This window comes from Coxiella endosymbiont of Amblyomma nuttalli (genome assembly GCF_018107685.1).
Classification (GTDB): domain Bacteria; phylum Pseudomonadota; class Gammaproteobacteria; order Coxiellales; family Coxiellaceae; genus Coxiella.
This window is the reverse complement of sequence record NZ_CP064834.1, coordinates 865072-980414: the sequence shown is the minus strand read 5'-3', so window position 1 is coordinate 980414 and position 115343 is coordinate 865072. Positions and strand designations below refer to the sequence as shown.

Genomic DNA, 115343 nt, shown 5'->3' with positions numbered 1-115343 from the left:
CTCGCATTAGGATGAATAACAGAAATATTAATAACAGAAATAACTATGTGTTATGTTTAAGGCGGCAGTGTCTTGTATGAAGCGTTAGATAAATGAAACAAAAGCTTAACTTCTATAGCAGATGTTGCCAACGCAGTTTTTAATCATGCCGGGGCGCTTCAATCAATGGCAATGTTATTCGTGTCATATAGATTAGAGAGAATTAGCAACCTGCAAATACGGAGAAAAGATGTCTGACCTAGATGATTATAAGCAAGCAGTCGCCTTAGAATTGATGCAATATATTAAAAATATTGACGTTATTGGTGTAGGTACAGGCTCAACGGTCAATTATTTTATTGATGCACTTGCTGAAAAGAAACATCAAATTGAAGGCGCTGTCGCCAGCTCAGTAGCAACTGAAAGACGATTAAAAGAACGAGGTATTCCCGTTATTGACTTAAATTCGGTTTCCAATCTGGAAGTATATATAGATGGGGCAGATGAATTTAATGAACATTTTTATCTCCTTAAGGGAGGTGGTGGTGCTCTTACCCGAGAAAAGATTATTGCTGCTGCTGCTAAACGATTTATCTGCATTGTAGATGAAAGTAAACGTGTTGATGTTTTAGGTAAATTTCCTTTGCCGATCGAAGTTATCCAGATGGCGCGAAGTTTTGTCGCCCGAGAAATCGTGAAACTTGAGGGAGACCCTGTTTATCGTCAAGGATTCATTACAGATAATAAAAATGTGATTTTAGATGTTCATAATCTGAATATTATAGATCCTATCAAATTAGAAGAAACCCTCAATAATCTCCCAGGCGTTATAACCAATGGTTTATTCGCTCATCGTCCTGCTGATACTCTGCTAGTGGGCACTGCTGGTGGCGTTCGGCTTTATCAAAAGACTTGACTTGCCCACCAGCCTTTTGTTAAATCTGTGTTATTAATCTCGTCTTATGTAATTCTATACCTTAGAGTGATATAGAACTTTACACACTTTGCCATTTGGGTATAACGGTTCTTCGTCATCAGGCAGCATTCATATATATCCATAGCACGTGCTTTCTGGCATCTACTGCAACAGATTCTGTGAGTAGATCGTGAAAAGAATATCGTATGTGTAAAGCTAGCGTTACCATCTTTGTATAAAGATGGTTTTAAGATAAAGAAAAGTTAAAGAAAGGTTAAAGATCAGATTTTAACAAGCCTGTCAGTGTACTTAGTTAGCATGAGTCACGAAAACACCAAGTCTGACTTGGTATTGGAGAATACTCAAACATTCTTTATTTATTTTTATAAAAATGCAACATCCTTAACCGAAGATCTATAGCAGAAAGATCTACAATAGAACTCATCACCACCATCACTCGTAATTATCTGTAATTATCGTCGGGCTTTAGGGCAGGAGAGGATTTAAATAAATCACAACCGAGTGGTATAACATCAGATTCTCCTCCATTTTGGTTAGATTTGTAATTCAGATTCAAAAGAGCACTATGTAACTAAAGACGATCTTGCAAAGTATTCAGCATCATACTAGAAATACTAGAAATCATTTTTAAAAAAGAAAATTTATATTACTCATTTCTGATTGTTGTAGCTTTCTAATAGAAATTATATATTGTAACAATTAGAGGGGAAGGAAGAACTAAAATCAAAGTTAAAATCTCCTACAATTTATCGGTTTTTCTTAGACTCTGAGCTTAAGAGCGCGTGTGCAAGACCAACAATCAAATCACATAACACCCATTTAGAATGTTCTGTTATCTAGAGAGATGTATCTCAGATATTGATTGTCCGAAATCAAACACGACACAACTATAGTCTTAACAAATCTCTACGTTTCTGTAACGGACTAACGACACTCGAACCATTATTTGAACCATGGTAAGATCATGGTCATGGCACAACATGTCGTAACAATCTTCAGCGGTGCACTAAATATTTTTCCAATTTTTTGGAATCAGTATGCTTTTCGTTATTAGAACTAATAGGAATGTTTAACAATAGCAAACGGTTGATAAGCATCATTATAGAATATCATTACAGAAGAAGTGCTCACTAAAAAATATTATTTAGTCTTACAACGGAGTTATAAACCAAATCATGGCTTTTAAAGACTTTCTTATCAATCTCTCATATAATTCTACTTACTTTATTAATAAAACAAGATAAAATGGTCAACATTGTAAAAGACATCGCATATATAATGTCAAGTTAGAAAATAGAAACGCGTCCCCACAACGTATTAATTATAGAATTAACAAGTTGTAGGATTAGGATTTTTTTGACAAGTCTACTGCAAAGTGAAACAAGTTATCGCTTGTAGACAACTTAATATAAGAATAAACTTACTTGGTTATCTAATCGCATGCTTGGTAAACAGAAGATCATTTATAACTACTATTAGCGGCAAAAGAATATGACATTTGCTTCTTATAATGCATTCAAAGAAATTCGTCATCGTGCTCCCAATTTTCAACCTAAATTAGCTATCGTCTTAGGATCTGGGCTCGGTGAGCTGTCTAATGAAATTGAAGATACCATCATTATTTCTTATCATGAACTGCCAGGATTTTATAAATCAAGCATTGTAGGCCATGCAGGAAATTTACATTTAGGTAGAATTAAAGATGTTCCTGTTGCTTGTTTAAGCGGTCGTGCGCACTATTACGAAGGTGCTGACAATAATGTGATTAAAACCATGGTACGCACGATAAAGCTACTGGGTTGCGAAACCTGGTTGGCTACTAATGCTGTTGGATCTTTGCGGGAAGATATTAAACCTGGCACTTTGGTTTTAGTGAGAGATCATATTAATTTTCAATTTAACAATGTACTTACGGGTCAAAACGAAGATGATTTTGGACCTCGATTCGTCAGTATGGAAGACTCTTATGATCCTCACTTTCGAACTCAATTTTTAGAAATTGCTAATCAATTAAAAATTGATTTGCCAGAAGGAGTTTATTTTGGTGTTTTGGGCCCTGCGTTTGAAACACCTTCCGAAATTAATGCGTACCGAATTTTGGGTGCTGATATCGTTGGCATGTCGACAATTCCAGAAGTTATCACTGCGCGACATTGTAATATGCGCGTCGGTGTAATTTCCGTTGTTAGTAATTTTTCTGCGGGAATCACAAAAGAAAAAGTCACTCACGAACAAACCTTACGTGGTGTCAAATTGGCGACTGAAAAATTAACTCAGCTTATTTTAACCTTTATTCAAAGATATCAAATATATTGATGATGAAATACTGATAACAAACTCAAAAATTAATTTAACCTAATGATTCTTTTCATTAATTTTAATCTATGTAGGCACTTAAATTTATCAATTGTGATGGCATTTTAAAAAACGGACTTTTAATCAATCACAATCACATCGTCATTTTTAACATCACGATCTTCGCTATTATTGCATTAAAACTTCTATAGGAAAATAATCTTACCAATACTACTTAAGAGATTATTATATTAAAGTAAAGGTTATCCTAACAAGCTGGTTGAAAAGCTTTAGTAGGTTTGTATGGTAAGCTAATCTCGATTGAGAATTATTTGCGTATTGTTTAGTATTGTTTAAAAGTAAAGAAAGTCCACGGGGCACTTGGAAACCCTCACTCCATTGCTACTTCATTCATGCAAGAATATTTTTAGTCACCTAAGAATCAAAATAGACAAGAGTACAGGACTTGCCATATTTGTCATATCTATCATAAAAGCGCTTGCAGCCTGTCATTATCCAGTACGCTGTGATTCCAAGAGAATTATACTGGAGTATCTAATTTAGGGAGTATAATGCCAAAATCATTCTCATTAAGAAAGAAGCCCATTTTTTTCTATAAAATTATTTAGAATGGAGATTAATATAAATCCCATTTACCGTCCATGTACACTTTCTTAGACTACCACGCATCATATCATCAAACGTACACATAGTGGTATAAAAGGTATCCCTATTTTATTTTCAGATAAGAAAAGATTAACTAAGATTATCAATGTTGCTTGATGAAGATGACACTTGAGTAATTCGGCGATAATCTCATATGAATAATCTAATCTAACAATTGACTTAAGTTATTAGTTTTTTAGAAACGATCTGACTGTCTGTAGTGAATTCAAAATCGCACTGTATTATTTGTAATGAAGCTCATGCAGAAAATACCTCCATATCATTGGCTATAAAGGGATAAACACATGCTACTTGTTACCGCTATTCTCAGCTCATATGTTGATTATTAATTCTTCATCAAATTCTTTGCATCTTTATAAAATTCCATTAAGCTAAATAGTCTATCCTGTAACCCATGAATTTAACAACGGTATCCCATATAAACCCTATCAATAGTGCCTTAGTATAAAGACGGTAAAGAACGATATATCGAGACTAAGGGGAAGCACGATATTACGAAAACAACAAATATTCTTGGGCAAATTAAGAATACAATCACCACTATGCTTGAAGTTAATAGGCTTGAACTAAACAAGGTATTTTGAAAAACAAAATCAAAGACTTTATCTTATCGAACTTTTAATATTGATTATCCCAATAACTGAGAAAGAAATACACTTAACTACGAAAGAAATATACTGAGAGAACACAAACCCAGCGCTATCTTGATAGACCCAGATAATATTGAAAACAACGGTACATTTTAGCTTATATTGAGTAGTGTTATCTGAAATATTTAAAAGATCTGAAACACATAGCGGGTATACTGAAATATCATCAGGTGTACTACGCAATACCATTCTTATAGTGGGAAGTTAATATAAAGAAAGAGTTGCTTATGACTATCACCTAACTGGTAGTTCTTACTAAAAGTTCTGTCTTTAGATCCTATTCATCCATGAGATAAAATTTTCTAAAACTATCCGTATTTGTCTTATGTAAAAAACTGCTCCAGGTTAGTTCATTGCCATACGATTAAATTTAACATTTATTATATGTAAAACAAGAGACTAAACAAACAACTACATTTTTATTCATTAATATCAACTGTTATAAATTGCTAAGAGACAATTCACAGGTGAGTATGAAGCATTTTAATAACAGCATGCGTACTAGGACGTATGTTAAACCACAAATTAAAAAGAGAGGCGTTATGTTCCACTAACATACCTAGACCATCAAAATAATATATTGCACCATGACTTCTTGCCCAGTGTAAAAACGGCATAGCACTCTTTCCATAAGAAAGATCGTAACAATAAGTATGTGAAGCTATTAAACCATCTGGTAAAGCAGGTACTTTCCCTTGGTGACCCAAGCTCGTCGCGTGAATGATAATATCGTAATGTTCAGATTTTAATGCATCAAAACCAACCCCACTAATGTTACCATATGATTGAAAGAAATTGGCCAGTTTGCGCGCTTTCGTGGCGGTTCGATTAACAATAACAATTTTTGCAGGCATTGTCTTGATAAGCGATGCTATAATACCTTGAGTTGCACCACCTGCGCCGATAATTAAAATAGATTTTTGTTTTAACGTTATATTATGATTGCATGTTAAATCTAGAACTAAACCTAAACCATCATAATTAACAGCATAAATGTTTCCATTGTCCAAAAATTGTAAAGCACTTGATACATTTATTTTCTGGCTTTTTATATTAGCCAATTGGTAGGCTTCGTATTTGAAAGGCAAAGTAACATTGATGCCTTTCCCACCTTCTTCTTGGAATTGCGCGATAGCTGCAGCAAAGCCATCGAGCGGAGCTTTTATTTTAAAATATTCAAATGATTGATGCGTTTGTTCAGCGAATGCCTGAAAAATAGTTGGTGATAAACTATGTTCTATGGGATTACCGATGATTGCATATTTATTCATATCTATAATATTGACAAAAAGCCCATGAAAAATCCATATCATCAATCTTATTTAAGTTTATAATCAAAGTATTTCTGTTAACAAATCATTTTTGTTTAAAAGTATATGGTGTGTTGTTTTTATACAATGCACTTTAAGTGAATTCTATTTTTGACATGTTCTTAGAAAGTGCTTTTAGAAAGGTAATGTGTAAAATCATTACGAACGTTGCGATTGATTAGTAAAATCAGGCGCTTAATACGTCTAATATGAATACTTATAAGTATTCATATTTTCGTTATTTATGAATGCAATTTTTGGTGGAGAGATGAAGGGATGGAATAATATCTCGTGCTCAATTACCAAACACCACTATTTTCTACGCCGCTACAATATGTGGTTTTTGCCTTATAAGTTTTGGTGCTAATCGGATTATTTGACACTTTTCAGTTCATAGCTATTAATATGTATGCTGTATTGTATGAATAAGCATTGTATTTTTGAAATACTAACAAAATATAAGAGGTTATAGGAGAAGCTTTATTTTTAAGAGGTACTTTTTCTCTTTTGATTTATCGTGCTTGTAAATCTCTGCAGAACTTCCGTAGCTGTTTCTATATATCGTTTTCAAGTATATAAACACAGAAACAAGAAACAGAGCAATAGAGTAAGAGATAAGATCTGTGTTTATTTTTATGATACAAGTAAATACAAGTATAAAAAAATAAGTGCTGATAACACGAGAGAAATAGGTTTAATTCAGTGTGTCTATCAAAAAAGAATGTGCTTTTGATAAAGGAATAGAGATCCAATTTGTCTTTGATATGCATAGTATAATACTTTTAAAGTAAATGCTTTTAAAGCTCATCTTCATGATCACTTACCAAGGGAGTATGAAGAATGTGAGGCATGACGATGTATATAGTAGCTAAATGGTAGCTTGTTGCTTTTTTATGGAAGTAATAGATGTCTCTAGTCTAGTTTTTTATTATAAAGATTTTTATTCATTTGCTCAAAAAATAATTTTAATTGCTTATAGGTAACCTGATCAGAAATCACTGCTTTACCGATGCGCTTTAATAGAATGAGATGCAAACGTCCATTCAAAACTTTTTTATCCATATACATTGCCGATAATAAAGCACGATGCTCAATTGCTTTAGGAAACTTTGTGGGTATGAATATTTGTTCGAGGAGGTGATGAATACGTTTTACTACGGTGCTATCGAGAAGGCCTTGTTGATGTGAAAATTTCACTGCCAACATCAGTCCCATGGCAACTGCTTCACCATGTAACCAATTATCATAACCTAATAAACGCTCAATCGCATGGGCAAATGTATGACCTAAATTTAACAAAGCACGTTTTCCACGGATTTCTTTTTCATCATTAGCGATGATATCACGTTTGATTTCGCAAGCGCGTTTAATTATTTCTTGTAATAAAGTAGAGTCTCGTTGTAACAACTGTAGAAAATTCGCCTCTAATTTATTAAAAAATTTATCATCATGAATGAGAGCGGCTTTAATAATTTCAGCAACACCAGCTTTAAATTCGCGGTCAGGTAATGTTCGGAGTGTAGCAAGATCAATAATCACCGCTTTGGGTTGATGAAAAGCGCCGATAAGGTTTTTACCTTCAAGCAGATTAACAGCTGTTTTACCACCGATGGAAGCATCCACTTGTGCTAATAGAGTTGTTGGCACTTGAATAAAATCAACACCACGCTGATAACAAGCTGCTGCAAACCCCGTTATGTCTCCTACAACACCACCTCCCAAAGCAATGAGTGTAGTATCACGATGATGATTGCATGAAGCCAATTTATTCAAAATAAATTCCCAGTGAGTGATATTTTTGTATTTTTCACCATCTGGTAAAATAAAAATATCACACTGAAGATTATGATTAATAGCTTTTAGGGGATTGAGGTAAAGCGATGCGATGGTTTCATTAGTGACAATCATAACTTGGTGGGCTTTTATATGATGGCGGAACAAGGTTACGTTTTGTAAAAGGTTTTCACCGATATAAATTGGGTAGAAAGATTCGCTAGTGTTGACAGTCAGTTGTTCAACTCTCATTGAAGGCTATTTTCCTGATTTCTCACTATTCTGATGATGATAGTCGGTTTTTATTTTTACTTGTTTACTAGTCTCTAATTAAGTGCCTGTTTTACTAGATTCAGTTTTTAATAGAAATAACAGTAGAAATGACGGTGAATTTATGTTCATAGAGATATCTTATATATTTTTTTAATATCATTCAAAATTTGAGTCGCTAATTGTTGAGGTTTTAGATTATTCGTAGAATAAACAAGATTCGCAATAGAACGATATAAAGGCTCCCGTTCTTTATTTAGTTGTTTCAATTTTTCTTTAGAATCGTATCTGATCACTAAAGGACGAGATTCTCTTTTTTGAATAATGCGTTTAAATTGAATTTCGACGGAAACCATCAAATATACCACGATGCCGTGTTTAGATAAACAACGGCGATTACTTTCAGTCAATATAGTTCCTCCACCAGTGGATAAAATAATGTTGTCTAGCTTGCAAAGCGACTCAATCATTTTTGATTCGCGTTCACGAAATCCCGTTTCACCTTCTTTTTCAAAAATCCATGGAATATCAATGCCTGTTTGTCTTTCAATTTCACCATCGGAATCATAAAAAACACTTTTGGTGAGTGTAGTGAGAGATTTGCTAACACTAGTTTTTCCGGCACCCATCGGGCCTATCAAATAAATGTTGTGGAGGTTTTTTTTATGAATTTGCGTAATTATCTGAGACATCATAAAAAAATCAACAATTTTTTGTATTCGACTAACTATGGTGATGGCAAAACCACCATTCATTCATCATTCTAAACTCTAATCAATTGGATTTGAATCCCAAGATATTTTGTTAAAACAACTCAGTTTTCCACAATAGGGTCAGTTGTAAAAGAACGCGCAGTACATACAAGTAATGCTGCTCTAATTCATATATATCATTCTTTACAAGATGAAGACGACGATCATATTCCTCCACCCAAATTTTACGATAAAGAATCTCTTTCTCTAATTAACGATGACAACTTGATGGTTATGCGACATTAGCTTATAATGCGAGATGGTATGCATGCAAGATCACTTTGCTTCTAAAGCTAATGGATAAGGGAGGGCAAGCAACTGTTCTACTTTACGATTTAATCTATGATTTACACTCCAATGTCAGATTTTAACGCACCAGTGTCAAAGTTTAACACAAAAGTAGCCTTTAAACTAAACAGTTTCTACTGGAATACAAATCGGTCTCCCTACTTTATACAAATGGAAATGAAGTGTGGCTTTTAGGAATCCGTGCCGAAATTTACAACCCATATCTTTAATAAAACTAACCACAATTTTCTGATGGTTTTTCCAATATACACTTTTTTATACCATAATTTTGTTAAATCAAATAACACGAGACACCTTCTGCGAGAAACATTTTGTCGGAGAGTTTGAAAGTAATAATCACTCGCCTTTTCTGAAACCGCATCTCTTTACATTTCTCGAAATATCAGAATACTACTAGCAGTACAATATTAGAGATAGATAAGTTATTCTTCCTTTTGTTTTTTCTTTTTTTTAGAGTGGCGCCAGTTCTTGATAGTACGTTGACGTTCACGGGCAAGGGTTAGATGATTAGAAAGGACGTTTTGGGTAATGATAGAACCAGCCCCAATAGTAGCATTTTCCCCAATGACAACAGGAGCTACCAAAACGACATTTGAGCCAATGAAAGCATCATCTTCTATTTTTGTGGGCCATTTATTAGTACCATCGTAATTGCAGATAATTGTGCCAGCACCAATGTTAACATTTTTACCGATGGTAGCATCGCCTAAATAGGTTAAATGATTAGCTTTGCTACCTTTTCCTAAAGTAGATTGTTTCATTTCAACAAAATTACCAACTTTGGTTCCTTCTTCTAAAACACTACCGGGACGAATACGCGCGAAAGGACCTACGCTGCATTGTGCACCAATGATAGTGTTTTCAATGACACTATTGGCAAGAATTTCAGTATTTTCATCAATAGTCACGTTTTTTAATAAAACATTCGGGCCAATCCGAACATTCCGACCAAGAAGGATTGTACCTTCAAGAATAACATTAATATCGATAATAACATCATGACCAACGTGTACATCATCACCGCGAATATCAATTCGATTAGGATCAATAATTGTTGCGCCAGACAACGATAATTTTTTTGCCATGGATTGTTGAAAATAACGTTCTAACTTACCAAGATCCCAACGATTATTGACGCCTTGTACTTCCTCAAAACAGTGAGCCATAACACTACCAACGGGGCAGCCTTCTGCTACCGCGGCAGCGACAGTATCTGTTAAATAATATTCTTTTTGCAGATTATTATTACCTATTGTTGGTAGCCATTTTTTTAAATTTGTTGAAGAAGTTGTCATAATACCGGTGTGAATTTCGCGAATTTTTAGTTGCTGCTTATCAGCATCTTTGTGTTCGATAACGCTGATAATGCTTCCAAATTTATTACGTATGATTCGACCTAATCCAGTAGACACGGAGTCCGGTAATTCAGCAATTACTAAACCTAAACCACTGGACGGCGTGCTATCCAACAAAGCTTGCAGTGTCTTAACGGAAATCAAAGGTACATCACCATAAAGAACTAAAACTTGATCATTATCATTACAAAAAGGAATCACTTGTAAAACGGCGTGACCGGTACCAAGCTGCTCATTTTGTTTTACCCAATGCACAGGTAAATGGTTCAATTTTTCACGTACTAAACTTCCGCCATTACCATATACAACATAAATGGTATGAGCTTTTAACAATTGGGTAGTTCTGACCACTCGTTCTAGCAGGGAAATTCCACCAATAGAGTGCAGCATTTTGGAAATACCTGAAACCATTCGTTCTCCTTTGCCTGCTGCAAGAATAACAACCCTCAATACCATAACACTTTATCCTCCAATCTTTCCTCGCTTACGTATCGACTGGATGGCACGCAATTGAGCAATAGCTTCGACTAGCTTCGTCATTACTTTTGAATATTCAATACTTGACTTCTGCTCGGCTAATTGTCTTTCCGCTTGCTCTTTTGCCATCAACGCAGCCGTTTCATCCAGATCGGCGGCACGTAAGGCGGTGTCAGATAAAACCGTTACGATCTCCGGCTGTACTTCAAGTATTCCGCCTGAAATATAAAATATCTCTTCCGTACCACATTCTAGTAGAATACTAATTTGTCCTGGCTTTAAAAAAGTTAAAAGTTGACGATGACCCGGATAGATTCCGAGCTCACCTACGCCACCGGTAATATTTACTCTTTTTACTGCACCGCTAAAGATGGCAGCTTCCGCTGAAACGATTTCTAACCGTATAGTTTTCATAATCATAACCGTCAAATCATAACTGTCTATTTTCACCTAACCGTTTCTTATGACTTAATCGCTAATGCATAACTAACTATAATGCATTATAGTGATTTTGTTTTTTCAAGCACTTCTTCAATTGAACCTACCATATAAAAGGCTTGTTCTGGCAGCTCGTCATATTCTCCACTGATGATACTTTTGAAACCACGAATGGTATCTTGCAATGACACATATTTGCCTGGCACACCAGTGAACACTTCTGCAACAAAGAAAGGTTGAGATAAAAAACGCTGAATTTTACGAGCACGACGAACAGTCAGCTTATCTTCTTCCGATAATTCATCCATACCTAAAATGGCAATAATATCCTTTAATTCTTTATAGCGTTGTAAAGTTTCCTGAACACCACGTGCAACACGATAATGTTCTTCGCTGATAACTAAAGGGTCAAGTTGTCGACTAGTGGAATCTAAAGGATCAATAGCAGGATAAATACCACGTTCTGCAATTTGTCGAGATAAAACTACCGTAGCGTCTAAGTGTGTGAAAATCGTTGCAGAAGATGGATCAGTTAGATCATCCGCTGGCACATACACCGCTTGAATGGAAGTAATAGATCCTGTTTTAGTTGAAGTAATACGTTCCTGTAAAGCACCCATTTCTTCTCCTAAGGTAGGCTGGTAGCCTACTGCGGAAGGCATACGACCTAAAAGAGCAGAAACCTCAACACCAGCGAGAGTATAGCGAAAGATGTTATCGATAAATAGCAATATATCTCGGCCTTTATCTCGGAAAGCTTCAGCGATTGTAAGGCCACTTAATCCCACGCGCCACCGATTTCCTGGTGGCTCATTCATTTGACCATAAACTAATACTACTTTATCCAATACATTAGATCCTTTTATTTCATGATAAAAATCGCCTCCCTCCCGTGTTCGCTCACCTACACCGGCAAATACGGAATAACCGCTGTGTTCAATAGCAATGTTACGAATCAATTCCATCATATTAACAGTTTTCCCCACGCCTGCACCACCAAAAAGACCCACTTTACCACCCTTTGCAAATGGACAAAGCAAATCAATGACTTTAATCCCTGTTTCCAATAATTCCGCTATACCTGATTGTTCAACAAAAGATGGAGCTGAACGATGAATAGGTAATTTTTCTTCGGCATCGATAGGACCTGCTGCATCGATGGGTTCTCCTAACACATTCATTATACGGCCTAACGTTTTTTCTCCAACAGGTATTTCAATCGGTTTTTCCGTATTTTCCACCGTAATACCACGTTTTAAACCTTCCGTGCTACCCATAGCAATGGTGCGAACGACACCGTCACCCAATTGCTGCTGTACTTCAAGTGTAAGCTGAGTATCTTTGACGTATAAGGCATCGTATATTTTTGGAACCGCATTACAGGGAAACTCGACGTCAACTACCGCGCCGATAATTTCATTAATGATTCCGGTTGTTGTCATTTTACTACCTCATTTTTATTCTACTGCAGAAGCACCCGCAATAATTTCCGAAATTTCTCGTGTGATGCCGGCTTGACGTGCTTTGTTATAAATCAATTGTAACTCATCAATTAATTGGCTAGCATTTTCCGTTGCATTTTTCATTGCTATCATTCGCGCGCTTTGTTCACATGCAATATTTTCGATAACTGCCTGATAAACCTGTGATTCGATGTAACGAACTAATAATATTTCTAATAAGTCTTTAGGCGAATCTGGTTCATAAATATAATCCCAATAGCCTTCTTCTGATTTTTTTTGATCAGCTTGTAGTGGCAATAACTGTCGGACAATTGGTTTTTGAATCATCGTATTGCAGAATTTATTTGTTGCAATATAAATTGCGTCAATTTTTTCTTTGTTATATTGATCTAGCATAACTTTCACGATACCAATAACATCTTGTACTGCCGGCATATCACCTAGATAATCTACTACTGCCAAAACCGGTCTACCATAATGACGGAAAAAGTCTTCACCTTTCCGTCCAATTATACACAAATCATCTATATGATTTGCTTTCCGTTGCTTCATATCAGCAACAACCGTGCGAAATAAATTAACATTTAAACCACCACATAAGCCTCGATTAGTAGTAATAACGATATAACCTCTACGTCTAATGTTTTCACGCTGTTGTAAATAAGGATGTGGATATTCAGCATGACTGGCTGCAACGTGACTAATAACTTTGCGAATTTTGCTGGCATATGGACGTGACATTATCATACGATCTTGTGCTTTCCGTATTTTACTTGCTGAAACCAGTTGCATCGCACGCGTAATTTTTTGCATATTTTTTACGCTCACGATCTTTGTTCTTATTTCTTTTGCTTTTGACACAAACTATTTTCCGTTATTTTACAAATATCTGTTCTGTACTAATACGCCTGTATTTTTTTGAATTTCTCTATTGCTGCTTTAATTTCCCTTACGATTTTCTCTGGAAGATCCAGATTTTTATTAATTTCATCTAATAAATCTTGACATTGATTATGCAAAAAGCTTATTAATGCCTGTTCATAATCCATCACTTTTTTCAACTCCACTTCACCAAGATAATTATTATTAACCACATACCAAATAATCGCCATTTCAGCCACACTTAGTGTCTGATATTGCGGTTGTTTTAGAATCTCTATTATTCTTTGCCCATGTTCTAGTTGTTTTCGAGTAGTTTCATCTAAATCAGAAGCAAATTGAGCAAAGGCTTCCAATTCATGGTACTGCGCCAATGCGATTCGTAAACCACAAATCAATTTTTTGATAATTTTAGTTTGGGCAGCCCCACCCACACGTGATACAGATAACCCTGCATTGATTGCCGGTCGGATACCAGCATTAAATAAGTTAATATCCAAATAAATTTGCCCATCGGTAATAGAAATAACATTGGTAGGAATAAACGCCGAAACGTCCCCTGCTTGCGTTTCAATAATAGGTAGAGCAGTTAATGAACCTGTTTTTCCTTTAATTTCACCTTTTGTAAATTCTTCAACATAACGTTCATTAACATGCGCTGCACGTTCCAATAAGCGTGAGTGCAAATAAAAAACGTCTCCAGGATAGGCCTCGCGACCTGGTGGTCGACGCAGTAATAATGAAATTTGTCGGTATGCCCATGCTTGTTTAGTTAAGTCGTCATAAATAATTAACGCATGTTGACCGCGGTCACGGAAATATTCACCCATAGCACATCCCACATAAGGTGCTAGGTATTGTAAAGCAGCTGCTTCAGCAGCGCTTGCATTGACAACAATAGTATGCTTCAGTGCATCATGCTCCTCTAGTTTACGCACGATTGTAGCTACTGAGGATTGTTTTTGACCGATGGCAACGTAGATGCATTTAACACCAGTATTTTTTTGGTTAAGAATGATATCAATAGCAATAGCTGTTTTTCCTGTTTGACGATCACCAATGATTAACTCCCGTTGTCCACGACCGATAGGAACCATCGCATCAATAGCTTTAATGCCAGATTGCAACGGTGTATCAACAGATTTACGCGTGATCACGCTTGGTGCTACATTTTCGACGGGTGAGGTGAGTTTTGTTTCAATTGGACCTTTACCATCAATTGGTTCACCTAGTGCATTGAGCACCCGGCCTAATAATGTTTTGCCCACGGGTACCTCTAAAATTCGACCCGTACAGCGTACAGTCATCCTTTCTTTTAAATGTTCGTAAGATCCCATGATTACCGTACTTATCGAGTCACGTTCAAGATTAAACACTAAACCATAGGTATTTTCCGGAAATGCAATTAGTTCGCCGAACATGGCATCACGCAATCCATAAATGCGGACAATACCATCTTTAACACTGATGATTGTTCCCTCAGTACGTTCCTCTGGTTTAATATCAAATTTTTCGATACGTGATCTAATAATGTCACTAATTTCAGCTGATCGTAATTGTGTACCCATAGACAAACATTTACCTCCTCAAACTCTCTGCCAATCGGGTCAATTTACCTTTGATAGAGCCATCCATTACCCAATTACCGGAACGAATAATAGCGCCACCTAATAGAGATTTATCTATCGTTACCTTTAATTTAACTTTAGAATTAAATCGTTTTTCCAGGTTATTTTTAATTTTTCCTCGATATTCAGCATTTAGTGGAAAAGCACAAATAACTTCGGCTTCAACAATACCTCGATAATTATTCAATAATCGATGATATAAGAAAGCAATATCCGGTAAAGCCATTAATCTTTTTTCATTAATAAGCAATTGAAGAAAATGATCGATTTCTTCCTTCAACGAACTCGTTTCAACTTGGATCGTTTGAATTAAATAGAGCAATAATTCCTTGAATTCTTGATTAGAAATTCGTGGATTAATGATTAGCTGGGCTATTTGTTTATTTTTAACAAGTTTTGACAAAACATTAAACACTGCAGACCACATTTTAAGCCGATGGTTTTTTTTAGCATCAGTAAATATGGCTCTGGCATAAGGCCTTGCTACTGTTAATTGTAACGTCATTATTTAAATTTCACTCACTAACTCATTCACCAAACGATCGTTGCTTGCCTTGTCTATTTCACGCTGTAAAATCTTTTGAGCACTAATCACAGCAATATCCGAAACCTGTCTAAGTAGTTCCGCTCTTGTTATGTTGTATTCTCGTTCAATTTCACTTTTAACTAGTTGTAGTAAATGCGTACCTTCCTTCTGCGCTTTGTTTTTTGCTTCTCCAATAATATGACTGGCTCGTTGATTGGCCTGTTCAATAATGTGTGCTGATTGTACTTTTGCTTCGGTGAGTATCGCTTTGGATTTAATTTCTGCAAGTTTGAGTTTTTTATAACCTTGTTCAGCCATTGCCAATCCATCCGCAATATTTTTACGACGAACTTCCAGAATCTTTATAATCGGCGGCCAAATAAACTTCATCGTCAAGCCAATAAAGACGATAAATACCAGTATTTGTACAATCAGTGATGCGTTAATATTCACTCACAATTACCTTATTTCTACTTATGCTTCTTACAAAGAGAGACGATGGAATTATCATTGACCCGCTACTTTCATTACAGCATCCATAACAGCAGTCAAAAACGGATTTTTAGCAAAAATCAAAATTAAGCCCATTACCAAAGAAATAGCTGCGAAAGCATCCACTAAACCAGCCATTAAAAACATGCGAATCATCAACATAGTTGATAATTCCGGCTGGCGAGCTACACCTTCTAAAAACTTACCTCCAAGCATGCCAAAACCAATAGCCGTTCCCATGGCAGCTAAGCCGACAAACAGACCTGCTGCGATAGCTGAAGCTCCCTGTACACTTGCGATTAACTGAGCGATAACCATTATGCCTTTCTCCCCTTCGGTAATTAATGCGATTCTGCTGCAAGGCTGAAGTAAACAACCGTCAGCATCATAAAAATAAACGCTTGCACCGTAATCACTAATAAGTGGAATATGGTCCAAACTACACCTAACGTAAATTGACTCAGCCAAGGTAACAGTGCAATCAAAATGAAGATTAATTCGCCTGCAAACAGATTACCAAAAAGCCGCAACGCCAATGAAATTGGCTTAACACATTCGTCAATCAATCTAAAGATGACATTAACTGGCATAAGATACCAACCAAACGGCCGATTTAGTATTTCCTTACCGAAACCAATCGCTCCTTTCATCTTAAAGTTGTAAAAAATGACCAAAATAAAAACCGTGATCGACATTGAAAATGTCAAAGTGGGATCGGCAGTAGGTACTACTTTAAAATGCTCTATATTGGCAAAATGCAGTAGCCGAGGAATAAGATCCACCGGTACGAGATCCATAAAATTCATTAAAAAAACCCAAATAAAAATAGTCAATGCCAAAGGTGCAACTAAACTTCGATCACCATGAAAAGAATCTTTGACAGTGTTGTCGACAGCTTCTACGATCATTTCAACGAAATTTTGCCACTTACCAGGCATCCCAACAGTTGCATCACACGTAATACTGTAAAAGAGACCTAAAAATAAAATACCGAAAATTACGGAAATAATGAGCGTATCGAGGTTAAGCGTCCAAAATCCACCATCCGTAAGAGTAAAATTGTGCAGGTTCAGTTGCCAATGAGACATATGATGTTGAACATATTCACTTGGTGTTAGTTTAGTCTGCATATACATCTACTGCGTACTTTCCATCTTGTCCAATTAACTTCCTAAAATCCACAAGGGTGCAAACCAAAACGCAAACTGCGCTCCTGCGAACCCGACGATAAACGGCAAAATAGCAACCGGAATGAATATTACCACAAGTATCACCAACATAGCACTCAGTCCCAGCTTAATCAATTCTCCTAAAAAAAAATTGATCATGATCCGTTTAATTGCCAGAGAACCTGTAACAGCGAATAAGTGCCGAGCAAAATAGAAGTTAGGTAACATACAAACTGCGCCTCCTAAAAAAGCGGACAGCGCCTCGGTTGCTCCTTTGAGCCACCAACACAAAGCAATAATGGTAGCCGCCACTGCTTGCAGACCCATTAATCGGTAAGTAACGAGATACACAGAGTGTGTCGTAGAATCTGTAAACGACTTTTGACGCACAAAACACCCCAATCGTACCAAATTCGGCATAATACACAATTTGGGCAAGCATTGTATAGATTTTTAAAGAGTAAAGCAAGGTCAATTTATTTTAATGCAGAATACAGTCTAAAATTTTCTCTAGCCTTGATAAAGATTTCAAGGATATTAAAGATATTCTGTAAAGATAAAGACGTTTTGTAAGTTTAGAAACTCATTTAGTATAAAGAAAGATAGGTGAATAAGTAAAAATTAGAACGAAGCTTTTGTCATCTCTAAATATTACCTACCTCTAAAAATATTTATATTTTAAACTTTAAAAATTAAGAAACATGAGAGGATAAAAGGATAATTATAGAAAAATACTGATGGTAATTCTAGCTACCTATAAAACTGAATAGTACAGTGATGACTGCGATGACTACTTATACAAATAATAGCAATATGAGAACCACATCTACTATTCAGTTTTTATCCAATGATTCTTGGAAAGGGAGGAGTAACGATATTCTTCGGCATAAAAGCAAGAATTTTAGAGATAGCGAAAATAGTACTATCAGTATCAGTAATGAGGTTATATTCTGAACAATTATATCTACTTTGGTTGAGTTAAAGAAATTCATACTATCTTAGTATACGAAGTACATAATTTCTTTCTATAGTAAAAAATGTTAAATACGGGTAGTTAATCTTACTACGCAGTTGTGACAGTGAGTAAGCTGTGATCATATGAATAAAAACATATCATTACATTCTACTTCTCTTTGCTATTTTTCATAGTTGAGAAAGGAGACTGTAGAGTAAGTAAAATCAGAAAAAAAGGTTGTCTCACTTGATAACCTCCTATCATCGCAGTATAATCCGCTAGAAATCAGACAACACAAAATTGAAAACTTAAAAGTAAATTCTAGCCCTTATACGTACAGAAAAATATTGGAAAAACCTTGGAGTATGTATCCTTGCGATTTTTATAGGTTTTACAGGATGGAAAACCACTTATTGAGATAGTCAACAAAATTTGCTCAGACTTAAATTTCGATTATTTAATTTGCTTAGCGTAGTATGTATTCCTTAGAGCAGTATTAATTACCAAAAATAAGTAGCTGGACCGTATCCAAAGACCTAAAAAGCAGTATCTTTTCAAATAATTATGACTAAATATTAATTATGACTAAATAATAATGATTAATCTCAACTATTCATGTACAGCTGGTGAATTATATATAAACTCAAACATCACATCAACTAAAAATAACGACACCTATCACTGTACCTCGGCGGAATTTTTATTTTTGTTTATTAAGTAAATGCTAAACAATCAGTTTTAGAGAGGTATATTCAATGTATTTATTGACAGTACAAATACTACCAAACATGAAAACTTATTCACGTTATCACCATAAATCACATATATTTTAATTGTTACTTTAGGTGCTTTTAATAAAAATTTCATAAACAGTTAACTAGTAAGCGATATGCCATAATTGTTTTAATCCTATAATTCTAATCGTGTCCATGGTGATGAGAAATACTATATAGAATAGAGTTTAGAGAAACGTGCAAGAATTAAAATAAAAAGCAGTAAGTGAAACAACATTGCGTGGAACGAAAACGACCAACAAAAATTCGAATTTCTTTCTATTTAGCAGATATTTTCATTTTCTTTTCTCAAAAGATATTCGCCTAATATAATGGATGAATAGTCTGTGATGTAATGATGCATGAGAGCACATAATCTTCTGTTAAACCATGCTTACTTACTATCTTAGAATATGAAATAAAGTTTTTTAAACTTACATGTTCCTGCATTTCAATTTGATAAAATATCCAAAGTTTCATGCTATTAGAGTATTTTGCGTATTAACAATCAATCTCCGGGATCTTGTATCTCGTACACAAACTTTGTTATAGCTGCTTCTGATACAAGTGTAATAAGCAAAGGGAAAAGAGAGTAGAAGTTAGAATCACAATCACATTCACAACTGCACGTTGTTATTTATAGATCTCTCGTAGGTTTTCAGGGACGCTTTTGGATAAGCGCGACATAAATAATAGTCATAAGGTAATATTGGTGCACAATGACTATAGACTTATTAAGTCCTCCATATATGATGTTATCCTATATGGTGTTTATTAATGCGTCCCTTATTCTCTTCAAAAAGCTTGATATAATGAATTTTAGTAATTACTTGTTTTGACATACTGTTGGCACAATGTTAGTGATAAGTGAGCATCAAATTATTTATCTTCTAATTAAAAACTCCAGCACTCTCAAGTCATTCTCCTTTGTGCTATACAAAACAAAATACCTAAGGTTTATATCTAATTTATATCTGAATCTTACAAAGTGTGATCTTACCAAGACCTAAGATAACGGATCTCTTGATTGTGTTGCTCTTGAGAAAATGTATTTCGTCAGTGATTTTATGGATTTTCCCATTTTATGCTTATTGCTCCAATAATATGTGGATTTAAATTATGTATGTAAAGTATCCCATATCTCCCCTGCATTTAACTAATAAGCACTAAGCCTTTCATGAATGCGAGCAATTTTTTTTTGGCATTATCATGCATTGTTATTCATTAATAGTTACTTTTAATTAAAATAATTGAGAGTATTAAGAATGTGTTAAAGCTAGGAATAATTCTGCTTTACTGCTTCTTTTACCAGGAATAAAGTCTCTTCAACAATTTTGTTTACACGATCAGATCCTTCTTGCAAAATCTTTTTAAATTCCGTACGATCTTTTTCGTACTCAATACGTCTCTTTTGTATGGGTTTAAGAAATTCTAACAACACATCCACTAATTGTTTTTTACATTCTACATCACCAATTTTACCTTCGCGATAACGTTGTTTAGCTTCCTCTATCCAACCCTTATTAGAATTAAATGTTTCATGAAAAATCCATAAAGGATTATTTTCAATCATTCCCGGGTCACTAGCACGTAGACGATTAGGATCCGTATACATATTCATTATTTTTTTTTGCACAGTATCAGGAGAATCACTTAAAAAAATCGCATTATTTAACGACTTACTCATCTTTAATAATTGACCATTCTTACCAAGTCCACCCGTACCTACTAAACGTTTTATACGACCCACTCTTATTGCTGGTATAGGAAACAATCCTCCTGCTCTAACATAATCCTTATCCTCCGTATCTGGATCAACACCGCAATATACTTGACTAAAACGGCGAGCTACCTCACGAGTGAGCTCCAAATGCGGTATTTGGTCTTCACCTACTGGTACAACTTCAGCACGTACGGATAAAATATCCGCTACTTGCATAATTGGATATAATAAAAACCCCATCGAATAATTATCCCCTAATGCTTTATCTCGAATTTCATCTTTAATGGTTGGATTTCGCATCAGTCGAGGGAATCGGATTAACATGCTAAAAAAAGCCGTCAATTCAAAAATCGCGGGTACATCAGTTTCAATAAAAATTGTGCTCCTTTTCGGATCAATACCGACCGCTAAATAGTCTAATACAATGTCCAATGTACTTTGTCGAACCATGCTAGGTTGACTCATACGAGTCGTAAATGCATGTGTATTGGCTATCAAAAAATAGCATTCATATTCACTTTGAAGTGAGATCCGGTTCTCCACAGATCCCACCCAATGCCCTAAATGTAGACGACCCGTCGGTGTATCGCCAGTAAACAAACGTGCTTTATGTATAATAGAATCTGACATCGTGTCATCATCTCTAGTTTGTCTCGGCGTGTCAATTACTGGACATATTATTAGTCAAATTAAGGCAAAAACCAAAAGGTTACCATCTTCGCAGTTAAGTTTATCCTTGATTAGAGATAAACTTAACTGCGAAGATGGTAGATGGTAAATAAACAGTCACCACACTCATTAGAGTAATACATCACACTAAATCTTTATGAAATCTAATTACTACATTATAAAATAATGCCGGTGCATACCTATTTTTAGTGAGTAGTAAGTGTGCTCATATCTCATGAAACAAAAAATTCAATTAATATTCAGTATCAGTCAGTTGCCTCATTTTGGCCAATTCTCAACTCGAAATATTTATTTCAACAATGTCAGAAAAAGAAAAAATTACCAGCTTTATTTTTAAAATTTTTAAAAAAATTATACTGCACTCCACCAAACGCCAATCTAATAAATAACAAAATCATTTATGTTAAAGAGATAATGAAGATATTCCGAATTGTAGTTCGTTGTTATAACAGCATATTACATTAATCACTTACCATCCAGTATGGTAACTTGGAAAGATTACATAAAGGAAAAGTGACTATCCACTAATTTGGCTGTGGCAGATCCGTTAATTGTGAGCGTGTTAATTAATAATTTTATATCATGAAAATAGTAGTGTAATTTACAAAGATGATAAAAATAATCTATTCTGTTTTTTAATAATTTTATTAATACTGATAAAAAATAGTAATTTTAAGATTAGAAAATTAACTTATTATAATAATTTCAAGGCTATTCTTAATGCCGACCATTAAATTTTAAAGCACTTTAAAAAATTTAGATATTAGAATATCATATCAGACAAAGAGGATATCATATCAGAAAAAAAGTGGATTAAGACAATGGCAGTCAATTAATTGATATAATATTGATATAATAATCAAGTTAGGACATGTTTTACCACCGTTTAGCAACAATATTCACTTTATCTACTAGCGATTTTTATATTGTCGTTTTTTATGTTCCTTACTTATACAAATCTATAGTGACCTAATTACCAACAGTTAGTTTTTCATAAATGAAAATAATCCATCTACAGAAAAATGTTACAACTTTATTAACAAGCATTTCTACTTCAATTAGACAGTTCTGCAAACCTTGTACTACTTAATTAAAAATTTATATCAAGATGATTCATTAATAGGTTTTACTGAGATTATGATATTCTCAATAGTAATAATGAAAATATAGCACGGTGTTAATGATAAAAAAGCCACAAAATTAAGGAAATTAAGAAACCTGCTTATTTTATTAAAATCTTTGGTTATTTTTAGATCTATCCGAGTTCATTATATTTTTAAAAGCAGAAAATGCTTCGACATGGGAATAATCTTCGACATGGGAATAATATAGTGTAATTTAGAGTACAATGAATATTAGGTGGAAAGCTCATAAGAATAAAAAAACGATATCTGTCTGATATTTATTTTCATATCAATGGCCTACGAATAATTATACGCTCTCTTTACAAGAGAGCACTATTATCTCACCAAAAAAGATTAAAAATTAGCAGATACGTTGATATATAATTTACATATTATGAGAAATATTAGCTATCTAGAAATCTTTTGAAATCATCAAAATCGTAAAAGCTTCTTATATAATAATAAACTGATTTATAAATCAGAGTAAACAAGGTAATAACTATATCTTCACATCAATAGTATCAAAGCATCCTTAAATCAAGGATGGTGTTCACAAAATGATTAATGAAGTATGAATTATTTTCTTGCTTTGAGTATGGTATAATAATCGTATGGTACAATTAGGTTTTTTAAAGTCGCTTAATCAACCACAAAAAGAAGCAGTTACTTCACTCTTTAGGCATATACGTATATTAGCGGGAGCAGGGAGTGGGAAAACACGAGTTTTAACATGTCGTATAGCCTGGATTATTCAGCAAAAAAGAGTTTTGCCGCATAATATTCTCGCTGCTACGTTTACAAACAAAGCGGCTTATGAGATGCGTAGACGCATTGAAGCCACATTGGGTATTTCTATCGCTACCATGTGGGTAGGTACTTTCCATCAATTAGCCCATCGTTTACTCCGCACGCATTGGAAAGAAGCAGATTTACCACAAGCTTTCCGAATTTTAGACACCAGTGATCAATATCGTTTGGTTCGCCGTATACAACAAAGTCTCAATTTAGAGGAATCTCAATGGCCTCCTAAACAAACACAATGGTTTATCAACAAGCAAAAAGAAGAAGGATTACGTTCTAATCAAGAAATTGATGCAGATGGCAAGTACCTTACAGAAGCACTAATCAAAGTTTATCAGGTATATGAAGGCCTTTGTCACTCTAATGGATTGGTTGATTTTTCAGAACTCATGCTGCGCTCGTTCGAATTGCTACGCAATACCCCTGCAATTCGGAAGTATTATCAACAAAAATTTCAACACATATTAGTCGATGAGTTTCAAGATACCAACACTATTCAATATATCTGGTTACAATTACTAGTTGGCAATAATGCTAACGTGATGGTTGTAGGTGACGATGATCAATCCATTTATAGCTGGCGTGGGGCGAAAGTTGAAAATATTCATCGATTTTCTATCGATTTTAAAGATGTTAAAACTATTCGTTTAGAACAAAATTATCGCTCCACACAAACTATTCTGGATGCAGCGAATGCTATTATTAAGAATAACAGCATTCGTCTTAGGAAAAAATTGTGGACTCGTGGTCATATCGGAAAACAAATTACTTTGTATACCGCCTTTAATGAGCGCGATGAAATGTTTTATATCATGTCTTGTATTGAAAAATGGATTTACCAAGGTCGGCGCTACAGTGAGATTGGTGTTCTTTATCGTTCTAATGTACAGTCACGTTTATTTGAAGAAGGACTGATTGATCGTCAAATTCCTTATCGCATTTATGGTGGGCCAAAATTTTTTGAGCGTGCTGAGATTAAAGATGCGCTTTGTTATTTACGTCTACTGGCAGATCGTCATGATGATGCAGCTTTTGAACGTATTGTCAATACGCCAACACGCGGCATTGGTAATGCAACTCTTACTAGCTTACATACAATTGCTCGCGACGAAAATATTTCGTTTTGGCAAGCTACCCTTTATTTAGTTGATAATCAAGCCTTGCATCCTCGCGCATTGCATGCCTTACAACATTTCTTACATTTAATTGAAACACTGCATAAAAAAACAAAAAATCTTCCTCTAAGCAAACAAACGGAAATTGTATTAACTCAAAGCGGTTTATTAGCATTATATAAAAAAGATAGAAGCGAAAAAGGTCTTGCTCAGATTGAAAATTTAGAAGAATTAGTTAGCGCCACGTCACAATTCACTCCAGATGAAAACATAGATTTACCACCTTTAAATGCTTTTCTTTCTCATGTTACACTGGAATCAGATGAAGCACAGGCAAAAAATTCCCACAACAATTGCGTCAATTTAATGACACTACATGCAGCAAAAGGCCTAGAATTTCCATTACTTATTATTAGTGGTCTGGAAGAAGATTTATTTCCTCATCGCATGTCAATTGAAACTGAAGATGGAATTGAAGAGGAACGTCGATTATGTTACGTAGGCATAACGCGGGCAAGAGAAGAATTGATTTTAACCCATGCTGCATACCGTCATTTACACGGATTAGAAAAAGTTAATAAACCCTCACGCTTTTTAAGCGAAATTCCTGCTGAACTAATCAATACGGTGCGTCCTGCTCCAACTACTCCAAATGTAACACAAGTTTACCAAACAACTTCTTCATCTCGTTTTTTCGAGGACACTAAACTTTATGTTGGTCAGCGCGTTAATCATAAAAAATTCGGACTAGGTGTTATCACTAATTACGAAGGCCAAAGTGAATACGCCCGTCTACAAGTAAAATTCGACAAATACGGTGCCAAATGGCTCATGCCTCACTACGCTAAGTTGAAAATACTGATATAATTTTTCTATCGATAATCATTGTTTAACTAATATTTGTTCTTCCGTTTCAGTAAGGTATCTATTTTGATACATCAATTTTCTGGATAGTTACTGTTGGTTTTTTGACAGGTATAGTCACGAAAAAAATACTTGAACTTTAGTACTTACTTGCCTTTTAAACAACTACCTTTGTTATTAATCATATATTATGAATCATAATAGCTAGTATCACAGTTTTATCGACGATATTCTCTATAGGATTTCTTTTATTAGCAAATGCTTAACTTATAGCAAGATAATTACTGCACTGATGTTCCGATTTTAAATAGTATTCCAATTTAAATGCGTTTCTTGAGTATAGTGATAACCTGGAACATGTTTATGATTTCGCTTTATTTGCATTAGGTACTGTATTGGATTTCTGTGTTTTTGACCTTTCTTAAAATTTCTAAATCACCATCATCGCCTTTGGCATCACGGATTTTCCTATTATTTCGATTTATATTAATTTTTCGTCATATTATTTAGGTGTACCATTCATAAAATTTGCCATAGATATACTTTATAAATATTATTCTTTAAATGCCTTAGGGCTAGTGTTGAATAGTATTTAGCCAAGAAAGGAAAAATAAAATATTAACTATGATCTTTGCCTTTTAGGAAGAAAGAATAAAAATGCTTATCGAAATACTTAAAACCGTTAATAAGATCTTGTAAACAATATAAATCCTATGTATATTTTCTTTGGTTATCTTGACATGAATAATCAATTAGCCATTCTAACACGAAAATGTTAAAAATTCAAGTAGTTAGATAAATACAAGTAAAATTGAATCTCATCTTATTTTTATAATTAACATTACAGCATCTCCCCTTCGTATAAAAAGGGGAGATTAGTTAACTTGACGACAAAACCGATCAAATCCAAAACGGAATATAGTGTCGTTACTCATTCTAAATAAACCACTAAGGGATTTTACAATAATTAATAATTATTGATAGTAATATCGACAGTCAATAAACACATTGTAAAATAAACATTTTTATACTGAATTTTTTTAGATATGACATAATTTTTTCTGTCAATCATGGAATCGACAATGGGTTTCTCGTAAGCAAAATGCAGCAATAAATGCAACCAAAAACCCAATAGGTAAAATCAACATCGCCCGTTGAAAATCAGAGACTCCATAATTTATGGGAAGATGATGACAGTAAAGTATTTGTAAATCCATCAGTCTTCCAAAAAGAGGTTGGAAAATAGCTTGCCCTCCTATCGTGGTAATATTAACTATGCTGACAGACGTTGCTGTAATTACAGGCATACTGCTTTCCGCCACCATTGGGTAACTAATCGCCTGAGTGCTTGTCGTTAGTCCAATAGAAAAGAATAAAAATAACAAAGTAGCAAAGGATAAATGCGGCTCATATATTATTACCAAAACCAACATTAGCGATAAGATAGCACCTATTAGCATCGGTAAACGACGTAAACTGATTTTATCTGAAAAAAAACCAACCGCTGGGCTACCAATCATCGTCCCTAAAAATAACATGCTAATTACATAAGTTGCATCAAGTCTCGCAATTTTGTGTGCATCTATCAAGTATAAAATACCCCAAATACCCCCTAATAAACTCAGGGCTAAATTCATTAAGCACGTATATATGCCTCCTAACCAATTTTGTAACTTTAAAAAAGCTAATTTCATACTCTTCCAGTATCCGATTTCATCCATCTCTTGTCGTTCTAGTTGGTAACGTTCGCAATAACTCAACGGAAAATCTTTCACAATACTGGCGATGATAGCAAAAATTAAAATACCGAGGACAGCATCAATTAATAGCGCTTTTCGCCAATTCATCGCTTTCACTAATAAAGCTAATGGCGTTTGTGCAATCATCCCACCCAGCATAGCCATAGTTATGATAATACCCGTTACCAATGCCAATTGAGTAGATGAAAACCAACGAGTTGCTAATCGTATTACACTTAGAAAGCAAAACGCACCACCAACACCGATTAAAAACCGGAACATAGAAGCCCAAAACACAGATTTCGTTAAAGCAAATAAAAATATACCTAGAATGCAAATACCTAACGAAAATAAAATAATTTTTCGCGTTGAATAGCAATCGAGTAATATTCCTGCAGGAAATAGAAAAATAACGTTAGAAACGAAATAAAAACAAGATAATTGTCCCAATTCTGTTGCTTTGATATGAAAAGTTTGCATCAATTGTGTGCTAATCGAATCAAACATATTCATCTGTATAAATTCATAAAAGAAAAAAAGAGATGCTGATAAACAAACCAACCATGCGCACCATGAATCTAATCTCTCATGGGGTTGTAAATGCAAAGAATTTTCGAGACTGGTCATTGATTCTTTCATTTCGATCCTTGCATTTCGATCCTTGTCTTTTTTTGTGAGACATACAGAACATTTCTTTAGCTGAATAAGCGATCATCAACTTCAATAAAAAACTAACAACACAATCATCAAATACTAGTCCACAATTTAAATAGAGAGCTGACACTTGATTAATAACATTTTATGACCAGCAAAACTCTATTTAGACAATCAAATAAAAACAAATAAAAAATTTGAGTAAATCGCTCTCACTATAATTAGTATAGAAGCTACCAATTTCACCGTACCTATTTGAACACGATGGATAGTAACATAATAACAACCTAAATTCCGGAAAGATAGCAAACAATATGGAAAAAGATAAATGAGATAATTAATCAACAATGAACAAAATTAGGGCGATAATCGAATCTATAATCATACGCATTTCGTATTTGCTTAATCTATTTGAAAGCCATTCCACAATTAGTACACCGATAATAGCATCTATTAAGGAAAAAATAAATTCGTGAAAAAGTATGTCTGACAAAGAAACTCCAACTGTTTTTATCGTTCGTGTCAATACTATAATCTCAATTCATAAAACATAATTCTGTTCCTCGTGAGAAAAAGTAGTCCGGTCCAGTGGAAAATCTTTTACAAAGAATAATAAGAATAATAGCATCAACCCATAAGAAGTCACATCTCTACTATCCAGGAATATCTATTTCAGAACGTAAACAGCATCTGAATCATAATTCTCTAGTTATCACTAAGATGATAATAAACCAATGGTCAACGCTACTTTTTTCATTTCGATCTATCAAGAAACCAGATGTACATTGTTTAATAAATAAAAGAGCCAGTAATATTCTTATCATAAAGTAATACAAATTATCCGTTGCCAAATAGCTGTGACAAGAATCGTAAAAACAGTACGAATGATGCTAAAAATGATACTAAACAGTAGAGCCATCAAAAAATGAGTACTTTTATGTATATATGCGAGATCAAATAGTTATCCAGATAAGAAAAATCGTATTAGTATAAGGTTAATTCGTTTTTCACATTCATTATTAACACAATCATCACCGGTTCTAACATATTTGCTATTTCAAATTTGTTCAGTGAAATTATGTAAACAACTTTTCAAAAATAGTGGAGCAATGCTTAATCTCACCCGATAGGGAAAATTTTGTAATTCTTATCAGTACCGCAATACAACAGCTAAGAATATCCACGCTTATTGCTCTATACTCTACAAAGAACCGAATTCTCTTCTCGTTGCGCGCTATGATAACGAACCCTAAGATTCCTCTGAGATCTTATCCGTAGCCTCTCATCATCAATAAATAGTAGGGTATTGTACTACTTTTATTAGACTTGAAAATACCGCATTCTTCACTTTCATAGTAAAAGCAGGGAATAATGAAAGTTTACGAGAAGATGATAATCGCTGAATACGTCCATCATAGTTATTTTGCTTAGTAACGCACTTTTGATTTGTCTTTCTATAAGGCTATAAGGCGATCCTCTATTCGACATCATATGTTGTATATAAAAAAATTACAGAAAAAAGAAAGTTAACTAACGAGCATACTTTCACCAACCAACATTCTAAATCTAGCTACACTATAATTTGAATAAAATCAGTATAATCAGTAAGTTTGATTCTTTACACGAAAACATTATGTTTCTTTAAAAATCGTTTTTCTCCACAATTGTTCAATTAAAATAGCTACATGAAATTCAAAGGAGGACAAATTCAAAACATTCTTTATTTGATCAGCATTCAATTGCTTTGCCTCTTCAAGCATTTTACCTTCTCCCCAACGACAAATATACTCACACGCTGCCATTATCATGGGTGAACCATATGTTTGAAATTTAGCTTCTCTTATTTTATGGTCTTTAAAACTCAAATAAAGTTGACATAAATGACCCTGTGCAATGCTACCTACTTTAAATAGTTTGTGCAGAAAACTACTGAGAAAAACCGCTATGCAATTTCTCCGGCCGCTAAAGCGTGATGAGCTAGCTCATAGTGCAACGGAAAATATCAATTTTGGTATAGTGTAATTTGTAATCTCCATTTGTATCTCTAAACACTTATATCTCTAAATAAGAGAGTGACACCTCCCGACATTTTAGAATACAATCTTTCTGCTTATCAATCAACAGAGAGGAAGTGGAGTAAAATTTTAAGCACCTATGCAAATTGTCAATTAAATGATCAACAGAATGTGTGATTACATTCAAAATCAAATCAAAAGATTAGTGGTTTATAACAACAAGCAATTTAAAAGATGCATCGAAAAAGAAATGAGTTTTCAGAATAACCTAAAGTATAAGGAATAAGGAGTTATAAATGCGTTTCTTCTTTAATACATTATTCGCGACTGTTATTATCTCGCTCTACATGATTCCATCGATCCTGTTAGCGTTAGCCGTTATTATCTTTGGTGGTCTTGCGCGATTAATTCCTGCTAAATCAGGGTATCGAACACTAATGAAAATAGCTCTGTATATAGCGATTATGTGGACTAACGTTTCTAATAGTATATTATATTTTCGCCGACATCAATGGAAAATTGAAGGAGAAGGAAATCTTAATCCTCGTTATTGGTATTTATTAATCAGTAATCACCAAACTTGGCTCGATGTATTAGTATTAGGTTACGTATTTAACCAAAAAACACCTTTAATTAAATTTTTTATGAAAAAAGAATTATTGTGGGAATTGCCTATACTTGGGCTTAGTTGCTGGATATTAGGTTATCCTTTCTTACATCGCCGTTATCAAAAAGATATTCGTAAACGCTCTACATTAACAGGAAAAGATATTGAAACCACAAAAATAATCTGCAAACAATTTAAAGAATTTCCAACAACTATTATGAATTTTGTGGAGGGAACTCGCTTCACTACTGAGAAACATAAACGACAACAATCACCTTTTCTATATTTATTAAAACCTAAAGCTGGCAACATAGCTGTGGTTATTAATGAATTACAAAATGAATTAAGAGGGATTTTAAATGTCACTATTCATTATTCAACACCCATGTCATTTTGGAAATACTTTAGTAGTAATGGTGCTAACATAACCATATATTATGAATTGCTTCCCATCACTGCTGATCTCATTGGTAATTATTATGAAGATAGAAAATTTCGCCGTTATTTACAACAATGGTTAAATTTGATATGGAAACGAAAAGATTTATTATTAGATAAACTTAATCGTGGTCAAACATAGATATAAACTAACCATTATCATTATTAGATTAGTAGAAATAATCTTTCGATATTGTGATAAGTTGAATGGGTTGTGTCTCAATCTGAAAACTGAAAAACTTATACTCATCTAATTTAGAGTAAGAATATTGGGTGCACTTGCGAATTTGTATAATTGGGATGTTAAAAGTAATGTAGTCCTTTTAATGCGGTATAAGCGAGAAATAATAGTTTGATGGCGTAATAGTAGTATGTGAAAATAAAATGTCAGTCACGTCAGTAGGTTAAGTGTATTCCAGAGCTAAATGATGGCGTGCAAAAAATTATGTTTAAATCAATTGTGAAATGACAATGGTTTAAATCAGTCGGTTTTCGAGCTGATTAGCAACAGTTAAAAGCAGTTGTGTTTCTTTTGGAAACAGCAAAATCTTTCATAGACCGTGTGATACGCATCTAAATGGACTTATAGTAATGCAATAAGCGATTAATAGTTCTGTCAAAAGTAAAAATTCTCGATGACGCGAAGTATTTGATGCAGCGTTTGACCGAGTTTAGTTTAGTAATCTTTATTGCATTTAATAGATCAATGATTGCTGTTTTTGTATTCTAAATGATATTTTTAATTAGATACTAATCGGTCAGACTGACATCAGATTAATAATAGAATTTCAAGATATGATAAAGCTATAAATATAGCGAAATATGATGTACAAGGTAGTGTTATCATTTTGAAATCAAACGAGCAACAATAGTTTTTATCTGTAAAGGAGATAGACCGCATACAAGGGGAAATATTAGTGTTCAACACCAAACACCAATAGTTCATACTTTATAGTTATACTTTATTAATTTAGCAAATTAATTTCATCAACACCTAGTGAACCACCATGCCAAATGGAATGCGTGATTAGAATTGCACGTGATAAGCATTCTTCATAATGGATCTTTTGCGGTATAACATGAATTATTCATTCATGTTTTGATACCTAAAAACGAATAAGTGAAGTTCCGTGCTACTTCGCAGTTCACACGGATTGTACCCGTCATACTAAGCCTCTTTTCTTTGTTTTAGCAAGAAGGCTGGAGAGTTACATAGGCAAATACTCATTACTGAGAATAATCAGTTACTGAGCAGTGATTGCAATTGACGTGGATACTCAATAGTTAGATAATCCCCATATGACTGAGTTAGTCCAAAAAATACCTCCTCTTCAACCAGCTCTAGTGTTTACGGAAGCAGCAGCTCGAAAAGTTAAGGAGCTTATTGATGAAGAAGATAATCCCAAACTGAACTTGCGTGTATTTATTACAGGGGGGGGTTGTTCTGGTTTTAAATATGGATTTACGTTTGAGGAAACCATTAATATCGACGATCTTATTATTGAGAAGCAAATAGATGAAAAGCAGAAAGGTGCAAATAACGAAAGGCAGGGGCACATAAGCTTGGTCCGCTTGTTGGTTGATCCTTTAAGTCTGCAGTATCTTCACGGCGCAGAAATTGATTATCGAGAAGATGTGAGTGGTGCTCAATTCGTTATTCGCAATCCGAATGCAAAAATCACCTGCGGATGTGGTTCTTCTTTTAACGCTTAACCAAAGAGGAGATGTTAAGCAAGGTATAGTAAAAAGGTATAGTAAAAAGCAATCTGACAATCAATCTCATTTACAAAAGTAAACATCAAATCGACTGCTTTTACCTGCATATGTCGTGTTGGGTATTACACCGTCAAGTGGTGGTGCTAATCGGGGACGTTTAACAACAACACGGTGTTTGGCCTTTTGTAGTGCGAGACTTAACAATTTTGTAGCATCATCGTTGGCACCAACAATATTTCGCAATAGGCGCATTTCTTTTTTAACCAAAGCTGATTTCTTTCTTACAGGATACATCGGATCTACATAAATAATGTCATAAGATCGTTTTAGGGTGGATAAGTAACATTGAGCATCTGTTTCGATTAATTTGAATTTTAGGAACTGAAACCATTTTGCCTTTTGTGCACGTTCCAATCCATCTCTTAATAAAGCAGCGATAATGGGATGACGTTCGAGCATAGTAACATCACAGCCTAAATTCGCTAATACGAAGGCATCTCGTCCTAAACCAGCTGTTAAATCTAAAACGGTCGGATAGGCATTGGATTTCAATTTAATAGCCCGTGCAAGGAGTTGACTTCGGCCGCCGCCGAATAATCTTCGGTGTGCTACAGCACCTTTGAGAAAATCTATATAAATAGAACCATGGGCTTGAGTAACAGTTGATTGTAGTGCGAGATGAGATCGGGTAATAGCTAATAAGAAAGGATAATCGTGCATATTCTTAGTCGCTAATTTTAATTTCAATTTTCGAACTGTCTTTTCGGCATACAGTCGGTGAACTGAATCTGAGCAGCCGACATCAACCGGTATATTCATTGATTAAAGTATATCACTTTTTTCTGAGGTTTGTGCATGACAATAATAAGCTATAAATCTTTTGTATATTAAATAGCTCATATTTTGTGTATTAAATAGCTTATATCTTGTTTGTTGGTAAACTAATTTTTATGGCTGCAGGACAATAATGGTATTCTAATAAACTATAATTCTTTTTACATAGTATTTAATCAACTTGTTTGTAAATCCATAATCACAGTCAGTGAGTTCTTGTTTTTCACCTTATTTACCTACTACCAAGTTTCCGAGAAAATCACTGGTTATAGAAATGATATGAATAATACGCACAAGCGCACAAGGGATTAGCGTAACAACATTGATTAGAATAATTCGCCGCCCCTGATACACGAATGCACAGTTGCGCCATGACTAGTCGATTTTTCCTTTTATCGTTTCATAAATCACGAGTACATTAGGATCATCAATGGTTAAACAAAAAACAGATTAGTTGTCCATTAAATCAAAGGTTTAATTATCATGTCTTTAATAATTTATAGGTAAACTCTATTAATAAATTTTTATTCGAAGTTACCAATGTTTTCGGTATGCAGTAAGGTCAAACCAATGGGAAGTATTGCCTTAGAGGTGCATTTGAGAGAAAATCAAGGATTTGTCTTTCAAAAAAGATATCGCTAGGGCTCTAGGTAATAGTAAAATTTAGGTAATAGTAAAATTCATGCTGCTATATATTGGCGGGATAAGGGGTATTGCAAATGTAATGGGCTATAGGAATAAAATTCATGCCAAGTAAAGTACATGTGACATTCACATTTCTATTAATACTCTGACTGTCATAAATACGGTAAAGGCCGTCGATCATATGTCGACTAAACAAATACACGATAAGTTTAAGCACAATATTTTCTTTTATTGCAGTAGATGTAGTATGAACACTATCATGGTTAAGATATCTCAATCTATGGGATTTTAGATCATTGTAATTGCCACTATATCATATCATTTTGAGTGTTTCTAGGAAGTCGGGGAGTGTACGTTAGAGATGAAAAATCATCGCTTGCTGAATTAGCATCATCCTGATAGATTGATGGAAAAAAGGTTTATCATTTGCAATGATCAAAATAAACACTCAAAGAAAACACAGCAACTTAAAAGAATACGCATAATAAATCTGAAACAAGGCTCGAGAAGTGGCGTAAGAATCTTCATCGTATTCCGTTGGGCATGACGAAGGAAGGAAAATGGTAGCTACACAAAAATTTATTTCTGCCTCAATTTTGTCCGCTGATTTTTCTCGATTAGGGGAAGAAGCAAAACAAATAATTGATGCTGGTGTTGATTATATTCATTTCGATGTTATGGACCATCATTTCGTTCCTAATTTAAGTTTTGGTGCAGTCGTTTGCAAGGCGCTTCGTCATACAAAAATTACGGTACCCATTGATGTGCATTTAATGGTGGACAATCCTGATGTTTATATAAAACCTTTTGCTGAGGCTGGAGCAAGTTTAATTACTTTTCATCCTGAAATAGTAAAAAATGTAGAAGGGACGATAGAGTTAATCCATCAAGCTGGTATGCGAAGTGGATTAGCGTTTAATCCAGATAAATCTGTATCGTTATTGCCGCCACTTATTTTGAAACAAGTAAATTTAGTTTTATTAATGTCCGTTAATCCCGGGTTTTCAGGGCAAGTCTTTATGCCGAATAGTTTGGAAAGAATTTCATTCACGAGGAAGTTGTTAGATGAAGTCCATAGTAAAGCAATGCTCGGAATTGACGGGGGAATTAAAGCTGATAACATCATGGAAGTTTCTTGTGCAGGTGCGAACTTTTTTGTAGTCGGTTCAGGATTGTTTTACGCATCGAATTATAAAGAAGAAGTTAAAACTCTCCGTCAACAATTACATTTTGATAATTAAGACCGTCTCTCAGTAGCACATGCTCTCGTCTAAGTATAAATAAATTAAGGATATGACATCAAAAGTAAGCAGAACCTTGTAGTATAAGGATTTACAGGAGGAGCAAAAGAGCGTGTATGTTCTGACTCAGTTAGTCGCGTGGCAGGTACAGGTGTGGATGCTGATATGCTATTAATAATCGACAATTATGATTCTTTCACCTATAATCTGGTGCAGTATTTCGAAGAATTAGGCTCTTCTGTGACTGTTTATTTTAATGATAAAATTTCGATTACAGATATCCAGATATTAAATCCAAAAAACATTGTTATCTCTCCAGGTCCAGGACGTCCAGAAGAAGCTGGAGTGACGATGGAAGTCATTAAAACATTTTCTGGAAAGATTCCCTTACTAGGGGTGTGTTTAGGTCATCAAGCAATTGCCAAAGCATTTGGCGCTGAAATTGTTCTTGCACAAAGAGTGATGCATGGAAAAACATCACCAATTTATCACAATGGAAAAGGCATGTTCCGTTATCTAAAGAATCCATTTAAAGCCACGCGCTATCATTCTTTACTAATTGATTTACAATCACTTCCTGCCGTATTTGAAATTACTGCATGGACAGAACCAGAAAACGAAATCATGGGTATTCGTCATAAAGATTATTTGTTGGAAGGCGTGCAATTTCATCCAGAGTCTGTGCTAACAGAAAGAGGATACCAACTTTTAAAGAACTTTTTAGATCCAATAAGCAAGTGTGGACATCACTTTTGCATGGAAAGCCATTAATTTTTTTACTGGATGAGGTAATGATTTTGCACCAGCAGATTTCGCTTTTTCCCCGTGTTTTATCTCATCTTTTTGTATTTGCTTTAGGATTTTTCGGCTCTTTATGTCAGTTAGTGGAAGTTTACGTAAATGGTTGGCTAAATGTATTTCTACTTGTCTTTCTGTTTCTTCTACAAAACCTAAACTTAAATGATCTCCGGCGAATCCTGTTAGAAAGCCGATGAAGAAAGCATTTATGTACCAAAAAACATTTAGATAACTGACATGTCCACCTAATTCATTTACACGTTCCTGGCACCAGGCCAAATGATCGATTTCTTCTTCTACTGCCTGTGCCAACATTGCTCGGATAGTTGGATTTTTAGATAGAACCATGTGTCCTCGATAAAGCGCTTGAGCACAAACTTCTCCACTATGATTAACGCGCATAAAGCCCACGCTTTTCTTTTTCTCGAGATGTGTTAGAGGAATTTGCTTATCCAGCCTTTTTGCTGGATTTTCCCGTTTGGTTATTGGTTTATTAAAGAGTATCTCTAGCAAAGCATGCCATTGCAAAATGGTCTTATCGATCACTGAATGATATCGGAGGCTGTTATTCATATCTCTGGATGGCACACTTGTACGGCGCATATCGTGTACATAAAATAAATGCATTTTGATTATCTTTCACTTGTTAATCTAGGTCAATCAAATAATTCTATAAAATTGTAAAATTGTTTCATATCATCGACTAAACACTACAGATCCCTTTTGTATGTGCAGTGCGGGCGAGAGTGCAGGTGTTACAGTCGTCTTTTAATTGTTGAGTAAAAACGAGTACTCCCATCTCTTAGCAGATAATGTGATTACCTGTGAGAAATCAAAAATCTGTTGGGTATTCACATGAACATAATTGCTTTCACTTGTGTGAAAGCTGGACATTGCTTTGAGCATTTTTTGGGGATAAAAATTACCAATAATGATACATTTCTCGTTTAATATAAGTAGGTGCCAGGTTCTTAGTTGAGTGTGCATACGGGTTAGAGGAGACAATACTCAATAAGCAACGGCTATTAGCTGAATTTACTGACAAAGCGCATCTTGACTATTTGGATATCCAAAAAATTTAGATCAAAAACCTTCTCACATTGTTGATAGTTCAATATCGATGTAAAAGCGGATGAGCCAGGTAACGTCAAGATTAGAGCTCATTATGAATCAGAAAATATTATGTAGCAATAGTGATTTTAAGTGAAAATAGCGCTTTTATTAAGGTATATCTAGAAAGACAGGGTACTCTCCTTGGATAGCATATTATCAACCACGATTAACTATTAGGGATATGAACGAAGGGGACACAAAACTATTATATAAGAAAACGCCATAATCTTTTGGTTTTCCGTCGATACGATACGAAGCAGGCCTAGTGATCTGATTGATTAATACAATGAAAGTAAATAAAAAATGGTTAGTTAAATTGAGAAGATTACAACGTAAAAGCAGTTTTAGCCAAGGTGTTTGGAATTTCTCGCACTAATTTGGGCACTAAGTAACCCGGTAGCCGTTTCATTAAATTGGCTAATAAATTTTTTGCTTCAAGTTCGCTTACCTCAAAATGCCAGGCACCTTTTACTCGATCTAGAAAATGTAAATAGTATGGTAAAATTCCAGCCTCAAATAAGCGCTCACTTAAGTGAGCGAGTGTTTCAGCATTATCATTAATACTTTTTAACAAAACTGATTGATTTAATAATGTTATCTTTGATTGGCACAAGGGATCAAATGCGTTTATAACTGATTGATCAATTTCATTTGGATGATTGCAATGAATAACCACAGTTGATAGAAAACGTGATTTACGCAATAGATCAATAAATGCAGAAGTGATTCGTTCAGGGATTACCACTGGAAGACGGGTATGAATGCGTAATCGTTTAATATGAGTAATCATTTCAATCTGTGCAACAAATTCTGTTAATACAGTATCCTTTACCATTAAAGGATCTCCTCCGCTCAAAATAATTTCTGTAATACTTGTGTCTGATTTCAAGTAATTAAAAATACGTTTCCATCCTTCTTTCCCAGGGGTATTTTTGTTATAAGGAAAGTATTGACGAAAGCAATAGCGGCAATGGACGGCGCATGCGCCACTTAACGTTATTAGCACTCGTCCGTAGTATTTATGCAAAAGTCCAGCAATCCGATTTACCCGTTTTTCATTGAGCGGATCGTGGCAGTAACCTCGGCAAGTGATTAATTCTTGTAAGGTTGGTAGTACCTGCAATAATAGTGGATCACGAGGATTTTTTTTCTCCATACGGGCTATAAACCCTTGTGGTACTCGTAGAGGAAAAGCGTTGTCACCAGAAATCCGAGACATCGCTATAGGATCGAGTTCAAGTTCACGCCACAATTTGATCGGATCAGAAATTGCCGTTTTCAGTAAAAGTTGCCAATCACCCATTTCATCAGAAATCCTAGAAAAGGAACTTATTGTATCATGCTAGTTGTATATTTTCGCTTATTCCATTTTAAAAAAGTTTATTTTGGTATCACGAAATTGATCTCGAAATTATAGAACACTAGGAATTTATTTCATGTTTCAGTTAAAAATCGAATGCTATCATGGATTTGAATTACGTATCAATATTCGCAATCAGTGACTGAAATTTTATGAAAGATAAAATGAAACGTCTGTGAGAAGTTTCTCATCGGAAATCATAAGAAATAGTGGTAGTATAGGCAGTATGATTTAATCCAGAATTTTAGATACATTGACAAATGATAGGTTTCCTCTTTGTTCTTATTTTGAGAAGAAACTAAACTTGTCATCCCTCAGATGCAATCCTTTAGCCTTGATTGGAGTGGAAGATTAAGAGAGAGAGAAGAAGGGGAAGAACCATATCTCAGAGAGTATTATAGACTAACCATACGTTGTTTCATTATCGCTTACGATGATCACGGACTGAGGGACTAACTGCTCTCATGAATAGTTGATGCGATCGGTGATGGTTGTTCTGATTTCGTGACGTTCCTGTTCTTATTGTGTCATAACAATATTCAATGTTCCAATCTTTTCCCCATAACAAAGAGTATCACCAGCTTTTTGTCGCTTTTCCCAAGTAATTGAGTGATTGGGAAATAACAAAATTACCGTTGAACCCATTTTAAAATGACCTAGCTCTTCGCCACGAATTAACGTGATGTTTGCTTCAGTATATTTCCAAATAGAAATAGCCTTTTGGTTAAAGGAAGTCACAGTACCATGCCAAACTGTACTGATGCTACCTACTAGCATAGCGCCCACCATCACTATCGCCATGAGGCCTGTTTTTGTTTCAAACAAACAGACAACCCGCTCATTGCGAGCAAATAACTGTGGAACGGTTTGAACAGAAATAGGGTCGACGGAAAATAAACGACCAGGTATGTGAATCATTGTCTGTAATTGACCATCAATGGGCATATGAATATGGTGATAATTTCTCGGAGCTAAGTAAGTTGTGAAAAAATGGCCATCTTGAAATAATAATGCCTGATTTTCATCTCCCCCTAACAAATCTAAAACTGTATAAAAATGATTTTTTGCCTGAATCATTTGAGTTCCAGTTAATTTCCCTACTTCTCCAATTATTCCGTCGGCAGGGGCAGTAATTGCATTAGAGGCTGTCGCGAGAGGACGTAAGTTCGTTCTTAAATAGCGAGTAAAAAAAGTATTGAAAGAACGATAATAGCGGATATTAGGATGTTCAGCCTCTTTCATATTCACACGATAATAGCAAACAAAAAATTTGATTGTCCATCGAGTCAACAATCCCCATTGACGATCAGCCAGCCAGCCGACAATTTTTGACAGCCTATGTTGTGGTAAGTATTTATGTAATCTGATTATAATCACTACACCTTTATCGTGGGTTGAATACGGTATACTTATCAAATCTACGAGTGCATGTTAAGATAATTAAATTCCAATAGTAAAGGGTAATATACTTGAAAGTTTATTTGGTAGGTGGTGCTGTTCGAGACAAATTATTGGGATTACCTGTGAATGAAAGAGATTGGGTGGTAGTGGGAGCAACTCCTAACATGATGATTTCCAAAGGATTTAAACCTGTAGGTAAAGAATTTCCCATTTTTTTACATCCAGAAACTCATGAAGAATACGCACTTGCGCGTACAGAACGAAAAATCGCAAAAGGATATAAAGGATTTACTTTTCATGCAACACCGAATGTAGCATTGGAAGATGATCTTAAACGAAGAGATCTGACTATCAATGCGATAGCTGAAACATCAGAAGGAAAACTCATCGATCCTTATGGCGGACAACAAGATCTTAAAAATAAAATCATGCATCACGTTTCTGCTGCTTTTCAGGAGGACCCTGTCCGAATTTTGCGAGTAGCCCGTTTAGCAACTAAGTTTCCAGAATTTTCTATACATCCCGATACGCTAACACTAATGAAAAAAATGGTGCAAAACGGCGAGGTAGATGCTTTACTTCCGGAACGGGTGTGGCGAGAGTTGGTGCGTGCATTCGATAATAAAAAACCAGCTCGTTTTTTTGAAGTATTAGATGATTGTGATGCGCTTTCTGCTTTATTTCCTGAAGTTTACCTGAATAAAAAAGGAATTTCCGCTTTAGCCCTTATCACGAATAAAACTTCATCTAGTGTGATTCGTTTTGCTACCTTATTTCATAATCTCTCATCTGAGACCATTCAATCACTAACTCAAAGATATCATTTTCCAAATGAATATACGGAACTAGCACTTTTAACCGCCCGCTTTCGATCATATTATGCCAAGAGTAATAAAATGAACGAAAGTGAGTTGTTGCATTTCATCATAAAAACAGATGCCTTACGTCGAAATCAACGCTTTAAGAAATTTCTTTTTATTTGCCATTCAATTGACTCGACGGTTACACCCTATCATAATACAAGAATTAGGCACATTATTGAGGCAATTAGATCGGTGGATATTAAGTCTCTACAAAAAAAAGCCCTAAAAGGGAGGGCATTTGCAGAAGCGCTAGAAAAATTGCGTCTTGAAAAAATTCATACATTAATCTCATGCTAATTCTTTATAAGACCAGTGCTACCAACCAATCTGTATATTTTATGTGACACTTTGAAAATATTTGTAAATTGAAGTCTTATTATTATCTTGTTCTAAAAACACATGATCGAAATCAGTTAATAGAAGCAGTATGCTTTTTAAAAGTCATATTTCATTTCAATGCAAAATAAACACGAAAATATGGTTACCAATTCTATAAAATAAAATAACAATTCAATTTTTGGTAAATTTTTTAACAAGGTTGGACTAGGATTAGTTATTAATATAGCTAAAGTGTAAAACAATATCTCGGTTTTTAAAATACGTACGATCATTGATTTTTAAAGATAGAATAATGACGCTTATTTTGATGCTAAATTAGAGCGTTTCCTGGTATAAAAAGTGTAAAGTTACCAAATAAGACATCCTAAACGATTTGTTTGATTTAAATGAGTAAACCCTAACAAGGGTTGTTGATAATTTTTTGTCAACGCAATAGCTTTAAATAATTCACCCATCTCACTAGGTAGCGTTAGTTTTTTAATCTGTTGCGTAATTTCATAGTGCAGGACAATGTCTTCGTAAGTAGGTATAAAGGAAGTGATACCGCAATTTAATAAAAATGCTGCTTGGTGGGTAAAACCAGCAATCATTAAGGACGGTAAGGCCGCTTCAGCAAGAGCGGTAAAATCTACATGTGCTGTAATATCCTGTATACCCACTAAAATAAGTGGATCAAAATGACTATAATGTCGATAGTGGCAGGTGACCGTTCCCTGGTTTCTATCCGGGTGATAATATTCAAATCGCGGAAAGCCATAATCTATTAGTAAAATGAGGCCCGTGTGTAATATATCAGCTAATGAGGTGATCCATCCTTTCATCAGTAAATTAATTTCTGATTCATAGCCCTCTGTAAAATTAATTCCTAGGCTTTTGATAGCCTTAACTAGTGATAATGATGGTTCATCGGTTTTCCAGATAAATCGGTTGGCTTTATAATCAACATAAATTTCTTTAATACCATTTTCGATTTTAAATTTATGAACAGGCATTGCATCAACAACTTCGTTGCCGATAATCACTCCTTGAATTGGATAACTGGGTAGTCGAGATAACCAGTTAACGCGATCTAGTAATTGAGGAATTTCATTTTTGATAAGGGTTGCCTGACGTTCTTGAAAATCGGCACTGACTTCTAAAATATAATAGTGTGCAGGTAAGCATTGATGACGTTCCAATCCTCGTAAAATGTCTACTGCCATTACACCTGAACCAGCTCCTAATTCAAGAATGTCTCCCCTACCTAAATCCGTTAGAACCTGTTGACATTGTTGCATAACAGCTCTGGAAAAAAGCGGAGAAATTTCTGGAGCAGTAATAAAATCGCCAGCTTTACCGCATTTCTGAGCACCAGCACTATAGTATCCCAGCCCAGGAGCATAAAGAGCGAGCTGCATGTAGCGAGCAAAAGTAAGAGGACCATTATCAGTAATTTCTTGCACAATATATTGTTGCAATCGTTCGCTATGCATCTTTATAAAGGAGTTTGGAGCTGGTAATTTATCAAGTAACATGCGCGTAGTAATGATATAAAGGCAATCAGTTGAATGTCAGCAAGTAATAAAATATACATTTATCGAAAGCTCGTATTTACAGGGACCACATAATTACGTTACCATTCCCCATGTACAACGACACGCAAGGTGCGTTGTTAGCATCAGTGATGCTGATGCTTAGTCGTCTTTGTGCGATACATTTTAGTACATAGTTGAGAAAACGTAAACTTACTTTCCCAGATATTATCTTCTTAATCGAAAATATTCATGCTTGGGAAAAAAGGTAACCACAATGGATGATGAAAATCATCAAAAAAGCAGGTACCTGCGTCACTATCTGATATTCAGGATTTTTAGGAGTTAATAGAAAGTATAACAGAGGAAAAAGTTTATTATGAAAAAGAATTATTACGTTATTATTGCGTTTGTTCCTATATTTAATAACTATTGCCTCATGAATTAAGAGACATACCACATTACGTCTGTTCTCTCAGTCCATGTTGCCTATCAAACACAAAGCTGTCAATCAGACTACTAGGGATTACATCAGATTTTTGATGATAGATAGGTTATTGATAGTGCTTTTGTTGATATCTAGCAATCTAGATAAATGGCAATAGCTATTACTTACTGCTTGACAACATGGTATCAATATTTCTCTGGATTTTCCGGTATAGTCCTTTTATGTGGTCCTTTATTAGAGCTCGTTCAAGGTATGTTACATACCCACGTATTCCAGAATAACTCGTATGAGTACAACTCGGATATCTATCCCTCTCGTTTCTAATCTTATTTCAATTTAGATATGTGAAGAAGTGCCCATCCTAAGCCCCTAAAAGGGGGTGGTATATCCGATTTTGAGGTTTGTGGTGTAGATATATGTTATTAAGTAAGTAAGCTTAAGAGAGATTTAAATCAGATTTTCTTTAAACCTCTTTTTGGAGCCTTTATTTTATTTTAAGAATAAGATGGTATTCTGATCTATGTTTGACACGATCCGCAAACTGCTAGTATGCTTGTTTGTCCAACTAATGAGTGAATTGGGGCGTCGCCAAGCGGTAAGGCACTGGGTTTTGATCCCAGCACTTCCCAGGTTCGAATCCTGGCGCCCCAGCCGAAATTTTTAGTTTAGAAGGAAATTTCGTGTGTCGAGTTTCAACGATATTCGTATTTTCCACGGTAGCGCTAATCCGGATTTAGGGACTAACGTCGCCAAAGCACTAAATACTACTATCGGACATGCCTTGGTTACTCGTTTTAGCGATGGCGAAATTCGTATCGAGATACAAGAAAATGTGCGTGGACGTGATATTTATCTCATTCAATCCACAGGATATCCAGTTAATGAAAATGTAATGGAATTACTCTTTATGGCAGATGCTTTTCGTCGAGCATCAGCCAAAAGTATCACTGCGGTTGTGCCTTATTTTGGCTATGCCCGTCAGGATCGTCGTGTACGCTCTTCTCGAGTGCCCATTAGTGCAAAAGTGATTGCTGACATGATGCAAAAAGTGGGTTTTTCGCGTCTTATTACTGTTGATCTTCATGCAGATCAAATTCAAGGCTTTTTTTACATGCCGGTGGACAATATTTATGCCAGTATCACTGCCCTAGAACAATATGGATTGTTTGAAAAGCTAGATCATCCCATGATTGTGTCGCCTGATGTAGGTGGCGTGGTTCGTGCTCGTGCTATAGCAAAACGACTTAATGATTCAGATTTAGCGATTATTGATAAACGACGCCCAAGCGCTAATCAAGCTGAAGTTATGAACGTCATCGGTCGTTCAGAAGGACGACATTGCGTAATTGTAGATGATATTGTCGATACTGCTGGTACGTTATGTCAGGCAGCCAAGGCTCTGAAAAACAAAGGCGCGTTAACAGTTTCTTCTTATTGCACTCATCCCGTTTTATCTGGTAACTCAATTACAAACATCATGGAATCGGATATTGACGAATTAGTCGTGACGGACACCATCCCGCTTAACACCGAAGCAATGGCTTGTGGTAAAATCAAGCAGATTTCATTAAGTCATCTTATCGCTGAAACCATCTCTCGAATTAATCAAAAAGAATCTGTGAGCTCTATGTTTTTGGATTAGAAGTCAGTAATGAAACGTACTTCAGTTCTTGTTTCAGTCAAATCAAATTAGAGTACTAGGGCGATATTCTTTCAGATAAACAAATAATATTTTTAGACTTTTCAGGCTTATGTCTATAAAGCGTTGACTAAATTTAGTCTAAATTTAATTTGTCTGTATATTAATCACATTAACTTAACGTTAAAAAACTAATTATGGCGATCAGCGTGAATCTTTTAAAAAATTACGATCCACAATTAGGCAAATAGATCATGCTGAATCTTAAGAAGCAACAGAATAATGGCCTTCCCTTTTCCTTTTGCTTACTTTTTCTATCTTTACATCCACACCTCCTGTTCCGAACCAGAAATGGCACGCGTACACCATTACGTACATTAAATTGTATCTTTCTCCTAGCTTTATTAGATAGATTGGAAACTAGAGATAACCTAAGACATTTCCCTCGGCTGCTATCTTTATTAGAAAACGGAGACGATTAGGATTGTGTTATTTAGCTCGGGAGACATATTCTCCACACCGCGTGTCAACTTTAATGATTTCGCCTTCCTTTAAAAATAAAGGAACACGGATAACAGCACCGGTCTCCAACTTGGCATATTTAGTACCACCTGCAATTGTATCTCCGCGAATAGCAAGTTCTGTTTTTATAATTTTCAATTCGACAAAATTGGGGAGATTAATTGATAAAAAATTATCATTCCACATTGTAATAGTATAAAATTCTTCTTTTTTAATCCACTGCTTTGCGTCGCTAACTACTTCAGAGGTGATGACATGTTGTTCATAACTATCAGGAGTCATAAAATACCAAAACTTACCATCGTTATATAAATATTGCACCTCAATTTCAACAATATTGGCGGCAGGTAGCGACTCACTTGATTTAAATGTCCGCTCTAGTATACGACCAGTTTTTAAATTACGGAATTTTATTCGGTTAAAGGCCTGTCCTTTGCCTGGTTTGACGAATTCATTTTCTATGATGCTACAGGGATCTCTGTCAATCACGACTTTTAATCCGCCTCGAAATTCATTGGTACTATAAGTCACCATAACGACCCCTTTGTAACTAGAAGCATATTGGTTATCATGGGATTATGTCAACGATCTTACAAGTTGCTATACCTATACCTATCTATCAATGTTTTGATTATCTGATACCAGAATCAATTGCATATACCCAATTGCGACCAGGTATGTTTTTAAAAGTCCCTTTTGGTCATCGGAAATATGTTGGGGTATTACTCGATTTGACATCTTATTCGTCTCTTCCCACCACACGACTTAGAGCTATTCATGCTGTTCTTGATAGAGAACCATTGCCTTTATCGTTACTTCAATTATGTCGTTTTGCTAGTAATTATTATCATTATCCTATCGGTGAAGTAATTCTCGGTACTTTGCCACGTTTAATTCGACAAGGAAAAAAAATAGATAATGGGAAAATTGATAGTTATTCTATGATCGAATCTCCCAAAGCACTTGAATTAAATTTTCATCAACAGCACGCCGTTGATGAGATCGTTAAGCGAAAAGAATTTCAAACTTATTTATTAGCTGGTGTAACCGGTAGCGGAAAAACAGAGGTTTATTTACATTGCATTGAAAAAATTATACAACAAAATAAACAAGTATTAATTTTAATTCCTGAAATTGGCCTAACTCCTCAAACGTTAAAACGATTTCGTGAACGATTTAATGTTCCTATTGTGGTTTTACATTCGAGTTTAACAGATAAAAAACGGGCACAAGCATGGCTAATGGCTAAAAATGGCATCGCCAAAATTGTTATTGGTACACGCTCCACTATTTTTACGCCACTACTTAGTCCAGGAATGATCGTTTTAGATGAAGAACACGATCTTGCTTTTAAACAGCAATCTGGTTTTCGTTATTCAGCACGAGATTTAGCTGTCATCCGTAGTCGGATTGAAAATATTCCTATAATCTTGGGTACCGCAACGCCTTCTTTTGAAAGTTTCTATAATGTGGAACACAAACGTTATCAATTACTATCGTTACCTAATCGTGCAGGAAACGCTCATGTGCCGACCGTGACCGTAATTGATTTGCGGAAAAAAAAATTAATAGCGGGAATGAGCGAAGATTTATTATTTTCCATTGAAAAGCATATTAAAAATAATGGCCAAGTGTTACTTTTTTTAAATCGTAGAGGTTATGCACCAACATTGTTATGTCGCGGTTGTGGTTGGATAACTCACTGCCATCGTTGCGATGCGCGATTAACTTTGCATTCTTGTCCTAAACGACTTTACTGCCATCATTGCGGCGTTAGCAAAAGCATTCCTCTCTATTGTTCACAGTGTCGGTACTATGAACTGATTGAGATTGGACTAGGGACAGAACAATTGGAATTGAGATTACAAGAACGTTTTCCCGACTACAGTATTGTGCGCATTGACCGTGATAATACGCGTACCAAAAATAGCATGGAGGATAAATTAGATCTTATACACAATCGGGGAGCACCAATTTTAATTGGTACGCAAATGATTGTAAAAGGCCATCATTTTACTCATTTAACATTGGTAGCAATTATTGATGCGGATAGCGCTTGGTATGGTACCGATTTCCGTACAGCAGAGCGAATGGGACAATTGTTAACACAAGTATCTGGTCGCGCTGGACGTGTTGAGCAAAGGGGTGAAGTATTCATTCAGACGCATTATCCAGATAATCCATTTTTAATCATCTTGTTAAAAGAAGGATATGAGGCTTTTACAAAAGCACTATTAAATGAACGCAAAATGGCTGCTTTACCACCCTATGCACACCTTGCTTTATTACGTGCTGAAGCAGTTAGACGAAATTTACCGAATGATTTTTTAATAACGATAAGGCAGAAGCTCACTGATATCGTAGGCAAGGAAGTAAATCTGTTGGGTCCCGTGCCTGCCGTCATGGAGCGCAAGGCAGGTCGTTATCGTTATCAATTATTGTTCCAATCTAAAAGCCGCACCAGTCTACATAAGACGTTAAAAAAATTGATTACCTTACTTGCCAATCAACGTATGCAGGTTCGTTGGTCATTAGATGTCGACCCGCAAGAAACAGTCTAGCTATAATATTTCTCATCACTTTCATTCGCCGACTTACTTTACAATAGCCTGTGAAGATCGAATACTCGGGCAACTTTAGTTATATGCAATTTCTACTAGTCAATTCTGAATCCCCAGCGTTGAAGTATGCTTTTAATTGTAGGGTTAGGTGGTGGTATTAGTTGAATCACTGAATATTCGTCCCGTAATGGATAGTGACGACGTAAATTTTCAAATTGACTAGGATTTCTGAGAAGTAATTCACGCATATTTTTTGTTTCGTTAGCAGGATTATATATTTTTAGTAAGATATCTTCTATGGTTTCGCAATTGTCAATGTTAAGCATCTTTTTTTCTTGTAATCGTTGCAGCTTTTTAACTTGACATGTGTCAGATAAATGAAAGTGTCTTAGAAATGCTTCATAAATAGAAATGGTTGCCTGTAACTTCGCAGATCTGCTGTAACCAGCAATATGTGGCGTTGCAATAGTCACTTTTTTTAATAACTCCAGATTAATTTTAGGTTCATTTTCCCATACATCTATACAAGAAATAATATGATTTTGTTTTAATAATGCACTATTATCAACGACAGATCCTCGTCCTGCATTCAATAAAACAATCCCTGGTTTCATCTCTTTAAGTAAAGGCTCATTAATTAAATGATAAGTGGGAAATTTTCCGCTTTTAATCAACGGCGTATGCAAACAAAAAAGATCCACATTCGTTAGTGACCTCAGAGGCATTGAAATAAAATCTTTTTCTAATTCAGCACGTGGCGGGTCATTATAGAAAACCGTAAAACCAATGTTTTTCAAGCGAGCTGATACTGCAGCACCAACCCAACCTACACCAACAATTGCCGCTGTTATTTTCTCGCGCGACAGAAGATTATTCTTCCGCAAAAAAGCTATACAATGAAGCACATATTCTGCAACCGCACTCGCATTGGCACCGGTAGCAACAGCCCAGGTAATGGATTGCTTTTCGAGTAATGCATGATCGATGTGATCAAATCCCGCCGTTGCGCTTCCCACAAATTTTACTGATGTTCCATCCAATAAAGCAGAATTTATCGAAGTTATCGATCGAGTAAGTAATACGCTAACATCTAAAAGATCATGCTTTTTAATATGCTCTCCAGATTTTAAAATAAGTTCACCCCACTTGCCGAATAACTCAGACACAAAAGGAATACGATCATCAGCTAGGATTTTTATCATGGCAATAAGCTTATATAGTTTAAATTTAATTTCTCGTAGACCATGATATACGTAGTTTACCCAATTGTAATTTCCTATGTTGAATCATTAATAGTTCGATGGATAGACAATGAATAGGTACTACCATAAACATCTGCAATTATTCGCAAATGGGGTGAATCATTTGCGAATAATTGCATCCAAAACCATCGGTTGTAATCTGTAAACACAGGCACTGAATATTAGAACTGAATATTATTAAATGCATTGACTTAATGTTAAGATAATTAATAAGGAACAAGAAAGTGTAAAATAGATCTTCTATAATAAATAAATAAATAAACTAACACTATTAAACTATATTTCGTACATTACTGGCGCTTCTACAAATGCTACGTCTATATTTAAATTAGACACAGTCGACGTAATAATACCATCGAGATGCTTCTATTAAAACAGTCAGAATACTGTTGTAATATATTCTTTTAACAAGTGAAATTATGCTAACTATCTGAAGTTTATTGAAATATCATAAGTAAATATTTTTAGACAACAAGGATATTGTCAGAAGATTTTATTTCTTATTTGATTATCATAATTTTGAATAACTACATAGTGTACTTACCAAAAAATTTTAGTAAGTATGCTTTGGAGAGACGTAATATTATTGATAAGAAATAGTATGTTTATAATTCATTGGGAATAGTCAAACTCATTTTTGATTTAATTGATTGATTTATATATGAACATCAGCAAAGAAATTATTCTTCCTTTAGAAATTTCTTATTTTTTGAGCAAAGATCAATTAATTTTGTGCATAGGATAGTTAGTAAACCCTTTCATGTTTTTGGATTGAATATTAATACGCTCTTTTGATAATTGCGTGTACTTTCGCGTCCGTTTTTGCTTATTGAAAACACCCCGGTGCTGTTGCATGCATTGATTAGAATAAGTTACATAATAGGAATTATTATGCCATTTTCATCTATTGTTAGATCTTCGATAACCACTTTATATCACCTTGATTGAAGCACACCTACATTTCATGGTCGTATGATAGATAAGTTCATTAATTTAGCAATATAACTGGTTATTTACTGGTAAGTTCAGTGGCAATTACGAATATAGGTGTTTTCTACATGAAATAGAACATCCATCAGCAAGTTCATTTTACAGAGTCTTTCATGTAATCTTGGGTAAGATGAGCTGGTAATTTAAATCTAACAGCAAGCCAGATAATAAGGATACATAAAACACCAGCAACAACAAAGTCCCAACCAAAGGGAATAACACCTTTTCCACCACCAAAATTGCCGAGATAGGAAATTAATGTAACACCTAAAAAGTAAGGCCAGATCCAGGTGGAAGCCTGCCAATCAAAAGAAAATCGTTTAGCGGGTTCAATAAAAGCACGATGAATTAACAAAACAGTGAACCCAATAAACATTGCGATTCCTAATTTGGAGATAATTACCCATCCACTCCAGTAAGTTAGCAAGGTACATATATAGAAAGCGAAAGTAGCCCATATAGTTACGAATGGAAGTTTAAATGGTCGATGATAATCCGGGAGTTGCTGACGCAATGCTAATAAACAAATAGGAGCAATACCGTATGTTAGCGCCATCAATGAAGTTAAAAAGGTAATCATGCGATCCCAACCTGGCAATGGAGCAAAAAGACACATGCCTAAAATAAAGTTAGTGATAATCGCAATGATAGGGCTTTCTTGGCTAGTTAATCGTTGGAAGAGCAAAGGAATATGATGATTTTTACTCATCCCATATAGAGCTCGAGCACCACTACTGATATACATTAGCGCCGCCGCTAATGGACCAATGATAGCGCCCACATATAAAATGGGTAATAAGAAGTCTAAATGCCGTTGATGCACAACGGCTGTAATAGGGCTAGTACCGCTTTGCAACGCTAGATGGTCCCACCCATGGGCTAGGTTATCAGGAGTAAGTGATGATAGAAAGGCAAATTGCAACAGAAGATAAACGAGTAAACAGATGACGAGGGAGCCAATAATGGCGAAAGGCAAGGCTTGAGCCGGATTTTTAGCTTCGCCGGCTATCTCACAAGCTTGCTTAAAGCCGTTAAAGGCAAAGACAATACCGCCGCTGGTAACTGCCGAGAGCACACCATGTAAGCCAAAAGGCATAAATGTTGCGTGAGCAGGATGAATAAGACGTTGTGGTGAAAAATAAAAGGCAAGGATAGTTAGAGCGACTATCGTTGGGATCGCAATTTTTAGAAGAGTTAATCCACTGTTAAAGCGTAGTAAGCAGCGCAAAGAAAAAATATTCAGTGCGGTAATGCTGAGCATAAATACTGTTGCTACTATATAACCATCTTCTGTTAATCCCCCATCGTTGTAAACCAGCGAAGGAAAAAAATAGTTTAAATATTGCATTATGGCTTGTACCTCTGTGGAAACTAGCGATGCATAAGAAAGCCAAATAATCCATGAAAACAGGAAGCTAACCAAAGTACCATGGGTATAATAAGGGATCCGTATACTAGATCCTGTAATAGGTAACATAGCGCAAAGCTCAGCAAAAACGAAGGCCACAGTGATAGCGGCCGCACCTCCTATCAGCCAGGCAAAGATAGATGAGGGACCAGCCAATTTCGCAGCATAATAAGTGGCGAATAACCAACCTGAGCCTAAAATAGTGCTTACCGAAGCCAATAGTAAAGAAAAAGGTGTGATAGATCGTTTTAGCATAGTAGCCACTAATAATGGATCTCTAATCAAATGCAAGAGGTTATTTTATCAATTTTAATCGCTACTGAACAGTGTATTTTCCAAAGAAAAGGCTGGAATAACCATTAAGTTTCTACTTAAACTAACTAAATAATATCAATGATGGTTAACGATAAAGATTAATGATATAAAAATGAATGATACTATTTCAAAGCTGTTGATTTTAGTTGATGGTTCTTCCTATCTTTTTCGAGCTTATTATGCCTTACCGCTATTAACGAATTCTAGAGGATACCCGACTGGTGCGATCTATGGTGTGATCAATATGTTGCGAAAATTAACGACTGATTATCAGCCAGATTATATGGCCGTTATTTTTGATCCTAAAGGGAAAACATTTCGAAATGATTTATACAGCGCTTACAAAGCCAATCGCATAGAGATGCCAAATAAACTTCGCGACCAAATTAAGCCACTTTTTGCAATTATCAAAGCATTAGGATTACCGTTGATTATCAAAGAGGGTTATGAAGCCGATGACGTTATTGCTACTTTAGCCAAAAAAGCACAACAAAAAGGATTACATGTTTTAATTTCCACAGGAGATAAAGATTTAACTCAAATCGTTAATAGTCACATAACGTTGATTAATACGATGACAGATCATCTGTTAGATCCGTATGAGGTTGAGAAAAAATTTGGTGTTCCACCCGAAAAAATTATTGATTATTTAACTTTGATAGGTGACAATGCAGACAATATTCCAGGGATTCCAAAAGTAGGTCCTAAAACTGCGATTAAATGGCTTAATCAGTTTGGTTCGGTTGAAACTATTATGGAATGTGCTAATGAAATTAAAGGAAAAATAGGTGAAAATCTTCGTATACACTTGGATACACTTCCTTTAGTACGTCAATTAGTTACTATAATTTCTGATTTATCCTTGCGAGAACAACTAACGGATTTAGTGCCTCTTCAAAAAAATAGAGAAAAATTAATTGAGTTGTTTACCGCATTTGAATTTAAGTCATGGCTTGCTGAGATTATGGTGGAAGAAACCACAGAATCCACAATTTCACAATATGTTACGATTACTGATAAAAAGACTTTTGAAATATGGGCAGCAAAATTGAGAGCAGCTAATGAATTTGCTTTTGATACAAAAATTACAAATTCTAACGCAATGTATGATGCAAGGTTGGTAGGAATTGCATTTGCGATAAATCCTCATGAAGCAGCTTATGTGCCACTAGCACATGATTATATAAATGCCCCAGTTCAGCTGGATAAACAATGGGTTTTAAAACAACTAAAACCTATATTAGAAGATGGAAGCAAAACTATTATTGCGCAAAATTTGAAATATGATAGTTGGATTTTAGCAGCAGAAAATATCACCATAAAAACAAAAATCTACGATACATTACTTGAATCATACGTGTTAAATAGCAGTAGCACGCGACATGACTTAAATACGCTAGCTTTAAAATATTTGGGTCGGGTGACCGTTAAACTTGAAGAAGTTATAGGGAAGGGAGTGAAACAAATTACTTTTAATCAAGTCCCGCTTGATGATGCTACCGCCTATGCGGCTGAAGGTGCTGATATAACATTGCAGATCCATCACAAATTATGGCCTTTAATTGAAAAAGAAAAAAACTTAAAAAAAGTGTTTGAGCAAATTGAAATGCCGCTTGTGCCTATTTTGATGCAAATGGAGATGCACGGCGTTTTGATTGATACAGCGGTATTACGTGCGCAAGGCATCGATTTAAATCAACGCATTGAGGTATTAAAACGAGAAGCTTATGAATTAGCAGGCCATAAATTTAATTTAAGCTCTCCAAAACAATTACAAAGGATTCTATATAGTGAATTAAAATTACCGGTATTAAAAAAAACACCCAGCGGACAGCTTTCAACAGCAGAAAATATTTTACAAGATCTATCTCTATATTATCCCTTACCGAAAGTGATTTTAGAATATCGTAGCCTAAGCAAATTAAAATCCACTTATACTAATCGTCTTCTCAAACAAGTTAATCCAGATACTTGTCGTGTTCATACATCATATAACCAGGCAGTCACATCAACAGGGCGTCTCTCCTCTAATAATCCTAATTTACAAAATATCCCCATCCGTACCAAGGATGGGAAAAAAATTCGACGTGCTTTTATTGCATTGCCTGGCTTTCGTATTGTCGCTGCCGATTATTCACAAGTAGAATTGCGCATTATTGCTCATATTTCAAAAGATCCTGGATTAATAAAAGCATTTGAAAGAGAATGGGATATCCACCGCGTAACGGCCTCTGAAGTGTTTGGTGTAAAATTAAACCAAGTCACTTCTGAACAACGTCGGCGTGCGAAGACTATTAATTTTGGTTTGTTATATGGGATGTCGAGTATTGGCCTAAGTAGACAGCTTGGTATTAGTCACGAACTTGCACAAAAATATATTAATACTTATTTTCAGCGTTATTCCAACGTTTACGACTATATGCAAAAAACTCGAGCTACTGCCGCTGTCAACGGGTATGTCGAAACCTTATTTGGTCGACGTGTTTATCTCCCAGACATTCATGCCTCAAATCTTCAACGCCGTCGTGCCGCCGAACGTTCTGCCATTAATGCCCCAATACAAGGAACTGCGGCTGATATTGTCAAAATCGCCATGATCGAAGTCAACGATTGGCTTAAAAAGAACGAAGTTGATGTGCATTTAGTGATGCAAGTCCACGATGAACTAGTTTTTGAGATCGCCGACCAAGATCTCGACCAGACGGTCCCACAAATTAAAAAAGTTATGGAAAAGTCCGTTTTCTTATCAATACCGTTAGTTATAGATATTGGGGTTGGAGATAATTGGGAGGAGGCGCATTAGAGTTTTTTGGAATTGTCAATTTTGATATTCAAAATCCTAATGAAGTTTATATTATTTCGTCATTCTTTCGTACAATTAAAAAAGTATAAAGTCCATTGAAACTGGTGATGTAATTGTGGATAGATCGAAGATTACATGTGAAAGTTAAACGGAATAACAGAAAAATTTTTCTTTACGCACCAGACGCCAAAGAAGCTAACTCATTATATCCATGTTCATATGAAAATACTACTTTTTCTAGTTGGAGCCGTATTCACTTATTGATGTTTCTGTAAAAGTCTATCAATCTTGGTCACTGGTTAGTAATTTGAGTCATTACGTTGTAGTAAATAGTATGCAAATTATTTTTACTTAAAAATAGAACATGCGCAGCTAAATTTCAAGGATAAAATGTTACTCAGAATTCAAGTTGCTCTTCTTATTCTACCGTAACCGATTTTGCTAAATTGCGTGGCTGGTCGACGTCGATTTTTTTCAAAATAGCTATATGATAGGCTAATAATTGTAGAGGAATTGTATAGACAATTGGTGCAATCACGTTAGACATGGTAGGCATTCTTATGGCTGAGCTATAGTGATTTTTTAACTGCCAACGTACTTTTTCATCTAAAAATATAAATAATTCTCCACCCCTCACTTGGACTTCCTGTATGTTGGATTTCAATTTTTCAATTAAATGATCATTGGGTGCAATAACAATAACTGGCATACCTTTATCGACAAGTGCAAGAGGTCCGTGCTTTAACTCCCCCGCTGGATATGCTTCGGCATGCATATAAGAAATTTCTTTTAATTTTAATGCACCTTCTAAAGCAATAGGAAAAAGTGCACCACGACCCAGAAGCAAAGCGTGTTCTTTATTAATAAAACGTCTGGACAATCGTTTAATTGAGGTATTTAACGCTAAAGTTTTTTGAAGTAAACTTGGCAAGCTTTGTAGATGTTTTATGATATTTCCATAATCATTTTCTTTCCGTCGCAGAAGCGCTGCTAATAATAACAACGAGACTAGCTGTGTCGTAAACGTTTTCGTTGCAGCAACACCGATTTCAATCCCAGCCTGTGTAAGAAAAACCAAATCCGCCTCTCGTACGATCGAACTTGTCGGAACATTACAAATACCCAAAGTTGCCGCATACCCTAACTTTTTTGCTTGTCGCAATGCCGCAAGTGTATCAGCCGTTTCACCCGATTGAGATAAAGCGATAAACAAGGTATTAGATTCAACGACACCTTTTCGATAGCGATGTTCACTTGCAATTTCTACTTGGCAGGGGATATCTGCTAACGATTCCAACCAATAACGTCCAACAAGCGCAGCGTGATAGCTGGTTCCACACGCCACGAGCTGTAAGCGTTTTATATTTTTAAATATAGATTCAGCTTTATCACCCATGCTTTTGGGGTTAATGCGATTATTAATTAAATGCCAAGCAACAGTATTTAGCGCCCCTTGAGGTTGTTCAAAAATTTCTTTTTTCATGTAGTGGCGAAATTTACCTTTTTTCATAATCTCATAATTAATTTTGATGTTATGTGCAGTTCGTTTAACCGATTTTCCAGAATCATTATAAATAGTCACCGAATTAGTGCCGATCTTAGCGATGTCACCTTCTTCTAGGTAAATAAAACGTTGTGCTACCGACAATAATGCAGCTAGATCTGAGGCAATAAATTGCTCACTAATTCCTAAGCCGATGATGAGAGGACTACCACGACGAGTTGCATATAGAATGCGAGGTTCATTCACTGAAATAATGCCTAGGGCATACGAGCCCACCAGTTTTTGGACAGAGTGTTTGACGGCGAACAATAATTCTTTTTTCTTTTTGCTGTAGTGACGGATCAAATGCACAATAACTTCAGTATCGGTTTCAGTTTTAAATTGATATCCGAGTTTTAAAAGTTTTTGTCGAAGTGCCTCATGATTTTCGATAATACCATTGTGCACAATAGCAATGCTATTTTCAGAACAATGAGGGTGTGCGTTATTTTCTGTCGGTTTTCCATGAGTCGCCCAGCGCGTATGTGAAATACCTATGTGACCTTGTAGATGCTTTTTTTTAAGTTTTTCTGCAAGAACGGAAACCTTCCCTTTAGCCCGAATACGTTGAATTTTCGAGGTTTGGGGGTGTAAAATAGCGATCCCTGCTGAATCATAGCCGCGATACTCCAGACGTATCAGTCCTTGGAGTAGAATATCAGCCACAGGACGTTTAGCGACGGCTCCCATAATGCCACACATTAATTATTCCTTTGTTAAATTTTAATTAACTTTACCTAAAGTTTAATTAACTTTACCGGAAATGAAGGAATTAAAAAATCGCATTAATGTTTATTTATGCAGATAATGAAAAATAGGGCAATCAAAGTGGTGGTTAGGATCTTTTACTGCAAGCTATAACTATCTAACAAAAATAGTGGTGCAGAACAAACATCAAAAAATACCTCACCACATATTAAATGTGTTCTACTTCAAACTGATAGCTTTCGCTTTTTTAAATTTATTCAGATAATGAACTGATATGATCATATTTTGTACAATAAAAAATCACTTCGAATCTCGAAGAGATAAACTGCATTTTCTTTTTAAAATGTAACGTATTATATGTTGACATTAACTTTTTCCGTAGAATTCAAGTTTAACTAAATTAGAACATAGGGGAAAATTATTTCCAGGAAGTCGGCAGAAAATTTTCCTATTCAGGAATATAACTGCGCTAGAAAGAGAGATAAAAAATAATAAAGTATGATAAAATTCGACTCATGGAATCCATTCTAGAAAAACTAAGACGACGAGCTATTAGTGCGCATGCTGTCCAAGCAGGTCAAAAAGGCATACAGGAGATTAAAAATATTATTACGGTGGCTTCTGGTAAAGGTGGTGTTGGGAAGTCAACGACGGCAGTTAATCTTGCTTTGGCACTCAGCGGGGCGGGTGCTCAAGTAGGTCTGTTAGATGCGGATATTCATGGACCAAATCAGCCACTCATGCTTGGAATTCGAGAAAAGTTTGAAATACAGTCCAATAAAAAATTGATTCCAATTAGGAAATATGGTATTCAGTCCAGTTCCATTGGCTACCTTATTAATCCAAAAACACCGATGATCTGGCGAGGGCCGATGGTGAGTCAAGCATTACAACAATTACTTTATGATACACTATGGAAGGATCTCGATTTTCTAATTCTTGATTTACCTCCTGGTACTGGAGATGCTCCTCTAACGTTGGCGAAAAGAGTGCCAATAGCAGGTGCCGTAATAGTTACCACGCCTCAAGACGTTTCCTTATTAGATGCCGGAAAAGCACTCTCCATGTTTAAAAAATTGGGTATTACGGTTTTAGGCATCATCGAAAATATGGCTATCTATGTTTGTCCCCACTGTGGACAGGAGGACGCTATTTTCGGAAGTGGTGGTGGTAAGTTGATGGCGACTGAAAATCATATCCCTTTATTAGGTCAAATCCCTTTAAATGGTATGATTCGAAAAAATACTGATGCTGGAACTCCAATTATCTTTTCTGATCCAACAAGTTTGTTGGCAAACTATTATCGCGAAATCGCTTTCGCTTTAGTCGAGCAATTATCATTACAGCCAATCAATTATGCCATAAAATTTCCAGACATTGTCGTGGAGGGAACGAAGTAATGTCGATTAAACCCGATAAATGGATTCGTCGTATGGCTGAATCCCAAGGGATGATTAGTCCATTTGAACCAAAACAAGTCTGTCAGACGTCTTTAGGAAAAGTGATTTCTTACGGAACATCAAGTTACGGTTATGATGTCCGTTGCGCTAACGAATTCAAAATTTTCACTAACATCCATACTGCTATCGTAGATCCTAAAAATTTTGATCCTAGAGGGTTTATTGATTTAAAAGTTGATGTTTGTATTATCCCACCAAATTCATTTGTGCTGGCATATACAGTTGAATATTTTAAAATACCACGCAATATATTAACTGTTTGCGTAGGTAAATCTACCTATGCACGTTGTGGGATTATTGTTAATGTGACGCCTTTAGAACCTGAATGGGAAGGCCATGTTACATTAGAATTCTCTAACTCGACAAATCTACCTGCTAAACTTTACGCTTACGAAGGTGTGGCGCAGATGTTATTTCTTGAGTCTAATGAAATTTGCGACATTTCCTACAAAGATCGTAGCGGAAAATATCAAGGCCAGCGAGGCGTAACTTTACCGGTAGCATAAAGCTTTGAAGAAAAGTTCGCGATGATATCGATATTTATAGATGATGGTGCGTAGTGGTGTAGTATGTATATAATATGTATATTAAGATAAAGGTAAAACTAAAGGTAAAACGAAAAACAGGAGAGTGGTTGTATCCGACTGACTTGGTGATGATATCACTAGTGCATTACTGGTGTTTTTGTTGCTCTTCTTGGACGAAGATAACAAGCACGCGATGGGTATTGTATAGAATTAGGTATGTGGGAACCCATCTTGGTTATCAAGTAAATAATAACGATAAAGATAAGGTGACTAATGCGTCAGGCTTGTACGCTTTGTACAGTTAGTTTTTCGTCAACTTAAAAATGATGCAGAATAGAAAAAGTAAGAACGCAATTCTCTCCACGGAATTTTGCAAATTGGTGTAGTTCGATAAATCAACTGCTATTTGACTATGCGTTTTCAGCTGATGAGATCATAATTTAGTTCAAATTGTAGCTTGCTTAATTTAGATACTGCAGTTTTGTTTTAAAGAAGAAGTTTTCATCACTTCTTACTTATTACTTATTTTAGGATAGTCTCCCGTTTTAAGTTAAAAACGGGTGGGTCTTATGACACGATATATCTTCATTACTGGTGGTGTAGTTTCTTCCCTAGGCAAAGGTATCACTTCTGCATCCCTGGGCGCCATTCTCGAAGCTCAAGGTTTCAGTCTTACAGTCACCCTGATTAAATTGGATCCCTATATTAACGTAGACCCTGGAACCATGAGCCCTTTCCAACATGGAGAAGTATTTGTGACCGAAGATGGTGCCGAAACTGATTTAGATTTGGGGCATTATGAACGATTTGTGAATACCACTATGACCAGAAAAAATAATTTCACTACAGGTCGTGTTTATGCCGATGTGATTCGTAAAGAAAGACGAGGAGATTATCTAGGGGGAACTATTCAAGTTATTCCCCATATTACTGATGAAATCAAAGCAAAAATTCTGGAGGGAGCTAATAATGTTGACATTGCATTGGTTGAAATAGGCGGTACTGTAGGCGATATTGAATCTCTGCCATTTTTAGAAGCTATTCGTCAAATGCGTATAGAATTAGGTGAAGAGCGGACTTTATTCATGCATTTAACTTTAGTGCCCTATGTAGCAGTTGCTGGAAAAATTAAAACTAAACCTACTCAACATTCTGTTAAAGAATTGCGTTCAATTGGCATTCAGCCGGATATTTTAGTATGTCGTTCAGAACATCCACTACCTGATGATGAACGCGCGAAAATTGCTTTATTTACTAATGTACCTGTTCCCAACGTAATTTCTTTGTCTGACGTAAGATCTATTTACGAGATTCCTTTAATTTTACGTGATCAAGGATTAGGGGATCGCATTTGTGAAAAACTGAAAATTAAAACGTGCCCAGCCAAGTTAGAAGACTGGGAAAAAGTTGTGAAAGCACAAAAAAATCCTCGGCACGCTGTAACTATTGCAATGGTAGGTAAGTATGTTGATTTTTCAGATTCCTATAAATCATTAAGTGAAGCGTTAGCTCATGCTGGCATTCATACGAACACGCGAGTCAACATTGAATACATTGACTCCGAATCTATTAAATTGCATGGAACCAGTTTATTAGAAAATGCGAATGCTATTTTAGTCCCTGGCGGATTTGGTGTGCGAGGCATTGAAGGCAAAATTCTAGCTGCACAATATACGCGCGAGAATGATGTCCCTTATTTAGGAATTTGTTTGGGTATGCAAATTGCTGTTATCGAATTTGCGCGAAATAAAGTAGAAATGAAGGGTGCTAATAGTACAGAATTTGATATCCGAACACCTTATCCCGTTGTGGCATTGGTTAGCGAATGGTTATCTAAGGAAGGTATGATTGAAAAAAGAACACTGGATGAAAATCTAGGAGGAACAATGCGTTTAGGTGGACAGTTCTGTCGCTTAAAGGCTAATACGCTCGCGCGTCAATTTTATGGTAAAGATATTATTATTGAACGGCATCGCCATCGTTATGAAATTAATAACGACTATATTGGTAGCTTGGAGGCAAGAGGGCTTATTGTTTCAGGACGTTCGATTGATAATCAATTAGTGGAAATGATTGAGTTGCCGGATCATCCATGGTTCGTAGGCTGCCAGTTTCACCCAGAATTTACTTCAACTCCTCGTAAAGGTCACCCTTTATTTATTGGTTTTGTCAAGGCAGCTCTATTAGCAGCTGAATAATAGTGGTTGTTTTAGCAGTCTATTCACCAAAAAATTTATTTGACGTAAAAGACATAATTGAGTATGTACTTAAAATTGCAAGAAGGTAATCAATAAATGTTGTTCAATGATTCTCAACTATATCCTACTGACAGTTTGTTTATAATCTATAATCGTTTCTCGCTGATCTTTAGCCTTAAATTGTTTCAAGCTTAACAAAGTAATAGTTCTCGCTTCAATGGGATAATAGATAAGGTTTATAAAGCACCTATCAACATGACTGATCTTAACAGTTAATCTTAAGTACACAATTGGAAATTGTGAGTTAAAGAAATTTGAGAATAGAAACATTCATGGATCATAAGATAAAACAGCACAATCCCTTTTCACAAACAGACGGTAAAATACGACTACTGAGTATTTATGTTTATTTCATACTATCCTGAGCAGTCGCGTTACCACCATGATAGTTTTACGTAGTACGACTGTATATAAGTGGACTGTAAGGGGATTGTCTTAATTGGTAGGGTTTAGTTTAATTAGTTAGAGAGAAGAGAGAAAAAAATAGTTTTTTGTATGTGAAAGATGTAGATGAGATCAAGAAAAATATTTTCCAAGAAAATAAATACTATTCAACATATAGAATCATATGGATTCCATACAGAACAGTCGGGTACGTGATTCGTTTTGAAGATACCTTATGAAAACTTTCAAAGTTAGTTTCTAAGATTTATTTAGAAAAACTTGTTTAGAGACTTGGTGTGTTTTTTGAAAAGAAAGCTAATGAAGAACTTGATAGATCATTCAAGTTACTCTCTATCGATGAGATGTACAGAGACTATCAAGACAACATGAAAAGATAATGGATGGTTGTAAAAATATTTTAGTGAAATAAATTTAGTTGAAAATAGATAGCTTTCACCATCATGCTTCTTAAAGCATTAATTTTGGTTTAAGATAGTATATTAGGACAGTCATTTATAGCAACCCAGTAGTACCAGTATTTAGAATATTTATGAGTTCGGAAATTATGTAGTTGTATTTTTTACACACTAAAATTTTTTGGATTTATTAGTTCTTTTCTATATTGTTTCCATTTTATCTACGCAATAGATTGAGCTTTTTAAGCAAGCTTCTAAAAGTTGGTGTACAAATACTGGAAAAATCAATGTGGAGATTAGTAAGTGATTTCATCCAGACCTCCGCACATTGCTTGTTTAAATGATTCTGCGCATAATAGTACTGCTTTAAAATGGAGGTAAATGTGCCCTTCAAGGGACCACACGGCGATGACAGCTAAAATTGATATTCCTCCCTACGAAAATACACGCGTTGTGGTTTATGGTGATTTAATGATTGACCGCTATTGGTATGGTCAAGTAAGACAAATTTCTCCTGAAGCACCTGTCCCTGTAGTAGATGTGAGTAATAGTGAAGACCGACCAGGGGGTGCTGCGAACGTGGCTTTGAATGTGGGAGCGCTAGGCACGTCAGTAGTGTTGATGGGCTTGGTAGGAGATGACGGGGAAGCTAAAGAACTGAAGTCCCTGCTTGCTACACACTCTATTGATTGTCGTTTCCATCATGTACCAAATTATTCCACAGTGATCAAATTACGGATTCTTGTTCAAAATCAACAGCTTTTACGTTTGGACTTTGAAAAACGTATAAAGAACTATCGTGATACATCTTTAATGATTCGATACCGGGAGGCGCTGTCCAACGCTCAAGTGGTAGTTTTATCAGATTACAATAAAGGCACACTTAATAATGCTTCAACTCTTATTAAAGAAGCTCGTAACAAAGGATTACCTGTATTGGTTGATCCAAAAGCTACTGATTTCACTCGCTATGAGGGAGCTACTCTTTTAACGCCTAATTTAAAAGAATTTGAAGCAGTGACAGGTTGTTGTAAAACAGAACAAGAAATTGAGTCTAAAGCGCGTGTCCTTATTCAACGACACCATTTTGAAGCTATCCTCATTACACGTGGCACGCATGGAATGCTTTTAATCCAGAAAGACAAAGCAGCCGTTAATTTAACGGCATATACCCGAGAAGTGTACGATGTGACTGGAGCAGGTGATACCGTGATCTCAGTCATAGCAGCCTCACTAGCGGCAGGCTGTGATTGGGTGCAAGCAGTGACGTTGGCTAATATAGCAGCAGGATTGGTAGTTCGCAAGCTCGGGACTGCAACAATCACCGTGCCAGAGTTGCAACGCGCCTTGTATCAAATTGCTGGTTTGCATGTTGGTGTATTGACAGAAAAAGAGTTGTTATTGGTTGTTGCAAATGCACGTGCACACAGAGAAACCATAGTAATGACTAATGGTTGTTTTGATGTGTTGCATGCAGGTCATGTTCACTATCTAGAAGCTGCTAAAGTGATGGGTGATCGTTTAATAGTTGCTGTGAATAATGATCAATCGGTTACTCATTTGAAAGGAGGAAAACGGCCTTTAAATGCCTTGCACGCACGAATGGAAGTTTTAGCTGGTTTACGTGCAGTGGATTGGGTTATACCTTTTTCGGAGGACACTCCTGCTCGTTTAATTGCAAAAGTGCTTCCTGATATTTTAGTCAAAGGTGGAGATTATCAACTTGATAAAATTGCAGGTGCTGATATAGTGATTAAAAACGGCGGACGGGTATTGACTATTCCCCTCAAAAAAGGGTTTTCAACATCAAGATTAATTGAAAAGGTTAGAAGAGTGATATCGTGATTATTGTGACGGGTGCAGCAGGATTTATTGGGAGTAATTTACTTAAAGGTCTTAATAAAATGAGTCTGACAAATATCATTGCTGTTGATGATTTAACGAATGGAAGAAAATTTCAAAATTTGGCTGTTGCTAAATATGCAGATTATCTGGATTATGAAGACTTTTTAAGTCGAGTTATAGCGGGCCAAGCGTTTGCACATTCTATTGAAGCAGTGTTTCATGAAGGCTCTTGTTCAATAACCACAGAATGGAACGGTCGATATATGATACGTAATCATTACGAATATTCTAAGCATCTATTGTATTTTTGTACAAAAAGAAAGATTCCTTTTATTTACGCTTCCAGTGCTGCCGTCTACGGCAATAATCATCAATTTGAAGAAACTAGTGATAATGAAATTCCTTTAAATGTTTATGGGTATTCAAGATGGATCTTCGACCAATATTATTTACAGCAACGTAAGCAGATTAATTCTCAAGTAGTCGGATTACGTTACTTTAATGTATATGGTCCGCACGAACAGCATAAAGGTTCTATGGCCAGTATGGCTTTTCATTTAATGAATCAGTTACGAGAAACAGGAATTGTCAAATTGTTTAAGGGTTCCCACGGTTACTCCGATGGTGAACAGTTGCGGGATTTCGTTTCGATAGAAGACGTTATCAAAATTAACTTATGGTTCATGGGAAACCCAGATAAATCAGGTATCTTTAACGTTGGTACTGGAAAAGCACGAACATTTAATACATTAGCTAATATATTAATCAGATTGAATACCAGGGGAAAAATTGAATATATTCCCTTTCCTGAAAAATTAAAAGGCACTTACCAAAGCTTCACCCAAGCGAATATTGCTAAATTACGTAATAGCGGCTATTCAGAAGAATTCTTGACACTCGAAAAAGGACTACGTCATTATTTTGATTGGATGAGTTTAATGAAAAAAGAAACTACCTTATGTGAATCAAATTCTATATTTTAGTTGTTCAAAATCTTATATATAAAGATATTCTTGTCTTCTTCATTTCAATTTAGGCGACTAAAGACTATGTTATTTTAGAGATTCTGGAGTGGATCTATGTCCACCATGCCCAGTGTGCTACTCTAGATAAGCCTGAAAAAATATATTTTTCTAATAAGTGGAGCATTCAGTGGGTGATCTAGTAGAAAATCCAGAGCAAAGCCTTAAGTAAACCATACATGCAATAAATACCAGTACTATATGAGATAGTATATGAGATCAGTTGGAATTTTAGAGAATATGGAAAATATATTTAATGAGTTAGCTGAGTTTTCTACTTCAGTTTCTGACCAGAGACATGAAACTACTCATACTTTCATGAAAACCGTCAAGTTCTTTCAAGTTCTTTCCTTGCTGAAAAGAATCGTCGTGCCATCCTTTAATCCATAATTAAAGCAAGACACACCTTATCTAATTGATGTTCATCAATTAGATCGAGTTAATTTTCTAGACAATTAAAATTTACAATCTATTCAAAAGCAAATGTTACTTTCAGATCCTCATAATACCATAGGATAACAGATATAACCATAGTGATATAGAGCGCTATTTACTACTGTGCGTCGTCATAACAAGTTACAATTAATCCCTTTCAATTGTTTAATCATCAGCAATATTCGTCATAAAGAGGCTACGAAACGACTTTTACGGAAAATTTACTTTCTATAGGTGAGAAATAAGTAATGACAAAATCAATCAAATACCGCAGATACTGGAAAGAACCATCACCGATCATTTTACACCACAAGATCTTACTAAGAGATGACGCTGTAGAAAAAAATACAAGCTATCATTTCATTTATTAGGATAATAAGACGTAACTATATCAATAGGATCTAAATCCTTTTTATTTAACTTTTGTTTCTCATAAAATTTAGCGTACCGATAAAACGTTCCATAACTCTGATTCATTGCAATAATAAATCCCACGGCTAGCCATCCAAAAAATCTCTCTGTAAAATATAGACTTTGATGAATGTCCCTAAATAGTATGGGTAAGTGTTAAAAACTATGGATACTTTACTGTATCGTTTTACAAGCCGATCGATATCGAGAGTAGAATAGCGATTAGTTTTTGCATCATGTCAGATAAATTCTGAAATGGGATTTGCCAAATAGCATTTTTAAATAACCTATTAGCTTTGTGCTTTGATATCGATAATTTTCATGCACGATATTGTTGATATAACTTAAACTACCTTTTCGAAACAATTGAGGTTGACGATAATCGGGATACCAGCTGCAATATTTGATTCAACGTCCCATAAAATAATTTTTCTTGGTACTTGATCAACATCTAACGTTGCGTCAATATCAGAATTGATAATTGATTAAAGCTCATCGTTGCACCTTTAATGTGCAGCGTTCATCGGAATCTAAACTAAATATCCAGTCATATCTGTCATTTGCCATTGCTTGATTGCGCAAATCACCAAACCCTTGTAAGGAACACTTGAGCTACTCGAGCGACCCAATATTTCAGCCAACTTTGTTGTGCTATCTATGCTATATGAATCGACGACGATAATTTCATCTGCCCAAAAAACACTTTTATGGCTAGTTATATTTTTTCTATTTGATTATAAACAATAATGTACGCCGACATTTTATTCATTGGCTCTCATTTTTAACAAGAGAGAATGCATTGGCTTGCATTCTCAAAACAGCACCATCATACATTCACGCCAAATTAATTATTAATGAATTAATTATTAATTTAATAATTAATAATTAATTTAATCGTAATGTTTCATAAACATTTTTAGCGATTTCACAGTGACCTGACCTATAAGTTATTGATTACCACACACTGTCCTAAAATTGTTTTAGACCGTCTCAGCCTATTCAGGGTATTAGTAATCTAGATATCATAAGCGCAACTCTTAGATAAATTTATCACGATAAATATAGATGACTGTTATAGGGTGGCTGTACGAATGAGTTTTCACCAAACAATGATTGACATCTTTTTGATTTAACACCTCATACATCTTACTTAATTGTAAGATCACATATTTTGATTTCATATGCTACAATCTGGATAAATTACTTAGGGTCTTATGCTAATGAGAGCTACCGGTAAAATCATACAAAAAGAATCATGGACGACGAAGATTGTTGGGAGTACTTTAATTCTTTCTGCTTTTTTTTTGCCACTTTCAACAAGTATTACAGGGGCTTTATTTTCCGCATCTGCTATTTTAAGTCTGTTTAGCGATCTCTGGCAAAATAACAAATGGTGTACCATCGTTTCTTTACATCCCATTGCCGTTTTTCTGATAACTTTTGTTTTGCTTTATGTTATCGGGATTTTTTACTCTCCGGCGTCTCAGCAAGATATCCTTCATCGGTTTTCAAAATTGTTCGTATTCGCATGTGCCGCCGTTCTTTTAATGAGATTCGTTTGTGAATCCCATTGGAAACAATATATTTTAAATTCTTTTTTAATAGCAATGCTGGTTACGTTAACTTTATCGTACATCAAATATTTTTTCCATCCTTCATGGTTGCTTCATTCTCGCTTTGATCGAGCAAGTGTCTTTAAAGATCACATTGTCCAAAATTTTTTAATGGTTATTGCAGTCTTTATTTTTCTTTATCGATATGTGAAAAAATTTAATTTCCGCTGGCTTTACGGATTGTTGACTATAATAGCAATTTTTAATGTACTTTTTATCAGTGGTGGACGTTCAGGTTATTTCATTTTTGGTGCATTGCTTTTATATGCCGGGATTTTTTTTTTGGATGGCGAGGATTGTTTATTTCACTTCTTATTGCCATTATTTTAAGTGAATTGGCTTTTCATTTTTCTAACGAATTTAAGCTACGGATCGTACAAATTGTTAGCAATACTAAATACTACTATCAGCAAGGACAAGTAAATACTTCTCTTGGCATTCGTATTCAATCCATCAAAAACGCTTACTTCCTTTTTAAAGAAACACCCTGGTTTGGACACGGAACAGGAAGCTTTCGTACTGTCTACGCTACTCTACCTCAAGATCAGATAAAAGCAACTGGCATTATACCACTTTCTTACAACAGCTATTTAAACATTGGGGTTGAATTGGGAATTTTAGGTATTGCATTACTATTATTGAATTTCATATTGCAGTGGCAACACAGTTTCCTGCTCCCTGAAGAGAACTGCTATTTGATGCAAGTACTCTTAATTAGTATGATTATCGGATGCGTTGCTAATCCTTGGCTTAGTGATACCACAGAATTACATTTGTATGCTTTATCACTTGTAATTAACTTTTCTAGAAAAGATTAAAATCAGTGGTTACTAAGTAGTATATGTTTTTCACATGATACTTTTAAAGTTAATATTCTTGAATATAAACGAATTGTATTTTCCTATATTAAGAAGAAAGTCATGAATGGTTGAAGATTCCTACCCAATCAGTCTCTTTATAAGTGACTTTCCATACTATAATCGTCAATCCGATACCTGCATTTCACAAATGATATTACGTTGATTCCTTGTTTTAAGCACACATCAGTTATAAGCTGTTATATCGAATCTTACGCATTTACTTTATTGATTCATATTTATCAAAAATATCTTTATGAAACAATTTGCCAATGGAGCTGGTAGATATTGCTACTGAGAAATAATGCTATATTCAGATAATGACATACTCAAAAATATTACATCGATTGTAATTATGTAGGAGCACTGAAAAAATTATTCTCAGGTCAGACAGAGAAGATGGTCTTAAAAAACAGTTCAATTTTGTTTGAAAAATACTGGAGTAGCGATCCGAACATTAAATGTAGGACAGTTTAATTACTTTTATTCGTTTTTCAATCTGCTGATATCTTAAATAGTAAAGCAGCTTGACCACCTTCATAATACTTTTCAAGAAGAAAGAATAGTTGTAGCAGCTTCCAATATCTGTTTCGGTTTTAATTCTCTCATACAGTTATAATGTCCGTATGGACAAGTACGTTTAAAGCAAGGACTACACTGTAGTGTGGATCTTAAAATTTTAGATTTCTTTGACAGAGGTGGTGTGAATTTAGACGATGTAGAACCATATATCACGACCATGGGTCGACTCAATGCTGCTGCAATATGCATCAGACCTGAATCATTCGTTATCACCAACGAAGCCAATGACAGCAAATCTACAGCCTCACTTAACTTTGTTACTCCCGCAAGATTTTCAGCCTGATGCTTCGTTAAAGCCGTAATTGAATCCGTTATTGCTTTGTCCTTCATAGAACCAAATAGCCAAACACGCCATCCCTCGGACAGCTTAGCTCTGGCTATATCTGCGTAGTAATTCATCGGCCATTGTTTGGAGGGACCGAATTCTGCTCCAGGACATAAAGCTAGAATGGGCGTATCCTTCTTTGATAAAGAAAGTCGATTTAGTGTAGTATCAACACTTGATGCGGAAATTTGTAGTTGTGGATAAGGCAACTTGATGGGTAAAGGTTCACCTTTTTTTAATCCCAAAATCATGATACGTTGAATCATTTGCGGCAGATGTTTTTTATTCAACCACCGTATATCATTCAAAAGACCATAACGCATTTCTCCTATCCATCCAATACGTCTTGGTATTCTTGCAAAATAAGGTATCAAAGCCGATTTATATGAATTAGACAATATGATCGCCTGTTCATAGTGTCGTTCCCGAAATAATATACCTAATCGATAGCGATCACCTAATCGAAGCTCACTATGGCCAAAAGGAGAATCTAATGATTCATGAACTTCTGACATATGATCCAACAAAGGTTTTGTCCATGCAGGTGCAAAAACATCAATTTCTGAATTTGGATGACGTTGTTTCAACAAGTTAAGCAGGGTTTGAGTCATTACCATATCACCTATCCACGCAGGCCCTATAATCAAAATTTTCATTTTCTTTTCCATAAATTACGCACTCAGACTTTCTGTAATACTTTCTGTAATATTTAACATTTAAAGTCCTTCAGAATATATTCGGCTTCACAGTAAGGACACCTAACATGACCTTCCCGTTCAATAGGTAAATAAATACGGGGATGCGCATCCCACAAGCGATGTTTAAGCATCGGACAAGAAAGAGGAAGATCCGCCTGTGTTACTTCATAATGTTGTTTAGTGATACCTTGAGATTTTATCATCGCTCAGTCCTCTGAAAATCGGGAGTATTCTAACACAACGGACTTAGAGTAGGAGTTTCTTGAAAATATTTATTCTAAACATAAAAAGTGTTAGGTATTCTTCAATACACAAATTCCAGTTTAAAACAAGTAAAACAATCATGTACCTCTTAAAAAGTACAAGCTTATCAAATCTATAAACTTTAAATACTTATTTCCGTTCACGCTAATTGTTCACGGTAATTATCCTAATAACTCACTACTTTTAGACTATCTATCATTAGGTCATGCAAATAATCATCGACAAATACCACATGACATTTTTACGATTTCACCAACCAATCGTCAATATACATGGATATTTTTGACGTTATTAAAATATAATTGATTTCAAAATTATAAAAGGTGAATACAAATTTCTTATCTGATTCTCTATTTTCTTAGGATTTAAAGTTTATTGCTTTTAAGCAGCGATAGACTGATGGATCTAGATTTTATTTCTCACTAGTGATGTCTTTTGTTTCTATAATGTGAGGCAATAATTGATCTATGGGGCACAGCCATCGCTCGTTTTGGATTTGACAAATCCTTGCATGCGAAAGAATTGCGACTTTTCGCTGTAGTAGCCTTCATTAAATTGTTTACTAACATAACGCATTGACATCCTGATTAGTATGCAACTCTCAAGGTTATCACGTCTCTAATTATCTACCAATTATCTACCAATAAATTCATTTACCAATATTTCTAACTGTCTTCAGAAATGAGCATGTCTATCGACGTTTACGTTAGTGGACTTAGGTGGACTTAATTCCTGTTCTTTGTTATTTTTTGTACGATTCACATCTTTGATCTAGGATGGTTGTACTCTGAAGCAATTTTGGGATTTGCTCGCTATAGGTATCAATTGTTTTCTTATCTTGTATTTTTACTGTCAACCGTTCTCGGCCAATGCGTAATTTTCGACCGTACTATAGACATATCCAATGAAATTTGACTATATGTATTATGACAAGTAGCAAAGCGGATTCACAGGCTTGCCGTTTCGACGAATCTCAAAATGGAGCATTACACATCCTGAATCAGTACGGCCCATTTCTGCAATTTTCTGACCAGTACGAACCTTATTACCTTTCTTCACGAGAATCCGTTTATTGAACGCATAAGCACTAAGATAATCCTCATTATGCTTTAAAATTATGAGATTACCATAACCTCGCACCCCAGCACCACTATAAACCACAACCCCTTCGAAGGTAGCATGAATAGGTTCCCCATAATCACCAGTGATATCGAGCCCGAGCCCTCGGTTGTCGCCTGCCATTGGTGCAGTAGCAGAATAAGGGCCTATAATGCGTCCTTTAGCTGGCCATTGCCAATGAAACAATGATCTTCTTGATTTAGCTGGATTCATGGGCTTAGGCTGCTTCAATGGAAGCGGTTGGTCACTTTCTTGTACTAACTTAGTCAAAGTAATTTTTTGACCATATGGGACATTAGTCATATGTAATAGGTCGCCTGAACCAATAGTATAGGGTACCCTTAAATGGTTAACTGCAGCTAAGGCTCGATAATCCAGACCAAAAGCCAATGCAATGGAATAAATAGTGTCTCCTTCTTTAACACGATAAAATCCTTTCTTCGCGTTGGGCTGTAACCAACCATTAATAACAGGCGCAAAATGTGTGTTTTTTACACATCCGGCTATAATCACCCCAACCAAAATAACCAATATCAAGCCATACAATCGATTAAAAGGAATCTCTGACATGTTTTATCTTTCTAATCGCTTAATCCAACTGGACAATTGATCAAACACTTCGTAGTGCGTCAAATCAACCCGTAATGGAGTAATGGACACACAACTATTGTTAATAGCAAAAAAATCTGTGCCATGGCCAGAATCGTGCTCAGATCCTGCTGCGCCTATCCAATAGATGGGATGACCACGAGGGTCTATTTGGCGAATAGTAGGTTCTGAACGATGGCGTGTTCCTAAACGAGTAACTTCAAACCCTTTTAAATCAAGGTATGGAAGATCTGGTACATTGACGTTTAAAATGGTGCCGGGATGTAATGGTTCTTTTACAATATGTTGAATTAATTTATAAGCAACCTTCGCTGCGGTTTCATGATGTCGAAATTGCTCACCTACTAACGAAATGGCTAGTGCTGGCAATCCTAAAAACCGTCCTTCCATCGCCGCTGCCACGGTTCCTGAGTACCACACATCATCTCCTAAATTAGGTCCATCATTGATTCCAGTAACCACGATATCTGGCATTTCAGGAAGAACACCAGTAATTGCTAAATGTACACAATCCGTTGGCGTACCTTCGACGCTAATCACGCTATTTTCTAATTTTTTTATATGTAATGGTGCATTTAATGTTAACGAGTTACTAGCACCACTGCGATTGCGATCAGGTGCTACGATGTCAATCTTTCCCAGTTCAACAAGAGTACGTGCTAATACTATCAATCCTTTTGCATAAACACCATCATCATTAGAAATTAATAATCGTAGTTTTTTTTCAGAGATATTTTTCATGGAGGAAGCTTAACATTTTGACATCTATTTGACGACTTGATAGAACACTTCACCTTTCTTAATCATTCCTAAATCATTACGGGCACGTTCTTCAATAGCTTCATTGCCGTGTTTTAAGTTATCAATATCGGCTATCAACACCGCATTACGATTCGCGAATCCCTTATTTTCGAGCATCTGTCGATGAATTTTTTGATTCAAATGATAAATAGATATAATACCACCTGTAGTAAACCATAATTGATATTGCAGCAAAATAAACAAGGTGATGAGAATTATAATAGTAATGGATCGCATGGATCGCATTAGGTCTCTGTGTTAAAAAGGAAATATTTTCCTATCTGCATAGGGTGCTTGCTCACCCAATTCGCGTTCAATTTCCAATAAACGGTTATATTTCGCTATTCGATCTGATCGACATAAAGACCCCGTTTTAATTTGGCCTGCTGTTGTTGCTACTGCTAAATCCGCAATTGTGGTATCTTCCGTTTCTCCTGAACGATGCGAAATAATAACACCATAATTAGCACTTTTTGCCAAACCTACAGCGGCTAATGTTTCTGTTAGTGTACCGATCTGATTGAATTTAATTAAAGTTGCATTGGCAATACCTGCTTTAATACCATCTGCTAAAATTTTTGGATTGGTTACGAAAACATCGTCACCTACTAATTGCACTTGATTTCCTAATTGTTCTGTTAGTAATTTCCATCCTTTCCAATCATTTTCCGATAAACCATCTTCAATCGAAATAATTGGATATTTCTTCGTCCATTTTGCAAAGCGACCAATTAGAGCATCAGTGGTCACTTTTTCATTTTCGAAATTATAAAAACCGTTTTCATAAAGTTCTGAACTCGCGGCATCTAAAGCTAAATAAACGTCTTTACCTGGTTTGTAATGAGCATCACAAATAGCTTCTAAAATCAATTCAAAAGCAGCTTCGTTATGAGGTAAATCAGGTGCAAAACCGCCCTCATCAGCAACAGATGTTGTTAATCCGTGTGAAGTTAATTTCTTTTTTAATGCATAAAAAATTTCTGCGCCATAACGAAGCGCCTCAGCAAATGTGGGAGCGCCAACTGGAACAATCATAAATTCCTGAAAATCTAAATTATTATTAGTGTGGGCGCCACCATTAATAATATTCATCATAGGTATTGGCATACTAAAGGGACCATCGCCACCAAGATAGCGATATAACGGTAAGTTCATATCATTTGCTTCCGCACAGGCTACTGCTAATGAAACACCTAAAATAGCGTTAGCACCTAAATTGGATTTATTTTCTGTTCCATCTAATTCGAGCATAATACGATCAATCTCTTCCTGAGAACGAGGATCTTGACCTAATAAGGCTTCGCGAATGGGACCATTTACATTTTTAATCGCTTGTAATACGCCTCTGCCTTCATAACGCTCAGGATCGTTATCTCGTAACTCAACGGCTTCATGCTTTCCCATCGATGTACCAGAGGGAACAGCTGCTCGACCCCGTGCATGTGAAGAAAGCGTAACCACTACTTCAAGAGTAGGATTTCCTCGTGAATCTAGAATTTCTCTGGCATCAATGTCACTGATGGTTGTGGTCATGGTAATGACTATAAAAATATAAATTTTTAATAAGTTTTTAGCGATTAATTAAATTTCAAACTAAATCTCAAAATATCAAATTTAATTTAGTAATTAGTAAATTAATTAATTTTAATTTCATATCTCATATACTTTGATTTTCTTTATTTATTTTCTTCATTTTTTAGAAAGTTAGTTTCCTTAACCACTTTATCAATAACTTGCAGTGTTTTTAATAACGGAAACATCTTTGCTAAGGGCCAAGCATTGGGTCCATCGCTTAAAGCACGATCAGGATCAGGATGCGTTTCCATAAAAATACCAGCGATCCCTGCTGCTACAGCCGAGCGCGCTAATAACGGTACAAATTCTCGCTGTCCACCGGAAGTGGTACCTTGCTTTCCTGGTAATTGCACAGAATGAGTCGCGTCAAATACCACTGGGCAAGCCGTCTCTCTCATAATAGCTAAAGCACGCATATCAGAAATTAAATTATTATATCCAAACGAATAACCGCGCTCACATACCATAATATTTTTATTTCCCATTGACCGTCCTTTTTCTACCACTTGTTTCATTTCCCAAGGAGACAAAAATTGCCCTTTTTTGATATTCATTGGTTTCCCACATGCAGCTACATTACGAATAAAATTACTTTGTCGACACAAGAAAGCAGGTGTTTGTAATATATCAACTACAGAAGCTACTTCGTTAAGTGGTGTATCTTCGTGTACATCAGTTAAAACTGGAAGCCGCAATATTCTTTTAACTTTCTCAAGAACTGCTAATCCTTTTTCAATGCCTAGTCCACGATAACTTAAATGTGAGGAACGATTAGCTTTTTCGAACGATGCCTTAAAAACAAAGGGTATATCCAATGCTTGGGTGATTGTTTTAAGCTCACTAGCGACATCCATCACTAGTGCCTCACTTTCAATCACACAGAGACCTGCAATTAAGAACAGAGGCTGATCTAAGCCCACTTCGAAACCAGCAATTTTCATACTCTCAACTGTAATGAAGTTATGAAAGAATGACAAGTGAAGGATTGTGCCTTTTCTCAACGCAGCATTGAATTAAACCCCCGATATTATTTTCAGAGGGTATTCTGTAGACTTCTGCTTTTCCATTCGGTTTTCTTACCAATACCAATAAGAAGTGGACTATCCAGTCTCATTTTTAGCATTGACAACTAACTTTTTTATCCATTCCTTTTCCCTTTTCTTTCTGGTTTTCTCGGCAAATTAAAATCGTTGTCTTAAATCTGAGAAATTGCTTGTTTTAAAAGCATCGCTCCATGTTTGTTTGCTCAATTAAAAAAGAATTACCATTCTCTAGACAACCTTTAAAAGATCATTCATCCAGACATGGATACAAGTTTTTGATTCATGATTATAGCGGACTATCAAACTGATTACGTAACAATTTTTCCTTTTACCGATAACATCTTAGTTACAAATATGACCTTTGTATTCACCCTTTAAAGACCAGTTGGAAACGTAAAATACCTTACACACTATAATTGGAAATTCCTATGAAAATGTCAGAGTCATTCACTTGTTTCATATAATTTTTGAGATTTTATCTATAATTCTTTAATCAGAAAAATTATGTCTTTTTGATTTTCCTATAATTTTTGAATTAGTAAAGCGTTTTTATCCACATCTATTTTTGAGAGGATTGCTTAGTGGTATAGAATGAAATAGTTTGCAATCCGCCATTGTGGATAATTAAAATTAATTGATTTCTGCTGCATAATCCTTCCCTTGCCGTCATAATTACTATGAAGAAAGATTCGGTGTTACTGAATTATGGTAGAAAGATTTAACAGCATTGATCCTTACTAAACTTTAGATAATGAACTTAGCTGGTATCTAGACATAAAATGTTTAGATGAAGCTGAATTACACGATCTTATAGCTTGGAAGTGTTATAGATGTCGTACGATTTTCAACTTTTTAGCACTACAGCACTACAGCATAAAATATAAAAAGTCCAGCCTTTGATACTAAAGACGAAGAAGACGAAGTAGAAAGTTCATAAAGTGTTTCTATTTACACTGCTAATATAAAGTAACTTGCTGATCTTAAATAGAAAAAAAATTTGCATTGCTAAAAAAAGATGAGTACTGATTTTGTTAATAACGTAGAATTAATATTCGTGTTCCTTGTATTTAGAATACATAGGTGTATAGTGGCGCGATTTATTTGTTGAACAGGTGGTGAGAAACAGGGTTAAAAGGTTAAATCAAAATCTTATCCTCAGAAGTGATACTCTTCGCTAAAACGTTATTTAATCATCTATGATGCAATCTTGTGTTATTGAGAACAGAAAAATGATTTTCTGATACCAGGTAAAAAAAATTACATCCTTTTATATCTTTTGAAAGACATGGTAGTCTAAAATGTAAGAAACTCATTTTTATTTCATTTAGTTACAGTATGACGATTGATTGTTTTTTAGGAATAGGGGAGATTTCTGTTATCTAAGAAGACGTTGGATCATTAACAAAGCCACCAAACAAGATACGAAATAGTTATTTCTTTGAGTACAGAAATCTCGGAAGATCATAAAGATTCTAATGTTAGTGTAATTTGAAAGTATAGATAACATGACAAGCGTACTAGATAAAAATAGGATACTATATTAGAACAATTCCTAGAGTAACTAATTTCCAATTTCTTTAAAAAGTTCAGGGGTCCACCTCATCGTTTTACATCTTTGCAAGTTAGCCTTAGCTTATTGGAACGCATTAGAGCAGAAACAGAAGAATCATATTTAAGTTCATTATTTAACTTAGTATTATTCGTTAAAAATATTATTTTTTGATTGTCTTATGTTAAATGTTCAGTTTAACCTGATGTTATTTAACAGTTTTTAATAATATTTCTGAATATCTATGGAGTAATTCGTATTGTATTGTTCTGGAAAATTTAGGCGAAAGTCTATATGTAAACGAGAATTGATGTCAGTGGTATAATCTTTTGTAAATTAACCTTCGGAATTATTTGGGATAGACTTGTGTTCTGAATTGATATATATGTATATATATACAATTATACAATTATAAAATCATCATTTCGAACTGAAACATTTTGAAACATTGGTGCTTTGTTATTATTATTTCACGTCTGAGCATTAAAAAAATATTTTTCTTATCTAATCGCGTTACGCTTGTTGATCATCTTTACTAACCCGTTTTATTCGGATGTTCACACAAATCGTTAATTAAACAATTGGGACATTTTGGACGTCGTGCCGTACAAATGTAACGTCCATGAAGAACCAGCCAATGATGGGCGTCAGCTAAATACTTTTGAGGAACAACTCCCATTAATTTTTTTTCAATTTCAAGCGGGGTTTTCCCATAAACTAGGCCCGTTCGGTTTGTAACTCGAAAAACATGTGTGTCCACAGCAATTGTCTTTTGTCCAAAAGCTATATTAAGAATAACATTAGCCGTTTTGCGACCCACTCCCGGTAAGGCTTCTAAGTCTTCACTTGTATTTGGCACTGTAGAATCATACTTTTCGATTAATATGTTACAAGTTTTAATGATATTTTTAGCTTTAGAATTGAAGAGACCGATAGATTTAATATATTGCTTTAAACCTTCTTCTCCTAGTTTTAAGATTGTATGCGGTGTATTAGCGACTTTATACAATTTTTTCGTGGATTTATTAACACTTATATCGGTTGCTCGTGCAGAAAGCATTACAGCAATCAGTAATTCAAATTTAGAATAATAAACTAATTCTGAAACTGGTTGACTATTACGAACTTTAAATCGATGAAACATTTCTTTCCGTTTAGCTTCATTCATATAACGCTTTCCTTTTTTCCTCAACGCGTGAAATCGCGGCACGAATGGCGGCTCTACGCATTTCTATTGTTAAGTCAGAAACTTTATTACCACATTGCTCGGTTTTATCGCGCATCAGTCTTTTTTGCCGATTTTCATGGCGTAAACGCCATTGCTGAGCAGAATGATTTTTCTTCTCGGACGTTAATGTTATTGATTGAATATCAATACAGTCGATTGGACACAAGGACAAACATAATGAACAACCTGTGCAGGCATCACTAATGATAGTATGCATTTGCTTAGCAGTACCTATAATCGCGTCGGTCGGACAGACTTGAATGCACTTTGTGCACCCAATACATTCTTCTTCACGAATTACTGCAATTGTGGGAGGCTTCGCTTTTTTTGACATTTCGGAAATATAAGGTGTAGCATCTACATTAAGATATTTGGCAAGTGCCATTAGTTTTTCAACACCGCCGGGCAAACAAAGATTAATAGGTGCTTCATTCTTGGCAATTGCTTCAGCATAAGATCGACATGTAGAGTACTCACATAATCCACATTGCGTTTGGGGTAATAGCGAATCAATTTGATTGACTAGATTTGCACTCTTTTCAGTCATTGGGTTAATTGGGATATTGTATTAGGTGGTACACGTTGTATTAAGGGTTCAAAAGGATTGACAGAGTGATCAAGTAAAGGCGTTTTTAGCGTTGACCAATTAAGTTTGCTATTTAAAAATTGCTCTGCTTTTTTTGCGGTTACTGGCAATATTGGCCTTAAAAAAGTAGTTAACACCTTAAACAAATTTAATCCTTCTGTACAGATCGCTTGGACTTGATTTTTATGATCCGTTTCTTTCACCAGTACCCACGGTTTTTTAGCATCGATGTATTGATTAGCACGGTCGGCTAGCGCCATGATAGTTCTCACGGCTTTATTGTAGTTTAATGATTCATAGCATTTGATGATGATTTGTTCCGTTTCTATAAAAGCTTCATACAATTTAGGCTCTGGCAATTCAGTGGACAATTGACCGTTAAATTTTTTAGTGATAAAACCTGCACATCGACTTGCTAAATTAACGTATTTACCTACAAGATCAGTATTGACACGTTGTACAAAATCCTCAAGATTTAAATCAATATCTTCTACTTGATGATTTAATTTCGTTGCATAATAGTAGCGTAAATATTCAGGATCTAAGTACTGCAAATAATGACGTGCTGTAATGAAAGTACCGCGGGATTTTGACATTTTTTGTCCATTAATGGTTAAATAACCATGAACATAAATGGCGGTAGGCAAGCGAAAGCCGGCTCCTGATAACATCGCAGGCCAAAAAAGTGCGTGAAAATAGACGATGTCTTTACCTATAAAATGATAAAGCTCTGTTGGGCTTCCTTTTTGCCAATAATAGTCAAAATTAACAATAGGACGTTTTTTTGAAAGATTTTTTAAACTTGCCATGTAACCAACAGGCGCATCCAACCAAACATAAAAATATTTATTAGGCACCTCCTCGGGGATTTCAAATCCAAAATAAGGCGCATCACGAGAAATATCCCATGGTTTAAGTCCATCAGTAAACCATTCTTTTAATTTATTGGTTACCTGTGGTTGTAAATGGCCTGAATTAATCCATTCTTTCAATAAATCAGTGTAATGATTTATTGAAAAGAAGAAGTGTTCGGAATCTTTTTTAATGGGTTTTACGCCTGATAATCTAGAAACTGGATTAATTAATTCTGTTGATCTGTAGGTTGCACCACAGATTTCACAAACATCCCCATATTGATTAGGCGAATCACAATGAGGACAAGTACCTTGAATGAAACGATCGGGAAGAAAAATTTCTTCTACTGCATCATACGATTGAGAAATTGTTTTAGTAAAAATATCTCCCCTTGCTTTAAGGTGTTTATAAATCAATTCAGAAAGTTCGCGATTCTCAGGTGAATGAGTAGTATAAAAGTTGTCAAAATCGATTAAGAAATCAGCAAAATCGTTAGCATGTTCTTGATGCATTTTAGTTACTAAAGTTTCAGGAAGAATACCTCTTTTTTTGGCTGAAATCATGATTGCTGTCCCATGCGCATCTACCCCGCAGATAAAAAGGCAATCATTACCATAGAGAAATCGTTGAAATCGCACCCAAATATCCGCCTGAATGTATTCAACCATGTGTCCAAGATGAACGGGCCCGTTAGCATAGGGCAATGCAGCAGTAACCAGAATTTGTCGATTTTTTATGTTCTTCATGAAAGAGACACTATACTCATTTTGCATTGAGTTTTCATCCTTATTCTTCATCTTAAAATTTTCCCCATCTAGAGGGTGGGATAACTTTTAGTAGCATAGCTTTCTGTTACGAGTTATTTTTTTGAATCTTTGAGTAGGTGTATCACTGGTTATGGTTATCATCTAAATAACTTTGATCATTGTAGTTTTTCTATCATTATGAAGAAAGTTACTGACCTCTTTTTTTTGTTGCTAGAATTTATCGTACTAGAATATACTAAATCTGAAGCCATCAGAGAGTGAGAATTTTTGATTTCTGGTGTAGAAAAATTCAGGTAACATACATGTATTGGTTCGTTAATGTTGTTTAATTGAGCTAAAGATCTATCTTAAATGAATTTACAAATTAAGTAGTAACTCCACTCTCCAAGCACATCTACATTCATCCCATATATCATTATCTTTAAATTTTGAAGGTAGAAATTATAAAATGCATGTTGACACGAATTATCTTTTTCTGTATTTCAATTTTAGATCAGATTAGGGGTGAGGATTAGCTGCGCGTGTATGATGATAGTAGAAGAAATGATGTATCTAGGATGATGTATCCAAAAGCACTTAATGTAATACATGTAATACGAAATATGCTCAGTCAAATAGGCCAATAAAACTAATCTTGCTATGTTGCAGCAGTACCAGTATTTTACTAAATGTCCAACTTATTCTACCAAGTTGCATAACTTATTAAAACGCGTTATCATTCGGGCTTTGTTTCGAGAACATTGGGAATCGTCATGCCTTCACGTCGAGATTGTGCTAACGCGATTCGTGTGTTAGCAATGGATGCTGTTCAGAAAGCGAATTCGGGCCATCCAGGTATGCCAATGGGTATGGCCGATATCGCCGAAGTTTTATGGCGAAATTTTCTAAAATTTAATCCGCAGAATCCACAGTGGTTGAATCGTGATCGTTTTATTTTATCTAATGGTCACGGGGCAATGCTGCAATATGCGCTTTTGCATTTATCAGGTTTCAATCTTACTATTGAAGACATTAAACAATTTCGCCAGTTTCATTCTCTAACACCAGGACATCCGGAATTTGGCGATACGCCAGGGGTGGAAGCTAGCACCGGGCCTCTTGGACAGGGACTGGCAAATGGTGTGGGCATGGCAATAGCAGAACAGATTTTAGCTGCTACATTTAATCGAGAGGGATTTCCTGTCATCGATCATCATACCTATGTCTTTGTTGGAGATGGTGACTTGATGGAAGGAATCTCGCACGAAGCCTGTTCCCTTGCGGGAACGCTTGGACTAGGAAAGCTCATAGTATTGTACGATGACAACGGCGTTTCTATCGATGGTAAAGTAAGTGACTGGTTTACAGATAACACACCGCAACGTTTCGAAGCATATGGTTGGCATGTTATGCCAGAGGTTGATGGACATGACTCCTATGATATTACTAAAGCGATCGAGGCAGCAAAAAATGTAATGGATAAACCCACTCTGATTTGTTGTAAGACCATTATTGGTTATGGTGCTCCTATGTTAGCTGGTAAAGCGATCACCCATGGTGCTCCGTTGGGAGTAAAGGAAGTCGCTGGTGTACGTCAAGTTTTAAATTGGCCTTATCCACCTTTTGAAATTCCCTGTGATATTTATGCTGCTTGGGATGCAAAAGAGAAGGGTAAATCGTATGAAGCTGAATGGAAGACACTTTTTACAAAATATAAAAAACGACATCCAAAGCTGGCTCATGAGTTTTTACGACGACAAAAAAAGCAACTACCCGAAATATGGGAAGCACAATGGCAAGAGTTAATTTCAAAAATGCAAAAGTCCAGAGAAGACGAAGCCACTCGTAAATTATCTTTAAAATGTCTAAATACTTTCGCTCATCTATTACCTGAACTAATTGGTGGTTCAGCTGATTTGTCTGAATCTAATTGCACTAAATGGTCTGGATCAACTCGTCTTGGTAAAAAAAATCGCGATGGCAATTACATTGAATATGGAGTTCGTGAATTTGCAATGACTGCGATTCTTAACGGAATAGCTCTACATGGCGGTTTTATCCCTTTTGCCGGTACGTTTTTAACCTTTTCCGATTATGCACGCAATGCAATACGATTGGCCGCTATGGAAAAAGTGCAGACTATTTTCATTTACTCTCATGATTCAATTGGGCTTGGTGAAGACGGTCCCACACATCAACCGGTTGAACAATTACCTGCACTAAGAATGATTCCTGGATTACGTGTTTGGCGTCCTTGTGACGGAACAGAAACTGCGGTGGCTTGGAAACAGATGTTAGAACATCAAGGTCCCAGTTGTCTTCTATTAACGCGCCAAAAAGTGCATCACCAGGAACGCGATGAAAAACAAGTCTCTCTAGTTGAAAAAGGTGGTTATATTTTGTGGGAATCTAAAACGGATCCCATTATCATTTTGATGGCAACAGGTTCAGAAATTATGATCGCCGTAGAAGCAGCAAAGGCCGTGGAAAAGAAAAACATTTTTGTACGAGTTGTCTCCATGCCTTGTTGTGAATTGTTCAAAAAACAGGATACCGGTTATCGTGAATCTGTTCTACCTGCACATATTACCAGACGTATTGCCATTGAAGCCGCTCAACCGGATTATTGGTATCAATTTATTGGTTTTCAGGGAGATATTATTGGGATTAATCGATTTGGTTCTTCAGCGCCGTGGGAAGTTGTTTATCGGAAATATGCTTTTACTCAGGAACACGTTGTCGAAAAAATTAATCAATTAATGAGGAGAATAGCATGACTTTCAATATCGCAATTAATGGCTATGGTCGTATTGGACGAAATATTTTGCGAGCATTGTATGAATCTGGCAACAAGCATAAAGATCTAAAAATTGTTGCCATTAATGATTTGGGTGATATCAATACTAGTGCATATCTAACCAAATATGACAGTGTGCACAATCGATTTTCTGGCACAGTCCGCATCGGTAACAATTGTCTGGTCATTAATGACGATAGTATTGAAGTATACGCTACCAAAAATCCAGAAGAACTACCATGGCAGAATCTTAACATTGATTTAGTTCTTGAATGTACAGGTTTATTTACTAGCAAAAAAAAAGCGGAAGCACATTTAAAAGCAGGTGCTAAAAAGGTCTTAATTTCAGCGCCAGCAGGTAATGATGTCAAGACTATTGTATTTGGGGTTAATGAAAAAATTATTACTAAGGAAGATACAATTATTTCAAACGCTTCATGCACGACAAATTGCTTAGCGCCGCTCGTTAAAATTTTAAACGACGAAGTTGGTATTGATCGTGGTTTAATGGTGACTGTGCATTCATATACTAATGATCAAAATCTCACAGATAGTTATCATAGAGATCTATACCGCGCTCGTGCCGCAACACAGTCTATGATTCCTACTAAAACTGGGGCAGCTGCGGCGGTAGTTTTAGTGTTGCCTGAATTAGATGGGAAGCTTGATGGATATGCCATTCGTGTACCAACAATCAACGTGTCTGTTATCGATTTTACTTTTAACGCGAGACAATCCGTCAGTGCTGCCGAGGTCAATTTTATTATGAAAAAAATGGCTGAAGATAAAATGAAAGACATTCTTGGTTACAGCGATGAGCCATTAGTTTCTATTGATTTTAATCACGACGCACATTCTTCTATTTTCGACGCGGGACAGACACGCATCATTGATAAGTTAATTAAGGTTGTTTCATGGTACGATAACGAATGGGGATTCTCCAACCGGATGCTCGATACGGCTCAAGCATTTTTAAATATTTAACGGTCTCGTGTCTTTTTGGCACGCAACGGTATTTTCATTACCTAGACTTCTCGTTGTCGTTCGCATTTGTGCGGATGTATCTCTCCACTCTGTTGCTCTTATCATTCAGTTATTCCGATTTTGTGAGATGCCTAGAAAACAGGATACTTCTCAACTGGATTTTAGACGCATACTTCTCAATCTAGATATGAGTTGACTAACTTAACTATAGGAATCATTCGAAAAATTAAGGAGAATTAGAGGTGAATGGAAATGTTTGAATACGGAATGATTAAATTTCTAACAATGTCCGATATGAATCTTATGCATCGACGCGTGTTAATTCGCGAGGATTTAAATGTGCCGATGGAAGCAGGAAAAATTATGAACGATGAGAAGATTGTTCGGGCATTACCTACCATTGAACAGGCACTTGAGGCACAAGCGCGTGTGATAGTATTGTCCCATCTTGGTAGGCCAGAAGAAGGAAAATATGATGCAGCATTTTCATTGATGCCAGTAGCAGAGGTATTGAGTAAAAAGTTAAATCGTCCTGTACCACGAGTTAAAAATTGGTTAGATGGGGTAAACATTGAGCCTGGTTCCGTGGTACTTTGTGAAAATGTTCGATTCAATCGAGGTGAAAATGAAAACGATCACGAGCTTGCTAAACAAATGGCAAAATTGTGCGATGTTTTTGTTATGGATGCTTTCGCCACTGCACATCGTTGCCAAGCTTCAACCGTGGGGGCAGCGCAATATGCGCCTATTGCATGTGCCGGTCCTTTACTCATTGCGGAAATTAAAGCATTATCACAAGCGTTAAAAAATCCAAAAAAACCGTTGGTTGTCATTGTCGGTGGCTCCAAAGTTTCAACCAAAATTCAATTGTTAGAACATTTATTAGATAAAATTGATCAGCTCGTTATTGGAGGTGGCATAGCAAATACTTTTTTAAAAGCTCAAGGTTATGCGATTGGTAAATCATTTTACGAAAATACTTGGCTGGAAACCGCGAAACAGTTTTGGAAAAAAGCGAAAGAAAAGAATGTTTCTGTTTCCTTACCTATTGACGTAGTGCTTGCAAAAGATGCATTAAAGGATATTAAATTGCGAGTAACATCTATCGGGGCTATTACAGAGCATGAATCTATTTTTGATGTAGGCCCAAAAACCAGGAATGGTTACACTAAATTAACTTCGCAAGCAGGTACTATTGTGTGGAATGGTCCAGTAGGTGTTTTTGAAATACCAGCCTTTAGTCATGGCACCTATGCACTGGCTAAGGCGATTGCCAAAAGCGAAAAAACTTACTCTATTGCCGGTGGTGGAGACACTTTAGCGGCGTTGGACAAATTCGATCTTACGGATCAATTATCCTACATTAGCACAGCAGGAGGTGCTTTTTTGGAGTTTTTGAAGGGAAAATTGTTGCCAGCCATCGAGATCTTAATAGAACGAGCAAAATATCATGAGCAAAAATAATAACCACATGCTGCGTCGTACTAAAATTATCGCAACGTTAGGCCCTGCGACAGATAAGCCTTACTTACTTGAGACAGTGATTCATGAAGGCGTTGATATCGTTCGGTTAAATTTTTCTCATGATATTCATGAAAAACATAAGAAGCGTATTGAAATGGTACGCGAGGCAGCTAAAAAACAAGAGCGTGTTATTGGAATTTTAGCGGATCTACAAGGTCCTAAAATTCGCGTTTCAAGCTTCAAGGCAGGAAAAATTCATTTAAAAAAAGGCGAACAATTTATTTTAGATGCGAAATTACTTCCTAATGAAGGAACGAAGAAGAGTGTTGGTATTGATTATAAAAATTTAACGAAAGATGTAAAAGCCGGAGATATTTTATTACTAGATGATGGTCGACTTAAATTAATTGTCCAGCGCATTAAAGACGATAGAATTATTTGTCGTGTTACTGTAGGAGGTGAACTTTCTAGCCATAAAGGAATTAATAGATTAGGGGGGGGTCTTTCCGCCGCATCGATGACCAAAAAAGACATCGATGATCTAAAATTTGCATTAAGTCTTAATGTTGATTATATTGCAATTTCCTTCCCGCGTGATGCAGAAGATGTTTTAAAAGCCAAATATTTAATCCAGAAACATAAAGGAGAGGCTGGTGTTATTGCAAAAATCGAACGAGCAGAAGCGGTTAAAAATATCGACGTAATTATCAAAGCAAGCGATGGTGTGATGGTAGCTCGTGGTGATTTAGCTGTTGAAATTGGGGATGCAGAGGTACCTCTTGTGCAAAAGGATATTATTCATCGCGCACGTTCGTTAGATAAACCAGTTATTATTGCAACGCAAATGATGGAATCAATGATTCGTACTACAGTACCAACTCGCGCTGAGGTGTCCGACGTTGCTAATGCGGTGTTGGATAACACGGATGCTGTAATGTTGTCAGCAGAAACTGCAGTTGGTCATTATCCTGCTTTAGCAGTAGCAGCAATGGCACGAACGTGCATGGTTGCTGAGTCTCAACCACGTTCGCATATTTCCCGCCATCGTGTTGAATGTCGCTTCAAGCGTGTCGATGAAGCTATTGCGATGGTCACTATGTATACGGCGAATCATTTGAACATCAAAGCGATTGTGGCACTAACAGAATCAGGAATTACGACGCTCTGGATGTCGCGTATTCGCACGGCGATCCCTATCTACGCGCTAAGCCGATTTGATAAATCATTAGGTCGCATCACACTTTATCGCGGCGTCTACCCTATGAAATTTGATCCAACTCAATATACGCGCGAAGAAGTGAATGTAAAGGCTATTGAAATAATGCAAAAACAAGCTTTATTGCGAGAAGGCGATTTAGTGATTTTAACAAAAGGTGATCATATGGGCGTAGGTGGTGGTTCAAATGCCATGAAAATTATAGTAGTTGGAAAGGTTATGTAGTCTATCTACAGAAATTTTGTTGTTCAAAACCTCATTCCTACAAGGGTCCTGTCCAGGCAAGCTGAGTGAGGTTGGTTGGCTGTTCTTTTTTGATTTCGCCTTTTATACCACCTTATTATAGCGATAGCAGTGATGACAATTTTGACTTTCAAGTTTGATAAAAACACCACAGAATGGAATATTAAGTCGTTTTGTAAATAAAAAGTTGTGCCTTTTAAGACGACAAAGTGTTGCGAAAGATGGCAATAGACTTTATGATGTATTGGGTAAACAGAGGAAAGAGTATGGCGCTTATCACATTGCGACAGCTGCTCGATCATGCAGCAGAGCATGGTTATGGGGTTCCAGCATTTAATGTTAACAATTTAGAGCAAATGCGGGCAATTATGGAAGCAGCAGATGAGACAAAAAGCCCCGTGATTGTGCAAGCTTCTACAGGTGCACGACAGTATGCCGGTCCGCAATTTATTCGTGCTTTAATTATCGCAGCTATGGAAGAGTGGCCACACATTCCTATTTGTATGCATCAGGATCATGGTGCTTCTCTCGCAGTGTGTCAGCGTTCCATTCAACTCGGATTTACTTCCGTCATGATGGATGGTTCCTTATTAGAAGACCAAAGAACGCCGTCGAGCTATAAATATAATGTACAAATTACTGCTTTAATGACAAAAATAGCTCACATTTGTGGTGTTTCTGTTGAAGGTGAGTTAGGTTGTCTTGGCTCCTTAGAGACTTTAAAGGCTGGAGCAGAAGATGGTTCGGGTGCTAAGGGTGAGTTGTCGCGTGAACAAATGCTCACGGATCCTGACCAGGCTGCTGATTTCGTTAATAAAACCCATGTAGATGCATTGGCTATTGCTATTGGTACTAGTCATGGAGCGTACAAATTTTCCCGACCGCCAACAGCTGAAGTGCTGGCGATCGATCGAATTAAAGCAATTCATGAGCGTTTACCGAATACCCATTTAGTTATGCACGGTTCTTCTTCAGTGCCACAGGAATGGTTGCAAGTAATTAATGAGTATGGTGGTGCAATGCCAAAAACTTATGGCGTACCCGTAAAAGAAATTCAAGATGGGATTCGCTATGGTGTACGCAAAGTTAACATCGATACCGATTTGCGATTGGCATCCACAGGTGCCATTCGTCATTATCTTGTTAAAAATCCTTCCAAATTTGATCCACGGAAATATTTGGGCGAAGCACTTAAAGCAATGAAAGCAATTTGCAAAGCACGCTATGAAGCCTTCGGGACTGTTGGACAGGTAGAAAAAATCAAAATTATCTCACTGGAAAAAATGGCGAGCCGTTATAAGAAGGGTGAATTAGATCCACAAATCCTCAAGGTTCAACCGGTACCTGGAGGAGTTTGATCAGAAGATATCATTATTATGAAGGAAAACGCTTTCTCATTCAACGGTTTTTAAATTGGTTTATAGTGGCCTGTTTCTTCTGCCTGTTACACATGAAAGCATTTATCTGTTCCTTTACTTTACAATCATTATCACTACTTCTGTCTTAAGTATTATCAACTTATCTTGTTTTAGCAGTATTTTAAAGGATAAAGTTCATGTTGCAGATTTTCCATGCGGTTGTTCAAACAATTGCTTAATTGATTGCAAAGAATACAATCATCAATTCTTGCGTACAAAAAAATGAATGCGAAACTGACTATATATTTTCAACAATCCGACGTCAATTGATGCAATATCAGATACTTTGGCAATTCCTTAGATTCTGAACTGTTATTCTGACAGGACGAGTTATTATTCTAATAGCACAGAAAAGAACGTGGAGGAATATTATGTCAGTAGCAAGTCAGTAGCAGGAAGACAAAGAGACCAAATACAGTAATTATGCACGTATTTCTGTCAATTTAATTTTATTTTATTGTTATTAATCAAGCATGGAGAGGTATCATTGCTCATGAACTGAAAATACCTTGGTCATGACTTTTAATCATAGTTGGAAGTGTAGCTAATATTAACCGAGTTGCTACTAACGAATTGATTGTTGTTAACGAGTTGCTAGTCTTCCAATGATATAATTCTATCAAATGCTTAAGATGCTAATGCATTTAAATGATATAGATTAATCATGCCAACACTAAAAATACTTGTTACCATCTTTGTAGTCGTTGCAAGCAACTAATCAAGTTCGAGGAAAAAATAATTAATTTAAGACAATTAATGTTATTTTGTAATAGCAACAATGCAATAAATTGTACATCCAGATTTAAAAATTGATCGAATGCTCTAAATACATATCAAAGGGAAAATCTAGAATAGTAGTTTTAGCATTGTGGGATAGAGTCAACGATAACATAGTATAGTGTTTTGATTGAGACAGAGAAAAGTAATAATGTGATTACGACTAATGAGAAACTATATAATGTTACAAGTGACTCAATTATAATGTTACAAGTGACTCAATAATGTAACGATTATACACGTGAAATACTATGTTTCCAAGCCGAGATACCACACTTTTTTATCGGATTTATATATAGGTATATCGCTTTACTTCGAACGATAGTGTGTCTGTTCTAGTGCAGGTACTAGAATATACATCCATGCTGTATATTCTAGTTATACCTCTCTTTATTACTATTTGATATCTATATTAAGTAATATATCTTGATAATCGGTGATGGTAAAAAAGACGCCATATTTTAACTAAAAGTGAGACTTAATTAAAAGTGAGACTAAATCGGGCTTCGATAACTCAACCACTGATATCAGTGATATAAATTGTTCGTTAGTTGTTAGTAATATAATGGATGATTTGACTGACGATTAAGATCAAAGATAAAAAAGGAAAATGAAGACAAAATTCTTATCTTTGACGATATGCTGACTTTAAGCAATGTATTCTACTATAAAAATTACAACATGAATTAAGAAAAATCTTATGAATTAAAAAAATCTGATGATTTTTGTTCACCCTACTGTGAAAAAGGTAAATGCTGTTACCCCTTTAGATAAAGGACATGACGCATTTACTGCCACTGTTTCTTATTTGATTCATTATTATAATGGTGATTACAATTATAGGAAGTGAAGATAATATGCTGATTATTCAGCAAGTTACCACGTGTCCTATTACCGTCGATTACTCGCGATTTAAAGTAATAGTAAATTAGATATCACTAAAATGCTTGTTATAAGATGTAGGAATTTCCTAGGTATATTTAGGACAGCGTTTTCTATGAATATACATTCATAAACTATCTCTACGTATTTTGGTAAAAGCAAATATTCTGTATTTACTCGACAAATGAAGTACGTTATCAGATTCAGGCCCAAGTTATGACACTCTTTCTTTAATGTAGCAATTGCTCATAAGACTGTGTGGGACATTATTTTACCACTGTGGCTTAAATAAAGTTTCAAAAACAATGCCGCATATAGCACGTTGGATGCATGAAATAGTACTTTCCAGACATTTAATCATCAACCCTACTTAAAGATTATATCTAGAATTGGATAAATCTGGGTGAATACCAAAATTGGCTTATCTTTTGCCAAGAAGGCATCGGAGTTCTTCATATTTATTCTTTATTTTAATTATCGTAACTATTTATTATAAGTATTATCACGATATACCAGTCATGTTATCAAGGATGTTGATATTTGTGTATCAATTGCAATCAATGATCATAAGGGCATATCTGCAATAAATCCAGTGAATGTTGAAACAAAATACCTTGCTAAATTATACCATGGGTTTGTAAGGAAATGGCTTGCTGTGTGTATCGAGTATAAACTACTGAGGAAATATTGCGAATATCACGAGTTAAACATTGTATTGTGTGCAATTATATTGTGTTACAAAATTATATTGTGTTACAATTATTTCTGTGGGAAAGCGGAGAAGTTCGATCAGATTTTAAAAGTTAACTAAAGAAACCGAAAAACAACGAACTATTTGACCTCTACGTTTATCTTTCCCTTTATTAAGTTAATATTATTCGATTATATTGTGATTTTTGCCAATTCATGTTGTGCTTAAAATCATGATAATACTTAGTCAAATATAAATAAATAACAAAAAAAATTAGGTTCGAAAGGATAGAAAGGAGCGGAATGCTAGGTTTTATCCTGTATATGCACGGATAAGATGAAAACAAATTGTCAAATGAAGTAAGACCTTTCTATTTGTAATGAGAAGGTTTTTATAAATTAAAGACGGATTTTATTTGATAACAGAATAAAATCGAGGTATATAACATTCATGTAATGAGATCTGTGAATGATTCAACCATATTATAAATTTATTTAAGAAATCTTTTAATTGAAGACTGAATAGTGCATATAATACTAGTATTTTTGGTTATTCATCGAGCGGCGGTAAATGTCATTATTAATGTCATTATAAGTATGGAAATAAGAGTATTCTTAAGCAAGTATTGAAAATAGTCAGAGTGAAATATTGGATAGGATATTTTTGAGAAATTGCGAAGATGAGTTGGGACCTATAGTATGTGATACAGATATCAAAATATTTGAAATGGATGAATAGGCGAATACATAAGATATAATGGTATTTAACTAATACAGAAAGATCTTAGCAGACTGTCTATGATCATATCAAAGAAAACGATACCTAAGACCGTGATTGTAGTTTTTAGAATTAATATTACATACGGTGACTTATATCGATTCTTTCACTTTTAAGTGCAGCATTATGTAATCATGATCTTAAAAGATTACGATTTGGTTTGAATTTCTCGACCAGTTTTTGATTGCCTATTTCCATATCGCACCAATAATAGTATCTTATTAAATACTTTTCAAAAATTAAAAAAATAAGTTTATATAACATGGATATTAAAGAAAGACAGATAGCGAAGATATCTACTCTCTATAATACTTTTACATGCATTATCTCGTGCTTAACTCATTCTTAATTTGAAATTAAAAAACAACTGATTTAAGTTGTCCAATTAGTGATTTATTATCTTCTAGAGAAGAATGTAAAATTGCTACTATCTATGCGAAAAACTACTTTATCGCGCTACTAATCGTATAATGATTTTCATCGGTGAACTTTATATTATTTAGGAAATTGAAAACTTGTTATGAATTATTAAGATTTTTCCTTACCACCTTGTTTTCCCGACAAGGTTAATTGAATCTAGTATAGTATTATAGCCCTTATTACCTCGAAACTGCGGCATAAATACCGAAAAAACCTATGGATTTTTTTAATATAGATGATTGTACTAATAATATATTGGTCTAATAAATTAATCTATTAAATCTACATAGCTGATAAATTTTTTCCAGCATATGTGTGCATGATAATCAACGATTGGTATTAACTAGTTTGTTGGTGCAATATAAAAAATAACTAAGATATAAATAAACAATATGTATTAAATGCAGCATAAACGTGGTATTATTATGCTATCGGATGCTAGTTTTTTTGTGTCGAATGTAATGTAATGAATCTAACGCTAATTTTCAGAAAAATTGAAGCTTTAAGTAAAGCTTCTACATTATCAACACGCAAAATCGTTTATTAGTTTTGATTTCTAGTCAGTATATTTTGATGATAATTTTGGAAATGCTAAAAATAAACGTCAAGAGTCAGAGAAAACTATTCTAGTTGCTTAACATTAAAGAATTAACAAATGATATTATTGCTTGTTATTTGTATGACAAGTAAATAGAAGATAACAAGAAATAACAAAGAAGGTTGATTCACCATCGGATAATTACTCAAACATAAGAGTATCATCTGTTGTTGCCTGTGCCTTTATTAACAATACTTTTTATTTCTTGTCAATAGCTTAGCTTGCATTAAGGAAAAAATGATGTTAATTCAAATAAGTTAGTAAAGCGGTTTTCTATGCTGATTAATAATTTGTTATTATTACTTCTAGTTTCGTTGAGCAAATGAAAGTATGATAAGCTTACGAAATTGTTTTAAAAGTTATACAAAATTAGTTGAATCGATTCCTATCCTATTAATTTTTAATAGGCTGGTACTATCTAAAGATATTATTCTAAAAAATTAAAATTATTGAAGAACGAAATTATTGAAGAACGATAAAAGTACTCGAGATTGTTTTTTAATTTGGATAGTGATGCTGTTTGGTATAAATTCACAGAAAAAAGAAAGCAAAATTAAAAGTACGACGGTTGTTTATAACATTAAATAACGTAAATTTTCGCTAATAATGATTTCCTAAAATTAAATAAAGTTACTGATCCATGAAGTATATAGAATACGGTTCGAGTGATGATAAAATCAGTCAAATATTCGGTTTTATTTGTTGAAACGCGTTTGTTTTGGTGATTTTACATTAATAATCCGAAAATTAGCATGGACTGATGCTTATGAAAATTATCAATACGATATTGTAAATAGTAGCAAATCAACTAAATTAATAAAAGCATTGCTATATCAATGAATCAAGAACAATGACACTGAAATGGTGAATAAATATACATGGTTAATTATTGTAAGAGTTAGAACAGCGAGCGATAAGTTATAGACGTAGCGGGCGGTGATTATTATTGTTCTGATATGTACCAAAATCTTAGCCAAGATGAAACGATATTAGTCAATTAACAACTAGTTTTCGTTGAAAAAATATAGCATAAAAATTCAAAAGTAGTTATCCGAAGGTATAGCAACTTAAATTCATGGTAATGATGTTAATTTTCAGCAAGTACTTTGATCTTGGATAGTTGGATAGGATCTCTAATAAACGCATCACGGTGTTATCACTAATTGTGCAATGTGGATGCTACACTTATTTTATCCTTTTTCCTAGATATTTTGCGATTGCCTTAGATTGTTTAAAGTACTTTTGGATTCTCGGATTAAGTGAATAGTTAAACTTAATGCTGAGATAATTATCTTTATACTCCAAGACAAGTTAGTAGAGCAGCCTGTTAAAATGGATTACACAGATAATACTGTACGATGTGGTAACATATAATTAGAGTCTATTGTAGAAAAACAAAATATTAGCGACTATTAGTAGTGCGAACAGGACACACTTTACCGGTACCGTAAAGCCATATACTTAGACTGGATATTTCTGCGTTTTACTGAGTGTATACATCAATTAGTAAAAAACAACATCTTGTATAAACAAAAAATTGCCTTTCAGTGAACTTGGTGTTCATGATGATGTCTGATCCGGAATAACCAACTTGAAGTGCTCACGCTGTCCATGCTAAATCAAAATATCTAAAAAACGTTCTAAATAAGACGTTTCCAAGTATTTTACATCTGATCAACTCTAAGTTGATTGACCAGATCCTGAAACTAAAGCTCGAAAATCCTCTTCAATTAGGTGTAAACGACAGCCCAATTTTTTGAGGAAAAAGTTGTGAGATTTAATTATTTGCTACTTGTCGTAAAGATAATCGCTGTATGAGGCATAGGTAAAGAATTACATGATGATAAATTTTATAGAGCATAGAAAACGAATGATCTCAGCAAATCTGTAGCAAAAAGCGATGGCTATTTTTTCGAAGAATTCATAAGAAAACATTTCAGTACGAAATCATAGGCTATCGGTTTAACAAACTTTGTATAAGCTATCCACAACCCTATTAGATATTTTATACAAATGATGTTATACTTTTAACTTTTCTAGCCATAAAATTATTCGTTACTATGACTGAATTTAAGTCACCAGCCTATCAAGAGGCTAAATATCTAACCAGCGTGGCTGAGTTTGAGCAGCTTCCACTGGATAAAGGGGCTGAAATAGCTTTCATTGGACGGTCAAATGCGGGTAAGTCAAGTGCATTGAATGTGATTACAGGTATCAAGGGGCTGGCTCGTACCAGCAAAACACCTGGTCGTACTCAAATGATCAATTTCTTTGCACTCAATGGAAATCAGCGTCTCGTAGATTTGCCTGGGTATGGGTATGCTAAAGTTCCACGGATGGTGAAAGAACGCTGGGAAGATTTGGTAGATAGCTATTTGAAGAAACGCCAGTCTTTAAAGGGGTTGGTTGTAGTAATGGATATTCGCCATCCATTGAAAGAAAGGGATACGGATGTTATCGAATGGGCTGTTGATTATAATATCCCTCTTCATATTTTGCTGACTAAATCCGATAAACTAAGCCAAAGTGTGGCGAAAAAAATCTGCAGTGAAGTAGAAGCCGAACTTACATCTTATAATAATTGTATCACTCTTCAATTATTTTCTTCCTACGATCGTACAGGATTAGATGCGGTTAAAACAGTTTTAAGTAAGTGGTATCAGCAATAAAAAGATTGTCTTTTCAAAAAAACTTGGGTAGAGTACACGAGCTTTTAGATTCAACCTTCTTGGTAGGAAGGTCAGAGTTGTGTTGGTACGTTATACTTGCCTAGAACCTCCGAGCAGTCTTTATTGGTTTAATTCTTTTGGGCGTGGTGGTATTGCTGCGTTTTGAATAATATTGCTGGACCTTTTTGCTCCTAAAAAAATGGAGGGGACATGTTTCCACTTTCAAGAAAAACTTACACGAAAACTTACACGAAAAATGAAACCACCTCTTGGCCGATTCCTAATTATTGGGATGGGCTTGCTCTTTTATTAGTTTTGGCTGTTATTATTTTATTGTGTTATGGTGCCAATGCAATGATGGAACGATTTGATGTTGGACAAACGATCCCTATTGTATTAAATCCTATTGAGTTACCGTATTATGCCTTACGTACTGTGTTGCGTATGCTAATCGCGATGTTTTTTTCGCTTTTATTTACCTTCATTTTTGGTACATGGGCGGCTAAAAGCCGACAGGCCGAACGCATTATAATTCCTGTTGTTGATATCTTACAATCGGTACCAGTGCTTGGATTTCTCACGATTACAGTAGCTGCTTTTGTCGCATTGTTTCGCGGTAGTTTATTAGGTCCTGAATGTGCAGCACTGTTTTCGATTTTTACAGCACAAGCATGGAACATGGCCTTGAGCTTTTATCAAAGTTTTCGAACGATACCTCATGATCTGCAAGAAGCTGCAACTATGTTGCAATTATCGGCGTGGCAACGTTTTTGGCGTGTAGAAGTGCCATTTGCTATGCCAAGTCTTTTATGGAATATCATGCTATCCATGTCGGGGAGTTGGATTTTTTTAGTGGCTTCTGAAGCTATCACTGTTGCCGGTCACAATATTCTTCTACCCGGTATTGGTTCCTATATAGGGATGGCTATTGGGCAAGCTAATAAACTAGCAGTAGTATACGCGATTATTACGATGATCATCGTGATCGCTTTATATGATCAATTGTTATTTCGTCCTCTCGCTGCCTGGGCTGAAAAATTTAGCATTGAAGTAAGCGTGGGAGGAAGTGAAGTGCAATCATGGGTATTAAATCTCTTTCAGCGTACGCGTTTTTTGCGTTTTATCGGTAATTATTTTTCTTTATGTGGAAATGCTATCGTTAATTGTCGGCTCTTCTGTTATCACCCGGTAAGAAAATCAGTTGAATATAGTCGTTTATTACGTCGATTTTTAACGATTAGTTGGAATGTCATGCTGATTTTAGCTATGATTACTGCTCTATACCTACTAATGCGTTTCATTTTGGCCGAAGTACGTTGGTCTGAGGTATTACATGTTTTTTATTTAGGCTTTATAACAGGATTACGTGTCACCATTTTACTTATTATTAGCTCCGTTGTATGGGTACCCATCGGGGTTTGGGTAGGTTTACGACCAAAGGTTTCTAGATTTGTACAACCCATTGCCCAATTTTTAGCCGCATTTCCAGCTAATTTATTATTTCCCATTATGGTGATGCTTATCATGCGGTTCGCATTGAACGTAAATACTTATACTTCACCTCTAATGATTTTAGGTGCACAATGGTACATCTTATTTAATGTAATCGCCGGTACTATGGCATTACCTAAAAACCTGTATCATGTTGTTGGCACACTAAACGTAAAAGGATGGTTGTGGTGGAAGCGATTTATGTTACCAGCAATATTTCCGCATTATATTACTGGCGCTATTACAGCAGCCGGCGGCGCTTGGAATACGAGCATTATTTCTGAAGCCGTGAGCTGGGGGAGCACTCATTTACATGCCACAGGCTTAGGTGCATATATCGCTATTATTTCACAACAAGGGGATTTTCCACGTTTAGCGTTAGCGATTATGGTCATGTCCCTATATGTGTTGGCATTTAATCATGGTGTGTGGCGGTCCTTATATTGTCTAGCAGAACAAAAATTTCAACTAAAATAGAAAGTTAAAGAGTCAGAGGTGACGATCATGAAAAAAAATGTTCCAATTATAGAAGTTAGGAACATTTGTAAGTTTTTTAAAAAACAGGGTCTGCAAGATTTACTTGTATTAGATCGTATTAATTTTAATATTAACGAAGGTGAAATCATTGCTATTTTAGGAAAATCAGGTTCTGGAAAATCTACATTGTTACGCACTATTGCTGGTTTAATTAAACCTTCATTAGGAGTGGTGCTTTATCACAATGAGCCTATTGTTTCTCCTGTGCCTGGTTTAAGTATGGTGTTCCAGCATTTTGCTTTGATGCCATGGTTGACTGTGCTGGAAAATGTTGAATTAGGTTTAGAAGCAAGAGGAGTTTTACGTGAAGAGCGCCGAGCCCGTGCGCTTGAAGCTATTGATATCGTTGGGCTCGATGGTTTCGAGTCGGCTTATCCTAAGGAATTATCAGGTGGTATGTCACAACGGGTCGGATTAGCACGTGCGTTGGTGGTCGATCCAGAGGTATTGCTAATGGATGAACCATTTTCTGCATTAGATGTATTAACCGCAGAAAATTTGCGGGGCGATTTAATTGATATCTGGCGTTCAGGTAAAACCAATATCAAAAATGTCATTATCGTTACCCATAATATTGAAGAAGCTGCATTTCTAGGTGATCGTATTTTGGTGTTTTCAATTAATCCAGGAACTATTCGAGCGGAAGTGAAAGTAGATTTGCCACATCCGCGAAATGATCAAGATTCTCAATTTCGTTGTCTTGTTGACAACATTTATGGGTTGATGACAAAACCGGCAGTAGAGGCTATTCCCGAAGCCGTTAAATTTAAGACGATTAATGTAGGATACCGGTTACCGCAGGTACCTATTTCAGAAATGATAGGTTTTATAGAAACATTATCCTCTTATAAACAAAAAAAGGTGGATCTTCCGGAATTAACGGAAGAATTACATTATGAGGTGGATGAATTATTTCCTATTATAGAAGCTCTTGAAATATTACATTTTGCTCATGTTTCAGGAGGTGATATTGAATTAACATCGAAGGGACGTCAATTAGCTAAGGCCAATATTCTGGAGCGTAAAAAAATATTTGCACAACATTTAATTGATTATGTTCCTTTAGCAAGTCAAATTCGTCTAGAGTTGAATGAGAACCCAAACCATGAAATTTCTGAAAAACATTTTCTGGACAATTTAAAAAATTATTTGAGTGCGCAAGCAGCCGATGAAGTATTAACTACCGTGATTGATTGGGGGCGTTATGCAGAAATTTTTGCGTATGATTATAATTCCGGTATTCTTAGTTTGGAGAATCCATAAGTGATGGAATTATGTCCTGAAAGTGGTGTCACTTTTTTAGTGGCGGGTTCAGTTGGAAAACTGGAGGTTATGATCACCCGTCCTAAAAACGTCGAAAAGTCTGTGACAGGTATCATTTGTCATCCACATCCCCTATATGGTGGCACGATGCATAATAAAATTGTAACCATAATCGCTAAAGCATTTAATCAATTAGGTTTAAAAACAGTACGCTTTAACTTTCGAGGCGTAGGAAATAGTGAGGGACAATATGATAATACTATCGGAGAAACTGATGATCTAAAAACTATTATAACATGGGTTAGATATAATCATCCTAGAGATGAAATTTGGTTGGCTGGGTTTTCTTTCGGCGCTTATATCTCTGCTAAAGTGGCTAACGCGGATCACACTATTGCAAGACTTATTACTATTGCTCCTGCTGTGAATCATTCCGATTATGCTTCCCTAACGGATATTATTTGTCCTTGGTGGCTTATTATCGGCAGGGAAGATGAGTTAATTCCTTTTGTTGGCGTTGAAACTTTCGTGCATGATTCCCCTGTTGCGATCAAATTCATTCCTGTCGAAAAGGCCACTCATTTTTTTCATGGTTTTTTGATTAAATTGAGAGAAATCTTAATCCTGGAGTTAGCATTGGTGTGTTGTTGAGTGTGATGAGAAGTGACAAATGAGAATAATTCTCAATTAACTTGACACCGTTCCTCCGCTTGGAGGATAATACCGGAAATTTAACTTGTATCTTATTCTAAATAAGGAAAATTAACTGTGTTGGCTCTATCTAATCTAAGAGTTGGAGAATTTGGTAGAATTTTGGGATTTCGTGGTAGTGGTGATAAGGGATATCGTCAGAAATTACTGGCGATGGGGTTAACACCTAACACATTATTTGAAGTCATTCGGCGAGCTCCCCTAGGAGATCCAATCCAAATTCGAGTACGTGACTTTTATCTCATCTTACAGCAAGATGAAGTGGCTCAATTGGAAATCGAGCGCGAGTAAATTAATGGGTCAGAATATGACTATCGTTTTAGCAGGGAATCCTAATTGTGGTAAAACGGCCGTTTTCAATGCGCTAACTAGAAGTCGTCAGCAGGTTGGAAATTGGCCAGGCCTGACGGTAGATAAAAAGTATGGTTATTTTCAACATCAAGGAATCCAAATTAAAGTTGTTGATTTGCCTGGCGTATATTCCAGTGTTGTTTTCAAAGAAGGTGCTATCGATGAGAAAATTGCTTGCCAGTATTTGTTGTCTGGAGAAGCTGATATTGTGATCAATGTAATTGATGGTAATAATCTCGAACGCAATTTGTATCTTACATTGCAATTGCTAGAAATGAATATCCCTACTATTTTAGCCATTAACATGATGGATATTGTGAAGGAACGTAATTTGGAAATTAATTTAAAGCAGTTAAGCAAGTTACTAAATTGTCCGGTGGTAAGTTTAATTGCTTGCCAAAATAAAGGTATCGATTCGCTGAAAGATACTATCGTAATAATAAAAAAAGATATGTTACCAAAATTTGCTTTACCTCTACCTATAGAGATTAAAAAAGCTATTTGTTTGCTTTCTGAAATGATGATGGTAGATCACGTATCTCGTGCACAATGGTTAGCATTGCGTTTATTAGAAGATGATCATTTTACAAAGCAAGTAGTTAATCCATCGATTCTAAAAGAAAGTAAGCGAGAAATGCAATTCATCAAAACGAAATTAAATGAAGAATCTGACATTTTAATAGCTGATGCGCGATATATGTTTGTTAACAAAACTGTGAATCAGGTAACACAACTAGCTAAAATGCCATGCCAGTCTTTGACACAACGGATTGATTATATTGTATTGAATCGTTTTTTAGCTATTCCAATATTATTTGGTGTTATGTATTTAATGTTTTTATTTTCAATTAACATTGGTGGTGCGTTTCAAAGTTTTTTTGATATCAGTAGCAATACTATTTTTGTCGATGGTTTATCACGTTTATTAATATTTTGGCATTGCCCTGTTTGGCTGACAGTGATTTTAGCTGGAGGTATTGGAAGAGGAATTAATACCACAATTACTTTTACACCAGTCATTGGAGGTATGTTTTTATTTTTCGCGTTCTTAGAGGATAGTGGCTATATGGTGCGTGCAGCTTTTATCATGGATCGATTGATGCGTGCCTTGGGTTTGCCCGGAAAATCATTTGTGCCCATGATTATGGGTTTTGGATGTAATGTGCCAGCCGTAGTGGGCGCACGTATGTTAGAAAACCAGCGTGATAGGGTGTTAACGGTCATGATGATGCCATTCATGTCGTGTGGGGCACGGTTAGCTATTTTTGCTGTCTTTGCAAGCGCTTTTTTTCCGAAGAATGGGGCGATTATTATTTTTGGTCTTTACTGCATAGGTATTTTAGTGGCTGTACTATCAGGATTAGTTTTGAGAAAAACCATTTTACCAGGAAAACCTGCACCGTTAATCATGGAGTTGCCACCTTATCATATTCCACGTGTAGGTTCTTTATGGCGACATATGTGGCAACGATTACAAAACTTTTTATTTCAGGCAGGCCGTTATATTGTTCCAGTTTGCGCCATTATTGGCGTTCTGAATTCAGTTACCGTAGGAGGAAAATTGGTACGAGAATCTGATCAGCAATCCTTATTATCTGTTGCAGGCCGGATGGTAACCCCTTTATTTACACCACTAGGAATAAAACGAGAAAATTGGCCAGCTATTATTGGCTTGACAACTGGTATTTTAGCAAAAGAAGTTGTGGTTGGAACGTTAAATAGCTTGTACAACGAACGATGTCATGTAACCCAACAAATCGCTTCGCAATTTGATTTTTTTTGCGGATTGGCTGATGCCGTTAAGTCAATACCTAAAAATTTAGGTAGATTGGGTAATGCATTTAAAAATCCTATTACAGCAACAGCAAATAAGGATTCACATGAGATAGATAAAATAGCTTATGGGGTTATGTATCAACAATTCGACGACGATGCCACTGCAGCATTTCCTTATCTGTTATTTATTCTATTGTATTTTCCTTGTATATCGACAATGGCTGTGATGCAACGCGAAATAGGGAAGCAATGGGCATTATTTTCCGCGTTATGGAGTACCGGTTTGGCTTATGTATTGGCCGTTATTTGTTATCAATTACTCACAATAGCCTATCATCCGTGGACAACGTTATGTTGGGTTGTACTATTATTAGCAGCATTAACCATAGTGGTAGCATTATTGCGATATTATGCTTCTTCTCACCTTGATAGGAGAAATACAATGTTCTAGCTCTACCTGAATTACCTAGCTACAGCTTTTTTGAATTTTAGTAAAGAACAAAAGTTTTCTGAGGTTTAAATGTTGTTATCTATCAAGACGTTTTTAAAAGAACGAAAATCGGCTGATTTACAGGAATTGTCACTTTATTTTTGTAGTCATCCAGATGCCATGCGCTATTTATTAGCGCACTGGATTCGCAAACGAAAAATATGTCGTCTAACTAAACCCAAAGGGTGCAACACAAAATGTCAAGTTTGTCAAGTACAATTTACTGAGGTATATCAGTGGGTGGAATGATTGCTTATCATCAAAATACACTTTCAGTGTATTTTTTGGTTTTTTGATATTATGATACAAGAATCTAGGTATCGTGTTGTTAAGGTCGGTTACTCTCGTCTAAATTCGGTTGGTAGTTAGAATGCGGCAGTGAAAAAGCATAATCGTGTATTATGCTTCTTAAAAGCTACGTTCTTTTTAAGTACTGAATTAATATAGTCGATCTATAGTATATTGAGACAATATTTTACCAAACTATCTTTAACGAATTTCTTTTGATTCTTTCTGGATATTCTAGTCATTCATACTGCTTGAATTAAAATGGATTCTTGGACATAACCTATCGAGTATCTTTAGCAAATCTTACAACTTTATTTTTATAACCTTGTGAACTTTATAGTTGTGAAATTGAATATCCAATTAACTATTTTTGGGTACTTCCTGAATTTGAGTTAGATCTTCATCTTAAAACACGGATAACTCTGTAATCTAAAGCAATAAGAGTCTTTTAAAAATAAATTTTTTATTGCTTTCTTCTTTTTTCTGTAGCATCTGCTTTTATCACTTTGTTCAATAAAAATAACATTGCTAAAGATTGTTGACTGTTCCTCAGAAAACAGTGTTGTAGCGCTATTGATTTTTTAGCAGCTGCTTTTTCTTTTTAATTAAGTAGTGTTATGCTCCTTATAATTATTTATGTTAGTTTAAGCGGTGCTCATTTTCCGTCTTCCCCATAATCATCTGATGCTGTCTTTTAGTTTTAGTTTTTGAGTTATATCTTTTAAAATGAGAAGCTAACTGCACTGTGTCAGTTTTGATTATTAGCAACAATAAAATGCTCTTTAACTTTAAAAACATACTGTGTAACTCGTAACTTATTGTTACTCAAATATTCTGGAGTTAAATTTTAGCAAATATTTTTTAAAAATAAGATTATATTAAGATTATACTCTTAAGTGCAGAGTTCAGATGCTTAACTTTTAGCACAGTGCTATTGGAAATGGAAAACAGAGGGGAGAAAGCACATCTGATACTTCATCTGCATCTTCGTATAAGTGAAATTGTAAAGACGTTCCTAATTATTAGGAACCAGAATCATAGAAATTGCTTTGAATCAGAAATGTCGTTTCTCGGTAGTCCTAATCTTAAGATGGAAAGAGTTTTACCTATATGTTTAATGTTAAGTGATATAAACAGAAATGGAAATTTAGACTCAATTTATCGATACCGCATTTTTAATTGTAACTAGATAATTTAAAAAAAATTTAATTTAACATCGGCTAGTGAAAATTATATTTTGAGCTAACATCATTCCTGTAAAAGAAGGAATGATGTTAGCTCTATCCTTGAAGAATTATTTCACCATTTCCTTTGCTCAAGTCTTCAAAAAGATCGCATTAACTTATTTTTTTATTGATGTTGTGGTCTGTAATTTCAGGGTATGAGCGGATAATTTCTACTTTTATAAGGCGTACAAGCTCTATAGTGCATGCTTTTTGCATTTTACGCTAATTTGTTATACTTTCCTAATATTATTTCTTTCTTTTTAAAGCACTCTAATAGCTCTCCTTAATACTGTATATCATTGATAGTGATTTTACACTTTTATGCTCAGAATAAGCATGCTTGACTTTGTTATTCTTGTTAGTTAGATAATGTAAATAGCATATTTAGAAAATTATTTAGACATGTGTGTCTTGTATTTTACAAGAATATACTGTATCATGATCAATTTGCTTCTAAATATTTTAGGGGATTTGGCCTGTGATGACTTATATAGCCAATGTAAACACGATAAGTCGCCGCTGGTTATTGGTTGACGCCAGTGGTAAGGTATTGGGACGACTTGCTAGTCAAATCGCAGCGATTTTACGAGGAAAACACAAAGTAGAGTATACTCCTCACATAGACAGCGGAGACTTTGTGATCGTTATTAATGTTGATAAACTAATTGTCACAGGTAATAAAACTGAAAGTAAGCAGTATCATCGTCATTCCGGTTATCCGGGTGGTCTGAAGACTACTAATTTTGCTAATTTACAGGCCAGAAAACCGGAACGTCCGTTAGAACTAGCAGTTAAAGGTATGCTACCTAGAGGCCCTTTAGGGCGTCGGATGTATCGTAAACTGAAGATTTATGCAAGAAATAAACATCTACATGAAGCGCAGCGGCCAGAATTGACTGGATTATAAGGGAGGGTCCTGAGACAGGTGGCACAAGAGATAGAAAAGCAGAGTCTAGGTACAGGCCGGCGGAAAACTGCCTGCGCGCGGGTTTTTTTAAAATCAGGTACTGGGGAGATATTCATTAATGGAAGACCATTGGACGCATATTTTAGCCGGGAAACTGCTCGTATGATCGTACGTCAACCGTTGATCAAATTGGATGTTGATTCCCGATTTGATATATATGCGACTGTTGAAGGCGGTGGGCATAGCGGACAGGCAGGTGCCGTTCGTCATGGAATTGCCCGTGCCTTAATAGGTTATGATAAAGAAGGTGGGGAATGTGGTTCTTGGGGCAGCATGTTGCGAAAAGCAGGATTTGTTACTCGTGATCCGAGAATGGTTGAGCGTAAGAAAGTAGGCCTGCATAAGGCACGAAAAGGCACCCAGTACTCCAAACGATAAAATCCACATGACGATGCTAAAACGCTCAATCATGACTTTGTATTCAGGTCCTTTGGATATTTATAGTCACCAGGTCCGCGTCGTATTAGCGGAAAAAGGCGTTCATGTAGATATAGTTAGTGTCGATTCTAATCACCCTCGTGAAGAGTTAGCGGAGCTTAATCCTTATAATACTTTACCGACGTTAGTGGATCGTGAGTTAGTTTTATTCAATCCACATATCATTATGGAATACCTAGACGAGCGTTTTCCTCATCCACCGCTTTTACCAGTCTATCCTGTCGCTCGTGCTATATGTCGCCTATTAATGTATCGTATCGAACGAGATTTATACTATCAAATGAAAACTATTGAAGAAGGAATTCCTAAGCAAGTAGAGGCAAACCGTGATGCGCTGAAGAAGGATCTAATTGCGATGGATCCTATTTTTGCGGAGAAACCCTATTTTATGAGCGATGATTTCATTTTAGTTGATTGTGTGATGGCGCCATTGTTATGGCGATTACCATATGTTGGCGTGAATTTATCGCGTACCTCAGCAAAAGCAATTTTCAATTATAAAAAACGTCTCTTTGAACGAGCATCTTTCCGGGCAAGTTTGAGCGAAGCAGAACGTGAACTTAGAGAAACACATGATGCCTAGTCGTCCTTATATATTAAGGGCACTCTATGAATGGCTTATTGACAACCAACTCACTCCCCATATTATGGTGGACGTTACGATTCCTGATGTTGAGGTACCAAAGCGCTTTATTGAAAATGATATGATTATCTTGAATATCGAGCCAAAAGCGGTAGGGAATTTACGTATGGGAAATGATGCCATTGAATTTGATGCGCGTTTTTCTGGAGTTGTTCATCATGTTTTTATTCCTATATTCTCTGTTAAAGCGATTTATGCTATCGAAAATAACTATGGGATGATATTTAATGATGAAGAAGTGAACGGAGAGAGTGGTGGAAGAAATCTTCTGCCGACAACCGACGACATACCAACTAAGACAGGTAGGCCGGCTTTGAAAATCGTTAGATAGGCTATTGGGTGAAATTGTTGTACAATGACCTTTATGAATTTCTCAAATATCACGCATCTCATTGCAGTTATTATTTTACCGCTTTTATTCGCGATTACCTTACATGAAGCTGCTCACGGTTGGGTAGCCAATAAATTAGGGGATAAAACAGCTTTCATGATGGGGCGTATTACACTGAATCCTATGAAGCACATTGATCTTTTTGGCACTATTATTTTACCGATCTTAATGTTGGTTCTTAGCAAATTTACGTTTCCTTTTGGTTGGGCGAAACCTGTCCCTGTTACATGGCAAAATTTAAAAAATCCTCGTCGTGATATGATGTTAGTTGCTCTAGCCGGTCCATTGGTTAATTTTGCTATGGCGTTGTTATGGGCTGTAGTGACGAAATTAAGTCTTTTTTTCGGAGATAATGTGGACAACTCTATTAGTATTGTTAGAGATGTTTCCGCTTTCTTCTATAACGCAGGGTTTTTTGGGGTATTGATCAATATAGTTTTGATGATACTCAATTTGATTCCGATTCCTCCTCTCGATGGTAGTCGAATACTCTTAGCAATTTTACCGAAAAGAGTTTCTTATAATTATTCTAAAATAGAGCCGTATGGAATTTGGATTTTATTAGGACTACTAGTGTTTGGTTTATTAGGTCGTATTCTTTTACCGCCCGCATTATATTTGAGTCAGTTGGTTTGTCTGATTTTTGGATTATGAGTAATTTTCTAAGTAGAATTCTATGGTCAGCATGCATTTGTTATAGTAAAGATGAGTTTTTTTATTCGTATTCAAATACTTTAATAACCTTTGTTACGCCAGAAATTCGTCGAGCTACATCAGCTACCATAGCTGCTTGTTTAGGAGTAACGATTCCCATCAAATAAACAACATTATTTTGTGTAATTACTTTAAGATTAGAAGAACGCAAGCCAGGTGTACCTAATATAAGAACACGAGCTTTAGTAGTGATCCAGGCATCATTTGCCTGCTGTATGGCTGAAGTTGGAATATTAATGTTAATCTCGTTGTAAATGCGTCGAATATTCGGGATTTTTGAAACGATTTGATAAGCATAATCACGCATTTCTGGTGTTTTCACTTCTCCTACAAGTAAAGCAATGTTGTTAAATACTGAAATGGAAATATGAGATTGACCTTTGAGCAGAGAATCATTGGACAATTGGTATTGAGCCAAAGAATAAGCATTGTAATCCTGCTTCATCGTTTGGTAATTACGTTGATCATAGATTACTGCTCCTCCCAATGTTGCGCCAGCAGCACCTGCAACAAGTATGGCAGCAGGCACACAGCCTACTAAAGGAAAAATGAATAAAACTAAGAATAATAGTTTTTTCATATCTATTCCTCAAATGCAAAAAAACAATTGTCGATCAATAATATCGCAGAGACAGTGAATAATCAGTAAGTGAGTTTCTTGAATTCGTGCGGTTGATGTAGCCGGAACACGTATCTCAATATCATTACTATTGAGCAGCGCTATAAGTTCTCCACCATCATGGCCCGTTAATGCGACGACATTCACTTCTCGTTGATGAGCAGCTTCTATTGCCTGGAGAATATTTTTTGAGCGACCACTCGTGCTAATAGCTAATAGTATATCACCGCTGGATCCTAATGCCTTAATTTGTTTTGCAAAAATTTCAGTGAAGCTATAATCATTGGCTATGGAAGTCACGGTGGATGGATCGGTGGTAAGTGCAATAGCTTGTAAACTCGGCCGTTCCGATTCAAAACGATTCAGCATTTCTGAAGAAAAATGCTGAGCGTCCGCAGCTGATCCTCCGTTACCACAGGTGAGTATTTTGTGATGCTTAAGTAAACACTGGACCATCAATGCTCCTGCCCGAGCAATTGGATCAACAAGGACATCGATCGAAGTAATTTTAGTTTGAATGCTTTCGTTAAAATTATATTTGATACGTTGATATAAATCCATGAATAACCTCCTAATGCAAAATTACCATTCTATTTCAATCGCGCATTTTTAACCTAGGCAATCGATCGATTTTCAAGTGATCTAAAAAATATCAAACTGACGAGGTATTCTATCGATGAGGTAGTCTTTTTGTAAGTAATAATTTTTTTTTGGAAAGCAAGAATGAATAACAATAAATCAAAATAATAAAAATGGTGGTTTCCATGAGATAGTGTTGTTTTAAAATCGACATTATTTCGAGTGGATGTGTGAAGCGCGTGGAGCGGTAATAGCACACTGCAATAAAGCAAATCATCCGGACCAATTAATGATGCATAATCAAACTAATCTTTCCATCTCTGAAACGAAAAGATTTTCGTCGTGAGATATTAAGGAATAATTCTTATCATTGTAAATAATCACCACTCTTTTGAACTATAAACCGACTCTATATCGTTAACTGTATTCGGTTGTTAATTACGCTCAGCTCAAGCCAACTGGAGAAAATACACTGCTTGGTAATAAATATCAAGATTCTATGGCACTTTAGAGGTTATAGCAAATGGCGAAGAATTTATCTAATTGGCGTATTCACTGCGTTTGGTAAACCTAGAGCAACAAAACTCAGATATGTCATCAAAGATCACACCATCAATATCATTGATCTCCTTGTCTCCTTTCACAGCGGAAGAATACATTGAATAGGTAATGGACATAGGCGTATGCTTAAGATATGCGTCAAAATCTCCGTATCGATGAACAAAGCAGCTAGGATGTTTGTTGTATGAAGTAATCCACTAATTTGTCCTTCACGTTGCTCAGTTTTATCAATGTGTGAGAAATATTTGACCAAATTGTTTTTTTAATAAATTAATTGAGTAGTAACTTTATCACTTAACGATTATTAGTTTATGTGAGCAATAATTCCCTGCTAAGAATCAGCAAAGATAATTCATAATTCATAATAATATGGGTATATCGTTTATTTCATATCTTTATCGCTACTTGCGTGGTTAAATAGCCTCTTGATTAAGTGGTTTGCTGATAAATGCTGCCGATATCTTTTCCGTTAGTGTTTAATAAATGAGTGGGCATGCAGCCTGATTATTTTGCTTGATAGTGGATAGTAAAATTCATTTCGGATTATATTGGTCTTGATTGGTAAATGAGCTTTCCAGAGACAAAAGAAGAGTAATTTTTTTATGTTGGCCGCTAGTAGCCGGCGGATTCTAGAAAGCGGAAAAAGTCTAATTATGAAGTATGTTTGTGCATTACATTCGCAAGAATCATGAATCTTTAATGAAGAGAGATTTTGTGTTCTTAGACATATCTAGGAGAAAGGCGCGAACATAACAGATACTGATCATTTAAATTTTTGATTATCAGTAGCATCGAGTAACAGCAGATATTCCACTGAAGATATTTTTAAGGCGCTTAGCATTTCATTGAAAATGTCTACGTTATATCCGTGTTATGAATTTAAAAAGCGCGAATTAAGTGTACCTTTTAACTAATAATTGCCTTAAGGAATTGGTACTACATATAAAACAACAAAAAGATTACATAACAATCGATACCGAAGAAACGTATCGGTTATAGTTATAGAGGTTTCTTTAGATATTTTGTGAGCTTATTTAAAGACAAATCTTTTAAAAAATTAGAGAGATTAAAATTAGCTATTCAAGTGTATTAAAACGGTAATTGAATGGTTGATTGACTTAGCGTATGACGAAGAGCAGCGTATTCCCATCCGATTGAAAAATAGGCTTATTAGGATTCAGCAATTAGGGTCACGCAAATAGAATTTATATTAACCACAACATCATGAGCAGTGTCGTGCCGTCGCTACCGGTCTTTTAATGAGGTGGATGTCAGGTACTGACCACAAGCTGATGATCACATCAGTTACATTTACCTCGAGCTTTTATCTCTACATTATTAACAACACTTCCAACTATTAACACTATTGCTGTTGGCGATAGTGCCAGCTTGATAGCGATGGAAAGTCGATTGTTAATTGCGTAATTGAACTTGAGCCGTATTCTACATTATCGCGCTATTTCTTCTTTTTATTTTACAGGACTTGGTTAAAAATTACCATAGGATCTTGATATGGTTTTATATTGACTTTAATAGTTTTCTTTATGAACTGAGATTAGTAAGCGTGAGTTTTAGGGATTCTAAAAGGATATAAGTAGTAATGAGCGAGTACTTAAATAATAACAATAGAAGTTATATAGAATCTTAAAAAGTGTAGTTTTGCTATCATTGAAGTAATGTATAAATACAATGTGTGTAGTAAAATCAAGTAGGTGAATAATATAGATGTATTAAATTTTGATCCAAGGTTAGCTTCTACGTGTGTAAAAAGCAGTTGGCTTTTCTAGAATCGTTTTGCTGAATAGTGGAGAGCCCTGTTACTATATCTATACTGCTAATTTAAATAACTTTGTTGGGATGAATGTCATTAAAATCTGATTTGGAAAAGACTATAAAGACTATATGGAATGATTGATTTTATTCATCTTTCAAATTAAGATGTCTAAAATGACGATTTTTTAGATGAAAACAAAAACGAAATCAGTAATGTAGAAACATAAAGGTAAAAAATAAAAGGAAAAATTTTTGGCTACTGATAAAAATAAATTGAGCGCAAAAAATATTGTCTAGAAATTTATAACAATAACGTATTAAGATTAAGGTACAGTGCTTAAGCTAGAGAAAGGCCAAGATCATTCTTGATTTGTTGAATTTTGTTGCATGGATTAATATGGATTGATCTTGATAACTCTTCATAAACACGGAGGATAATATCGCTCTTCTCGTTAAAAGTGCTGTTAAAAGTACTAGTTAATGAATGGCAAGATCTATTTAGCGCATATCTATGAGTGCGTATCTATGAGTGTATATCGTATTCGATACACCTCCATAGGAGAGTGCCTGTGAAAAACTTGTGTGTTGCCTCAGTAATTGTATAGTGAATACTGAACTCCTGGTGTTATTAATTGAAATGAAACTGATTTTTGAAATAAATTTAACTTCTAAAAAGAAAAATTACCCCGTCATAGTACAAACGGTTTTCTCAAAATTAAACTGTGAGTAGTGATCCAGATCTTTGAATTTTTACGAATTGTCACTTGTATGGTACAAAAATGAGATGGAAAAGTAGTGAGTGCCACTTTTTATCTCTGAAAGGTTGATTATGCTATTTTTACAGAGTAATAGCGTCTGTACTTTACTCCGTCAACAGCAAATGCTCTTTTGCTGTAAGCAGAAGAGATCAGATATTAGAGGTATTAAGGCGAAATTCGGCTATTTTGTCGATTGTGACGATAGCCGATTAGACAATAACGATCGGGAACGATTAGAACGTTTATTACCCAACGCCTATTTTTGTGATCATTTCCAATTCAGAGAGACTTTTGCTTGTTGGGTTGTACCTCGAATAGGAACGATTTCTCCTTGGTCATTGAAAGCCACCGATATTGCCAACAACTGCGCAATTCCTATTAGTCGTATTGAAAGAGGAATTTATTATGTTTTTCAAGGGATTGCATCAACTGATAAGCAAAGTATACAAGCTATAATTTCAGAATTATATGACCCCTTGTTAGAATCCATTTTATTTTCCAATGATGATTTGCCGTTGTTGTTTCAACACCCGTCATCCAAAACGTTTAACTCGATTAATATTTTAGAAGGAGAAACGGCATTAAAAGAAGCCAATCAAAATTTGGGACTGGCTTTAAGCGATGATGATATTAATTATTTATCAAGTGTTTTTAAGAAATTAAATCGTAATCCTACCGACGCTGAACTAATGATGTTCGCTCAAGTAAATTCCGAACATTGCCGACACAAAATTTTTCATGCAGAGTGGACAATTGACAGACAACGTAAAGATGAATCCTTATTTGCGATGATTCATTACACGTATAAAACACATCCTAACCAGGTCATAATGGCTTATCGAGATAATGCGGCGATTATCAAAGGTCATACGACAGATTATTTTTCTATTAATCCAGCCAACAATCTTTATGGGATGCAAAAAGAACTTATACACATCGTACTAAAAGTAGAAACTCATAATCATCCAACTGCTATTTCACCTTTTTCAGGTGCAGCGACAGGGAGTGGCGGAGAAATTCGTGATGAAGCAGCCACGGGGCGAGGTGCGCAAAGCCAGATGGGATTAACAGGATTTTCTGTATCGCATCTAAAAATTCCTGGTTTTTCACAGCCTTGGGAAATAGAAAAAAGTAAACCGAAATCATTAGCGTCTGCATTAGATATCATATTACAAGGATCTATCGGTGCTGCTTCATTTAATAATGAATTTGGGCGACCAAATGTTTGTGGTTATTTTCGAACGTTGGAATATGGTCCATATGGTTATCATAAGCCCATCATGATAAGTGGCGGCATTGGGCATATTCGTCATTCTCAAATTGAAAAAGAAACTTTTAGTGAAGGAGCGTTGTTAATTGTCATGGGTGGCCCTGCAATGGCGATTGGATTGGGTGGAGGTTCAGCTTCTTCAAAAACGAGTGAAGAATCTACAGAAGCTTTAGATTTTGCTTCAGTTCAACGATCCAATCCAGAAATGCAGCGTCGGGCACAAGAAGTTATTAACGTTTGTGTTGCCTTTGGAAAAGACAATCCAATTTTAAGTATCCATGATGTTGGTGCAGGAGGGTTGTCGAATGCATTATCGGAATTAGTGCATCTCACAAAGTGTGGCGGCGAATTTAAATTGCGAGATATTCCAAACGCAGAACCTGGAATGACTCCGCTTGAAATTTGGTGCAATGAAGCACAAGAGCGATTTGTGTTAGCTATTAAAGCAGAATCATTGGTAGTTTTTCGTGATATAGCTAGGCGAGAACGTTGTCCTTTCTCTGTGGTTGGGCAAGCTATAGGAAATAAAAAGTTGATTGTGAATGATGAGTATTTTAATAATCAGCCTGTTAGTCTCCAATTGTCTTTATTGTTCGAAGATATACCGCCCTTAAAATGTGAAGATAAACATTTTGAATCGTTACTTCAATCCAGAGTGGATGTTACTTCTCCTGAGGTAGATTTATTTTCTTTCCCGACAAGCTGTGAGCTGATGCAGCAAGACCGTGAATTCAGCAGGAGAAGTGTAAGTGACGGAATACGAGCTTGCGATAGTACAAGCACAAATTTGGATTGGAGAGAGACAGTAAAACGTATTTTGCAATATCCTTGTGTAGCTGACAAAAGTTTCTTAATTACGATTAGTGACCGTACAGTAGGAGGCATGGTCGTCCGAGATCAAATGGTTGGTCCATGGCAAGTACCCGTGGCTGATGTTGCCGCAATAACTCATAGTTTTACGGAATTTCAGGGACAAGCATTAGCTATAGGCGAACGATCACCGATTGCTATTATTCATCCAGCGGCATCGGCACGAATGGCGATAGGAGAAGCCATTACAAATATCGCCGCAAGTTCCATTGAAACACTTTCCAATCTGGTATTATCAGCCAATTGGATGGCTGCAGTAGATACTCCAGGGGAAGGGGCAGGTTTGTATGAAGCGGTGAATACTGTTGCCAAAGAATTGTGTCCCGCGTTAGGGATTTGTATTCCTGTGGGGAAAGATTCATTATCTATGCGGACCATTTGGATGGATAAAGGTCAAAATAAAACCGTCATATCTCCCATCTCATTGATCATCACTGCAATGGCACCTGTGGTTGACGTACGCAACATCTTAACACCTCAATTACAAACAGAGATAAAAAAAACTAAGCTATTATTAATCGACTTAGGGAACGGCGCTAATTCATTGGGCGGATCATGTTTAGTACAAACCAATAATTTATTGGGTCAAAAAACACCTGACGTTAATGATCCCATGTTATTGCGTCATTTTTTTGAAGCGATTCAATTGCTCAATCGAAAAAAATTATTGTTAGCTTATCACGATCGATCTGATGGCGGTTTATTTGTCACTATTTGTGAAATGGCTTTTTCTGGACGTATGGGCGTTACTATCAAATTGGATTCACTAGGTATTCATCCAATAGCTAGTATATTTACTGAAGAATTAGGTGCTGTCATTCAAGTTAAAGAGGAAAATATTGAAGAAATATTAACCATTTTAAGGAAAAGAAATTTAAAAGCCCATACCCACATTATAGGAGAGGTCAATAATTCAGATGAAATAGTGATTAATTTTGAGAACAAAACACTCTATCGTGAAACTCGTACGACGCTTCAAAGGTGGTGGAGTGAGACGAGTTATCGTTTACAATCTATTCGAGATAATCCAGATTGTGCCAAGCAACAATTTGATTATTTTTTAGATAAAAAAAATTCGGGATTAACTGCAACAGTCACTTTTGATATCGAAGAAAATATTACCTTACCTTATATCAATAAAGGCGCACGACCACGTGTAGCTATTTTACGAGAGCAAGGAACTAACGGTCATCGTGAAATGGCAGCGGCATTTTATTTGGCAGGTTTTGAGAGTGTAGATGTACATATGAGTGATTTATTGGACGGTAGAGTTAATTTAATGAATTTTAAAGGACTCGCAGCTTGCGGCGGTTTTTCTTTTGGTGATGTGTTAGGGGCGGGTCGTGGATGGGCACAATCGATTTTAATGCATTCTAAAATTTGCGATGAGTTCGCTTCATTTTTTCACGATGTTAATCGTTTTGCCTTAGGTATTTGCAATGGATGCCAACTTTTTGCCCATTTAAAATCTTTGATTCCTGGTGCTCAGCACTGGCCGGCTTTCAAGCGCAATATGTCAGAACAATTTGAGGCGCGTTTGGTTCTAGTTAAAATTTTTGAATCACCATCTATCTTTTTCAAAGATATGAGAGATAGCCAGTTACCAATCACTGTTGCTCATAGTGAAGGTCGGGCTGTTTTTCAAAAAGGAGAAAAACAATTCATAAAAGATAATAAACTCGTTACATTGTGTTACTTGGATTACAATTGTCAACCTACAGAAACTTATCCAGCTAATCCTAATGGCAGTCCAGATGGTATTACAGGACTTACTGTACCGGATGGTCGCATTACCATTTTAATGCCTCATCCAGAGCGTGTTTTTCGCACTGTGCAACTGTCTTGGTATCCTAAAAGATGGAAAGAAATGAAAATGAGTCCTTGGATGCAGATGTTTCGTAATGCGCGTGTTTGGATAGATTAATTGTGACCTTCACCGCAAGAGGATGTCGGAAAAATCGTTTTTTGAATTTTTATTTCTGCAGAAGAGTTCAGCGTATGCGGCGAACTTGTTTGTTAAAAAGATATTTCCATAGTTCTTATTGAAATCGCAATATCAGGATAACTATAGTGCAGCCTGTTTCTTATTTTTCACCTCAGTGTTGATGAAAATTGTGGAAGTTCCTTGCCTTGATAGACATCAATACATTACTGATATTAATCTAATTTACGACCTCCAGTGCTTTTATGAGTCAATGCATTACCAAACGCGTTGCTTGGTAATTAGCCACTTAACTTGTCTATTGGTTCATAATAATCTTACTGACCACTTATTCCCTCCTTTGGCAAAAGAATAAATTATCATAAATAATATGAATGTTGTGGAGGACATGATGTGTAAAACCGATTAGATTATGATCTGAGTTGGCAATTAGATGGATATATGTCAGATTATATTTGTGCTTGTAACGCCGACGTTTTGTAAGGGAAACAAACAATGAATATTATTAGTCAATAAGATGCCTGTACCTAGTTGATGAGTGCAGTAAAATCAAGGGTATTTTAGTTCTATAAAATAATCAAACATAAATGTGATGAATAAAAATTACTCAAAGCAAAATTGTAAGTTAAATTGT

Annotated in this window: 73 protein-coding genes and 1 tRNA gene; 37 read left to right on the top strand and 37 right to left on the bottom strand. The window is 35.6% G+C overall.

Annotated elements, in window-relative coordinates:
- The first annotated feature begins 229 nt into the window (after positions 1–229).
- A complete protein-coding gene (gene rpiA, locus CEAn_RS03520) occupies positions 230–895 on the top strand; it encodes a ribose-5-phosphate isomerase RpiA (RefSeq protein WP_211923809.1) in 666 nt (221 codons plus the stop codon).
- Positions 896–2407: 1512 nt separating this feature from the next.
- Entirely contained in the window at positions 2408–3232 is an 825-nt protein-coding gene (locus tag CEAn_RS03515; RefSeq protein WP_211923808.1) for a purine-nucleoside phosphorylase, read from the top strand.
- Positions 3233–5009: 1777 nt separating this feature from the next.
- Here CEAn_RS03515 and aroE read toward each other — a convergent pair.
- From aroE to trpS, 14 genes are all read right to left on the bottom strand, one after another.
- Positions 5010–5819, bottom strand: a complete 810-nt coding sequence (gene aroE / locus CEAn_RS03510) for a shikimate dehydrogenase (protein WP_211923807.1) — start codon at positions 5817–5819, stop codon at positions 5010–5012.
- A gap of 951 nt (positions 5820–6770) precedes the next feature.
- The gene (aroB, locus tag CEAn_RS03505) at positions 6771–7883 is read right to left on the bottom strand and encodes a 3-dehydroquinate synthase (RefSeq protein WP_211923806.1); all 1113 of its coding nucleotides are present in this window, start codon (positions 7881–7883) and stop codon (positions 6771–6773) included.
- A gap of 146 nt (positions 7884–8029) precedes the next feature.
- Entirely contained in the window at positions 8030–8593 is a 564-nt protein-coding gene (locus CEAn_RS03500; RefSeq protein WP_244670120.1) for a shikimate kinase, read from the bottom strand.
- A 791-nt stretch (positions 8594–9384) separates the two neighbouring features.
- Positions 9385–10773, bottom strand: coding sequence for a bifunctional UDP-N-acetylglucosamine diphosphorylase/glucosamine-1-phosphate N-acetyltransferase GlmU (gene glmU, locus CEAn_RS03495; protein WP_211923805.1), 1389 nt, complete (start codon positions 10771–10773; stop codon positions 9385–9387).
- A 6-nt stretch (positions 10774–10779) separates the two neighbouring features.
- Positions 10780–11211: a F0F1 ATP synthase subunit epsilon gene (locus CEAn_RS03490; protein ID WP_244670119.1), complete on the bottom strand. Its 432-nt coding sequence runs from the start codon at positions 11209–11211 to the stop codon at positions 10780–10782.
- Between the two features lie 83 nt (positions 11212–11294).
- The gene (gene atpD / locus CEAn_RS03485; protein WP_211923803.1) at positions 11295–12674 is read right to left on the bottom strand and encodes a F0F1 ATP synthase subunit beta; all 1380 of its coding nucleotides are present in this window, start codon (positions 12672–12674) and stop codon (positions 11295–11297) included.
- Between the two features lie 15 nt (positions 12675–12689).
- Complete coding sequence (atpG, locus tag CEAn_RS03480) at positions 12690–13556, bottom strand: F0F1 ATP synthase subunit gamma (protein WP_211923802.1); 867 nt, start codon at positions 13554–13556, stop codon at positions 12690–12692.
- A gap of 38 nt (positions 13557–13594) precedes the next feature.
- Complete coding sequence (gene atpA, locus CEAn_RS03475) at positions 13595–15142, bottom strand: F0F1 ATP synthase subunit alpha (RefSeq protein ID WP_211923801.1); 1548 nt, start codon at positions 15140–15142, stop codon at positions 13595–13597.
- A gap of 10 nt (positions 15143–15152) precedes the next feature.
- Positions 15153–15707 carry a F0F1 ATP synthase subunit delta gene (locus tag CEAn_RS03470; protein ID WP_211923800.1) on the bottom strand — a complete coding sequence of 185 codons (555 nt, stop codon included), beginning with the start codon at positions 15705–15707 and terminating at the stop codon, positions 15153–15155.
- Between the two features lie 3 nt (positions 15708–15710).
- On the bottom strand, positions 15711–16181 hold the full coding sequence (locus CEAn_RS03465) for a F0F1 ATP synthase subunit B (protein WP_211923799.1): 471 nt from the start codon (positions 16179–16181) through the stop codon (positions 15711–15713).
- A gap of 54 nt (positions 16182–16235) precedes the next feature.
- Positions 16236–16538, bottom strand: a complete 303-nt coding sequence (gene atpE, locus CEAn_RS03460; protein WP_211923798.1) for a F0F1 ATP synthase subunit C — start codon at positions 16536–16538, stop codon at positions 16236–16238.
- Between the two features lie 23 nt (positions 16539–16561).
- Positions 16562–17356, bottom strand: a complete 795-nt coding sequence (gene atpB / locus CEAn_RS03455) for a F0F1 ATP synthase subunit A (protein WP_211923797.1) — start codon at positions 17354–17356, stop codon at positions 16562–16564.
- 27 nt (positions 17357–17383) lie between these two features.
- Complete coding sequence (locus tag CEAn_RS03450) at positions 17384–17779, bottom strand: ATP synthase subunit I (RefSeq protein ID WP_244670071.1); 396 nt, start codon at positions 17777–17779, stop codon at positions 17384–17386.
- Positions 17780–20393: 2614 nt separating this feature from the next.
- The gene (gene trpS / locus CEAn_RS03445) at positions 20394–21470 is read right to left on the bottom strand and encodes a tryptophan--tRNA ligase (RefSeq protein ID WP_211923795.1); all 1077 of its coding nucleotides are present in this window, start codon (positions 21468–21470) and stop codon (positions 20394–20396) included.
- A 1795-nt stretch (positions 21471–23265) separates the two neighbouring features.
- Here trpS and uvrD point away from each other — a divergent pair.
- Positions 23266–25437 (top strand): DNA helicase II, encoded by a 2172-nt coding sequence (gene uvrD / locus CEAn_RS03440; protein WP_211923794.1) that lies wholly within the window; start codon positions 23266–23268, stop codon positions 25435–25437.
- A gap of 1061 nt (positions 25438–26498) precedes the next feature.
- Here uvrD and CEAn_RS03435 read toward each other — a convergent pair.
- On the bottom strand, positions 26499–27800 hold the full coding sequence (locus CEAn_RS03435; protein WP_256435128.1) for an MFS transporter: 1302 nt from the start codon (positions 27798–27800) through the stop codon (positions 26499–26501).
- A 1658-nt stretch (positions 27801–29458) separates the two neighbouring features.
- Positions 29459–29692, bottom strand: coding sequence for an iron-sulfur cluster assembly scaffold protein (locus CEAn_RS03430; RefSeq protein WP_244670069.1), 234 nt, complete (start codon positions 29690–29692; stop codon positions 29459–29461).
- A gap of 446 nt (positions 29693–30138) precedes the next feature.
- Between CEAn_RS03430 and yihG the strand changes: the two genes are divergently transcribed.
- Together yihG and erpA are read left to right on the top strand one after the other, a co-directional pair.
- On the top strand, positions 30139–31029 hold the full coding sequence (gene yihG, locus CEAn_RS03425) for a 1-acylglycerol-3-phosphate O-acyltransferase, YihG family (RefSeq protein WP_211923792.1): 891 nt from the start codon (positions 30139–30141) through the stop codon (positions 31027–31029).
- Positions 31030–32186: 1157 nt separating this feature from the next.
- Positions 32187–32600, top strand: a complete 414-nt coding sequence (gene erpA, locus CEAn_RS03420) for an iron-sulfur cluster insertion protein ErpA (RefSeq protein WP_211923791.1) — start codon at positions 32187–32189, stop codon at positions 32598–32600.
- A gap of 66 nt (positions 32601–32666) precedes the next feature.
- On the opposite strand, the gene CEAn_RS03415 is transcribed toward erpA, so the two are convergent.
- A complete protein-coding gene (locus CEAn_RS03415; protein WP_211923790.1) occupies positions 32667–33422 on the bottom strand; it encodes a class I SAM-dependent methyltransferase in 756 nt (251 codons plus the stop codon).
- A 1220-nt stretch (positions 33423–34642) separates the two neighbouring features.
- Between CEAn_RS03415 and rpe the strand changes: the two genes are divergently transcribed.
- Together rpe and CEAn_RS03405 are read left to right on the top strand one after the other, a co-directional pair.
- Positions 34643–35323 (top strand): ribulose-phosphate 3-epimerase, encoded by a 681-nt coding sequence (rpe, locus tag CEAn_RS03410; RefSeq protein WP_211923789.1) that lies wholly within the window; start codon positions 34643–34645, stop codon positions 35321–35323.
- A 165-nt stretch (positions 35324–35488) separates the two neighbouring features.
- Positions 35489–36094: an anthranilate synthase component II gene (locus CEAn_RS03405; RefSeq protein WP_211924193.1), complete on the top strand. Its 606-nt coding sequence runs from the start codon at positions 35489–35491 to the stop codon at positions 36092–36094.
- On the opposite strand, the gene coq7 is transcribed toward CEAn_RS03405, so the two are convergent.
- From coq7 to asd, 3 genes are all read right to left on the bottom strand, one after another.
- On the bottom strand, positions 36044–36694 hold the full coding sequence (gene coq7, locus CEAn_RS03400) for a 2-polyprenyl-3-methyl-6-methoxy-1,4-benzoquinone monooxygenase (RefSeq protein WP_211923788.1): 651 nt from the start codon (positions 36692–36694) through the stop codon (positions 36044–36046). The genes CEAn_RS03405 and coq7 overlap by 51 nt on opposite strands.
- Positions 36695–37559: 865 nt before the next feature.
- Entirely contained in the window at positions 37560–38567 is a 1008-nt protein-coding gene (gene epmB, locus CEAn_RS03395) for an EF-P beta-lysylation protein EpmB (RefSeq protein ID WP_256435127.1), read from the bottom strand.
- A gap of 546 nt (positions 38568–39113) precedes the next feature.
- Complete coding sequence (gene asd, locus CEAn_RS03390) at positions 39114–39965, bottom strand: archaetidylserine decarboxylase (protein ID WP_211924192.1); 852 nt, start codon at positions 39963–39965, stop codon at positions 39114–39116.
- 98 nt (positions 39966–40063) lie between these two features.
- Here asd and CEAn_RS03385 point away from each other — a divergent pair, with 98 nt between their 5' ends.
- On the top strand, positions 40064–41155 hold the full coding sequence (locus CEAn_RS03385) for a tRNA nucleotidyltransferase/poly(A) polymerase-related protein (protein ID WP_244670066.1): 1092 nt from the start codon (positions 40064–40066) through the stop codon (positions 41153–41155).
- A gap of 389 nt (positions 41156–41544) precedes the next feature.
- Here the strand turns inward: CEAn_RS03385 and CEAn_RS03380 are convergent, their stop codons facing one another.
- Positions 41545–42711, bottom strand: coding sequence for a class I SAM-dependent methyltransferase (locus tag CEAn_RS03380; RefSeq protein WP_244670065.1), 1167 nt, complete (start codon positions 42709–42711; stop codon positions 41545–41547).
- Positions 42712–43734: 1023 nt separating this feature from the next.
- Here CEAn_RS03380 and CEAn_RS03375 point away from each other — a divergent pair.
- Positions 43735–43807 (top strand) — tRNA-Gln (locus tag CEAn_RS03375).
- 31 nt (positions 43808–43838) lie between these two features.
- Positions 43839–44798 carry a ribose-phosphate pyrophosphokinase gene (locus CEAn_RS03370; RefSeq protein WP_211923786.1) on the top strand — a complete coding sequence of 320 codons (960 nt, stop codon included), beginning with the start codon at positions 43839–43841 and terminating at the stop codon, positions 44796–44798.
- Between the two features lie 486 nt (positions 44799–45284).
- Here the strand turns inward: CEAn_RS03370 and efp are convergent, their stop codons facing one another.
- A complete protein-coding gene (gene efp / locus CEAn_RS03365) occupies positions 45285–45851 on the bottom strand; it encodes an elongation factor P (RefSeq protein ID WP_211923785.1) in 567 nt (188 codons plus the stop codon).
- Positions 45852–45895: 44 nt separating this feature from the next.
- Here efp and CEAn_RS03360 point away from each other — a divergent pair, with 44 nt between their 5' ends.
- Positions 45896–47878: a primosomal protein N' gene (locus tag CEAn_RS03360; protein WP_211923784.1), complete on the top strand. Its 1983-nt coding sequence runs from the start codon at positions 45896–45898 to the stop codon at positions 47876–47878.
- Positions 47879–47973: 95 nt separating this feature from the next.
- On the opposite strand, the gene CEAn_RS03355 is transcribed toward CEAn_RS03360, so the two are convergent.
- Entirely contained in the window at positions 47974–49080 is a 1107-nt protein-coding gene (locus CEAn_RS03355; RefSeq protein ID WP_211923783.1) for a 4-phosphoerythronate dehydrogenase, read from the bottom strand.
- Positions 49081–50224: 1144 nt separating this feature from the next.
- The gene (locus CEAn_RS03350; protein WP_211923782.1) at positions 50225–51793 is read right to left on the bottom strand and encodes an APC family permease; all 1569 of its coding nucleotides are present in this window, start codon (positions 51791–51793) and stop codon (positions 50225–50227) included.
- A 172-nt stretch (positions 51794–51965) separates the two neighbouring features.
- Here CEAn_RS03350 and polA point away from each other — a divergent pair, with 172 nt between their 5' ends.
- Positions 51966–54656, top strand: a complete 2691-nt coding sequence (gene polA / locus CEAn_RS03345; protein WP_211923781.1) for a DNA polymerase I — start codon at positions 51966–51968, stop codon at positions 54654–54656.
- Between the two features lie 418 nt (positions 54657–55074).
- Here polA and glmS read toward each other — a convergent pair whose 3' ends face one another.
- Entirely contained in the window at positions 55075–56901 is a 1827-nt protein-coding gene (glmS, locus tag CEAn_RS03340) for a glutamine--fructose-6-phosphate transaminase (isomerizing) (RefSeq protein ID WP_211923780.1), read from the bottom strand.
- Between the two features lie 521 nt (positions 56902–57422).
- Here glmS and CEAn_RS03335 point away from each other — a divergent pair.
- From CEAn_RS03335 to CEAn_RS03305, 7 genes are all read left to right on the top strand, one after another.
- Entirely contained in the window at positions 57423–58307 is an 885-nt protein-coding gene (locus CEAn_RS03335; protein WP_211923779.1) for an Mrp/NBP35 family ATP-binding protein, read from the top strand.
- On the top strand, positions 58307–58873 hold the full coding sequence (dcd, locus tag CEAn_RS03330; protein WP_211923778.1) for a dCTP deaminase: 567 nt from the start codon (positions 58307–58309) through the stop codon (positions 58871–58873). Before CEAn_RS03335 ends, dcd begins: the two co-directional genes overlap by 1 nt.
- 590 nt (positions 58874–59463) lie before the next feature.
- Positions 59464–61092, top strand: coding sequence for a CTP synthase (gene pyrG / locus CEAn_RS03325; protein ID WP_211923777.1), 1629 nt, complete (start codon positions 59464–59466; stop codon positions 61090–61092).
- Between the two features lie 1268 nt (positions 61093–62360).
- Positions 62361–63797 carry a bifunctional D-glycero-beta-D-manno-heptose-7-phosphate kinase/D-glycero-beta-D-manno-heptose 1-phosphate adenylyltransferase HldE gene (gene hldE, locus CEAn_RS03320; protein WP_211923776.1) on the top strand — a complete coding sequence of 479 codons (1437 nt, stop codon included), beginning with the start codon at positions 62361–62363 and terminating at the stop codon, positions 63795–63797.
- Positions 63794–64780 (top strand): ADP-glyceromanno-heptose 6-epimerase, encoded by a 987-nt coding sequence (rfaD, locus tag CEAn_RS03315; RefSeq protein WP_211923775.1) that lies wholly within the window; start codon positions 63794–63796, stop codon positions 64778–64780. The genes hldE and rfaD overlap by 4 nt, the downstream gene beginning before the upstream one ends.
- 2105 nt (positions 64781–66885) lie before the next feature.
- Positions 66886–67608, top strand: a complete 723-nt coding sequence (locus tag CEAn_RS03310; RefSeq protein ID WP_211923774.1) for a hypothetical protein — start codon at positions 66886–66888, stop codon at positions 67606–67608.
- Entirely contained in the window at positions 67575–68096 is a 522-nt protein-coding gene (locus CEAn_RS03305; protein ID WP_244670064.1) for an O-antigen ligase family protein, read from the top strand. Before CEAn_RS03310 ends, CEAn_RS03305 begins: the two co-directional genes overlap by 34 nt.
- Positions 68097–68684: 588 nt before the next feature.
- On the opposite strand, the gene waaF is transcribed toward CEAn_RS03305, so the two are convergent.
- The 10 genes from waaF to metG all read right to left on the bottom strand — a co-directional run bounded on the left by waaF (position 68685) and on the right by metG (position 80115).
- Positions 68685–69698, bottom strand: a complete 1014-nt coding sequence (gene waaF / locus CEAn_RS03300; RefSeq protein WP_244670063.1) for a lipopolysaccharide heptosyltransferase II — start codon at positions 69696–69698, stop codon at positions 68685–68687.
- Positions 69699–69751: 53 nt separating this feature from the next.
- The gene (locus CEAn_RS03295) at positions 69752–69943 is read right to left on the bottom strand and encodes a zinc-finger domain-containing protein (RefSeq protein ID WP_211923772.1); all 192 of its coding nucleotides are present in this window, start codon (positions 69941–69943) and stop codon (positions 69752–69754) included.
- Positions 69944–70928: 985 nt separating this feature from the next.
- On the bottom strand, positions 70929–71693 hold the full coding sequence (locus CEAn_RS03290) for a peptidoglycan DD-metalloendopeptidase family protein (RefSeq protein WP_244670062.1): 765 nt from the start codon (positions 71691–71693) through the stop codon (positions 70929–70931).
- Between the two features lie 3 nt (positions 71694–71696).
- Positions 71697–72473 carry a 5'/3'-nucleotidase SurE gene (gene surE, locus CEAn_RS03285; RefSeq protein WP_211923771.1) on the bottom strand — a complete coding sequence of 259 codons (777 nt, stop codon included), beginning with the start codon at positions 72471–72473 and terminating at the stop codon, positions 71697–71699.
- Positions 72474–72497: 24 nt separating this feature from the next.
- Positions 72498–72770, bottom strand: a complete 273-nt coding sequence (gene ftsB, locus CEAn_RS03280; protein ID WP_211923770.1) for a cell division protein FtsB — start codon at positions 72768–72770, stop codon at positions 72498–72500.
- A 21-nt stretch (positions 72771–72791) separates the two neighbouring features.
- Entirely contained in the window at positions 72792–74066 is a 1275-nt protein-coding gene (gene eno / locus CEAn_RS03275) for a phosphopyruvate hydratase (protein ID WP_211923769.1), read from the bottom strand.
- Positions 74067–74209: 143 nt separating this feature from the next.
- On the bottom strand, positions 74210–75049 hold the full coding sequence (gene kdsA / locus CEAn_RS03270) for a 3-deoxy-8-phosphooctulonate synthase (protein WP_211923768.1): 840 nt from the start codon (positions 75047–75049) through the stop codon (positions 74210–74212).
- Positions 75050–77235: 2186 nt separating this feature from the next.
- Positions 77236–77868, bottom strand: a complete 633-nt coding sequence (nth, locus tag CEAn_RS03265; protein WP_211923767.1) for an endonuclease III — start codon at positions 77866–77868, stop codon at positions 77236–77238.
- Complete coding sequence (locus CEAn_RS03260; protein WP_211923766.1) at positions 77861–78475, bottom strand: RnfABCDGE type electron transport complex subunit B; 615 nt, start codon at positions 78473–78475, stop codon at positions 77861–77863. The genes nth and CEAn_RS03260 overlap by 8 nt, the downstream gene beginning before the upstream one ends.
- Entirely contained in the window at positions 78472–80115 is a 1644-nt protein-coding gene (gene metG, locus CEAn_RS03255; RefSeq protein ID WP_244670061.1) for a methionine--tRNA ligase, read from the bottom strand. Before metG ends, CEAn_RS03260 begins: the two co-directional genes overlap by 4 nt.
- 773 nt (positions 80116–80888) lie before the next feature.
- Between metG and tkt the strand changes: the two genes are divergently transcribed.
- The 17 genes from tkt to CEAn_RS03170 all read left to right on the top strand — a co-directional run bounded on the left by tkt (position 80889) and on the right by CEAn_RS03170 (position 106277).
- Positions 80889–82892, top strand: a complete 2004-nt coding sequence (tkt, locus tag CEAn_RS03250; protein WP_211923764.1) for a transketolase — start codon at positions 80889–80891, stop codon at positions 82890–82892.
- On the top strand, positions 82889–83896 hold the full coding sequence (gene gap / locus CEAn_RS03245) for a type I glyceraldehyde-3-phosphate dehydrogenase (RefSeq protein ID WP_211923763.1): 1008 nt from the start codon (positions 82889–82891) through the stop codon (positions 83894–83896). Before tkt ends, gap begins: the two co-directional genes overlap by 4 nt.
- A gap of 270 nt (positions 83897–84166) precedes the next feature.
- The gene (locus CEAn_RS03240; protein ID WP_211924187.1) at positions 84167–85360 is read left to right on the top strand and encodes a phosphoglycerate kinase; all 1194 of its coding nucleotides are present in this window, start codon (positions 84167–84169) and stop codon (positions 85358–85360) included.
- Positions 85347–86801 carry a pyruvate kinase gene (gene pyk, locus CEAn_RS03235; protein WP_244670060.1) on the top strand — a complete coding sequence of 485 codons (1455 nt, stop codon included), beginning with the start codon at positions 85347–85349 and terminating at the stop codon, positions 86799–86801. The genes CEAn_RS03240 and pyk overlap by 14 nt, the downstream gene beginning before the upstream one ends.
- A gap of 284 nt (positions 86802–87085) precedes the next feature.
- Positions 87086–88177 carry a class II fructose-bisphosphate aldolase gene (gene fba, locus CEAn_RS03230; RefSeq protein WP_211923762.1) on the top strand — a complete coding sequence of 364 codons (1092 nt, stop codon included), beginning with the start codon at positions 87086–87088 and terminating at the stop codon, positions 88175–88177.
- Between the two features lie 6265 nt (positions 88178–94442).
- Positions 94443–95051 (top strand): ribosome biogenesis GTP-binding protein YihA/YsxC, encoded by a 609-nt coding sequence (gene yihA / locus CEAn_RS03225; protein WP_211923761.1) that lies wholly within the window; start codon positions 94443–94445, stop codon positions 95049–95051.
- 210 nt (positions 95052–95261) lie between these two features.
- Positions 95262–97019 (top strand): ABC transporter permease, encoded by a 1758-nt coding sequence (locus tag CEAn_RS03220; protein WP_211923760.1) that lies wholly within the window; start codon positions 95262–95264, stop codon positions 97017–97019.
- A gap of 27 nt (positions 97020–97046) precedes the next feature.
- On the top strand, positions 97047–98342 hold the full coding sequence (locus CEAn_RS03215; protein ID WP_211923759.1) for an ABC transporter ATP-binding protein: 1296 nt from the start codon (positions 97047–97049) through the stop codon (positions 98340–98342).
- 3 nt (positions 98343–98345) lie between these two features.
- Positions 98346–98993, top strand: a complete 648-nt coding sequence (locus tag CEAn_RS03210) for an alpha/beta hydrolase (RefSeq protein ID WP_211923758.1) — start codon at positions 98346–98348, stop codon at positions 98991–98993.
- Between the two features lie 117 nt (positions 98994–99110).
- The gene (locus CEAn_RS03205; RefSeq protein WP_211923757.1) at positions 99111–99344 is read left to right on the top strand and encodes a FeoA family protein; all 234 of its coding nucleotides are present in this window, start codon (positions 99111–99113) and stop codon (positions 99342–99344) included.
- 16 nt (positions 99345–99360) lie between these two features.
- Positions 99361–101631, top strand: a complete 2271-nt coding sequence (feoB, locus tag CEAn_RS03200; RefSeq protein WP_244670059.1) for a Fe(2+) transporter permease subunit FeoB — start codon at positions 99361–99363, stop codon at positions 101629–101631.
- A 69-nt stretch (positions 101632–101700) separates the two neighbouring features.
- The gene (locus tag CEAn_RS03195) at positions 101701–101919 is read left to right on the top strand and encodes a FeoC-like transcriptional regulator (RefSeq protein WP_211923755.1); all 219 of its coding nucleotides are present in this window, start codon (positions 101701–101703) and stop codon (positions 101917–101919) included.
- A 1743-nt stretch (positions 101920–103662) separates the two neighbouring features.
- Positions 103663–104091 (top strand): 50S ribosomal protein L13, encoded by a 429-nt coding sequence (gene rplM / locus CEAn_RS03190; protein ID WP_211923754.1) that lies wholly within the window; start codon positions 103663–103665, stop codon positions 104089–104091.
- Between the two features lie 18 nt (positions 104092–104109).
- Positions 104110–104529, top strand: a complete 420-nt coding sequence (gene rpsI, locus CEAn_RS03185; RefSeq protein WP_211923753.1) for a 30S ribosomal protein S9 — start codon at positions 104110–104112, stop codon at positions 104527–104529.
- A gap of 13 nt (positions 104530–104542) precedes the next feature.
- Positions 104543–105172: a glutathione S-transferase N-terminal domain-containing protein gene (locus tag CEAn_RS03180; RefSeq protein ID WP_211924185.1), complete on the top strand. Its 630-nt coding sequence runs from the start codon at positions 104543–104545 to the stop codon at positions 105170–105172.
- Positions 105162–105563: a ClpXP protease specificity-enhancing factor gene (locus CEAn_RS03175; RefSeq protein ID WP_211923752.1), complete on the top strand. Its 402-nt coding sequence runs from the start codon at positions 105162–105164 to the stop codon at positions 105561–105563. The genes CEAn_RS03180 and CEAn_RS03175 overlap by 11 nt, the downstream gene beginning before the upstream one ends.
- 33 nt (positions 105564–105596) lie before the next feature.
- Positions 105597–106277, top strand: coding sequence for a site-2 protease family protein (locus CEAn_RS03170; protein WP_211924184.1), 681 nt, complete (start codon positions 105597–105599; stop codon positions 106275–106277).
- Between the two features lie 61 nt (positions 106278–106338).
- On the opposite strand, the gene CEAn_RS03165 is transcribed toward CEAn_RS03170, so the two are convergent.
- Positions 106339–106917 (bottom strand): BON domain-containing protein, encoded by a 579-nt coding sequence (locus tag CEAn_RS03165; RefSeq protein WP_211923751.1) that lies wholly within the window; start codon positions 106915–106917, stop codon positions 106339–106341.
- Positions 106918–106926: 9 nt separating this feature from the next.
- On the bottom strand, positions 106927–107517 hold the full coding sequence (locus CEAn_RS03160; RefSeq protein WP_211923750.1) for a phosphoheptose isomerase: 591 nt from the start codon (positions 107515–107517) through the stop codon (positions 106927–106929).
- Positions 107518–110698: 3181 nt separating this feature from the next.
- On the opposite strand from CEAn_RS03160, the gene purL reads away from it, so the two are divergent.
- Positions 110699–114691 (top strand): phosphoribosylformylglycinamidine synthase, encoded by a 3993-nt coding sequence (purL, locus tag CEAn_RS03155; RefSeq protein ID WP_211923749.1) that lies wholly within the window; start codon positions 110699–110701, stop codon positions 114689–114691.
- The last annotated feature ends 652 nt before the right edge of the window (positions 114692–115343 follow it).

Excerpts from the sequence above, each read along its gene's own strand:
- rpiA (WP_211923809.1), top strand. The coding sequence starts at position 230 with ATGTCTGACCTAGATGATTATAAGCAAGCAGTCGCCTTAGAATTGATG.
- CEAn_RS03515 (WP_211923808.1), top strand. The coding sequence starts at position 2,408 with ATGACATTTGCTTCTTATAATGCATTCAAAGAAATTCGTCATCGTGCT.
- aroE (WP_211923807.1), bottom strand. The coding sequence starts at position 5,819 with ATGAATAAATATGCAATCATCGGTAATCCCATAGAACATAGTTTATCA.
- aroB (WP_211923806.1), bottom strand. The coding sequence starts at position 7,883 with ATGAGAGTTGAACAACTGACTGTCAACACTAGCGAATCTTTCTACCCA.
- CEAn_RS03500 (WP_244670120.1), bottom strand. The coding sequence starts at position 8,593 with ATGTCTCAGATAATTACGCAAATTCATAAAAAAAACCTCCACAACATT.
- glmU (WP_211923805.1), bottom strand. The coding sequence starts at position 10,773 with ATGGTATTGAGGGTTGTTATTCTTGCAGCAGGCAAAGGAGAACGAATG.
- atpD (WP_211923803.1), bottom strand. The coding sequence starts at position 12,674 with ATGACAACAACCGGAATCATTAATGAAATTATCGGCGCGGTAGTTGAC.
- atpA (WP_211923801.1), bottom strand. The coding sequence starts at position 15,142 with ATGGGTACACAATTACGATCAGCTGAAATTAGTGACATTATTAGATCA.
- CEAn_RS03470 (WP_211923800.1), bottom strand. The coding sequence starts at position 15,707 with ATGACGTTACAATTAACAGTAGCAAGGCCTTATGCCAGAGCCATATTT.
- atpE (WP_211923798.1), bottom strand. The coding sequence starts at position 16,538 with ATGGTTATCGCTCAGTTAATCGCAAGTGTACAGGGAGCTTCAGCTATC.
- atpB (WP_211923797.1), bottom strand. The coding sequence starts at position 17,356 with ATGTATATGCAGACTAAACTAACACCAAGTGAATATGTTCAACATCAT.
- trpS (WP_211923795.1), bottom strand. The coding sequence starts at position 21,470 with ATGTCAGATTCTATTATACATAAAGCACGTTTGTTTACTGGCGATACA.
- uvrD (WP_211923794.1), top strand. The coding sequence starts at position 23,266 with ATGGTACAATTAGGTTTTTTAAAGTCGCTTAATCAACCACAAAAAGAA.
- CEAn_RS03435 (WP_256435128.1), bottom strand. The coding sequence starts at position 27,800 with ATGACCAGTCTCGAAAATTCTTTGCATTTACAACCCCATGAGAGATTA.
- yihG (WP_211923792.1), top strand. The coding sequence starts at position 30,139 with ATGCGTTTCTTCTTTAATACATTATTCGCGACTGTTATTATCTCGCTC.
- erpA (WP_211923791.1), top strand. The coding sequence starts at position 32,187 with ATGACTGAGTTAGTCCAAAAAATACCTCCTCTTCAACCAGCTCTAGTG.
- CEAn_RS03415 (WP_211923790.1), bottom strand. The coding sequence starts at position 33,422 with ATGAATATACCGGTTGATGTCGGCTGCTCAGATTCAGTTCACCGACTG.
- rpe (WP_211923789.1), top strand. The coding sequence starts at position 34,643 with ATGGTAGCTACACAAAAATTTATTTCTGCCTCAATTTTGTCCGCTGAT.
- CEAn_RS03405 (WP_211924193.1), top strand. The coding sequence starts at position 35,489 with ATGCTATTAATAATCGACAATTATGATTCTTTCACCTATAATCTGGTG.
- coq7 (WP_211923788.1), bottom strand. The coding sequence starts at position 36,694 with ATGAATAACAGCCTCCGATATCATTCAGTGATCGATAAGACCATTTTG.
- CEAn_RS03380 (WP_244670065.1), bottom strand. The coding sequence starts at position 42,711 with ATGTTACTTGATAAATTACCAGCTCCAAACTCCTTTATAAAGATGCAT.
- efp (WP_211923785.1), bottom strand. The coding sequence starts at position 45,851 with ATGGTGACTTATAGTACCAATGAATTTCGAGGCGGATTAAAAGTCGTG.
- CEAn_RS03360 (WP_211923784.1), top strand. The coding sequence starts at position 45,896 with ATGTCAACGATCTTACAAGTTGCTATACCTATACCTATCTATCAATGT.
- CEAn_RS03355 (WP_211923783.1), bottom strand. The coding sequence starts at position 49,080 with ATGATAAAAATCCTAGCTGATGATCGTATTCCTTTTGTGTCTGAGTTA.
- CEAn_RS03350 (WP_211923782.1), bottom strand. The coding sequence starts at position 51,793 with ATGCTAAAACGATCTATCACACCTTTTTCTTTACTATTGGCTTCGGTA.
- polA (WP_211923781.1), top strand. The coding sequence starts at position 51,966 with ATGAATGATACTATTTCAAAGCTGTTGATTTTAGTTGATGGTTCTTCC.
- glmS (WP_211923780.1), bottom strand. The coding sequence starts at position 56,901 with ATGTGTGGCATTATGGGAGCCGTCGCTAAACGTCCTGTGGCTGATATT.
- CEAn_RS03335 (WP_211923779.1), top strand. The coding sequence starts at position 57,423 with ATGGAATCCATTCTAGAAAAACTAAGACGACGAGCTATTAGTGCGCAT.
- dcd (WP_211923778.1), top strand. The coding sequence starts at position 58,307 with ATGTCGATTAAACCCGATAAATGGATTCGTCGTATGGCTGAATCCCAA.
- pyrG (WP_211923777.1), top strand. The coding sequence starts at position 59,464 with ATGACACGATATATCTTCATTACTGGTGGTGTAGTTTCTTCCCTAGGC.
- hldE (WP_211923776.1), top strand. The coding sequence starts at position 62,361 with ATGACAGCTAAAATTGATATTCCTCCCTACGAAAATACACGCGTTGTG.
- CEAn_RS03310 (WP_211923774.1), top strand. The coding sequence starts at position 66,886 with ATGAGAGCTACCGGTAAAATCATACAAAAAGAATCATGGACGACGAAG.
- waaF (WP_244670063.1), bottom strand. The coding sequence starts at position 69,698 with ATGAAAATTTTGATTATAGGGCCTGCGTGGATAGGTGATATGGTAATG.
- CEAn_RS03295 (WP_211923772.1), bottom strand. The coding sequence starts at position 69,943 with ATGATAAAATCTCAAGGTATCACTAAACAACATTATGAAGTAACACAG.
- CEAn_RS03290 (WP_244670062.1), bottom strand. The coding sequence starts at position 71,693 with ATGTCAGAGATTCCTTTTAATCGATTGTATGGCTTGATATTGGTTATT.
- surE (WP_211923771.1), bottom strand. The coding sequence starts at position 72,473 with ATGAAAAATATCTCTGAAAAAAAACTACGATTATTAATTTCTAATGAT.
- ftsB (WP_211923770.1), bottom strand. The coding sequence starts at position 72,770 with ATGCGATCCATTACTATTATAATTCTCATCACCTTGTTTATTTTGCTG.
- eno (WP_211923769.1), bottom strand. The coding sequence starts at position 74,066 with ATGACCACAACCATCAGTGACATTGATGCCAGAGAAATTCTAGATTCA.
- kdsA (WP_211923768.1), bottom strand. The coding sequence starts at position 75,049 with ATGAAAATTGCTGGTTTCGAAGTGGGCTTAGATCAGCCTCTGTTCTTA.
- nth (WP_211923767.1), bottom strand. The coding sequence starts at position 77,868 with ATGAATGAAGCTAAACGGAAAGAAATGTTTCATCGATTTAAAGTTCGT.
- CEAn_RS03260 (WP_211923766.1), bottom strand. The coding sequence starts at position 78,475 with ATGACTGAAAAGAGTGCAAATCTAGTCAATCAAATTGATTCGCTATTA.
- metG (WP_244670061.1), bottom strand. The coding sequence starts at position 80,115 with ATGAAGAACATAAAAAATCGACAAATTCTGGTTACTGCTGCATTGCCC.
- tkt (WP_211923764.1), top strand. The coding sequence starts at position 80,889 with ATGCCTTCACGTCGAGATTGTGCTAACGCGATTCGTGTGTTAGCAATG.
- gap (WP_211923763.1), top strand. The coding sequence starts at position 82,889 with ATGACTTTCAATATCGCAATTAATGGCTATGGTCGTATTGGACGAAAT.
- pyk (WP_244670060.1), top strand. The coding sequence starts at position 85,347 with ATGAGCAAAAATAATAACCACATGCTGCGTCGTACTAAAATTATCGCA.
- fba (WP_211923762.1), top strand. The coding sequence starts at position 87,086 with ATGGCGCTTATCACATTGCGACAGCTGCTCGATCATGCAGCAGAGCAT.
- yihA (WP_211923761.1), top strand. The coding sequence starts at position 94,443 with ATGACTGAATTTAAGTCACCAGCCTATCAAGAGGCTAAATATCTAACC.
- CEAn_RS03220 (WP_211923760.1), top strand. The coding sequence starts at position 95,262 with ATGTTTCCACTTTCAAGAAAAACTTACACGAAAACTTACACGAAAAAT.
- CEAn_RS03215 (WP_211923759.1), top strand. The coding sequence starts at position 97,047 with ATGAAAAAAAATGTTCCAATTATAGAAGTTAGGAACATTTGTAAGTTT.
- CEAn_RS03210 (WP_211923758.1), top strand. The coding sequence starts at position 98,346 with ATGGAATTATGTCCTGAAAGTGGTGTCACTTTTTTAGTGGCGGGTTCA.
- feoB (WP_244670059.1), top strand. The coding sequence starts at position 99,361 with ATGACTATCGTTTTAGCAGGGAATCCTAATTGTGGTAAAACGGCCGTT.
- CEAn_RS03195 (WP_211923755.1), top strand. The coding sequence starts at position 101,701 with ATGTTGTTATCTATCAAGACGTTTTTAAAAGAACGAAAATCGGCTGAT.
- CEAn_RS03180 (WP_211924185.1), top strand. The coding sequence starts at position 104,543 with ATGCTAAAACGCTCAATCATGACTTTGTATTCAGGTCCTTTGGATATT.
- CEAn_RS03175 (WP_211923752.1), top strand. The coding sequence starts at position 105,162 with ATGATGCCTAGTCGTCCTTATATATTAAGGGCACTCTATGAATGGCTT.
- CEAn_RS03170 (WP_211924184.1), top strand. The coding sequence starts at position 105,597 with ATGAATTTCTCAAATATCACGCATCTCATTGCAGTTATTATTTTACCG.
- CEAn_RS03165 (WP_211923751.1), bottom strand. The coding sequence starts at position 106,917 with ATGAAAAAACTATTATTCTTAGTTTTATTCATTTTTCCTTTAGTAGGC.
- CEAn_RS03160 (WP_211923750.1), bottom strand. The coding sequence starts at position 107,517 with ATGGATTTATATCAACGTATCAAATATAATTTTAACGAAAGCATTCAA.
- purL (WP_211923749.1), top strand. The coding sequence starts at position 110,699 with ATGCTATTTTTACAGAGTAATAGCGTCTGTACTTTACTCCGTCAACAG.